Origin of the sequence: Microvirga rosea (assembly GCF_020595095.1) — a bacterium.
Classification (GTDB): domain Bacteria; phylum Pseudomonadota; class Alphaproteobacteria; order Rhizobiales; family Beijerinckiaceae; genus Microvirga; species Microvirga rosea.
On the sequence record NZ_JAJDOP010000008.1, the window covers coordinates 1 to 115343 of the forward strand.

The window sequence follows — 115343 nt, forward strand, 5'->3', positions numbered from 1 at the left end:
TCCGAGCGGACGCTGTTCGAGGCCCGCCGCTCGGCCCGGGACGCGCAGAAGGATCAGCTGCGCAAGCGGATCTCGCAGTCTCAGGACGAGATCACCGGCCTCAAGGCGCAGCAGGAAGCCAAATCGCGCGAGGCGGAGTTCATCAAGGAAGAGCTCAAGGGCGTGCGCGAGCTTTATCAGAAGAACCTGGTGCAGCTGCCGCGCCTGAACGCGCTCGAGCGGGATGCGGCGAGCATCGAAGGCCAGCGCGGCCAGCTGATCGCGGCCGTGGCGCAGGCGGAAGGGCGCATTGCCGAAACCTCGTTCCAGATCATTCAGATCGACGAGGAGATGCGGGCCGAGGCGCTCAAGGAGCTGCGCGAGATCCAGGGCCACATCGCCGAATACACCGAGCGCCGGGTCGCGGCGGAGGACCAGCTCAAGCGCATCGACATCCGCTCTCCGAGCGCGGGCTTCGTGCACCAGCTCAACGTGCATACGATTGGCGGGGTGATCTCGCCGGCCGAGCCGGTGATGATGATCGTGCCGACGAACGACAAGCTCGAGCTCGAGGCCAAGGTGATGCCGAACGACATCGACCAGGTGGCCATCGGCCAGAATGCGACGGTGCGGGTGCATGCCTCGAACCAGCGCATGGTGCCCGAGCTGCATGGCACGGTGAGCCGGATCTCGGCGGACGTGTCGCGTGACCAGCAGACGGGGGTGACGTTCTACACGATCCGTGTGGATCTGCCGCCGGATCAGATCCAGCGTCTGGAGAACCTGAAGCTGATCGCCGGCATGCAGGCGGAGGTGTTTGTGGAAGTGAACAGGCGCACGCCGTTCGAATACTTCTTCAAGCCCATGGAAGAACAGTTCGCCAGAGCCTTCAGAGAACACTAGAGACGATCAGAATGTGGAACGCGGAGCGCCTGGAGAGAATCTCTGAGCGCCACCGGGAAGGCAGCGCCCGCAAGATCACTAATGACGGACCTCCCTTGAGCGATGTCAGTGGTCTCGGTGCTGTTCAATGCCGACATCGACGCGCCATCCACTCATGAACCTACCCAGCGGCCGGGATGCCTAGTGCATCCCGGCCGCTGTCGTTTGCGCGCAAGAGTTCATTTCGGAGTTGCCGCTGACGTGAAATTCGCCCACGACTCAGACGATGAAACGGATTGCCCGCTGTATTTCGAAGAAGTCGTTCGACCGAAAGCGAAGCTTGCGCGGTGCCAGATGCTCCACACCCGGATACCAGCTGCCACGGAACGCTTCTGTCGGTGTCGTGTACTCGACAATCAATTCGAAGTCGTCCGCAAGGCTAGGCAAGCAACCCGAAAGGTTGCCCGACAACGCCGCCTCTACTCCGCTGCGGATCGCCTCGACCGATGCCCGTGGCGACAACGAGGATGTCGCAGGTCCGAACCCCTCGCTCGTCGCCACTGTCCCGATGCCGGCCACAAGAATCTTCGCCTCTTCGCACATGCCGGCATCACCGGAAAGAAATGCCGATGGGACGCCGTAGCGCGCAGCGCACAGGGCATTGATCGTAAACTCGGAGGCGACTTCGCCGTTGATCAAAAGTCGCGATACCGTGCCGGTCAGAGTGTGGGCGAGCGGATTCGTGTCCGTCCCCGCCTTGTTATGATAGCCGGTATAGATTGCTGCGGAGAAACTTGAATCGATACCGAACATCATCATGTCCGGATGCCCGCTCCAGCCGCGCATGATGCGGACGTATTCGGGCAAGCGGGAAAGGTTGAGGTTTCGCGCCGTCGAGTGAGCGTCCTTCACGAACACTTCCGTGGCGCCCGCAGCCCTTGCTCCCTCGCATGCGGCGACAAGCTCGTCCGTCATGTATTCGCGGAACTCCGGATACTCCGGATTGCCCTTCTTGGCCTCATCCCAGGCGGTGATCCCGGCTGTGCCTTCGATGTCGGAGCTGATGAAGACTTTCATACTTTCCTCTATTTATGCGAGTTCTGAGATCGACGACAGAAGACGGTCGATTTGTTCTGGAGAGTGTTCCGAGAACACGGCCAGACGCATGCTCGGGACATCCGGCGCATCCGAGTATCCTGAAGGCTTGACCACCTTGACGACGATATCCTTGGCGTCGAGCCTCTCGCGGAGTCGATCAAAATCGACCTCGCCGCGGACACTGACAATCGGGACGGGCGTATCCGCGACATCGAAGCCGAGACTCCGAAGCCCGCCGCGCATATGCCGGACATTCCGTGCGAGATTCTCGCGCATCTCAGGGTTCGATCGCAGGATTCTCAACGCGGCCGCGGCGGCGCCCGCAGCTCCCGGAGTCATAGGTGAGGCTCCGCGCATGACCATCGCGTTCGCGGATATCTTTTCTGCAAGCGCACACGTACCCGGAACGATGCCGCCGGACGCACCGAATGCCTTGCTCAGTGTCCCGGCAAGGAAGTTTCCATCGGCCTCGAGGCCAGCATGCTGCAGGGAGCCGCGCCCACTGCTTCCGAGCGTTCCGACGCCATGGGAGTCGTCAATCGCAAGACTTGCTCCCTCATACGGGGCCATGGCGCGCCGGTAGTCGTTCAGAGGTGCAAGTGCTCCGGACGAAGGGAATACGCCATCCGTCACGACGAGGGGGCGTTGCCGTGCTCCAACGTGACGAGCAAGGGCGTCGGCGAGGGACTCGGAATCGAGATGACGGAAGCTGAAAATGGGTTTGGAGAGCGTGCCAAGCGCATCGCGAGCGCTGTAATGCGTGGCGGCGTCGACAAACACGACATCGAAATCATCGCGTAGGCCTTGCAGCAGCGCCATCGGGCTTGAGTAGCCCGACATGACGCTGACGACGTGCTCGACTCCGAACCACGCACTCAGCTGCTCTTGAAGATCCAGGTAAACGCTCATCTGTGCAAGCGTCCCGGGACCCATCCCGAGCTGGCGGGTCGCCGCACAGGCGGCGTCGATTACTTCGGGATGACCATGGAGGCAATAGTAGCTGGTGCCACAGAAATAATCGACCTCTCGCCCGTTGATCCGCATCCGGGGGCCGAGGGGAGATTCCATGCTCATCGGCCCATTCATGTTTGGGGCCGCACTCAACTGGCGCACTCGACCTGTTGATGGCGACGGGCAAGAAACATGGGACCGACGCGAATTCCCTTGCGCCCCTGATCGTCGACAGCGCCGAGTTCGAGGATTTCTTCTTCGTATAGAAGTCCGCGCATGCGGAAACGTCCTGCGTCGACCGGCTCACATATGTGCGTGCAGAAATACTCGATGAGGCACCTCAGTTCACCGTGGCTGTAAGACAGATAGGTGATATTGAAGTCTGGGCCATATTCGCCCAGATGGGGCGCGATCTCGGGCGGCACCTGCTCGGTCGGGAGAGTTTCGATACGTTTCCAGCTGGCGCCTTTCCAAACCAGAGTCTCAGGTTCAGGAAAGGACAGATTCATATGGGGATATTCCGAGCCTCGTCCGTAAATGCGCCCGTCGATAACGAAGTCGGTCCCTGCAATGGGTTTGATCTGGAGCGGAACTCCTTCGCCCATGAGGTAGAGCTTCTTGGCTTGCTCCTTGACCTCGACAATCTCACCCGTGGATTCATGGCGATAGTGACCAGGGAGCGTCGCCAGCTGAGCGTCAGTGATGGGCGGGGGGCTTTGCAGTCGAGGGAGGGGTGGGCCCATATTTCGCTCAGCCAAAGCGATGCGCAGCCCGTCCGCACCGAGCCTTGAGGCAATCTGATTGACAAAGTCCAGGGTTGCGAAGACGAGAACCCCTATGCCGGCACTGGGAAGCAACATCATCTGCGATGCATAGCCGTAAACGGCGCCGCCGTGTCCGACTGACGTCCACCCGTCGATATCGCCGATGCCGAAGCACAGTCCATAGCCGTTCAGTGCCTTGTCGTGACCGGCAGGGCGCTTTCCGATCGGCTGCCACATTTCCCGTAGCGAGTTGGGCGAGACAATTGCACTTCCATCAGGCCCAAATCCGCCTCGGAGCAGGCATTGTGCATATTTTGCCATGTCGCCCGTCGTCGAAAAGATATTTCCGGCCGGGGAGCCTCCCAGGCTGAAGACCGGCGCCGGGCTGTCCCCGTCGAGCGTCCACATATTGGCGGGCGCAAGTCTCTCACGGATACCCGGCGCCATTCCGGACGAGGTGTGATGCATCCCAAGAGGCTGCAGGATCTTCTCGCTGATATAGTCGGAATAGGTCTTGCGAGTGACTTTCTCGATGACCATCCCGACCACCGCGATGCCCGCGTTGGAGTAATGCATGACGCCGGCGCTCGGATCCTGCTTCAGCGTCGACGTCGCGAGCTCGGCTACGGTTTCCGCGAGGGGCGGCCGCGTCGCATCCAGATAGTGACCGCTCTTGGGCTCGCGAACGATGCCGGCTGTATGGCTCATCAGTTTCCGGAGGCTGATCTGAGATCCATATGGTCCCGTTTCACGGCCCTTGAACGGGTTCAACGGCTGAAATCCGGGCAGATACTCCGAGACGTCCGCATCGAGATCCAGGAGACCTTCCTCGACAAGCTGCATGATCGCAACAGCCGTGAACGTCTTGGTGATGGAGCCGATGCGGAAACACGTATCTTCGCGCATATCGAAGCCGAGATCGTGTCGTTGGATGTGACCTTGAGCCAAAACTCCTTCCTGATCGACAAGGGCATACGAGATCGAGGGGATTGCCTTGTCTTCCACCTCATGACGGATCAAGTCTTCGAACTGCTCGACGGCAGTAGAGTTGAGTGAGGTCAATGACCGTCTCCTTTGTCAATGAGCGTGGCGCGGATCCAGGATATCCCGCAGCGTGTCGCCTACGAGATTCCACGATAAGACGAACAGGAAAATCGCGGCGCCAGGAAACGCCAGCGTGTACCAGTACTGGAATGGATTGCCCGGTTGCCCGACGATCCAGTTGCGGGAATAGGCGATGAACTGTCCCCAATCGGCATAGCCCTCTTCGGTGCCGACGCCGAGAAAGCTGAGAGCCGACGCCGACAAGACCATCGATCCTGTGGCCATGGTCGCAAGGACCAGCACGGGAAAGAAGGCATTCGGGATGATATGGAGCGCGATGAGCCTGAGGTCGCTTGCTCCATACGTCCTCGCCGCGTGGACGTAATCCATTTCGCGGATACGCAGCATCTCGCTGCGGATGATGCGGGCGTAACCCATCCAGCCGAAAGTCGCCAGGGCGATGGTGACGGGCACGATACCCTTGCCGAGCAGAGCCGTGAGCACCATCGCGGCGATCAGAAAGGGCACTGCCATGAAGACGTCGACCGTGCGCATCAGCACTTCGTCCACCATCCCTCCATAATATGCGGCGACGGCACCCACGATGGTTCCGACGAGGACCGAAATCGCCACGACGCCGAGCCCGATCTTGAAGGCGGTCCGCGTGCCCCATACCACGGCATAATAGATGTCGTATTGACCCTCGGTCGTCCCGAAGATTGCTTCCTCCGACGGCGGCTGCGGCGTCGCCGTGAAGCCCGCTCGCGGGGTATCGTAGGGCGTCATCTGGAATTCCTGGGGCGGTGCCAGGACCGGTGCGAAGACGGCGATCAGCACGAATGCCACGAGAATGACCACGCCGAGCACCGACATGGGATTTCTAGCGAAGTACCGGAGCGTTTTCACTTTGTCTTTACTCTGGGATCGAGGAGCGGATAGATGAGGTCGACCAAGAGATTGAGCACGACGAGGACTACCGCGAAGTAGAGGCCGAAGCCCAGGATCGCCGGAAAATCGAGGTTTGCTGCAGATTTGGCGGCGAACTGCCCAAGGCCCGAATAGTCGAAGATCGTTTCCGTGATGACGACACCGCCCATCATATAGGCCAGTTCCATTCCGGCGATCGTGGCGACCGGGAGCAGAGCGTTGCGGCGAGCGTGATGCAGCTCCACGACACGCCGGGGCATTCCCTTGGCTCGCGCGGTCCGCACATAATCCTGTCGCAATGTCTCGAGCATCGATGTGCGCATGACGCGGGTCATGTTCGCCAGATTGACGTAAATCAGGGTCACGACGGGAGCTACTAAATGGCGGAGCGCATCCAGGAAGACGGCAACATTGCCGTTCAGGAGCGCATCCACGGTATTTGCTCCGGTATAACGGACGAACCCGGGCGAGGATACGACAGCTTGCGCCCATTGGCTCAGGCGTCCTGGTGGGAACCAGTCGAGCGCAGAGTAGAAGATGAGGAGCATCAGCAGTCCGAAGACGTAGACCGGAAACGACCAGCCCAGGATCGTGAAGACGCGGATGAGGTGATCGGGCCAGCGGTTGAGATGGATTCCGGCGCGCGAGCCGAGATAGATGGCAAGGAGCAGTCCTGGAAAGAAGGCCAAGAAGACCAGCTCGATCGTCGCAGGCAGAAGCGACGCGAGAGCGACTCCGACCGGCTGGCGAGCGGTTTCAGACCAACCCAGGTTGCCCGTCAGGATGTTTCCGATCCAGCGGCCATATTGAATGTAGAATGGATCGTTCAGTCCGTATTGTTCGATGAGCGCGCGGATGCTCTCCTGTCCCCCTTTCAGGAAGTCCGGCGAGGGAGCATAAGCGGCGAGCCGCTGGGTTGGAGTCAGCGACATCTGCAACGCAAATATCATCAAGGACAAAGCGAACATCACGACGGGCAGCATGAGCAGCCGCCGAAAAGCGTAGTTCAGCACACTTAGCGTTCCGATTGAAAGAGGATGAGCCGGGCGGGTCGTCCGCCCGGCTTTGAACGAGGCTCAGTTCGCCTTCTTGATGGTCGAAAAGTCCCAAGCCCCGTAGAGGATCATGTTGTTGACGAAACCATCGATGTTGCTGCGCGTCACGATGTAGCCAAAGTCCTCCCAGAGGAACTGGGTCGTCGCATATTCATGCGACATTTCCTGAAGCTTCGCGTAGATCGGCTCGCGAACGGCCGGATCATTCGAGGCCCATGCCTCGTCCAGGAGAGGCTTGAACTTTTCGGTCATCAGGTCGCGATAGCCTTGGCCGACCATGCCGCCGACGAGGCCCGTCGGAGAAAGGTAGTAGGAAGCTGCCCCAAGCGGCCCGCCCGGGTCGGAATAGTCAGGTCCCCAGCCCATGTAGGTCAGCGGCGACGCCGGCTTTGCCCGGTTGTTCAGCTTGTCCGAGATCGAGGCCCACGGCAGCGACTGAATCTTGAGCTTGAACTTCGGGTTGATGCGCTGCAAGCCCTGCTGCAGGGCGGACAAAGCCGCCGTGCCCTGCGGTGTACCTTCCTGCACATAGGCCGTAAGGGTGAATCCGGTTTCCCACAGCTTGCCCCCGAAGGCCTTCTTGAAGTGCTCCGCAGCCTTTGCCGGGTTGTAGGTGTAGATCGGCGAATCCGGACGGTACCCCATGATTCCGCGCACAGAGGGTCCGCGCGACTGCACGGTCTTCCCGAGCAGAACCTGTTTCAGGAGCGCATCATAATTCTGCGCATAGTTGAAGCCCTTACGGACATCGATATCGGCAAAGAAGTCCGGCGGAATGCCCGCCCCATCAAGCTTGCCGCTTCCGATTGCAGGATTGTCCGCATCATCGACCGGCCAGGCAAAAAACAGACCTCGACCGAAGACCTTGGGAAGACCATCGACGACCTTGACCCCCTCCGTCTTGCTCAACTCGTCAAGGAATTCCACCGGCGTCGTCACGAAGTCCGCATCTCCCGACAGCAGCTGGAGCCGCCGGGTCGTCCATTCGGGGACGGTGCGCATGACGACACGTTCAAGGGAGGCCGGACCCATGAAGTAATTATTAAAGCGCTTCAAAGTGATGCGCCGCTCGGTTCGGTTCCAATCTTCGAGCATGAAGGGGCCGCTGCCGTTTTCCTGCGCGAAGAGAGGATCAGCGCTGAGCTCCGGACGGTAGTACTTGATCCAGGTATCACCCGAACCATCCCAGCCTCCGACCGACGCCACCCATTCCTTGTCGACGATCGAGGCACCAAACGGCAGCGCAACGACGCCGAGGGTTGCAGGAAACGACTTTGGCAGTTTCAGGGTTACTTTGTCACCTTCGACGGTGATCTGTGATGCAAGCTGGTCATACACCTTACGCAAGACATCCGGGCTGGCTTCCTTGATCTTTGCACCGCCGCCTTCTGCCTCTACCCACTTGGCAATATCAGGGTATTTGCCTGCCGTGATGACCTCGGTGATGGCATTGGACATCCACGACTGGCCCATGAGGATCGCGCGCAGGAACGAGTAGCGCACATCCTCCGCCGTGATCTCACCGTGACCGGGTTCGACGGATGATTTCTGGGCATCGGTAAGACTATCGAAGTACTCCCACGTGAGCTTTCCGTCAGCGCCCTTCACGCCTACCTTGTGGGTTCGCACGCCTTTGCGGATGGGAAAAGTATAAGTCACCGAACCATCCGCGCCTTGCTTGATCAGGCCGTTTTCAAGCGACGGCACTTCGGTCGAGATGGCGGGCACGAACTCCGATATTTCGGAACCTTTATAGTTCAAGAGGCGACTATAGACGTTCAGAACCCCGTATGAACTCGGAGTATTGGCGATATAGGCTGGATCGAAGGATTGAACATCATCCGTCCAAAGAAAGACGAAAGTTCCCGGATTTTTCGTTTCGGCGCTAGCGGAGGAAGCGGCAAGACCTATAAGGAGGCTTGCGGCAATGGTGAGAGATCGCATTGTTCATTGTCCCTGCTGGCTGGAGGTCGGCAGTCTTCTTGTTTTGACCAGAAGGCTAAGAGCACACTTGTGCTGCTGTCCAATGTGCAGATAGGATCATTCATGCAAAAAAAGCATGGAGCGATGGATGGAGCTGGCCTGGCTAGAGGATTTTCTCGAACTGGTCGCGACGCGAAACTTTTCCACCGCTGCGACGGCCCGTAGCATTTCCCAGCCTGCCTTCAGCCGACGCATCAAATCTCTGGAAGCCTGGATTGGAGCCGACTTGGTCGATCGGAGCACCTATCCGGTCCATTTGACGGAAGCCGGCAACCTGTTCCTGCCGCGATGTCAGGAGCAGGTGCGCGAGATGTACCGGCTACGCACGGATTGTCGCAACGCTGCGGGGGCCAACTCGCAACTCGTCACATTCGCGGCTCTTCATACCCTTTCGATCTATTTCTTTCCGACATGGATCAGGTCGTCACCGATATCGACCCTGGGCATGCGTAGCAGCATGCATGCTACGGATTTCATGGAATGCATCGAGCATCTGTCGTCGAATCGGTGCGATTTTGCAATTACTTACGATCATCCTGACGGGCCTCCTGTCCTTAAAACCGGCCCCTTTGAATCATTGCAGATCGGAGCCGACAGGCTGATTCTCGTCTCCGGAACGGACGATGCCGGCAAGCCGCTTTTCGATATCAACCAGAGTGGCAACAACGAAATTCCGTTTCTCACCTATTCGTGGAACGACGGTTATCTGGGAAAACTGATCTCGCTCATTCGCTCACGCTGGCGGCGCCCCTTGAATCTCAATACCGTTTATCAGTCCTCGCTCGCCGAGAGTCTGAAGCACATGGTGGTCGCAGGCCACGGCGTTGCTTGGCTGCCGCAAATCTGCGTCCGTAAGTCTATTGCAGAGGGTGAGCTCGTTCAGATCGGCGGCCAACAGATGTCCCTTGCGATGGAGATACGGATTTTCCGTCGTGCTGGCTCGATGGGCCGAACAGGTGAACTCCTTTGGCGGCACTTGGCAGATCGCGCCGAGCGGAGGCCGGGCAGAGATCTTCCGATCGCGCGCTGAGCAGAGTTTATCGTGTGATGCTGACAGGAGCCCGCACGGTGCGAAACTAGCTATGTGAAAACTTATGATGCAATGCAAAAAATGCATAAGGATGCCGCAAAAGGTTTGTTTCTGCTCATTTACAGATCAATTGATCGAGTATTCGCCTATTGAATGATCAATGCTCGACACACCTGGCACGGAATTGGTGTCTCGTGACTATTGACAGCCTTCAGGAGGAGCGCGTTCGATATGGGAGAGCACAGCTGATTTGATTTTAGGTACAGTCTTGCCCAAAACCGAAGCCGATATCTCTACCCTCCCCAACGACGCAATCCTGGCGGTCGAGGCTCTGGAGGTCAGCTTTGCAAACAACGCGCTGACACCGATCCGTGCCGTTCGTGGCGTGTCGTTCACCATCGGTCGGGGCGAGACTGTTGCTCTCGTGGGGGAATCCGGCTCGGGGAAGTCGGTTACGGCGATGACCGTGATGCGCCTTACAGAGCACGACGGGGCCAAAGTAACCCGCGGACGTATTCTTATGCGTCTCAAGAATGGCCAGGTCATCGACCTGGTGCGCTTGACGGAAAAGCAGATCGAAAAGCTCAGGGGCTCCGAAATTTCGATCGTATTCCAAGACCCGATGTCGAGCCTGAACCCGGTTTTCACCGTTGGCGACCAGATTGCCGAAGCGGTTATTCGGCATCAAGGCAAGACCCGAAGCGAAGCTCGCGAGATTGCCCTTAATGTGCTGAAGCTGGTTCGAGTCCCTGATGCGGTCCGCAGATTGGACCAATACCCCCATCAACTGTCTGGGGGGATGCGCCAGCGGGTTATGATCGCAATCGCATTGGCGTGCCGGCCCTCATTAATGATCCTCGATGAGCCGACGACAGCGCTGGACGTCACGATCCAGGCGCAGATCCTGGACCTTGTGCGCGCGCTGCAGAACGAAATCGGCATGTCGGTTCTGTTCATTACGCATGATATGGGCGTTGTTGCAGAGATCGCCGATAGGGTCTGCGTGATGCTGAAGGGTGAGATCGTGGAAGCAGGCAGCGTTCACGAGATTTTCGCGACTCCTAAACATCCTTATACCCGTGCGCTCATATCGGCGGTTCCACGGCTCGGAAGCATGGCCGATAAAGACGCACCCGAGAAATTTCCTTTGGTAGTCTATGAATCAGCCAGCGAGCGGGCAGAAGTCTAGCGTGATGTCAATGTCGAAACGAGAAGCTTCCGCGCCGCTCGTCGAAGTGCGTGATCTGATAACACGGTTTGATCTCAGGTCGGGTGTTCTGGGCCGTCCGTCAGGTCGTGTCCATGCTGTAGAAAAGGTGTCTTTCGACCTCTTTCCAGGTGAAACCCTCGCTCTCGTTGGTGAGTCCGGGTGCGGAAAGTCGACTGTTGCACGCACCATTATGCAATTGGATCGGCCGCTGGCCGGATCGATACGCTACGATGGCGTGGAACTGATAGGAGCATCACGCAAGGCGATAACGCGCTTCCGCCGCGAAGTGCAGATGATTTTTCAGGATCCGTTCTCCTCGCTGAATCCTCGAATGACCATTGCCCAAGCCTTGATGGATCCTATGCGCGTCCACCGCCTTGGATCGATGGCGGCCATGCGATCCCGGGCGGGGGAACTGCTGGCCAAAGTGGAACTGTCCGCAGAGCATCTGGAGCGCTACCCTCACGCGTTCTCTGGTGGCCAACGCCAACGGATCTGCATCGCACGCGCTTTGGCTCTCGACCCTCGCCTCATCATTGCAGACGAGGCGGTTGCCTCCCTTGATGTGACGATCCAGGCGCAGGTCATCAATCTCCTGATGGATCTGCAACGGGAAATGGGCATTGCGATCCTGTTCATCAGCCATGACATGGCTGTGGTTGAGAGGATCGCGCACCGGGTCGCGGTGATGTACCTTGGTGAAATCGTAGAGATCGGAGATCGCCGCTCGGTTTTCGGAAACCCTCAGCACCCTTACACGCGCAAGCTCCTGTCAACCGTGCCAGTTGCGGATCCCACGCGCCGGCCGACCGGGCGAAAGCCCATATTCGACGAGATCCCGAGTGCCGTCCGCGCGTTGGACTTCGTCCCTCACTACCTCCCGATGAGAGAAGTGTCTCCCACGCATTTTGTGCGCGAAACCGGCTCCGCCTGATACCAGATGCTCAAGGGCGGTTCGATTGCGACATGAGCGAAAAGGTCAAAACGCAAGTCTTCTTCTGTCGCGCTCGCGCTCCCTGACGGGCGGTTTAGCACGCCCTTGACATCCATAGCTGGAGAAGTCGGGATCTGCCCCGAAATCGGGCAGCTTCGAGAGCGTGGACCGGGGCTGTTCGATGCCGGGTGGGTCCAGAATGCCTCACATACTTACACCGCGGACAAGTGCTGCTGATCGGCAATTTCGGCGGAGCGTTTGGCTCCCACGTTATGCCAAAGCATGGAATGAGCTCCAACGAACCATGTAAAGGATAGGTGGCGTGACGTCGGAGCGTCTTGGCTGCGAGGCTTCGGGACTGTGCGGCGTCACTGTGCGGTGATCTGCCGGCAGGTTGCCTTCACAATGTCGAGGAAGGCGCGGCAATAATCCCTATGGGCTCCGGCGTGGTGGGTAAGAACGGCGACCTCGAAATTCACCCGCTGCTTGATGCGTCGCACGCTGAGGTTCCCACGGGACATGGCGCGAGCCGTGAACTCGTCAACAAAGGCCGAACCGCATCCCGCCTCCGCAAGTGCACACGCGACGTAGTAGGTCTGTACGGTGATTCGCGGGGAAATCTGGCGCCCGACCGCCTGCAGAGCCTCTTTCAGGAGGCGCCCGAGTGCATCATCGTCGACTATTCCGATGTAGGAGCTCTGCTGGACATCGCACAGGTCGAGTTCCTCGGTTCCGGCTGCGGGCCCCACATGAACGAGTTCTGCGGTACAGATGATCTGTCTCACGATACCTGGTGTACTGATCGGCCCGAAGGTGATTCCGAGGTCGAGTTCGCGCGCGAGGATCGCATCGACCAGCCCTTCCTCATGGTCGGTCTTGACGTGACATGTCACGCCCGGATGCATTTGCCGGAAGGTCTGGACGGCCTGCGGCATCATCGACAGTCCGAGGCTTGGAAGGCACCCGACGCGCAGATGCCCTTCGGGCTGCTTTCGCAGATTCTCCGCAAGATGCCGAAGATTTTCGATGCCCCGATAGATCTTGTCCGTCTCGAAGAACAGGATCTGAGCTTCCACCGTCGGCTGGAGCCGGCCCTTGATGCGATCGAAAAGCTTAAAGCCCAAGGCCGCTTCGGCATGGCTCAACACTTTACTGGCTGCCGGCTGGGTAATGCCGAGGAACTCGGCAGCGCGACTAATCGAGCCAGTTTGCTGAATGGCATGAAAGACTTCGATGTGACGCAATCGCATTGGCCTGGCTCCAAGAGACCTGAGAAGCATAACCTTTGGTTATACTAAATGTCGATAATGTCCTTTGACATATGAAGGCCAGAGTTGAACGTTGACTCCATAACAACCGAACAAATCTGTCTATCAGGAGGGCTCCCTTGCGCAGGATATGCGTCATCGGAGGTGGGGTCATTGGAGCAGCGACAGCGTACTACCTCTCGGGCGAGGGTCATCATGTGACCCTCGTCGAGCGGGAGGCCGGTCCTGGACTGGGAGCGAGCTACGGTAATGGCGGCCAGTTGAGTTACAGCTACGTCGCACCTCTTGCGGCGCCGGGTCTTCTGTTGAAGCTGCCTGCACTCCTGCTGCAGCATCATTCCGCATTGCGATTTCGGCCCGAATTCGACAAACACCAGTGGCGCTGGTGTCTGGATTTCCTGCGCGCTTGCAATACCGCAGTCAGCGACCGGACGACATGCGAGCTCCTGTCGCTATCGGCTTTGAGCCGAGACGAGACACATCGCACAGCCAGACAAGAAGCCTTGGACTTCGATTTCCGGAACTCGGGCAAGCTGGTTTTCTTCCGTGACGAATCGTCGTTCGCCGCTGCCCGCCGGCAGGTCTCCATGCAGGCGAAGTTCGGCCAGGAACAGATCATCCTATCGGAGCGTGAATGTGTGGAGCGTGAACCTGCTCTGGCGGATGTTGAACGCGAGCTACGGGGAGGCGTCCTGACACCGAGCGAAGATGCTGGTGATTGCTATAAGTTTACGCATGGTCTCATCGCAAGCCTGAAGACGCGCCCCAATGTGAATCTCCGCTTCGGCTTCGATGTCCAGCGCCTTCGTCGGGACGGCCCGACGATAAGGGCAGCCTCTGGGCCTCAAGGCGAGATCGACGCGGATGTCTTTGTCGTAGCGGGCGGCTTTCAGAGCCGGTCTCTGCTGCAGCCTTGCGGTGTTGATTTGCCACTCTATCCGCTGAAGGGATATAGTCTCACGGTCCCAACGGAACCCTCGTCGCCTGGCCCGAATCTCAGCGTGACCGACAGCGACAATAAGATTGTCTACGCGCGGCTTGGCGACAAATTGCGCATCGCCGCGATGGTCGATATCGGCGCCACGTCAGGAGATGTAGAGGCTGCTCGGCTGGAGCAACTCCGACGCCAAGTCAGATCCAGCTTTCCAAAACTTTCCCTAAAGCATTCTGTGACCTGGTCAGGTTCGCGTCCTGCAACACCGCGCGGAAAGCCAATCATAACACAAGTCGCGGACAGCAATCTTTGGCTGAATGTCGGGCATGGGGCACTCGGCTTCACATTGGCCTGTGGAAGCGCAAGGCTTCTGTCGGATCTTATTTTCAAGCGACCGCCAGTTCTAGACCCGCAGCCTTTTGCATTTGCAGGCCATGCATGAGCAAACTCCATGCATAATGAATAAAACAGAGGAGAACCGGAAATGACCTTCTTTAAGAAATCAACCGTACTCGCGACGGTTGCTATGAGCTTAAGCTTGGCCGCACTGGGGGTGGAGGCCAAGACTCTCCGCGTCGGGGTTTCGAATGACGCCCTGTCGATGGACCCTATTGCGTCAAGCGACAATCCTTCCATTATGACCCAGCTCTTGATCTACGATCAGCTGGTTCATCCAAGCAAGGACGGCACGAAGTTGGAACCCGGCCTAGCAGAGAGCTGGAAGGTTTCGGCAGACGGTAAGGAATATCGATTCACGTTGCGGTCTAACGCGAAATTCTCCAACGGGCGCACTGTCACGGCGGCCGATGTGGTCTACTCGTTGAAACGAGCCGCCGGCGAGAAATCGCAGTGGGGAAGATTTTTTCGGCCTATCACGAGCTACGAGATCGTCGACGACCGAACAGTCGTCATGAAACTCGACCAGCCCTTCACGCCGATGTTGAATAATCTCGCCTTGTTCAGCGCTTCGATTCTGCCTGCTGCGCTCATGGAAGAGCAGGGTGAAAAGTTTTTCGATAAGCCGGTCGGCGCGGGACCTTTCGTGCTTGAGCAATGGAATCGCGGCGCGAAGCAGGTTTTCACACGGAACTCCAACTATTGGAAGGAGGGCAAGCCGGCAATCGATGGTGCTGAGCTTCAGATCATTGGCGAGGACAATTCCCGCGTTCTCAAGTTAAAGGCGGGAGAGCTCGACGCCATTGTGGGGGTACCCTTTAATCAGGTCGCGAGTTTGAAGTCCGACAACAGCCTGAATGTCGGTATCGCGCCCGTTTTCCGAGCGGAGCTGGTTCAGCTTAACACGTCGAAGAAGCCTTTCGACGATGAACGTATTCGTCGCGCATTGAACTACGCGGTGGATAAGGATGCGCTTGTAAAGGGTATTCTTCGTGGCAATGGACGAGTCGCTACGTCCTCGCTCCCGGTAATGGCTTATCACAATGACGACCTGAAGCCTTATCCATACGATGTCGCAAAGGCAAAATCCCTCCTGCAAGAGGCTGGCTATAGTGGCGGCCTCAAGCTGACATTGCTTGTTCCGTCCGGATCAGTGACGCACCGCCAGGTGGCAAGCGCTATCCAGGCGAATCTGCGCGAGGCTGGAGTCGCCGTCGAACTGCAGACCATCGAGGCGAGCTCGATGTTCAGTACGACAAAGGCAGGCAACTACGAGATGGCCCTTTCGTATACGACAAGTGATACGATCGATCCGGATCAGCTGGTGGGATTCACAGCTGTCAACCCGGAGCGGGCGAACGCCTTTCATACGCAATGGAAGGATGCACGCGTGAACGAACTCTATGAGCTGGAGCGTCGCACCCTTGATGGTCCTGATCGCGGCAAGATGTTCCAAGAGATCGAATCGCGCGTTCACGACGGCGCACCGTTCATCTTCCTGTATAACCAGGCTGAGACGTTTGCCAGCCGCAAGAATGTCGAGGGTTTCCAGGTTCTTCCAACTTCGAACTATTCCCTCGAAGACGTCACAGTGAAGTGATCCATAGCGTGGCTTCGCTCTTCAGAGGCCATCATGGTCTCTGAAGAGCGTCAAAGAAATTTTTGACTCATGCCTATCGCCATATACTGTCTCAACCGGCTCGTGCAGCTGATCCCGGTATTGATCGGCATCACGCTGATCGCGTTCCTTTTGCTGCGCGTCATGCCGGGCGATCCAGCGACCCTCATTCTCGGGAGCCGTGGAACGGCGGCCGATATCGCAAAACTGAACGCGCAACTTGGGCTCGACCAGCCCCTTTGGCGCCAATACCTCCTTTTCCTCAAGGACATCGCCACGGGAAGCTTTGGTGAATCCATCGCCTACAAAGCCTCAGTGGGACCATTGATCTGGGAACGCTTGTGGCCCACAATCTGGCTCGTTCTCTTCTCGACTGTCATGGCCGTTGTCCTGACTGTGCCGCTGGCCCTCCTCGCGGCGGTCCGGAGAGGCAGCGTCGCTGATGCTGGAATTAAACTCTTCTTCATCGTCGCGATGTCCATGCCGTCGTTCTGGCTTGGAATACTGCTCGTTCTTCTCCTCAGCATCGTAGTCCCGGTGTTTCCCGTCTCTGGCTACGGTGACACGATCCTCGAGCGCCTCCACCATCTTGTGCTGCCCTCGCTTGTGATTGCGCTCGCAACAGCGGCGTTGACGGTCAGGTCCCTCCGAAGCTCTGTGATCGCTGTGCTAAGTGCCGATTACGTTGATACCGCGCGCTCGAAAGGACTACGATCAAGACAGGTGCTTTGGCGGCACGTTCTACGCAACTCATTGATGTCCACAATTTCCGTTTTGGGAGTTCACACCAGCTGGGTAATTGGCGGGACAGTCGTGATTGAAACGCTTTTCGGCATTCCCGGACTCGGCAGTCTTCTGGTCTCGTCGATCTCGGCTCGAGATTATCCGATGGTGCAGGGACTCACCGTCACATTTGCTGTCCTCGTCGTACTCATCAATCTCCTGACTGACTTGGCCTATGTGGCCGTCGACCCGAGGGTAAAACTATCATGATATCCCCTGTCGCTCGGGAAAGATGGATAAAGTTCTCGCGCAACCTGAATCTACAGCTCGGCCTCTTCATGTTGGGTCTGCTGGTTTTCGCAATCTTCGTTTTCCCGGTCCTTATCGCACATGATCCTCTTGCGGTGGATTTCGACAGTGCCTTGATTCCTCCAGGAGCTGACCACTGGTTCGGTACAGACGATCTTGGCCGTGACGTGCTAGCGCGAGTTGCTGCTGCAGGACTGGTGGACCTTCAGGTCGTGACGGTCTGCGTATTTGTGCCATTCGTCATCGGTTCCACGATTGGTCTTGTGTCAGGGTACATTGGGGGTGTCGTCGACACGCTTCTGATGAGGCTCGTCGATATCCTATGGGCTTTCCCATTCTATGTTCTCGTGATCAGCATTGTCGGCGCGCTTGGCCCTAGTGTCGGCAATATGTACCTTGCGTTCTCAATGGTTGTTTGGATCTCTTTCGCTCGCATCGTGCGGGGCGAGGTGCTCCTTGCGAAGCGTCAAGAGTATGTGCAGGCCGCTCAGGTTCTCGGCTTCAGTCACATCCGGATCATGGCTCGGCACGTGCTGCCGAACGTGATCACGCCTGCAATCGTATTCATGATGGCAGACGTGGTTTTGACCATTCTCGGTGTCACCTCTCTTGGTTTCCTCGGGCTCGGCATCCAGCCACCGACACCGGAATGGGGCGTGATGATAGCGGAGGGGCGAAATTTCATACTCGACGGATGGTGGGTCTCGCTCTTTCCAGGCTTGGCGATCGTTTATGTCGGAATCACCTTCACATTGCTCGGGGATGGCCTCGACGACTTCTTGAGGCCCAAAGGATGATAACAGGAGCCAGCTCACCCCTGCTACGCGTCGATAGTCTGCAAGTTCGTTTTGGATCGGGTAAAGACGCCGTAACGGCCGTCGACAATGCAAGCTTCAATATCGCCCCCGGTGAGGTGTTCGGTCTCGTCGGCGAATCGGGATCTGGTAAAAGCGCCACATGCCGTTCGCTCATCCGACTTTACGGAGGTTCGATAGCTTCGCTTCCCAAAGGCTCGATTACATTCAACGGTCGCGATCTCGTCAGATTGAGCGATAAGGAGTTGACAGAGATTAGGGGCGCCGAGATCGCGATGATCTTTCAAGATCCTATGTCGGCCCTCAACCCGACCATGCGAATCGGAGATCAGATCGGAGAGAGTCTGCGACGTCATCAGAATTTAAGTTCGCGTGCTGCACGTGAGCGGGCGCTCCATTTGCTCAGATCTGTCGGCGTCACTGCGCCGGAGCGACGCCTAGACAACTATCCACATCATTTCTCCGGTGGGATGCGCCAGCGTGTACTTATTGCACTCGCGCTGGCCTGCCGGCCCAAGCTGCTTATCGCGGACGAACCGACGACAGCTCTGGATGTGACGGTTCAACAGCAAATTCTAAGGCTGATTCTGGATCTTCGCCAACAGACGAATCTCGCAGTCCTTCTTGTGACTCACGATCTTGGGGTCGTTGCGCAGACATGTGATCGGGTCGCTGTCATGTATGCTGGCCGCATTGTGGAAACTGGAACCACGCGTCAAATCTTCCGCCGGCCAGCTCATCCATATACGCGCGCGCTCCTGAACGCTCTGCCTTCTTCTGCCGGGCGTAAAGACACGCTTGCACCGATCGAAGGCGAGCCGCCAAGCCTTGCTGCACCCCCTTCCGGATGTCGTTTCCATCCCCGCTGCCCGCTTGCCGTCGATGCCTGCAAGCAGGCAGAACATGTGTTGCGTGCGGTCGAGCCAGGCCACGAAAGCGCGTGCATCCGCGTAGGAGAGTTAGGATGCTGATCGAGCCGCTTCTAGAAATTCGCGATGTCTCGAAAACCTTTCCGCAGCCGAGGACGCTGCTTGAGGTTCTGGCGCGCCAGCCAAAACGGACACTTCATGCGCTGCGTGGTGTGTCCCTGATGCTGAGACCCGGCGAGACGCTTGGGATCGTTGGCGAGAGCGGATGCGGAAAGAGCACTCTCGGGCGATGTTTAGCAGGTCTTCATACACCGGAAGGCGGTGAAATTCTCTGGCGGCGACAGCCTCTCTCGGACATTCGCCGCGCGGACCGGAGCCGGCGTATCCAGATGGTATTTCAGGATCCTTATTCCTCCTTGAATCCCCGAATGACAATCGCTCAAATGCTGGACGAGGTTCTCTTTGTCCATGCACCGAGTATGTCGTCTGCCGAACGGCGTGATCGTACAGATAGCTTGTTGCAGATGGTTGGCCTCTCGCCGGGCCTCAAGAACCGACTCCCGCATGCGTTCAGTGGCGGGCAGCGGCAGCGGATCAGTATCGCCCGTGCCCTGGCGCTTGAACCGGAGGTTCTGGTCGCGGATGAGCCGGTTTCAGCACTTGATGTGTCCGTCCAAGCTCAAATCATAAATCTACTTGAGAGTCTTCGAGAGAAGCTCGGCATCAGTATTATCTTCATTGCGCACGATTTGAACGTGGTTCGCCATATCAGTCATCGTGTCGCAGTGATGTATCTGGGTCAAATTGTTGAGACAGCCGCGACCGAGACGTTATTCGGTAATCCTCAGCACCCTTACACCCAGGCTTTGCTGTCGGCCATTCCGGTCCCGGATCCAGACATTCGCTCCTTGCAGGTGGGTGTTCAGGGCGAACTTCCGGACCCTCTTTCCCCGCCGCCAGGCTGTGGGTTCTCTACCCGATGTCCCTTCGTCATGGACAAGTGCGAGAAGCCTATTCCGGAGTTCTTTGACTCTGGCGGTGAGCATCACGTGAGATGCATTCGCGCGCATTCCTCAACTTTTTCCGTTCCTGCCTGATGTAAAACAAGAGCGAACCGTGTTTTTCGAAACAACGACCTACTCTCAATCTGTCGGTGAAGAACTTCTTGCGTCTGCGCTCGACCAGTTCGGCTCGGCCGGGCTGGAACGTGATCATATGGCGCTGACACTTCTTCTATACTCGGGAAGGCTTTCCGATGCTGACAATCCCGTGACAAGTCCGCAGGGTTATGCAGCCTCGGGCGAACGCCCATTTTATCCCTGCAGCGTCGTAAAGATGTTTTACCTCGTTGCTGCGCAGGCGGCGATAGAGGAGGGGAAGGTGGAGAACCACTCAGAGCTCGAGCGTGCGATGCACGATATGATTCGATGGTCCAGTAATACAGCAACGAACTACATTATCGACCTAGTCACTGATACGACCGGAGATACCCTTCTTCAGGGGGATGAGTTCGTAAATTGGGTCGACAAGCGAAACGCCATAAACCGCTTTTTCCGTGAGTTCAAACGTCCGGAATACGAAGGCATCAATGTGTGCCAGAAGCTCATGGACGACGAGAGGTACGGTCGAGAGAAGTTGTTTGCCACGTTGAACGGTAACAATCACAATCGTCTGACGACCAATGCGTCGGCCTATCTTCTTCATGAGATCATGGCCGGGCGTGCGGTTTCCAAAAGCGCATCCAAGGGCATGTCGGAAATGCTTGAACGCCCGCTGGATGTGGATTTTAAGCAGCGTCCGGGAGCGCAGGTTTGCGGCTATCTCGGAGATGGCCTGCCCCCCGGAGCCAAGCTTTGGTCCAAAGCGGGCTGGACTGGGTGGACCGGCGATCCGGCGGCAAGTTACAGGCGCCACGACGCAGCATATGTCGAACTGAGTGATGATCTGGCTTTCACCCTCGTGGTCTTTACGGAGGGAAAGCGAATGTCCGAGAGTACCGAGGTGCTCCCCGGAATCGCGTCTTTGGCATGCAGGATCATCACTCACCATAGGCAGAAATGACCTGAGCCATGGATGTGTTCTCGCCCGAATGAGGACTTTTGAATGGGACGGCACACAGCATTCGAGACGGGATGTTTGTTCGACGCTCGCGCTATAGCGACAGGTTCCTGCGGATTGCCGCTTCTCGATGATGAGGCCGTCATTTAATGCGCTACGATGTGATGATCCTTGGTGCGGGCGCCATAGGCGTTTCGACCGCACTTCATCTGCAATCTCGTGGTCGCTCGGTGTGTTTGATCGATCGCCGCGCGCCGGGGGAAGAAACCAGTTATGGAAATGCAGGACTTATCGAGCGCGCGAGCGTAATCCCTTATGCAATGCCAAGACGGCTATCGACCCTCCTACGCTACAGTTTGAATCGTGCGCCGGATGTCCGCTATAGCCCGTTGCACCTTGCAAAAATGGGAGGATGGCTTTTTCAATATTGGCGGCATTCATCACGGGAAGGATTGCTTCGTGCAACGAAAGCGATGCTGCCGCTGATCGAAAGCTGTGTCGTGGAACATGATTATCTCATCGGGCAGGCACGGCTTGAGCATCTCGTAAACCGCAAGGGTTGGATCGAGGTTTTTAGAACGGAAAAGGGCCGCGAGGCCGCTTTGATCTCTGCGGAGAGCGCCGCGAAGTATGGCGTCCACTATGATGTGCTCGATCAGACTCAGCTCAGAGCCCAGGAACCGCACCTTCTTCAGGCGCCGATTGGAGGCGTTCATTGGCGTGAGCCAACCACAGTTTCGGATCCTGGTGCTCTCGTAAAGGGCTACGCTTCCTTGTTTGAGCAGCGTGGGGGGCGAATGGCCATCGGCGATGCCCGCTCTCTGATGCGTAGCGGAGACGCATGGGTCGTCAGGACAAGTGAAGGGCCGATAACCTGTAGGCAAGCCGTTGTTGCACTGGGGCCGTGGTCGGATCAGATTTTCAGGCCGCTTGGCTATCGATTTCCGCTGGCGGTGAAGCGTGGCTACCACATGCATTATGAGAAGCCTGAAGAAGTCGAGTTGGGCTGCCCGATCCTGGATTTCGAAGGTGGATATGTCCTTGCGCCGATGACGAGAGGCATACGCCTGACAACGGGTGTCGAACTCGCGGGTTCTGATGCAAAGGAGAATTGGCGACAGGTCGATCAAGCCGAAGCCCTTGCGCGCAAACTCGTTCCCTTAGGCGCGCGCGTCGATCCGAAGCCGTGGCTCGGACGAAGGCCGTGCCTGCCCGATATGCGGCCTATCATTGGGAGCGCTCCCGACCATTCGGGCCTGTGGTTCTCTTTCGGACACGCCCATCATGGGCTTACTCTTGGTCCCGCATCCGGACGTCTCCTTGCCGAGATCATGACGGGAGAAGCACCCTTCTGCGATCCTACGCCCTACCGAGCCGACCGCTTTTGAGGCGATGTGAGAAAAGCCATCTGGTGATCAGATCTGAAGCAGGCAGCTTAAGGGAATAGTATCTCTCTTCGACATTCACAAGGTGGAAAAGTTACTTCGTTGTCTTTAAGTTGATGTTTTTATTTGCTTTTCCCTAGCCTAAGAAGGCGCCTCTCCCCAGATTTCACAGGCTTTCTGCGACAGGTTGACTCTACGGCATGTGAGAACATAATAGGAACATCGACACATTGCGAACAATGAGGGTGCAAGGCGCATGCGGGCCAGGCAACAGACAGTGCTTGCCGAGTTACGGCATCAGCTTGAAAGCCTTGGCGCCGGTTCTGTGCGAAAGCATCATCTACCGTTTGGCCTTAAGGAACTTGATGCTCATCTTCCCGGTTGCGGGCTGTCCCGTGGCGCGTTGCATGAAGTGATTGAAGGTGGCATGGCGGCTGAGTTTGCCGGTTCTGCGACCCTGTTCGTGGCCGGCATTGCAGCCCGTCTCAAAGGGCCGGTGCTGTGGTGTCTTAACCGGCGAGATCTGTTTGCCCCCAGCCTCGCGGGAGCCGGCCTTCACCCTGATCGCATCATTTATGCGGAGGCCTTTCGCGAGCGCGACATTCTTCCCAGCATGGAGGAGGGACTTCGCGAGAAAGGCCTGGCTGCGGTCATCGGCGAGGTGACGCGGCTTGGTCTGACATCCTCGCGGCGTCTCCAATTGGCAGCGGAATCCTCCGGTGTCACGGCTCTTGCCCTGCGTCGTTGGTGGACTGTTGCCGAGAAGGAGCTAACCATTCTTCCCACGGCCGCTGTCACACGCTGGCGGATATCACCCTTCACATCTCAGGCGCCGCCCGCACCAGGATTAGGCCGTGCTCGATGGCACGTCGAACTCCTGCGCTGCCGTGGCGGCGAACCCCGTTCCTGGATTGTCGAGGCCTGCGATGCGAAGGGTCGTCTCGCTTTACCTGCCGACTTGGCCAACCGATCGGATCCGCCGCAAGTTCGGCGATCCGCCACGGGATAAGCCGCTTGTCACGGTGGCGACTGAGGGCTCTCGGCGGCTTCTTGTGGGTGTCGACCAGGCCGCGCATGCGCTGGGTCTGAGGCGCGGCCAAACCCTGACCCATGCTCAGGCGTTGGTGCCGGATCTGCATGTGATCGATGCGACCCCTGAGGAAGACGAGGCTTCGCTTCTCGACCTAGCCCGCTGGTGCATCGGCTATTCGCCTATCGTGGCCCCCGATCCTCCGGATGGGATCTGGATCGACATTGCCGGTTCCGCTCACCTGTTTGGAGGCGAGGAAGCGCTTGTCGATGACGTGATGAAGCGTCTGACGGCTCAGGGGATCCAGGCGATGGCCTGCGTGGCGGATGCGCCGGGCGCAGCCTGGGCTGTCGCCCGCTTCAGCATCATGAATGTCGTTCCTCCTGGACGATCCGTCGACGCTGTCGCCACGCTGCCGGTGGCGGCACTGCGTTTGCCGAGCAAGACTGTGGAGGCCTTGCATCGTCTTGGCGTTGAGCGTGTGGGTCAGCTGGCCAGCATGCCGCGAGGGCCGATGGTGCGCAGGTTCGGACGAGAAACGGCTCTGCGGCTCGATCAGGCGTTTGGGCATGTCTTCGAGCCGCTCAATCCCCTCATGCCCAAGGAATTGCCGTCCAAACGCCTCGTATTCGCTGATCCGATCGGCAGGCTCGAGGATCTGCAGGACGTAGTAAGGCGTCTGGCAGATGCACTATGCCAGACGCTGGAGAAAACAGCCCAGGGGGTGCGCCGGCTCGATTTGATTGTCGAGCGGGTGGACAAGCGCAGCATCGCCCTACGGGTCGGCACCGCAAAAGCAACGCGGGATGCCAAGCATCTCGCCAAGCTCTTTGATGAGCGCTTGCAGACGATTGATCCAGGTTTCGGCATTGATGCCGTAACCCTCTTCGCGAGCAAAATTGAACCTCTGAACGAACAGCAAATGCAGGCAAGGGGTGTCGGGGGCGAGGGCGAAAATGATGTGGACTTAAGCCATCTGGTAGACCGTCTTGGCGCTCGGCTCGGAACCAGACGCATTTATCGCCTCGCTCCGGTCGAGAGCCATTTGCCGGAACGCTCCATGCGGCAGATCTCACCACTGGCGCCGCCAACCGGGCAGACCTGGCCCGAGATCCTGCCCCGTCCGACCCGGCTGATTGATCCACCGGAGCCGGTCACAGCGACGGCATTGCTTCCCGATCACCCGCCAAAGTTCTTTGTCTGGCGGAAAATCCGGCATCGCGTAGTCCATGCCGATGGTCCTGAGCGGATTACAGGAGAATGGTGGCGCAGCGACAAGGAGCGTACCTTGCTGCGGGATTACTATCGGGTCGAGGATGAGAAGGGCGGCCGGTTCTGGATCTTCCGCGACGCACCAGCCGACCAGGGCGGACGCTGGTGGCTGCATGGGCTCTTCGCATGACTTTCTATGCGGAGCTTCAAGTCACGACGCATTTCTCGTTCCTGCGCGGCGCATCGAGCCCCGCTGAGCTCTTTGAACAGGCAAAGCTCCTTGGTATTTCAGCCCTCGGAATCGTCGACCGCAATTCGCTAGCCGGCATTGTGCGGGCCTATGAGGCTGCCAGGGAAACAGGTGTACGTCTCATTGTCGGCTGCCGTCTTGATCTGATCGACGGCACGTCGCTGCTGGTCTATCCGACAGACCGTGCAGCCTACTCCCGATTGTGCCGCTTGCTGAGCCTTGGAAAGGCGCGTGCCGGTAAGGGCAAGTGCTCTCTGACCTGGGACGACATCGAGGCCTGGAACGAGGGACTTCTCGCGATCCTGCTCGGGGATGAGGCCAACGAGACCCTCACCGCCAACCTCACGCGCTTAAGGCAAGTGTTTCAGGGCCGCGGCTACATGGCCTTGATCCGCCGCTTTGCGATAAACGAACATTGGCGCCTTTGGCAGGTGGAGCAGGTAGCGCAAGCGGCAAAGGTGCCAACTGTTGCTATAGGCGATGTGCTCTATCATCATCCTTCCCGTCGCATGTTGCAGGATGTCGCCTCCTGTATTCGCCAGGGCTGTACCATTGATGAAGCTGGCTTTCGGCTGGAGCGCCATGCCGACCGTTACCTCAAGGACCCGGGCGAGATGGCACGGCTGTTCGAGCGCCACCCGGAGGCTTTGGCGCGCACGCGCGAGATCATGGACCGCTGCGGTTTCTCTTTGGATGAGCTACGCTATCAATATCCGTCCGAGACCGAGCCCGGTGAAACGGCCCAGGAGAAGCTTGAACGGCTGACTTGGGACGGGGCGAAGCATCGATTTCCGGGGGGCCTTCCAGATAATGTCGCCGCACAACTCCGGCATGAGCTGACGCTGATCGAGAGCCTGGGCTATGCGCCTTACTTTCTGACCGTCCATTCCATCGTCAGCTTCGCCCGTTCCCAAGATATCCTGTGCCAGGGCCGAGGCTCAGCAGCCAACTCCGCCGTCTGCTATGTTCTCGGCATCACCTCGATCGATCCGGTCCGCTCGGGTCTCCTGTTCGAGCGCTTCATCTCCCAGGAGCGCAATGAGCCGCCTGATATCGATGTGGACTTCGAGCATGAGCGCCGGGAAGAGGTGATCCAGTGGATCTATGACACCTATGGCCGTCATCGGGCGGCATTGACGGCGGTCGTGAGCTGCTATCGCACCCGCGGCGCCGTGCGGGAGGTCGGCAAGGCTTTAGGGGTGCCAGAGGATGTCACGAGTGCTCTGGCCGGGATCGTCTGGGGTTGGAACAACGACGGCGTCAGCGAGCAGGATATCAAGGAACTCAAACTCAACCTGAGCGATCCGCGCCTGCGTTTGACCTTGGATCTGGCCAAGGAGCTGATCGGTGCGCCGCGCCACCTCTCACAACACCCCGGGGGCTTTGTTCTCACACAGGAGCGCCTTGATGATTTGGTGCCGATCGAGCCCGCCGCCATGGAGAACCGGCAGGTCATTGAATGGGACAAGAACGATATCGAGATCCTCAAATTCATGAAGGTGGATGTGCTGGGCCTTGGCATGCTCGGTTGCATGCGACGGACCTTCGAATTGCTCAAGGATCATAAGCGCGTCGATCTCGACCTCGCGCGGATTCCTTCCGAAGACCCCGATACCTACGCCATGATCAGGCGCGCCGACACGGTTGGTGTCTTCCAGATCGAAAGCCGAGCGCAGATGGCCATGCTGCCGCGCATGAAGCCCAGAACCTTTTATGATCTGGTGATCGAGGTGGCCATCGTTCGGCCGGGGCCGATTCAGGGCGATATGGTGCACCCCTATATCCGCCGGCGGGAGGGCAGGGAGCCGGAGACATATCCCAAGCCTGAGCTCAAGCGGGTTCTCGGTAAGACTTTGGGGGTGCCGCTTTTCCAAGAGCAGGCTATGCGCGTTGCCATCGAATGCGCCGGCTTTACGCCTTCTGAAGCCGATCAGCTGCGCCGGGCGATGGCAACCTTCAAGTTCAAGGGCGACGTGTCGAAGTTCCAGACTAAGCTCACGCAAGGTATGCTGGCGCGCGGCTACACACAGGAATTCGCCGAGCGTATCTTCAAGCAGCTCGAGGGCTTCGGTTCCTACGGCTTTCCCGAAAGCCACGCCGCTTCCTTTGCCTTACTTGCCTATGCCTCCTCTTGGATGAAGTGCCATCATCCGGACGTGTTTTGCTGCGCACTGCTCAACTCCCAGCCCATGGGCTTTTATGCACCGGCGCAGCTCATCAGAGACGCTCAGCAACATGACGTCGAAGTTCGCCCCGTCGATATCAATCACTCTCGCTGGGATTGCACCTTGGAAGAGACGGAGAGGGAAGGGCGGTTTGCCGTGCGACTTGGTTTCCGCATGGTGCGAGGCCTCACCAATTCTGATGGAGGTGAGATCCCTCTAATGAGAGCAGACCAGCCCTATACCTCTCTTGAGGAGTTCTTCCGGCGAGTACACATTCCGGTATCCGCTTTGGAAAGATTGGCGGAGGCCGACGCATTCGGTTCTCTCAAATTGAGCCGCCGTGATGCATTATGGGTGATCAAAGGGTTGAGTGATGAGCCGCTGCCGCTCTTTGCTGCTGCGGACGGTATGACACCGAAGCCTGAGGTGGTTGAACCGAACGTAGACCTCATTCCCATGACAGAAGGAGGCGAAGTCGTTGAGGATTATCGATCAAAGGGGATGACGCTGCGAAAGCACCCCGTATTCTTCCTGCGCAATGATTTGGAAAAGCAACAAGTTGTACCTTGCTCTTATCTGAAGCAGGCCCGCAATGGTTGGACAGTGACGGTCGCGGGGCTGGTGCTCGTACGTCAAAAACCAGGTTCAGCCCGAGGCGTTACCTTCATGACCATGGAGGACGAGACGGATGTGGCAAACATTGTGATTTGGCCGGATTTATTCGAGAGGCAGCGGCGTCTGATCCTGACCAATGGCATGCTTGGATGCCGTGGCCGGGTTCAGCGGGAAGGCCAGGTGATCCACGTCATCGCGCAGTGGTTCATCGATTACTCGGATCTTCTGCGCAGTGTCGGCCAGCGAGGAGGCGGTCAGCAGCCAGATTCCTTGGTGGTGTCATCGAGCGGGGTTTCGGGAATCCAGGTGAAATCACGGAATTTCAAGTAAGGAACTAACTTGAGTGACGATGTCGTGAGACTGCTCCTGTTTAGCTACCTGTGGAAACGAATATTCGCAAATTTCGGGTGAGCTACTTGCAATAGTTCAGTCCTGTACCGACAAGCCCGGCCTGTGCTTTAGGCTTTTTATTTCTGACGGCCCCCGATGAGCTTTTCCACCTTTGCGCCTTGCCGCTTTCAGGTCCAATAGCGCGGTGCTGATCAGGTTTTGACTTACGCTCAACTGTTGGCCGATTTTCGCCACTACAGGACACTTGGCGGCATCTGTATCTACCGCCTTGCCAACAACCTGATGAGGGGGCTCACAACAGATCCTTGATAAGATAATGGAGGAGGCTAGCCACTGATTCGTGATGTCGTGCAGGTGCGGGACGAGCTTGGCAATTCCTGCTCTATCGGGGTGATGTGGCTAGGCTTCACTTATGTGAGTGAGCGATCCTCATATCCAGGCGAAAACGAGCCGTGATGCAGTGTGCTTCTCCTTCTGCATCGGCCAAGGCTCGCTGGTTTCATCCTCCAGCGGAGCCTTTTTCTATTACCCGATACTCAGGAATGCACCCATAATGGCTCAGCCCTGCTGCATGATCGTTGAAGATCAGGTTCTGATCGGCATGTCCATGGAAGCCTCCCTGGAGGAAGCCGGATTCACTGTGGCGGGACCGTTCACGAGCTGCGCGCAGGCGCTGGAATGGCTAGAGCACAACAGCCCCGACCTCGCTATCCTCGACATCATGATCAAGGATGGAACAAGTTTGCAGATTGCCCGTGAACTGAAGAACCGGGGCATCCCCTTCACGGTCTATTCGGGTCTGCCGCCCAAAGCCGAGGGCCCGCCGGAGCTGCGCGGCGCTCCCTGGCTTGAGAAGCCTGTCAGCCGCGAGATATTGGCCAGCACGCTGAGATCAATCCAGGCCTGAGGCGGGCGGTTGTCGCTGGATATTAGCTATGACTCAGTCGACGAGACGGACCGTCACGTCTCTGCTGACCTCAGTGACGCAGTAGTCGTACATTACTGAGTGTTTGGGTCGCAGATCGTAAGGATCCAAGTTCTGTCGGGGACAGTTCGATCTGGAGCAGGCATATTGCGGGCTATCACGGCTGATGGGCCAGGCGCCTGCTGATCCAATCCTTGGCAACGTCCAGATCGGAAAAAGTGGGGTGGCTGACGCCATCCACTCGGCCAAAGCCCGTTTCCAGATACCAGTGGCCCGATAAAGCGCCATACTGATCACCCAGGTGGGTCAGCACCGCCATCAGACGCTGATTGCCGTTAAAGACCAACATGCCTTCTTCATCACTGCCATTGCCGACGCGAACAGGTTGAAGGGTGAGGGTCATGCCGCCGCATTCTCCTGCACCAGATGAAGATAGGTCGGGTCGAACTCGGCTGCCATCTTCAGCCTGTCCCAGTCGGGAATGGTCAGCCGTGTTCCTTGCGTGAGGATCAGTCCCTCGGCTCGCAATTGCTGGAAGACACGATTGACATGCACCGGGGAGAAGCCGAGAGCATCAGCGAACTCGCCTTGGGTAATCGGCAGGTCGCAGACATCGTCTTCGACCAAGCCCACCGCCTTCAGGCGCACGATCAGCTCGCACAGGATGTGGGCCATGCGGCTGGAGCCTTCGCGGCGGCCGACATTCACCACCCATTCCCGGAAGATGGCAGCATCGATCAGGGTCTCGCGCCAGAAGGCAGCCGTGATCCTGGGATAGCGCTCGCAGAGGGCACGCAGGTCCTCATGGGCGATGAACCCCACGCTGCACCGACTGATCGTGCTGACGCTGCTGTCGAGCACTTTCAGGTGCAAGCTTTGCAGGTCCGGGATGTCACCCGCGATGGTGAAGGAGACGATCTGGCGCTTGCCGTGAGCGGTCATCTTGTAGGCGCAGGCGAAGCCGCTCACGATCAGGCAGCTGCGAGAAGGACGATCGCCCTCGCGCACGATATCCTGATCTTCCTTGATGGTGGCCATCTGCATTGGAAGGTTCTGGAGGGCTTGCCGCTCGTCATCGGTGAGCTTGAAGATGCTCTCCAGCTTACGGATGAGCGGATTATAGTCAGGATGGAAAGATGCCTGCATGATATCGCTCCTCCTGTTGCAGGCGGGAGCGCACGTCTCTCAGTCACCCGCGCCCAAAATCACTGGCCGGTGATGCGATGACTATCGCACACAGATATAGGCCTGTCTTTGATCTATGATAGTTTCACCGGACATGTTGCAACATATTATGAGCGGCGGCGTGCATTGTCTGGGGCTCGAATAGCCGTTCCAAACGTCGTGCAAATGTGGCGTTCCCATTCTGCGGAAGAACGGCATACCGAACCAGAGGATGGTTCCCTGTTGATGCACAGCCGCAGCCGGTAAGCTTATCGATATGGTTGGTAGATTTCTGTTGCATCTGGCCTCAGGCGCGAACCCTTGGCGACAAGAAGTGGAAAAGAACAAGCAATCCACGAGGAGAGGCCCCGCGCGCCGACCAGGAAGGGTGTTGAGAAGAGTTGAGGCTGGCATGGTCGCCTGCTCAGCTCCAATCATCAGGGCGAGCGGAAGCAATGCAGGCCCTGAGAAACCAAACCCTCGGAGCTCGATTAACCGCAGGGTGCCCGATGTGGAATATTGCTCCCGAGTTTACGCCAACAGTGTGGGTCCAGTCCTCATTAACCTATGTTATACTGGCGCTCGATTCATGTCGGATGGGGCTGCATCGTCGGGTTCGGGCGATATCGCCATAGCATAGACCGCTGTCCCGACTGTCCGCTCATCCCGGAGCTGAGCCATGGGTGACCTGTCGCCGCCGCGGAACGTGCTAAGAAGTGGTCTTGGGTTCGCCTGTGGGGTCGCATGAAAGCGCACCCGGCAAAGGTCGATACTGCGAACGAGCGGCTTAGGTCCATCCTGGCTATCGTCAACGACTGCTACTTCGCTCTGGATCAGAGGTATCGCATCACCGACCTCAACCAGTCAGCCATCGACTGGGTGGGGCCAACCCAGAGCCGCGTGCTTGGCGCTTGCCTCTGGGATCTCTGCGATCCGGGTGCCGAGTGTAGCCGCGTCATACGGGAGGGTATGGAACAGCGCCGCCGCGTCCGACGGGAGGTAATGTCTGGCCTTCGGCCCGGTCGCTGGATCGATCTCCAGGTCAGCCCTTCGGCAGATGGCCTGAGCGTCTTCATTACCGATATCACGGAACGGCGTTCGGCCAAGGAGGCTCTAGAGGAACTCTCCGGACGCCTCCTAAACCTCCAGGAAGAGGAACGGCAACGAATCGCCGAAGAACTGCACGACTCGACGGCACAGCATCTGGTCGCTGCTGGTCTGAACCTTATGCGCATGAAGCAGTATGTTTCTCCAGGCGATGGCGGGAAACTTCTCAACGAGACTGCAGACCTAGTTGAGGAAGCCGCTCGAGAGCTCCGGGCTTTCACCTACCTGCTGCACCCGCCCAGCCTGGAGAACGGCGGGCTTGCTGGAACCGTGCGGGACTTCGCTGCGGGTTTTACGCACCGAACAGGCCTGTCAACGACCGTGCAGGTGCCGGAGATGGCGAACCACCTTCCCTTCGACATCCAGCGCTCTCTCCTCAGAGTCATCCAAGAGGCACTGACAAACGCCTACCGACACGCATCGGCTTCGCGGCTCGTCGTCGACCTGCGGACAGGTCGAGGCATCCTGAAGTTGCGGATCCTCGACGATGGCTGCGGTTTGGCACAGGCCGTCAGGAAGATGGCGCCAGGCGGGCCACTACTGGGCGTCGGTGTTGCGGGAATGCGGGCGCGTCTGGTCCGGTTCGGCGGTGACCTCAAGTTTCTGAGCGACGGTAGGGGAACTATGGTCATCGCTACCCTTCCACATGCCTCCTCCTCTCCCGCGTAGCGTCCCGCGGATGAGCCCCGCAACAACCCTGCGAAGACTCCGTCAGACTCTACTGCACCCCTTCTCTGAGCCGGCTTTGCCTCAGGCGCGCCTTGGCGGGTTGGTCTAGGCCCTGCGGTGGCATAGGCACAGTCCCATCGCCGGGTCTTGGCAGGGGCCGTCTGGTCATGATCCGAGAAGCTCGCCGACGCGGGTCATGTGCTTGTGATGAGGCAAGGCGATCGGTGATGCGTCCACAGCCTGGGCAATCGCCTACAGAGGTGCACTCGCGAGGGCCGATACTAGCATCGCAACCGCCAGCAGACGGAGCATGAAACGGATGAAGGTTTCGCGCATCATCCTGGAGACATCCTGGGGCGGCGCACCTCGCATGGCTCCCGAGCATGTTCAGCTATTGGATGGATAATTGGGTAACGCACCTGGGACCAATTGTCTCTCGACGCATAGGGTACCCCCCTATATTACGTCTCTACAGGAGATGATGTGCCATGTCCCACATTGTTAAAGAGAAAGCCAAGCTTCTTGCTCGTGTCCGCCGCATCAAGGGACAGGTTGAGGCCATCGAACGGGCTTTGGAGGAGGAGATCGGCTGCGCGGACGTGCTGCAACTCGTCGCCTCCGTGCGCGGAGCCATGAACGGTCTGACCGCTGAGCTGATTGAAGACCACATCCACAACCACGTCCTGGGAGCCGCGGACGATGTCGAGCGGGCTCAAGGGGCGGAGGAACTCATCGAGGTGGTACGGACCTATCTCAAATAGCTGGAGCCCATGGAAGAACCCTTCGGTGGACGTCCATCCATTCATTGCGAGACCTTCAATGCATACCCATTCCATTGCCTCCTGGCAGCATGACCATGTCTTCCTCGGTGAGAAGCACGATCGTCACGAGCGTCGGACGTGGTTTGTGGTCGCCCTGACCGCAGCCATGATGGTCGCCGAGATCATTGCGGGAACGATCTTCGGCTCGATGGCTCTGGTCGCCGACGGCTGGCACATGTCAACCCATGCCGCCGCACTTGCGATCGCAGCCCTGGCCTACCGCTTTGCCCGTAAGCATGCCCACGACCCACGCTTCACCTTCGGCACCGGCAAGATGGGAGAGCTTGCCGGGTTCTCCAGCGCCGTGATCCTGGCGCTGATTGCGCTGTTCATCGCCTACGAGAGCGTCACGCGACTGTTGTCCCCGGTAGCTATCGAGTTCGGCGAGGCGACGGCGGTCGCCGTCGTTGGTCTGCTGGTGAACCTCGGCAGTGCTTGGTTGCTCTTCGACGAGGACCATCATCACGGTCACTATCACCACGATCACGGCCACGGAGCTAATCATTCTCACGCTCATGACGATCATGATGGCCACCATCACCACCGCCATAACCATGACACGAACATCCGCGCGGCCTACATGCATGTCTTGGCTGACGCGTTGACGTCGGTGCTGGCCATCGTGGCGCTGCTAGCTGGCTGGTTCTATGGCTGGACCTGGCTCGATCCGATCATGGGGATCATCGGTGCGCTGGTAATCGCCCAATGGTCCTGGGGTCTGATCTGCTCGGCCGGTGCCGTTCTGCTGGACACCGTGCCCGACCGGACGCTCGCGGCCACGATCCGCGCACGTCTGGAGACCGGTGGCGACCGTGTGACCGATCTCCACTTGTGGCGCCTCGGCCCCGGACATAGCGGATTGATTGCCGTCTTGATTTCTGACGATCCGCGCTCCCCGACTGAGTACAAGGCAAAGCTTTCTGGGATCGAGGGCCTTTCGCACATCACGATTGAAGTGAACGCCGACAATCATAGGTCACATCAGACGGTCTGAGGGACATACCAACGCCGCTTGACCTTGCCATCATAGGAAGGAGCAGGGTGCGTGCATCGACACTTCGAATCGGAGACCGTGCCATGTGCGGATGCAGCCCCCACCAGAGCCAAGCCACCCCCCTTGTCGAGCATCAGGCGGACACCCTGACCCTACGGGTCGAGGATATGACCTGTCACCACTGCGCCGGCGCGATCAAGAAGGCCATCGAGACAGGCTTGCCTGGCACGAGCGTCGCGGCGGATCCGATCTCCAAGCTTGTTGCGATCCGTGGCAGCACCGATTTGCGTTCCATTAAGGCCCTTGTGACCGAGGCCGGTTACACCCCGGTCACAGCTTGAAGGAGGCTCCCATGTTGGATCGCCGCGGTTTCCTGACCCTTCTCGGCACTGCAGGTGCGGTCCTGACCGTGACGCCCGCCTGTGCTGAAGTCGGCTTGCCTCAAGTCGTTGTGAGCAAGGATCCGTCCTGTTTATGCTGTGCGGGCTGGGTTGAACACCTGAAAGCAGCCAGCTTCCCCGTCGAGGTTCGCGAGACGCTGGAGATCAACCGGGTGAAGATCCAGCTCGGAGTGCCCCAAGACCTTGCGTCCTGCCATACGGCGGCGGTGGGCGGGTACGTGATAGAAGGTCATGTCCCGGCAGATGCCATCAAGCGGCTGCTCACTGCAAAGCCTCAGGCGACAGGTCTGGCTGTCCCCGGCATGCCGGCCGGGTCGCCGGGCATGGAAACTCCTGGGGGCGAAAACGATACTTACGATGTCGTGTTGTTCGGGCCGTCGGGCCGAACAATCTTTGCTCGTTACAACGGCTCCCGGGTCCTTTGAAGGCCGCTCCGCAGCACGGATGGCGACCATTTAAAGCATAAGGTTGACCCGTCGTGACTGCGGAACGCGGCTATCACAAGCCGTGTTCCAGATAGGGTTCGGAAGTAATGCCGGTCGGTCGTCGAGCAGGTGGGATGGAAGCACCAACTTCGTAGTTAGGACAGCCGGCACCCCATTTCGCCGGGGTCATTTATGGAACTGAGAACAAGCGCTCGACTGAGATCAGGCGCTTGCCGTAGCCCCGTTGTCAAAATAGCAAATCGTACACGCCTGTGACGACGTCAACATGCGCTTCGAGCCGCTCCTCCGTGCTGGACGCTTGTTGAAGAGCAAGATCATGCTCGTAAAACAATTGATCGTAAGCATCGACAGGAGGTGGATCCGCCGGCGTACCCGTAATCGTTCCGTCCTCGGTGCCGGCCGAATAATCAAGCCCGCCGTAATTGCCGTAATACAGCCCGTTGTCGCCAAAGTGGAAGGAACTCAAATTCGGAAGCATGGTCACATCTCCAATTCCCTCAGGTAATCCATATGCTTGGTTTCCTTTGTGTCAAAAGATGGGTCACTGAGCTGTAAGAAGTTGCCTGATGACAGTACGTCGCGTGACAGCCGCACATGGCTTTTTCCGATCACATGGGCCCGACGCGTCGATCCAGGCAAGGGCGAGAGCAGCAAGGGCCGCTGGCACGGCGATATAGTCAAGTCCCGCCAACTTCTCCTTGATAAGAGTGAGGCGCTTTGTCGCCCGTCACAGTCGTTCCCGTAGTGGCAGATGCATCGTCTCGGACATGCCCTCGACTCGAACAGGATCGTAATCCCATGGCCTCATGCGTAGGTCATCGTTCTTCTCCCAGGTTTAGTGCAGCGGCTCGATTTCCAGAGAGCTGCGACGGGTCATGCTGTCGGCCTTGGTCCGGGAAGCGACCTTGTCGTTGAATGCCACGGTGAACCGTCCCTCCTGGGTCGGCAGAACTACTTCTTGCTATTGGTTAAAGCGCAACTGGGAGGTGAGCGCGGGAGCAAGGCTGAAGATGGTCGTCGCAACGGCAAGATTTCGTCCCTTCGTCATGAGATAGCCCCCAGCATGTACAGGAGAACGCCAGACGCCGAACAGGCGACCAGTGTTGGAATCATGCCGACCTTGAATCGGAACATCGCCACTATCGCTGCCATTGAGAGAAGTAGCGCCAAGACATCGACACTTGCGAGCACTGGAGCATCAAAGGATAGGCCGAAGCTTCTGACAGGTCGCATCTCACGGAAGACTGCGTGGATCGCGAACCAGATGGCAAGATTCAACACCACGCCGACGACTGCCGCGGTGATGGACGATAAAGCTCCATGCAGGGCCGGATTACCCCGAAGCACTTCGATGAACGGTGCTCCGAGGAAGATGAACAGGAAGCATGGGACGAAGGTCACCCAGGTAGCGAGGAGCCCCCCGAGCACCCCTGCCGTGAGGGGCGACAGTGCGCCGGGATCTCGAAATGCGCCCATAAAGCCCACAAACTGGAGGACCATGATCAGGGGGCCGGGCGTAGTTTCGGCCATGCCGAGTCCATCGAGCATTTCGCCGGGCTGAAGCCAGCCGTAGTTCTCGACCGCTTGCTGAGCGACATAAGCTAAAACCGCATAAGCACCCCCGAAGGTCACGACCGCCATGGTCGAGAAGAAAGTGGCGATCCGGCTGAACACATTGTTGGGACCGAGCGTCGCGAGGAGCACGGCAACGGGAATGAGCCAGAGGGCAAGGCAGACCGCCGAGACACGCAGCGCCCGCACCATGGTTGGGCGCGCATGGTCGGGCAGTTCCTCTCCTAACAAAGCATCAGCGTCAGCCACCTCCTTACCGTCTTTGGCGGCAGCATGACCACCTCCGACCTGAAAGGCAGACACTCCAGCGCGCCCACCGATGAAGCCCATCGCACCTGCGACGAGGACGATGACCGGAAACGGAACGCCGAAGAAGAAGATTGCGACAAATGCTGAGGCAGCGAGCGCGACCATGATCCGGTTCTTCAGGGCCTTCGTCCCGATGCGCACCACTGCCTGAAGAACGACCGCGAGCACGGCCGCCTTGAGGCCAAAGAACAGGGCCGCGACGATACCAACCTTCCCGAACAGGGCATAGACGATGCTGAGCGTCATGATCGCCGCGACGCCGGGCAGGACGAACAGCACTCCAGCGAGGAGACCGCCGAGCGTACGATGCATGAGCCAACCGATATAGGTAGCGAGCTGCTGCGCCTCGGGTCCGGGCAGAAGCATGCAGTAGTTCAGAGCATGCAGGAAGCGGTTCTCGCCGATCCAACGCTTTTCCTCGACGATGATACGATGCATGACAGCGATCTGACCCGCAGGGCCACCGAAGCTGAGCATCGCGACGCGAGCCCAGACTTGGAACGCCTCGCCGAAGCTGATGCCATGTTGTTCCGCGCCGAGTTTCCCGCGTACTTTTGCAGTTGTTGGTGCATCCATCATGTCAGAATCCAGGCTTCCTAACGGGCCAGTTGTGGGTTTCCTCTGTCGCGTCCCGACACCAGCGGTAGAATGCATCATATAGCGCCATCCCAGCTTCGAGTTGTTCGAGGTCATCGGCGTACATACGAGAAAGTCCAAGCGAGATGGCTAGCAGTCCCGGCGCTTCAGGTGCCAGGTCAAGACGGGCCGTGTCGGCCCCGCGTACGATAGTAGCAAGACGCAGCAGCGGTTCAGTCCCAAGGCCGAATTCCTCGACCATGATGTCGAAGGTACATTGCTCGCCACGATGACTCCAGAACACGTTCTCACCTTCGATATCGAAGGGTGTCCCCTCGAAACGCTCCGCGACGGCTGGAACCTCGGATGGGGAAACGAACAGAAAGACGGCCTGCGGGTCGACAAAGCGGCGAATGAGCCAGGGGCATGCAATTCGATCAATCTTTGGGCGGGCTCGTGTTACCCAGATGGTTCGACCTTTGGTGTCGCGGGGTGGTAGCTTGACCTCCGGAACCATGGGGAGACCCGCCTGCGCCCATGCCAAGGCGCCATTTTCCAGAGAGTCCGCCTGTATCCCTTCGTGACGGAGCCACGCAGCCGCACCCTGACTGAGCTTGAGACCCTTTTGGCAGATGACGATCACTGATCGACCCGTAAACTCATGTGCCCAGTCGGAAACGGCTTTCCACGGGCGACGGATCGCTCCGGGAATCAGCCGTGGATCCGCCGCAAAATCTTCATCCGTCTGGATGTCGATAAGAACCGGGCACTTGGGCGTACCGATCAGGCGGGCGAGTTTATCGATGGAGATGGTGTTGATTGACGACATAAGACGCGTCCTTGCTTAAGGAGAGCTGGACGCGATTCTTGGGCATGGCGCCTCGTGAGGGGATCGCAGCCCCCATGAGACAAGTAGGCGTCATTCGTCGGATTTTGTCAACCGGCGCAACGCGCGGATGCCAATGGTGCGCTTCATCCCCGTCAGGCGTACTCGCGCCGTCTGACGACCAGTGAGCCAAAGGTTCGGAAGTTCCAATAGTGGCTATTCGCCAGGGTAGGGAGGAGAACCCGTATAGCCGCGACGTTTAGGCAGAGCACTTGTTGAACCAGGAACGGGCATGGATTCAAGGATTGCCACGCCAAGCCATCGAAATCCAGGGTGAAGTCCGCTATGGCTAAGTTCGATCAATAGCATCGCCTTGGAAGCTTCGATGTCAACCCGAACCGCCCATTGCTCGTGCGATCGATTGCAGATCCATGTGCACGGTGCGCCTCGCGGCGTCGGTATCTGTCGCTGCCTGGCATGTCAGCGCCGAACGGGCAACGCCTTTGCCCCATCTGCGGTTTTTGCTGGGTCATATGAAATCACAGGTCAAGCTACTGAATGCGTTCGTAGTGGCGATAAAGGAGCTCAATTCCGGGAGCGCTTTTACCCCGGTGTGGGACGTCGCTCTTTCACACCGAGCAATGCAGCTGAGTACTCCGGTGATTGTCTAGGTACGACGCCGTGATGAGCGGATCGCAAGCCCCTGCATATCTGAAGCGCTGAGGCCGCACCTAGCCCGTTCTCATGGCCGGAAGCAGGGCGGCACCAGGCATGGTCTTGAGCCAGATCGGCCGCAGGATGCGCAATCCCGCTGTCCGCTGCCATTCCTGAATGGCCTCGACCGAACATGTGCCGGATGCGCTGGTCAGAGCGAAAAAGACGTCCAGCACGGCTCCGAGCCTGCGGTCCGGACGATTTGCTTCGGTCGGAGAGGCGATCCGGATAGCGTCCATAATCATCAGTACCCCGCCGGGCCTGAGAGCACGGGCCACCTTTTGCACCAGCCGGAGGTTTTGTTCAGTATCGAAGTGGTGGACAAGATTAGCGATCAGCACCGCGTCATAGATGTCGGCCCCAAGATCATCGTCAAGCGCGTTCCCAGCCACATGAGCCACCCTGTGTCCCATGCCCTCCCGCGCCAGGATCTCGGCCGCGGTGGGAATGGCTTCCGGCAGCTCCAGGATCGTCGCCGTCAGCTCTTGATGACGGCGGCACAGCTGGACCGAATAGAAGCCATGGGAGCCACCGATATCGAGGAGAGTCTGTGCCCCTGCGGGCATGCGGGCCCGCCAAGCCACTTCAGTCGCAGGCGCTGTTGAGAAATCCCGCATGCCCCATTGGTAGCGGCGCCACTCCTCGGCACGGAGCGTCCGGTGCATATCCTGGGCGATCCCGTCATACAGCCACTGATCGAAACCTTCCGTCCATCGCCATTCGACCTCCTGGAAGTCGAGCTTGTGCACTAGCGTATACGGACTATCTGCCAGGAGCCATTTGCGGGACAGCCGGTTAAGTTCATACCGCCCATTTCGGTACTGGAGGTAACCGTGAGCTAAAAGGGCATCCAGCACCTTGCTGGTCGCGCGAGGGTTCGTGCTGCGCAAGGCTGCGATCTCCTCGGCTGTACGTCCTCCATCCTGCAAGGCTTCGAAGAGACCTGCCTTGGAGGCGCACATGATAATTTGGGCGAACTGAAACGCTGCCTGGGTATCTGCCAGCGGCTTTGGGCCAAGGTTCAGTCTGAGAGCTAACCACTCAAGGACGGTTTCAGCATGAGCCCCTAGCCGCATTGCACCTCAATCCTCTGAGACCGATCCATGAATAGAGGAGTTAAGCTTAGTGCCCGTCGACGAAATCTGCGAACAGAGAATGACCGGGTTTAATCTTGAAGGCACTTTGTCATGTGCTGACCAGCTTTAAGCCGCTCCCGGAATACCGTCGCTCCAGCTAACAGCGCTCCCGCCAGTGCGAAGGCAGCTGCCAAAAGCCAAGCTTCATTGATGGCGAGAGTGAGGGCGGCCTTCTCGACGAGTGGCCGCAGAAAGGCTTGCACGAGCGGGCTGTCCGGAGCCGGATGAGGTCCCGCGAGCAGATCCGGCGATAGACCCATGAAGACGGCCGCCGAACGGTCGTCCGCCTTTAATCGGTTGACGAGATCCTGTCCGTATTCAGGCACCCGAGACCAGATCACCGTGTCGATCAGCGCGATTCCGATCGCTCCACCGAGATTGCGCATCAGATTGAACAGGCTGCTGGCATCCAGAACCTGCTCCGGATCCAGATGTTCGAGCGCCAGCCGGGTTGGGGGCAGAATGCACAGCATGATGGCCGAGCCGCGGACCACCTGCGGCCAGAACATGCTGGCGAAGTCTGTCTGCGGGGTCTGTCCGGTGCTTAGCCACAAGCCTGCGCAAAACAGTGTGAAGCCTATGGTGGCGAGAAGAGCCGTAAACCCACGCCGCTCGATCCAGACCGTCAGCGGCGCGGCCACCAGTTGGGCGCTTCCGGTGACCAGCATGATCAGGCCGATCTGGAGCGAAGCATGTCCTCTGACGAGGGCGAGGAACACCGGCATCAAATAGACCGATCCATAGAGCCCGATTCCAAGCAGAAAGCTTAGACTGCACCCGATCGCGAACCGATCGTCGGCAAAGAGCGCGAGATTGACGAGCGGCCTTGGGCTACGGAGCATTCGGACCGTGAAAGCAGTCCCCAGAACAGCACAGAGTCCAAACGCCGGAAGAACCGAGCCGGACAGCCATCCCTGCTTTGGAGCCTCCTTGAGCCCAATCTCCAGGGCAGCCAAAGCAATTGCGATGCAACCGACGGATATCCAATCGAGAGTCCGAAAAAGACTTGTTTGAGACCTGTGCCGGGGAAGACAGATTGTGCCGACGAGAAGCGCGATGAAACCCGGCAGGATATTAATCAGGAAAAGCCAGTTCCAGGAAAAGCGTGTGGTGGTCCACCCACCAACCACGGGACCCAGCGTGGGAGCCAGGACTGCCAAGATCCCCGCAATGGTCGTCGCCAGCCCTTCGGCTTTGCGGGACAGCAGGAGAAATACAGCGGAGAACACCATCGGAATGAGAGTGCCGCCGCAGAATCCCTGCAGGACACGCCACGCAGTTAATGTGGCGAAGCTGGAGCTCGCAGCGCATCCGGCCGAGGCAAGAGTGAACCCACTGATGGCCAGTATAAAGAGCCAGCGGAACGTCAGGGCGCGAATGAGCCAACCTGTCAGCGGAATCGAGATGACCTCCGCAATGAGGTACGCCGTCTGAATCCAGCTCATTCGATCCGGGGAAATCTCGAGGGCTGAGCTGATGGCCGGCAGGGACGTCGCGACGATCTGGATGTCAAGGATAGCCATGAACATACCCAGCGCCATGGCGGCGAAGCCGAGCCAGGCAATCGGAGAGGCATCGTCCGATCGGTAACTGGACAACATGGATTTAGTCCCATAAGCAGCGGGAACTGGACGACACGCAGCGGAACTTCGTCGTCAGGGCTTACCCAAAATGGCTTGAGAGGATCCCGGGCTAGGCTTGACCTACTCCCAAACCTTTCGGCACATCAACACGCCAGATCCGACATTATTCGGTCCTTTGAGCAGTAATGCTGCTAGCTCCAATCAGCCTCGCCGCCGCGAGTTTCGGTACGGTTAGGCCATTATATCGAATAACTTCCACTGCCTCGGGGTTCCTGATGTGTTGGATGCACTCGAGGAGGTCTTGATGAAAGATTGCAGCAAAGACACGCATCGTCCCGGTTTGCTGAGTGGCATTTAGCTCTGCCGCTCAGTATTGCTCTGCTTCACACACCCGCTTTTGCGTTGGGAGGCGGACTGCTGATCGGGTGGGGAATTCTGTCTCACGTAACCACTCCGGCTCTGGTGGGCTTTTGCATCCTGGCCGCCTTCCTGTTCTATGCTTATTTGGCCGAGGCCAACGATTTCACCGATGAGAGAGATGGATCCGGGACAGGAGGCATGCATTGTACCAGGCAGATGCGTCTTTACGCACAAGAGCATCCTGGAACTGTTCGCATTAGCAGCTCATGGGCACAAGTGGTCCAGAAGAGGTCAAGACGGCTCTCGCCGGGCACTTGTCTCGGCTTTGGCGCTATGGGCTGATCCTGACCGGCCGCCGCGATGAGGCGGAAGATCTCGTGCAGGCGACCTGTGTCCGAGCTATTGAACGGGAGCACCAGTTTCAGCCCGGCACACGGCTCGATCACTGGCTGTTCTCGATCCTACGTTCCATCTGGCTCAACGAGGTGCGCGCGCAGCGAATTCGCCGCGGGGAGGGAATTGTTGATGCGGAAACGGCCCTTGTGGTCGACGGGGCAGGCCAGACCGAAGCGGCTGTTCTGGTCCATCAGGTCTTGAGAGAGGTCGCGGCGCTGCCAGACGCTCAGCGTGAGACGGTCCTTCTCGTCTATGTGGAAGGCATGGCCTATCGGGAAGCAGCGGCCATTCTCGATGTTCCGATTGGAACGGTGATGAGTCGCCTGGCCGCCGCACGCGCCACTCTTGGGAAACTCAATATGGGGAAGGAGCGGAGTCACGACGTGCGAAAGGGAAACGACGCATGACCAACGCGCACGACAACGATTTGCCAACTGACGAGGAACTCGTCGCCTACCTCGACGGGGAACTCACATCTGACACCTATGGTCGAATGGTCCGGTACCTCGCAATCGATCATGATCTCCAACGGCGTCTGATTCTGCTATCCGGTGGCCAGCGTCCGTTCCGTGAAGCTTTTGCGCTTTTACTTGAGCAGGCTCCTCAGGCAAATCTCAAAGCCACGCTCGCTAGCCTTCCAGGACCAGTGGGATCCTCCGAGGTTGTACGTTCGCCTCGAGGCTGGGGCAACACCGCGAAGGCCATGGTCGCCGGCCTACTTCTCTTTATGGCCGGTCTAGGGGCTGGCTGGCTCGCGCCAGCGCTCAATCAAAGGCTATGGGAACAAGCGTCAGATGAAGGTGCATCGGCCGACAACTGGCGGCAGGCTGTTGCAGAGTATCTGACGCTCTTTACGGCAGAGACGCTGGCCGTCATACCCGACATTCCAGCCGCCCAGGAGCAGGAGCTTGCGGCTGTGGGAAACAGGGTGGGCCTCAAGCTTTCCCCACAAATGATCTCCCTGCCGAACCTGTCCTTCAAACGGGCGCAGTTTCTCGAATATGACAACAAGCCGCTTGGGCAACTCGTCTATTTGGAGCCTGGAAACGGGCCAGTGGCGCTTTGCATCACTGCGGATGTAACTTCCGGAACCGACTACCAGACTGAGCAGAGACAGGGCTTCAATATCGTCTACTGGTCTCGTGGACGCTACAATTTCATGTTGATCGGACATATGCCAGCGTCGCGTCTGCAAGAATACGCTGGCGTCCTTTCATATCGCCTCAAATGAGGGGCGCTGGACGCGCTGCATTAATTCGGCAACCGGTTCAGGGGCTTCTGCAAAAGCAGCGGACTATACCTCATGGAACCCGTTCGACAGACGGTCCAGATTTGGACCGGGCTCAGGGCAAATCGAGGGCCGCCTGAATCGTCTAGGATACTTTCGGAGCGATCTTAGCGCGACAACGCTCTCCGAATGGCGTGAGGAAGCCGGCGGGTGAGCAAAGTTGGGATCAAGTGAAGTGGCGCAACCAAGCCAAGCCAGGAATGAGCGACAGATCAGCATCAGGGAGTTGACGCGCACGAGATGTTCCAAGCTTGCTCTATAATCGTCAAGCGAGGCAGTCTCGGTATCCATAAGTTCCGTCTCACCGCTGCGCCGACTGAACCGGACAACCATGTTGCTCTACCCATTGAGGGAGAAACTGAACGTCTCCGCTACAAGTCCTGGCCCGAATGCCATGGCAAGGCCCTGTGCCGGCGAAGGCGCATCTTGCATCATGCGCTTGAGGACAAACATCAGCGTGGCCGAGGACATATTGCCGAACTCCCGGAGAACGTCGCGTGACCAGCGCAACGCATCGGGGCTCAGATCCAGTCCCTGTTCTACAGCGTCGAGAATAGTCCGGCCGCCGGCGTGAACAGCCCACAGATCGTACTCCTCCTTGCTTCGCTTGCGCAGGATTCCCTGACCGTCGTTACGCATGAGCTCTTGCCGCAGTGCGTGCGCGATCTGTGAAGGAACCTCACCGGAAAGAGACATTTTGAAACCGGAGTCCCCAATCCTCCACGTGATTAGGTCGGCTGTGTCCGGTATCGTCACAACACGGAAGTCCTTGAGGGCAATTCCCTCCGGGCGCGCCGACACCAGACTTGCGGCACAGCCGTCTCCGAACAGAAGTGCACTGAGAAGTACTTCAAGGTCGGGCGTCTCCTGAAGGTGCAAGGTGCACAGTTCGAGATTGATGACCAATACCTTCGCAGAGGGTTCGGATCGGACGATGTGATGCGCAATCTTCAATGCGTTGACGGCAGCCGCGCATCCCATGAAGCCGACCAGCGTTCGCTCGATGGACGGGCTGAGTCCTACACGGCTGATCAGCTGCTGATCGATCCCCGGCGCCGTGAAGCCAGTGCAGGACGCTACCACCAGATGGGTGATGGACATCGGGTCCTCGTCGAGGTCGAGGGCTTCGACCCCGCGCTGAGCCAGCTCCACGGCGTGAGCCTCGAAATGGGCCATTCGGGCAGCCGTGCCGGCGAAATGATTCCTTTGGTAGAGTCCCTTCCGGTCGACCCAGCCTTCCTGGTTCTCACTAGGCTCCAGGGTCGAGTAGCGATGGTCGATAGCGGCTCGTTGCACCATCCTCTGGAAGAGAAGTCTGGTCCTTCGATCCGGCAGAATTTGATCGGCGAACTGAATAAAACGTCCGTGCACATCGTGATCGGGAACTGCCGTGCCAATCCGATTGATAAAGGCCACTGTCATGTCGCACCTAAGCATTATCGCGAGCCGGGATGAAAACACCGATGGTCTTCAAAAAATTCGAGTGATCGAAGAAGTGGCTCTCACCTTTCTGTGATCCATCGAGGCCGCTGACTTAGGTGGGCGGCAATGTGCATGCAGTTATCTGTCCAGTGCCACTACCAGACAATTGTTGTGCCGCTGTTCCTGGGGAAATTCTCTCAACAAGGCCACGGCGCCAATGTCATTTTTGGTGAAGGCGCCGGAAACACAGCCTCCCGCTGGCCCGAGACGAAATCATCCTGTCACAACAGGCCGCTTCGCGAGAAGTACATTTAGGAATCGGTTCTGACGGGTGCGATACGCAGCGGATCACACGCATGCCCCACCCGGGCTGCATCGGTCGGACTCCGCAGCGCCGCCGGGAAAGACCGGCAAGAAAAATCTAGAGGTTGGGCATGGATTGGGATGACCTAAGGTATTTCTTGGCTGTCGGCAGCCGAGAGGCTGCCGCATGTAAGTTTCAGACCGGCCAAGCCACTATCAGTCGACGGGTGCGGACGCTTGAAGCTGCACAAGGAATTGTTCTCTTTGAGCGACTGAACACCGGTTAGGTTCCGACCCCAGCAGGCAAGGAGGTGTAGACCCGAGCCGAGGCGGCGGAAGCTGCGATACTTGCGGTAGTGCGTAGAGCTGCCAAGGAGCAGGGGCATGTGCGAGATTTGGTGAGGCTGGCGACCGGGGAAGCACTTGCAGGCCACATGATCGCACTCCGGATCGCAACCTTCCAGACCCAGTATCCCGCCATCCTACTCGAACTCAGCACCGGATTTCGGGCCGTCAGGTGTTCGATCTCATCCGCTCCGGCACATTGGTCGCCAACATCGGCCAGTGCTTCCCGTTGTCATCCGCCGCAGAGGCTATCGCCAGGCTGAAAGCCTAGTCAGTGGCGAGCGAGACGTCGCCACATACCGCCAGTATAGCCAGGGCTAATTGTCGGAGGAGGCTGCGCGTCTTGACCTATGGATCAAGGCGCTCACCCGCCGGCCGAATATAGCCGGCAGGGCAGAGGATAAAGGAGGCATAGGTCGGATCCGATAACGCACAGACTGCCAGCACTTGTTGAGGAACTGGTCTCGACCCGTGTGCGGCTGTTCCAAATGAGCGAATGCAGGAAGTCATCATTCGCGCGCAGGCTGGTTTGCTTTCGGCTGCACGACGATGGCGCCAGCGTTGCTATGAGGGTTGTCCATGTGCGCTCCCCGCCGGGCACCATCACCTTTTATCCGTCCGTCGAACAGAAGCGGCCGTGTTTCGTTCACATTGTTAGCGGGCTGTGTCCCGTTCGTACTCGTAGTAGCCGGAGCGTGCGGCTTTGCGGACGAAGCAACTTGAGCGGCGGTCGCGACCAGTGCCGCCGCAAATGCGATTGCCAATCTTGACATGACAGGCATCTCCTCTCCTCGCAAATGACCGCACTATTATGCCTCTCCTTCTGTAGGGTCGTCACGAGTCTTTTCGCTGAAGCGATTCACAGTTCGGCGGACCGAAGATCACATCGATCTGCCTGACTCTCTAAGGTACCAAGTCTCGGTAGAGGGACGCAGCAGACGTTAGACGCGGCTCTTATTATCGGCGGATTCGCCCCCTAACCAGATTTTCGAAGCTCAGTGCTGGTTGAGAATACCCAGGCTGGTGGCCTCGGCAATGACTGCAAGACGTCCAATTGCAGTCAATCTTCTGCTATCGGAGCGACGCCTTTGTGACTAAGGCAGGCTGTACTCGACCCAAAGTAGGACGTCCCGCGCGGCGGTCAAGCGATCCGCATCGGTGCCTTTGGCGATTGTCAGAAGCGCAGGGCGCGCCGGCGAACCTCCCACCGCTGCATTGAGTGGCTGCACGTTCGCCGGATTTCCATCGCTGAGCACACCCACGTTGGACATCGCTAGTCCGTCGTCGATCTCGAATGACGTCGCCGCAGCGCTGCCGAAGCGTAGTTTGGCGCTGAATTTGCCGCCTGCCACACCTGGTACCACAACCGCGAGGTTCGTGATTGCCGCATCGGTGGGCAGAGCCAGCCGGCCCAGGTCGAAACGGATCTTGCCGTGTGGCTCGGTGGCCTTGAGCAGAGTCTTAAGACCTGTCGAGTCGACGGCGAGCGCGGAGACGAATACGGAACGACTGGCGGGTTGCGGTGCCAGCGCTGCCGCGGATGGTACCTCGTAGGCCGCTTGAACGTCGAGCGTAATCCGGACGTCGGTGACGCGGTTCAGGCTGATGGCATTTGCGGCCTTTGGGAGATCAAGGATCCAGGTAGTAGTGAACGCCGCACCCTCGAACGGCAACAAATGCTCTCCTGGTAGGCCGTGCAAGGCCAAGTCAGTACGCAACCGAAACTCGCTGACGGGATATGCATCCGCGAAGCGAAGCAGCGGAACCCGCGAAGCTGCGGGTTCCCGCCGGAGCAATGAGAAGCCGCTGTTGGTGAGGATGCCCCGCGCCGGTGCTGCTGTGCCCGGTGCGTCCACGCGTACGTCCACCGCTCGGATCCGGTGTGCAAAGGTTCCGGGATGTGCCGCCATCAAGTCGTCATCGGTAAGGGTGAAGGTGCACGTCCCGCTGTTCTTCAACTGCCCGAAGGCGAGCGGCAGGTCGCGAGCGAGGGAGTAGGTGACTGTCAGGGGCACGGTTACGCGGGCAGCCGCTAGACGCAAGGCTTCCAGTTCGGCTAAGTCGAGCGCCAAGCGGTCCACCCCACCGACGTCGCGCATTCTCGGGTCGAAGTAGCCGATCCGAATGACTCGGATTGGCGTGGCCAGACGGTAAGCGAGAGCTCTCTCCGCAAACCACGCTGCTTGGCCGGCCAAGTCGAGGTAGCGATGCAGAGAGCGGCGCGCAACGCCAGCGAGCGCTTGCCAGAAGTCGCGGTTGAGGAAACGTTCGTTCTGATAGGTGATCAGGTCCCGAGCATAGGCGAGATCGGTCGTGGCTATTTCCCCCTGCAGATTGGCGATGGTCACGTTGCGCTCCTGCACTCGAACCGCCGCATGGGCTGCCGGCAATGCTTCGTTCTTGAGCGCCGTCAGTTCGCTCTCGCGCTTCGTGGCAGCATCGGCCATGCCTTGCAACGTGGTCGTGCTGAGCACTGCGAAGGCCGCAAATCCGCCGACCACGCCGAGACCACCCATGGCACTGCCCAGGCCGACACTCTCGGAACCGGCCGCCGCGCCCCCTGCACCCTGTGCTCCGAGGCCCAGAGCTTCACCAACGCCACTAGTGCTGAGCGATGTCCATCCCTCCGAGGCACCTTTTCCGATATCCACTATCGAGCTGATGCTCGACTTCATGCCGTTGAAATAGGTCTCAAACTGATTGAACAAGGAGTTGGCGTCATCGATCTCCGCTTGCTTCGCGGTGATGAGTTTCTCAACATCGGTTACGAGCTTCTTGGCAACAACCGCGCCTGCCTTGGCGATCTCGACCTGTTCGGCGGCAATTGCCACCGTGGTCCGGGCCTTGCGCTCCTGCGCCTTGGCCGCCAGAAGGTCGAGATCCAACTGCTCGATCCGTCCGAGATAGGCCAGATAGTCGTTCTGGGCGGATTTCGCGCTTGTCGCCCAGCGTTGGGCGGCGTTGACCAGGGTGTCATAGCTTAGCGTTGGTACCGCGTCGTCGCTATAACCATAGAAGTTGAGGCCAGCCTCGAGTTGGTGGAGTGCGAGGCGAGCTCGATCGATTTGGTTGCGCACCCGTGGGTTCTCGACCAATCCGAACCACGGCAGCTTAAATTGCAAGGGAAGGTAAGCGCTGGTCCCGGGGTCTTCGCCGTGCAAGAAGATCACGGCCTTGTACAGTTCGCGAGCACGCTCCAGGCTCGCCGCGTCATCAGTGCGGTATAGCGCCTCCGCCCAGGTCAGAAGCGCGTCGGCTTGCGCTATCCGTGCATAGCGCTCCTCGAGTGGGTGCAGTAGGGGCGTGTCTGGTTTGAGCACGTCGTAGCCGTTGCGCACTTGGGGGGTAAGTGAAAACGGCCCGTCTAGACGCCGTTCTTCATCATACACCAAACGGGCCGTGTAAGGACGGTCACCTAACAGATCATTCCAGCGCAGGCGACCAGCGACCACTCGTCTGTGTATGACGAGAGAATCGGGGTGTTTCACCATGCCGGCCGGCGTACCGAGCATGCCAATACCAATGTAGAACCCGGTCATCCCGGCTAGCACATCCACGGTTCCCGCCAAGTCGCCTAGTCCTGCGCGAATGATAGCGCGGAACATCGGCAGCAGGAAACGCAGCTGGTAGGTGCGCAAACGCGTGGCCTGATCACGCGCGATCCGAAAATGCACTACGTCGAGCCAGAGATCCGTGGGCTGAGCTAGTTCGAAGAAGCGCTCGAAGCCGTCTGGAGAGTATGGGCCGCGTGTTCCCGTGAGCTCAATGATGTTGGACACCTTGAGCTTGCGGCGGCGGGCGAGGCTCAGGGGGCGTGGGAAGTTCCCAACGCTCATTTCCGGCTCCCAGTCCTCGCCAGGCTTCGGGCTAGGGGAGGCGGCGTTCAGCAAATGCTCGGCCTCGTCCGCCAGTCGCGCGGCGGTGGCGAACTGACTTCTATCAATGGCTTGGACGAGCTCGAGCAACTTGGCGTCCGCGGCGCCGTACGCCAGCAGGAAGCTTGCTGAGCGGTGAACCTCATCCATTGTACCGAAGTAGCCATTGTAAGGCGTAAGGCTCTGAGTGCCGGGTAGTGCCTTGTGATACTCGAGAAACTTCTTACGCCCTTCTGTGAGCCATGCGCCGGCCAATGTGCCGATCACCTGGGTGCGAAGTGCAAACAGATTCTCTGCGAAGAACGGCTGCTGGCGCGCGAGCCACTCGTCGAAGCGCAGGAAGAACGGGGCCGAGCCTATCACCTCACTCCACAGAATCGGCTTGCCTTCGACGCCCGGCAGCTGTGGTTCGATGATGCTCTCGGGAGGCTCCACAGGTCCTTGTGCCGTGTCGCTGAGGATCCTAGACAGTGTGTGGATGTTGAGTTTCACTGGTGTGGAGGTGACGCTGTCGGGCTCCGTGAGGGGCAGACGGTACCTGTTGGCGAAGTCTTGGACCGTGACCGGCGCGAGCGCGAGCAATGCGTCCAGATACTCTCGGTCGGTGCGCGTCCCTTGAACAGCCAGTGTACCGGCCGCGACCCCGAACCCGAAACCAGAGCCTGTATTTGCGGTGAGGATTGATGTGACTATCGGCACCAGCAGCCGATTGAGGGGTACCTCGGTCCGGTTGACGGTCCGGAAATCCTGCTTGAAGCGATGCTCGAGCTGACGCTCGACAATATCCGGAAACGTCTTCGGATCCGCTCCGAAACCGAGCTTCTGTTGATGTGCGAAGAGCACGAAGACCGAGCGTAAGTAGTCCCGGTAGGACTGGTCATCGGGCAGTGCCCAAGGGAAGATTCCCCAGCCCAGGCCAGGCTTGATGAAATTATCGACATCCCACAACGGTTTGGGTTTCAGGTCCACCTGCGGCAGATCACGAAACTTCACGATCCTTACTTCCCCAGCGCGCAGGGCTACCGGATCCAGCAGGAGCATGGTGGGTGCTTCTTCTTCAGCCTCAGCTCTCTGAAGGCTCTGGTCCAGCTCCGAAAGGAGACGTGCTCGCTCCCCGGCCGTCAGGAGGCGGGCGGCGCTGTCCGCCGTCGGAACTGCAAGATCATTGGCGAGGTCGTCCGCGCGCACACGTCTCGTGGCGACGAGTTGATCGGCGAGCAGCATGAGGCGATCAGAGGCGAGTTCTGAAGCCGGTGTCACCTCCAGAATAGCTGGCGTTTCGCCGTCCAATTCGGCACGGGACACTTCAATGCCCTCACCTGGCCCGCCTGCCAGCCGAACCAGCAGCCGCTGCCGCCAAAGGTCGTGTGGCAGGTCGAGAATGGCGATGCCGTTGATTCCAGTCAGTACCTGCGCAACGACATCGGAGCACTTCGGAGCAAGCGTTATCGCCTCAACCCTGACGTCAGCAAGCGGTGTTCTCGTGGCGGCATGAACGGTCTGTACCTGAATCCTCAACGGCTTGGCATCGTTCAGCATCGCACTTATCTCCCTCTCATGTGCGCCTTGCGCAGGTCGGGCAGGTTCGAGCCAACTTTGTCATGGGACTTTTACGGAGTGGAGGACCATATCCGAGGTACATGTCGCCGGCATGCTCGGAGCAGCTTTCCCAGACATCCGGCACGTGGTCATGCGGGTGCAACGACCATCCCCTGCACGGACGGCTTTCATGAGCCGTTGGGTGCTGAGTTTATTTATATTGGAGCTGATGAGTATCGGGTAAAACCCTGAGAGCTGGACGGACGATCCTCGCACCGAAAACGGAAAGGGCCGAAGTACGTCAAACCGGGAAGCTCTCATGCAGCAAAGAGCGTCGGCTTAACGCACGTGATGCGGCTAGGCTCTGAAACAATGCCAAATCAGCTCGGGTTTCACGCAATCGGCTCTCTGGAAGTCTTGCGGATGCCATTTCTGACAGAAAAGAGTGCCTGCAGCCCACAACGAATGACGCTCCGACAGCATTCATTCAAAGTCTTTCAACTCTTATGAAGCTCGTCGACACGGCCCGCCACTGTACCTCGAATGGCCAAAAGGCCTTACGGATCGAAGATCATGGCAACCGCAACAGGCAGCGCTTTGCAGGCATCCTCCGCTTTCCGGGCGATATCCTAGCGGATTGGGTTTCTCTCGCGTAGCCTCGTCCCCATCGATATCGGCAGCCTGATCGGGATCAGGGTACCATCTTGGTCACCCACAAGGCCGTCTTCTCCCATGACGACATTCGCAATGAACTCTGGACAACCCATGGCACGAAGGGCGAGCCGATGTTCGTGCTGCGCGATGGCATGTCGGGCACGGAGACCTATTGAGGTTGGCGGACAAGTCCCTTCTTCTATGCCTAAGCGTCGGAAGAGGAGACAGCACGCTTCCCATTGCTCATCGCTGCCAATTGACGACCGCTACTCCGACCAAAGCCATCGCTCCTCCAATGGCGCCGAGCAGTGTTGGCACCTCACCGAGCCATACGAACCCGAGCAGCGTAGCGACCGGAGGTACGCAGTACATGAAGTTCGACGCGCGGCTGGCTGGCAGTCGCGACAGAGCGACAGCCCAAGTTCCATAGGCGATGAGGCTCGGAACCAGACCGAGATAGATTACGGCTTGGATCCCCGAAGACGGCGCCTCAAGAAATTGGCTTGTGCCGGTTGGAAGCCAGGGAGCGAGAACGAGCGCCCCAAGTACCATGTTCCAGGCTGAGACCGTCAGCGGCCTATGCCTCGCGAAGAGTGGCTTCTGTACGACTGTGGTCACGGATGTACAGAGAGCGGCGCCGAGGATGAGCAGCGCTCCGGTGTCGAGACGCATGCCACCGCCCTCGCCAAGCGCGATTAGGCCGATGCCAGCAAACGAGAGACCCGTTCCAGCCCAAGCCAATACGTTGAAGCGCTCACCCAGCACAAGCATTGCGAGGCCGGCCGTGATGATCGGGTTCGTATTGATGATGAAGCTTGCTGCTCCGGCCGAGACAGTCATCTCTCCCATGTTAAGAAGGGCCGTGTAGAGCCCGACGAACAGGACACCGCCAACCGCAAGCCGAAGGAAGTCCGCAAGCGTTGGCCATGCTGGGCGTACGATACAAAGAAACAATGCTGCCGGAATGGCTGCAATCGCGAACCGCAGTGCACCAAGCTCGATTGGACCGAAAGCTTGTAGTCCCGCCCGGATGGCCGGGAAAGCTGAAGCCCAGGCGAGGATTGTGACGATGACGGCGGTGGTGGTCACACCGTCGAAACGTTTGCTCTCGGAAAGATGGACGGTACCGATGCTCACGGCAAAAACTCATGAATGGAATTGGCAGGACTGATAATTCTGCGATCTGATCTGATTGACAATCGAACAATTCGAGGGTCAGCTGTGAGCATGGATCACAGTTTAACAATGTTGCCACCCCTCGATGCCCTGCGCGCCTTCGAGGCGGCCGCGCGCCTCGGCAGTTTTTCGGCGGCGGCAAACGATCTCAACCTTACGCACGGCGCTATCAGTCGACAGGTAGCCAAGCTCGAACATTGGCTCGGTGAGAGGCTGTTCGACCGGCAGGCCCGGGGCGTCGCCTTGACCCCACAGGGGCAGCGCCTGCATCAGCGTACGAGCGAGGCATTTGCCCTGATTGCAAACAGCTCCGATCGTTGGATCGAACGGCGTGGGGCGTCTATTGTCCGCCTGACCTCGATCCCGTCGGTGAGCAGCCTCTGGCTGATGCCGCGCCTGCAAGCGTTCGAAGCAGGCGATCCGGTTCTAAGGATCGAGTTCGTAGTGGAGCATCGCAATCTTGATCTTGAAGCCGAGGGGATTGATCTGGCGATCCGCTGTGGTCGCGGGAGCCTGCCTGGACGTGTTTCCATTCGTTTGTTCGAGGAGCAGTGCTTTCCAATTGCATCACCTGCGCTTGCAGCGTCGCTTGGATCCGGCGCTCCGGAGCGAATTCTCAATTATCCCCTCGTGCACGATTCCGACGCATCGGGATGGCGTGCCTGGTTTGCCGCACAGGGAATGGACTATCGCCCTCGCCCGCAGGATCGCCGTTTCGAGGACTACAACCTTGTGCTCGACGCTGCAGCCCATGGGCTCGGCATTGCTTTGGCCCGTCCTCCTCTGGCCGGCGGCGCTCTGCGCAACGGCCGTATCGTCAGGGTCGACCCGCGAACCGTGCTCAATCCAGTGTCATACTGGCTGGACAGAACCCCAAGCCAATTGCGGCCGTCTGCAGCGGAACTTGCCCGACGGATCATGGCCGAGGCGGGCTTGACCGCCCCTGCGGCCGAGACATTCCTGAAAACGTAGAATATGCTGCACAGCACAATCAGGGCAGGCACTCGCGTGGCGTGAATTTCACCCACTGTGGTTCTGCCATCAGCGTGGTCCCACTATGAACACCAACTTGGCCTTGAGGGTCAGCCCATGCTGACCCACACGGGACAGGGCATCCCCGGTGATCCACTGAACGTCGGCCTTGTCGGCTCCCAGGAGGATATCGTGCGAGCCATGCACCTTGCCGGCTGGCATCCGGCGGACTCGATCACACTCCAGACCAGCCTTGAGATCATCGATAGCGTGGTTCTCGACCGGCCTGATCCGGATGCACCGGTAAGCTCCTTATTCTACGAGGGACGACGGGAGGATCTTGCTTTCGAGAAGCCGGTGGGTTCGAGCGCGGACCGTCGGCATCACGTACGGCTCTGGAGGGTTCTGGCGCGTGGGCAAGAAGGCCGCCCCGTATGGCTCGGGTCGGCGACCTTCGACCGGGGCGTGGGCCTGAGTCGATACACGGGCCAGGTCACCCATCATATTGCCCCGAACATCGATGCGGAGCGTGACGGCTTGGTCGCTGATCTCATGCAGGCCGGAATGGTCGAGGTGCGCTATCAGGTGTCAGGCATTGGACCGACATTGCGTGGGCGCAACGGCGAAGGTGACCTTTACTTCACTGATGGGGAGATCTGGATGGCTGTGCTCTCCGCCGCCGGGCAGAGGCGCTTGCAGCCACCTGTCACCTTGCCCAACCCCACACTCATTGCGGCGAAGGAAGAGATCTGGAAGGCAGTTCTGGGCTCATGGCCGCAGCAATGAGAGGGACCCGCGCTGGGAAGTTGAGACGCTGTCCTCATTATGGATCACCTGGGTCGCACCGTAGGTCTTGCGAACATCGACAATCTGGAGTGAGCCATAGCAGCTGCCCTTAGCTGTCGCGACAGCACATCGAGCCATCGTAAGGCCCATTCGCTACGGTAATGCAAACGCCGCTGGTTTGAGTGGAAGGCAAGCTTCGGAAGCAGCCTGCCGTGAACTATCCCTTGACGGCTCCCATAGTCAGACCGCTCACGACGTAACGCTGGAAGATCATCGTCAGAACAAGAGCGGGCGCCATGATCGCAACGGAGGCCGCCATGACGCCGCCCCAGTCGATATCGGCATAGGAGAGGAAATTGAAAACGGCGATCGGTAGCGTCCTCGTCCTCTCCATGCTGAGCACCTGAGAAAAGAGGAAGTTGTTCCACGAAAAGATGAATGCCAGGGTCGTGGCAGTGATGATGCCGGGTCCGGACAGGGGAAGAATGATCCGAAGGAAGATGTAGTTTCGCGAAGCCCCGTCAACCATCGCTGATTCCTCAAGCTCTATGGGAATGGTCTCAAAGTAGCTCGACATGATCCAGACCACGATGGGCAGCGTGATCAGGACATGGCTCAACACGAGTGCCACGTAGGTGTCCATGAGGCCGAGGCGGGAGAAGATAATGTACCAGGGCATCAGGAAAGAGATGCCAGGCATCAGTCGCGCCAGTAGGATCACCAGCGCGAGCCGCCGCTGCGAAAAACGGGCGATGGAATAGGCCGCCGGAAGACCAAGCAAGAGTGACACGCCCACGGCGAAAGCCGCCACGACAGTCGAATTGATGAAGTAGCGAATAAAATCCTGCTCTCCGAAGACCTTATAATAGTTCTGGAATGTCGGACTGAAGACGAACTTGGGCGGCCAGGCGACGATATCCACTTGTGTCTTCAGCGAGGAGATCAGCATCCAAAGGAAAGGCATCAGGACAATCGCCGCCAGCAGAACGACCGCCCCGTAAAACAGAATCTTGTATCCAACTTTTAACATGATCGATTCCTGTCTCACTCTGGATCCGCCGTTCAGGCGGCCCTTCGTTTGCTCAGCCGTGTGATCGCTACGCTGCATGCAAGAACGATGAGAAAAAGCACCACCAGGATAACGGCGGCCTGTCCCATGCGAAAATACTCGAAGCTGTACTTGTAACCAATGAGGTTGAGCGTTTCCGAGGCATAGCCCGGGCCCCCGCCTGTCATCGCGAAAATGATGTCGAAGGTCTTGAGGGCATCAATCAGGCGCAGAATGACGGCCGTGACAATGACCGGCATCACCATCGGGATCGTAATGAGCCGAATAATCTGCCATTCGCTTGCGCCGTCGATCCTGGCGGCCTCTGCCGGCTCGTCGGAAAGGGCCGCCAGGCCAGCGAGCACGATCAGCGTAATCATGGGCGTCCATTGCCACACGTCGACGATCACGAGGGAGAGCAGCACAGTGCTTGCATCGGAAATCCAGGAGCTAGCCGGCAGCCCGAGCGATTCCAGAACGTAATTGGCTAACCCGATCGTCGGATCGTAGAAAAGGTTGAACACAATTCCTACTGCGACTGGGGTCGCGACCAGAGGTAGAAGAAGAAGCAGCTTTACCAAATTCCTGCCGACGAAGGCGCGGTCCAGTAACAGAGCGGCTGCCACCCCGAGCACGGCTTCCGCCGCCACGGCCGATATGGTGAAAACCATGGTGCGCCACAGCGCTTGCAGAAAGCGCGGCTCGATCAATACCTGACCGAAATTTTCGAGGCCGACGAATGATGGTGCATTACCTGATGTCAGTGTCCAGTTCGTCAGGCTGATATAGGTGGTGTAGAGAACCGGAAAGACCATCAGTAGCGCGACGAACAGGATCGCCGGCAGGGGATAGATCCAACGGATATTGCTGTCCGCGTAGCTATTATGGGTCATGGACTCTCGACAGATTCAAGCGCCGGATGCTCTGGATACTTCAAGTCAGTGCCGCGCCCCCCACGGGCGGCCCGGCCCACCCGGATCCATAAAGTCCCGACGCCCCCGGGGTCGGCGGCTGTTCTTATCACTCCCCCCCCGCGCCCCCGGCCGGGGGGGGCCCCCCCCCCCACTCCGGGATACTTACTGTCCGTACTCGCCGGTGTTGCGCAGCAGCGTGTTGACCTTGGCGACACGGTCCTTCGCCATATCGCCGATTTGCGGCGACTCGCCCTTCGTGTTGATCGATTCGATAACGATCTCGCCGATCAGGTCGCGTGCCTCGCCAACGGCACTCATGAAGGGACGGTCGGTCGGATAGCCGTTCTTCGCCACGAAAGCACGTGTCTCGACGAGGCCGGGATCGACCTTGGCGACGACAGCCGGATCCTCCCACACAGACGTCCGTGCCATCGTGATGTTGGCGCCCATCGCCTTGGCGGCGAGTTCCTTGCTGGTGGCCCATTCGAGGAAGGTCTTCGCCAGATCCTTCTTCTTCGACTGGCTGGCTATGGCGATTCCCCAGGAGGTTGCGTAGAACGGGGAATTCGTCTTGGGCCCGGCAGGGAAATTGGCGATGCCGATTTTGTCCGCTCCGAGTGACGTCTTCGCAGGATCGGTCAGCTGGCCATAGAAGACGGACGCGTCAGTCCACATCGCGACACGGCCCGCCTGGAACAGTGGCAGGATGTTCTCCCACGACATGGACGTCACGCCGCGGGGGCCATAGCTCCCGACGATTTTGCCGTAATAGCGAAAGCCATCAACAGCTTCCTTCGAGTCGAAAACCGCTACGCCCTTGTCGAGATACTGACCACCGAAATTATAGATATAGCTGGAAAGCTGGGTTACGGCCGCCGCGCCCTTGCCACGGGAAGCAAAGCCTGCCACGCCGCCGGTATTGAGCTTCTCCGCAGCGGCCGCCAACTCGTCGAAATTCGTCGGGACCTTGATGCCCGCGGCCGCAAGAAGGTCCTTACGATAGAACAGAACCTGCCATTCGGTGACGAGCGGAACGATGTTCGGCTTGCCGTCATATGTAACGATGCTGACTGTGTTGGCCGGGTAATCCGAGAAATCATAACCGGCCAGTGGTTCGTACCACTTATTTTTCGCGAAGAGCTTTCCGTCCTGCAGCGGTCGAGTCATGAACACATCGACCGATGATGAATTCGTGGCGAACTCGGTGGTCAATTTGGTCGTAAGCTGGCTTTCCTGCAAACTCTCAACATTGACCTTGATACCGCTCTGCTTCTCGAATTGCGGAATCTCCGCCTTGAGAATATCGCCATACGGATGGTTGGCCAGAAGAACACGTATTTCCTTTGTCTGCGCCAGCGCGCCTCCGCTCAGGCTTAGTCCGAGTGCCACAGTCAGGCCGAATTTCAAAATCGTTCTCATTTTTCCTCCCATCGAAGCGGTGAAGCCCCAAGCTTGCCTGATATTGGATTCTGTAACAGACAGCCTCGGAGCCAGTCACTGCAGGATTGCGTGTACTTCATATAGTCGCATATCTGGGGCAGCAAGCAGCTGCTGCAAGCGTGCCACACCAGTAGCGCCATGTCCTTCAAGCTTATCGCTAGCGAAATGCCGTTGGCCCGAGCGACGTCCTCGCGCTCGCGTCAACCATGTGAAGCTGACAACCGATGTGCGTGGCTCCCCCAAGGACAGGCGGGGATCGACATCGAACGAGGTCGCGGTTGTAGCCGTGGAGCGGGTGTGGCCCCAGGCGCCGAAGCCTTCGCCCCACAGAGCATAGCGCGGCGCAACGGGAACCGGGGCCACCGCCACCGGGGCCCTTGTCTGGCCGGGGCGATCGGCGGCGAAGGCGGCGCCATAGGGGCCCTGGGCCAGAGAGGGCAGGGCCGGGCCGGTGAGCGGCTGGCGCAGGCGGGTCAGAAGCGCCTCGCGCACCAGCCGCTCCTGCTCATAGGCCACGCTGACGGCCGAGGCATGGGCCTCGCCGGACAAGGCATCAAAGGCCTGGCGGGCGCCGGCAACGCTGGCGCCGAGCACGGTGTTGTAGAGCCGGTGGCCGGGCCGCAGCGCATCGATGGCATCGGCGGTGCGGTACTGGTTCTCCGACAGCGCCACGGAATGGAAGGCGAGGGGATTGGTCGGCGGTTGGGGCGGAGCCGGCGTTACCGGATCTGGCGTGGCCGACTTGCGCCGCATGGTCAGGGTGACGGCGTCGGTCGCGTAGCCGAGGGTGGGGGAGATGAAGGCGAACTCGGCGCTTTGCGTGCCGGCGAAGGTGCCGGTGACGCCGCCCTGGGCGGTGAGGATGGTGTAGGGGGTGTTCTCGACAAAGTTGATGCCCTGGTCGGGCAGCACCTGGACCGTGCCGCCAGTGAGCGTCGCAGTGCCGGTGGCGGCAAGGCGGTCGTTGAATAAATCTGTATCTTCCGCGATACGAGGTTCGGAAGTCTGATCTCGGTCCACAACTTGATAGCCAGTAGAGAATCGATGGCGGTTCCCCAGAATAAAGACGAGCTCTTGAAAGCAATAAACTCGAAATTTGATAAGCTGATTAAAGATCTGAATGCTGTTCCGGCGGAATTGACCGGAGAAGCCAGCATGGAAGGACACGTCAAGGGAGCGCGGATGAGCGTTTCTAATTTGGTCTCCTATCTCATTGGCTGGAATGAACTGGTTCTCAAATGGATGGAAAGAGACGCTCTCGGGAAGCCAATCGACTATCCCGACACCGGTTTCAAAGGAAACGAGCTGAGCAAGCTCGCGCAGAAATTTTACCGGGACTATGAGGAGCTTAGTTATCCGCAGCTGCTCGACCGTCTCAGTGCTGCGAAACTAAGGATCGTTTCCCTCATCGAAAGCCACGATAATGCTGATCTCTACGGGCGCCAATGGTACGGACGGTGGGCGATGGGCAGGATGATTCAGTTCAATACCTCCTCGCCCTATGACAATACGCGTGGCCGGCTGCGAACTTGGCTAAAAGCAAAAGGCGTTTCATGCAATGTTTGACCGTCGACCACCGGCGACTGTAATTCCAGCCGTATGCCGTCTACTCTTTGGTGCAAGTCTTGCATCCCGACATGTTCGCTATGCCATGTACTGAAGTTGTCGCTGGGATTAAATGGGAACTCTACGGAATTTCTTTCTGGTTTGAGCCAAAAGCTAACGTTCAGCCAAAACAGAGCAGAGATACCCAAATACGCGAGCTGCGGTTGAAGTGTTTGGAGCAATTTTTCCTGTGCCGTGAACTAGGTCATTGATTTCTGCGAAGCCCCTGTGAGCTTTTCCATCCTGATCCAGACCGTGTCGACCCTTGAAGCCCTCTCGCGGCTGTAAAGCGACACTGGTCGCTCTTTTGCTTGCACAAGGTCGTAAGTCGGCGTCGCGCCAAAGCGGCCCTTTGCCCATTTTCAAGAGAGTAGTCGATATGAGTACCCTTGAGAGCACCGGCCCTGCCGGGAGCCTCCTCAGCCTTAGAGTAAGAAGTTGTCTTGGGTGAAGGTGTGCCAGCCGAGCAGCTTGATGGCGAAATCTGCGCTTCCATCACCGTTGGTGTCGCCCGAGACGTAGGTATTGCGGTCCGCCAGATGGTAGACATGCAGCTCGCCCGCCACGTGGTGAAAGCGCTCGGTACCGATGAAGGTGAACGGCTGATCCCCTTCGACGAGAGCATTGGCGTCGATGGGCGTGAGAACGATCCTGTCTGCCCCGTGCTCGAAATCCACGACAATGTCGCCGCGGGCCTCTCTCACGTCGGCGAACACGAACCTGTCGTTGCCGGCGCCACCGATCAGCACGTCCGAGCCGCCCCTGCCGTTCAGGGTGTCGTTCAGCGCGCCGCCATCCAAAGTGTTGCTGGCGGGATTCCCCAGCAGCCAGTTGTGAAGGGAATTGCCGGTGCCGTTGATGCTCTCAGTCCCCGTCAGCGTCAGATTCTCCACCACCTGCCCGGCGAGGGAATAACTGATGGTGCTGTAAATTGTGTCGTCGCCTTCCTCTGCCTTCTCGTACACTTGATCGCCGGGATGATCGACGTAGTAGACGTCATTGCCTGTGCCACCATGCATTGCATCTGCACCCGCCTTGCCATCGAGTACGTCGTATCCTGCGTACCCGTAGAGGGTGTCGTCACCGTCAGTGCCGTTGAGCCGGTCATTCGCACTCGTGCCGGAGATGATTCGGCCGGAGGCGGGCGCGATGCTGACATCGTCGGGCTCGGCGCGCTCGGTGGCGTTCGGGGTGCCGAAGTTCTGCGTGACGAACACGACCTTGTAGCCGTTGATGGTGCCTTCCTTGAGGCCGATGCCGATCTCCTCGAACGAGCCGTTGACGATGTTCGCGTAATGGCCCGGCGAGTTCATGAGATTGGTGTGCAGCTGACGAACGGTGGCCTCGGTCAGGTCGCCGCTCACATAGGCGATGTTTTCGCCCCAGCCCTGCGCGCCGTAGCCCGCGGACGCCATGCGCTCGCCGGGGCTCGAGCCGTTCACGCCCGTATGGGAGAAGGTGTCGGTCGCGTCCATCCAGGCGCTGTGCGCATCGGACGAATCAAGAAGTTCGCCATCAAACGTCAAAGCCCGCGCGCCCGTATCGGCACGTGCCTCGTTCACGAATTGAAGGTAAAGAGTCTCCAGGCTCGTTGGCGCGCTCATTATAGTGCCGATCTCTTGTTCAGATGGTGCGAGCTTCTGATCTATCTTCCAAGCTGGAAGATAAATTGAGAATATCGCTCCCTGAAATCATAAACAAAATCGAGTATATGATTCAAAATTACTGTATTGTCTTTTAAATAGTTTTAATTCCGAAATATATTTCTCAATATCTCTTAGGAAATTTCGCGCCATTATATTGGCTCGATTTTGTTGGGAGCCACACGGCTACGAATACCTTTTCTTTGAGGATGGGAGCGACAGCCTGCGGAGCACTACGAGAATGTCCGGCCCCGAGCTAACAGGAGCAACTGGTCGTGGATATCAGGCCTTGCTCGCGATCATTAGCGACTGGGTGACAACTCATCACTCATGACGTGAGGCGGTGCTGCTCTCACTCCTGGGCCGCAGTGACCCGGCGGCCGCTAGGCACCAACAGTCCCTCCAGTCAGCTCAAGGTGGCATCAAGGATCATGGCGACTAAAATCGCGTAAACTGCGATGCGGTCGGACCGAGCACAGTGCCCGCCAACATTACAATCGTTCAGACGCCAAGAGTGGGGCTGTTGTTTGCGCTGCCTGTGTGGGCAGCGCCCGGACCGGACTGGCGCCGTTCCTATGCAGGCAGCACGACCACCTTTGTCTTGACCGGCGTTCGCGAATACAGGTGCATCATGTCCTGAGTGAGGAGGCCGACGCAGCCGCTTGTGATGCCTGTGCCAATCGATTCGACGTCGAGGCTGGCATAAATCGTGTAGAGTGTGTAAGCGCCGTTCTGATAGAGATAAAGCGTGCGGGCACCGAGCGGATTGTCAAGACCGCCCGGCATGCCGCGGGCGTATTTGGCCGCTTCGGGCTGGCGCCGGATCATCTCCTTAGGCGGGGTCCAGGTTGCCCATTCGGCCTTGCGCCCGACATAAGCATCACCGCTCCACCGAAACCCGTCCCGGCCGACATTGGCGCCATAGCGTGTAGCGTTCCCACCGTCCTCGATGCGGTAAACGTAGTAATTGGCAGGGTCGACGATAATCGTACCGGGAACCTCTTTAGTATCGTAGCGAACTGTGCGGCGATAATATTTCGGATCGACCTTGCTGACATCGATCGCCGGGATGGGGAATTTCTCGTCCGGCACCGGGCCGTAGACCTTTGCCGCCTCGGCAAGGCTCATGCTGTCGGATGTCGCGCACCCAGCCAGCCCCAGCGCGCCGACGCCGAGGGCGGAGCCGACCAGAAACGACCGGCGGTTGATAAGTCCCGCCTGACGCCCGGGCAAATTTCCCTCGCCGATTTCTCCAGCACCGGCATCATTACCGTTCATGACCATGATTTGGCAGTTCCTATGTCCTATTGCCCGACGAGAAAATACTCCGGCATACACCGCTGAACGTCTTGCTGAGCTGAGATTGCCGTCACACGGCTCAATTGGCAAGCCCGGGCCTCCCCTGGGCGGGTTTTGCTAAACTCTCGAAGCCGAGAATGAACTGTCAGGAGGAGGTCAGCCCAGTGCCGAGCTCGGACGGCCGATCCTAGTATTCTCAAATCAATGGGGGGTGCAGGGGCGCTCGATTATAAGGAAGATGGGCAGTGCCAGTAGCGCACAAGACAAGGTAAGTCGTGACAGACTGCGCCTTAGTTGGCCTGAAGGGCAGCGAAGAGAGGAGATGTGCGTCGGCTCCTGGCCGCGCAGGTCAGGAAGGCGAGACTATCCATCAGGGGCTGCGGCAGATCCCAAAGGCTTCTATTCGCTCCTTGAGCGGATCGCGCCCAGTGACAGAGTTGCCCCGAATAGCACTCTCCAGCGACCTGGTTCCACCCCAAGGCCGCGTAGGGCCGTTGTAAACCTTCCATGGGCATCCGGCGTATAAGGGCTGGAGAAGGCGTCAATGGAGGCGCATCGGCATACCCAGTGGTATGCGGCCTTACTGATCAAACGGGCCATTTGCCGATGACAGTGAACTTGGACCTTCTAGTCTGATTGCGCGATTTGATGCTGCAAATCACGAATTCACCAGACAGCGCATACAGACTTTGCTCCGCTGGCACATATCGCTCCTCTGCTAATGCTTCTTAAAAGAACTTCCATATTCCGTCGGCCGGTGCAGCAATACGAGAGTCTACGAAGAGCGTACCACGTAGAAAGATCAGTGATTTCGTCGTGCGGACGATTTCACAATCAGCTGTAAGAAAGTCCCTAGTTTTAACCGCAGAGATAAACCGGAGGCCTAGTTGGATTGTTACTTGGGCTCTCAAACCAGGTTGCTCGTAATCGAAGCCAGCGCTCTTGGAGCCGTGCAGTCTACAAGAGTCAGTCCGAGTAGTACGATCACTCCGCCGTTAACGCAGTTGGTATTTCTTTGACGTACGTCCGATCCATCCAGGTTGCGCACCTCGGTTGTATATCGGAGCGTCTTGCGAACGCATCCAGCGGTTTTGCGAGAGCCAGATCTGTTCGATAAGATCGGAACTATCGCGAACCGGCGTGAGCCGTTGCGTCGGGAGCTTGCTAGAACCCGCGTGTGGATCCTTGCGAATAGCGATCGCCTGCAGCGATCTGGACGTTTCTGGCGACGCGGTCCGCCTGACCTGTCTTTGATAATGCGATCGAGGCGCGGCAGCAGGATTTGGCGCGCAGCGACGTTCGTTTCATACTGTTGGGCGATCAGCGGACGGACTGACCGCGCTTCGACACCGTGCCATGCGACGCCCATTGCTCAGCTGCTGCCGACCGCCTCCCTCGATGCGTTGCTCGGTCCCGGATTGCGTATGATCGGCTGAAAGCAAGCTGAAGGTGCGGACTATCCGGGCTCTTCGCATCAGCAGATGGCGCTTCGGCGCAGCTACGAGGAGGCCAATGCGTTGCGAAACATGGCGCGCAACGATGCGGTATGTTCGACGACCTGAACGCCGTCGCCGCTGCCTGAACGCCGACAACATCAATTCAGGTTTGCGCCTAACGGAGAGGCTCATCTCCCCATCCGGACACGGATTTGACGATCATAAACTCTTCAAGGCCCCAGACACCGCCCTCACGGGCACCCCCGGAGTGCAGAACACCGCCGAAGGGAGCTCCTGCGCCACGTGGCTGTCCGTTCATCTCGACCATTCCCGAACGCAACCGCCGCGCTACGCGGTTTCGCTTCTCACCATTCTGGCTTTGCACGTAGTTCGTGAGACCGTAGGGAGTCGAATTGGCGATCTCTACCGCTTCATCTTCGGTCTCAAACGGGATGATCGATAGGACGGGCCCAAATATCTCCTCTTGAGCAATGGTCATGCTGTTCGATACATCCGCGAATATGGTTGGACGGACGAAGTAGCCTTTGTTGAAATCCGAGGGCCGTCCCAATCCCCCTGTTACGAGCCGCCCGCCCTCGCGGATCCCAATCTGGATCAACGACTGTATCCGCTCGAATTGGCGAGCAGACACCACTGGTCCGATGTGCGGACCAGGCATATCAGATGCCCCAACAGAGATAGTTTCGGCCACTTTCCGAGCTTGCTCGACGGCTTCATCGTAAATTGAGCGTTCGACAAGCATTCGCGTCGGCGCATTACAACTCTGCCCACTGTTCGAAAAGCACTGCCGAACCCCACGTTCGACGGCCTGCTCGTCCGCATCCTCGAACACGAGATTCGCGCCCTTGCCGCCGAGTTCCAACGCAACGCGTTTGAAGGTGTCTGCCGCGCCTTTGAGCACCTTTCGTCCTGCTCCCGTGGACCCTGTAAAACTGATCATCGCGACATCGGGATGCGAAACCAAGGCATTCCCGACAGTCTCGCCATCGCCGTATACGAGGTTGAACACCCCTGCCGGAGCGCCGGCGTCATCGATGATTTCGGCGAGTAGTGCCGACGATAACGGGGCGTACTCCGAAGGTTTCAAGACCATTGTGCAGCCAGAGAGCATTGCCGGAATGACCTTTAGCGCAACCTGATGCATTGGCCAGTTCCATGGGGTAATCAGGCCCGCGACCCCGATTGGCTCCATCAGGATCCGGTCATGCGGAGCATGATCGCCGAGTGGGCGAGCAAATTTAAAGGTCTTCACCGCCTCAAGGAAATTCACCATATGCCGCGCAGCGGCAGGCGCCTGCCGCGTACGGGCCAAGTCAATCGGAGCGCCCATTTCCGTTGAAATCGCATCAGCGATTTCCTCGATTCTCGCGGAATAGATAGCGTGAATCCGTTTGATGAGATCAATCCGATCTACAAGGTCGGTCGATGACCAGGCGGGAAATGCGGACCTGGCTGCTGCGACAGCAGCGTTCACATCATCTGAGTTGCCCAGAGAGACAACGCCGACAGACTCTTCCGTAGACGGATTGATCAGTACATGCTCGACCGTCGATCGCGTCGAAACCCAGCGGCCGTCGATGTAGAACCTTCTTAGCTCAAGCATATTTTTTGGCTCCCCGGGTACCAACCTGAATGCCGTGCGCCCCGTCGTCATCGAAAATATGGACGAAATCAGCAGGTACGGTCAGGTGGATTACCTCGCCAGGTCGCACGAATGTTCGGCCTCGAATGAGGACCCGGACAATTTGACCGCCTATGCGCGCCGTGATTTGGGTTTCGGAACCAGTCGGTTCGACAATCGAGACCGTTGCCGGCCACCCCGCGCTCGAAAGCTCAAAGTGTTCGGGCCGGACTCCAATCGTCACGCGTGTTTGACTCGCAAGGTCTGTCATCGGCAGCTGGAGCTTTGTTCCATCGTCGAGGCAAAGGGCAGATGCGTCTATGACGGTTCCTTCGATAAAGTTCATAGGAGGCGAGCCGATAAAGGCGGCGACGAAGCGACTGGCTGGGTTGTCATAGAGTTCAAGCGGCGGCCCTTGCTGCTCGATCACGCCGCCATTCATGACGACGACCCTGTCTGCGAGCGTCATGGCCTCGATCTGATCATGGGTCACATAGACAGTCGTGGTCCCTAGGCGCTGATGGAGCTCTTTGATCTCGGAGCGCATCTGAACGCGCAGCTTTGCATCCAAATTCGACAGAGGCTCATCGAACAGGAATACATTGGGTTCGCGGACGATGGCCCGGCCCATTGCTACCCTCTGGCGCTGGCCGCCGGAGAGGGCGCGCGGCTTACGGTCGAGCAAATGCTCAAGTCCCAGGATGCGGGCGGCGCTGTTGACGCGGTTTTCAATCTCCGGCTTGGGGGTCCGCCGCTGGCGCAACGCGAATCCCATATTGTCACGGACGTTCATATGCGGATAAAGAGCGTAATTCTGAAACACCATGGCAATGTTGCGATCTTTCGGTGCGACGTGGTTCACGACCCGGTCACCAATGACGATATCGCCTGCCGTGACATCTTCCAGGCCAGCGATCATCCGCAACAATGTTGACTTGCCGCAACCGGATGGCCCGACGAGGGCAACGAATTCGCCGTCTTCGATGTGCAGTGAGACGCCGTGTAGAACCTCGACGTTACCATATGATTTTCGGACATTACGAATGTCGACCGTACCCATTGTAGATCCTTCCGCTATATTCCTGCCTGGGTAGCCAAACAGACTGGCCTTTCAGGCGCCATTCGAAGTGCGTTCGCTAGACTTCTGGATCGCGTGTCCTTGGAGCGGATGCATCCTTCATAGCCCTAATGAGAAAATCGCCGGTAATCCTCTCGTGCTCCCTTGCCATCTTGGCGGCAGCCGTGAAATCTCCGGCACGCAGGAGATCTCGGATCCGCCGATGCTCCTTCTGGGCCTCCTCCAACCGCTTGCGTTGCGGAGGAAGACCATGGCGTTGGCTCGACATCAGCCCAAGCATGTTATTCAGGAGGCGGTAGCACAAAGGTGATTGCGGGTTGTCGCAAAGAAGCTCGTGAAACTCATAGTTCTTGGACGCGAAGAGTTGGAAGTCCCCACTGGCCAGCGCCCCATCCAGAGCTTCGATGACGTCGTCGATCCTCTCTAAGCGTGCTTCGGTGAAGTTAGGCGCGCCTAACTCGATTGCGAGTTCGCAAATGCGCCCGCGCAATGCGCTGACTTCTCGAATTTGATCCGCGTGAAGCCCCTTAACGACAGCTCCAACGTGGCTCTGGACTTCCAGCCAACCCTCCGACTCGAGGCTTCGGATCGCTTCGCGGATCGGCGTTTCGCTGATTCCAAGAGCGGTGGAGACCTCACGTGTCGTGATACGGTCTCCTGGCCGGACGGTCCCTGACAGCACCATCTCCTTGATATGGCGCCGGGCTATTTCTGTCTTGGTGACGTAGATATTTGGATGTTCCATGAGATATTCCCGTGTGGGCCAGGTTCGTGGCGCCTAGCCTTTTGTGGCTCCGTCGGCTAACCCCCGTATCAGCCACTTTTGGACCAGCAGGGCGAAGATGACGACCGGCACCACCGTGATGGTTCCGACAGCAGTCAAGGCGCCCCAATTTGCGCCGTTGATGGTATCTCCGGCAATTCCCGCGATCGCGACAGGAATCGTTGAGGCGACTCGGTTTGTTAAAACCAATGCGAAAAGGAGCTCCTCCCAGGCCAAGATCATGCTGAATATCAGCGTTGAGATCAGGCCGGGCAGCGAGATCGGCAAGATGATCTTGAAAAACGCTCCATATCGCGAGCAGCCGTCGATCATGGCCGACTCCTCAAGCTCTAGCGGCAGAGAGAGAAAGAAGCTCCGCATCAGCCACATGACGTAAGGAATCAGGAAGGTGCTATAGGCCAAGATGAGCGTAATGTGCTTATCGGTCAGGCCGAGCTGGCGTGCCACCAGAAACATCGGGACGGCGAGCGCTATGGGGGGCACACCCCGAGACAGGAGAATAAGAACCCCGAAGGTTGCTCCACCACGCAATCGGATGCGAGCCAGCGCGTAGCCCGCCATCGTCCCCACCACAATCGACAGGAGGCCGGACCCTGCGGCTACGATGACCGTGTTGATCAGGCGCCGTTCAATGTCCGCTCGCCGAAAATACTCCACATAGGTGGCAATGGTTGGGGTGAAGAAGAACTTTGGCGGGCTTGTGAAAATATCAACCTGTTGCTTGAAGGAGGTCAGGACCATCCAGAATACCGGAAACAGGAAGAGCAGGGTAATTACAACTCCGGAGACAACCCGAATTCGGTGACCGAATTGCCCTGATGGGCGGCGGGGAGTGGATGTAGCCAATGCGGTCAAAATCGTTTCTCCAGCTTCCGGCTGCCATAAAGAAAGATCCCGGTCAGAACCATCGTCAGAACCAGCACGATCACGGCCATGGCGGAGGATTCCGCAAACCTGAGGGATCGGAAGGCTTCTTCGTAGATAAACAGGTTGAGGACATTCGTGGCTTTGCCCGGGCCTCCGTAGGTCGCAGCCAGAACGATATCGAACATCTTTACGGCACCGAGCCAGCGGATCACGAAGGTGGCAGTGATGATCGGGATAAGCAGCGGGAGCGCGATCGACCAGAGTGTTGCCCACCAATTGGCTCCGTCGATCTTCGCGGCTTCAAAGACGTCCTTTGGCAGCGCCAGAAGCGCAGCCGTAGCGATGAGAACGATAAATGGGGTCCACCGCCAAGTGTCGATGATGATAACCGCGGCCATCGCGAGATTTGGATCTCCGAACCAATCCAGCGGGCCGATGCTAATGCTCTGGAGTGCATAGTTCATAAGCCCCCACAATGGATCAAGGATCATGCGCCAGATCCCCCCGGCGACGACAGGGGCTACGACCATTGGAATGATGAACAGCGCTCGGACCATTCCGCGCCCGGTCCACTCGGCATTGATCAGGAAGGCGATCGCGAAGCCAAGGGTGACTTGGAGCGGGAGTGCGATAACGAGATAGACTAGGGTCACTTTGAGAGCGTCCCAGAAGCGATAGTCGTTTAGCACCTCTTCATAGTTGGCCCAGCCGACCCACTCGCCCGCGCCGAACGTGGTGATGTCGAATGTCGAGAAGCTGATGTCGATCGTGTAGAAGATCGGGTAGGCGAGCGTGACCAGCAAAAGAATGATCGATGGCATCATGAACGACCATCGCGTCGCCAGATCGGCTGCTCTTCCTAGTGTTTCGTCGCGTGTGTTTTGGATCATGAGGTTCGCAGTCAAGAGAGGCCTTCCGGTCTAATCGACGTCACGATAAATCTTGCCGCGCAGACGAACCGGCTCCAATAGGGACCAGTCGCCCTGGGGAACTTCGAAACCAAGTGGAAAAGGCGGCCGGGCCTCCATCCCCAGCGAGGTCATGACCCTGTCGTCACGATAGTAGCATCGCACAGTTACGGTTTCGAGAATTCCTGCTAAATCGGCATGGGATGAACGGAGGGTACCAAGCACCGCCGACTGCTCGGACGAAGGCAGCGTGTTTAACGGTCCGCCCGCCATCTCATTGACGGTCTGTAGAGAGCGACGGAGCGCGGGCAGATCGCGGCCGATCGACCGCAGAATGTCGGCGAAGATCGCCGGATCGGTGGCGCCTGGCAGCCCTAGTTCCTCGCTGGGAGGGATCATATGGCTGACGACACAGCGAAGAGTTTCCTGTTCGGGCCCAGTGAGTTCGTCGACGGCGGGTAGAAGAGAGAACACGATGATCTCCGCTTAGCTGAACAGGTCATAGATGCGGGTCTTGATCTGGTCGGCAATGTACAAGGCGACGGCCTGGATCGTTGCGGTTGGGTTAACCCCACCCGATGTGACGAAAATGCTGCCATCAACGATGAAGAGATTTTTTACGTCGTGAGCGCGCCCCCATTCATTCACGACCGACCGCCGCGGATCCTTGCCCATGCGAGCTGTCCCCATCAGATGCCAGCCAGCATAGGGCAAGGGTGATCTGTAGGTAATGTCGCGTGCACCGGCGGTCTTCAGGATCTCAATGCCGCGAGCGACCGAGTGATCCAACATGCGTTGAGTATTCTCGCCGATCCTGTACGTGATCTTCGGCGCCGGGATCCCGTTGGCGTCTTTCAGATGGGGATCGAGGGTTACTCTGTTGATCTCCTCTGGCAGGTCTTCACAGATCGAGACCATTCCTGCGCTACGACAGAAGAGTCGGCGGAAAGCCGCATGATGACCTTCTCCCCATGGCAAAAGGCCGTCGGCCAGACCGTTGATTGCTGTCCGGACCGGTCCTAGTCCACGAGAGAATTGGTAGGAATAGCCCCGTTTGAAGCCGCGCGCTGGATCTGTCTCATAGAACTCCATGCTCCAGACGCAGATCGGCGGGCCACGGTAGCCGTCAAGGGGCTCGTCGAAATGTCCTCGGATCTGGGCATAAGGATGGAACATCAGGTTCTTCCCGACCAAGCCACTCGCGTTTGCGAGCCCGGTTGGAAAGCGCTCGGAGGCTGAGTTCAGGAGGATTCTGGGCGTTCCGATGCCGTTGCAGGCCATGATAACGATCTCGGCGGGCTGGAACCGCTCTTGACCGGCCGGATCGAAGTAATAGGCGCCGGTTGCCATGCCATCGCTGTTTGTCTCTATTCTGCTTACCCGGCATCGCGTACGAAGCTCAATCCGTGCCCGCACGGCCTCGGGCCAGTATGTGACGTCCGTGCTCGCTTTTGCGCCTTGCGCACAGCCAGCTCCGCATAAGCCGAGGTTGATGCACGGCGCGCGGCCTTGATACTCCTGGGTCGTGATCGCGCTGTCGGACGGCCACCAGTGCCATCCGAGATCGTTCATCGCCTTGCCTAGCTTTTCACCTGTCAGGCCAAGAGGGATAGGAGGCATAATGGCCTCCTTCGGCGGATAGGCGGGATCACCCGCGAGACTTGCAACGCCCATCATTTGGTCGTTCAAGGCGTAGAATGGCTCAAGCGTCCGGTAATCGATAGGCCAATCGTCGGCCACGCCATCGAGAGTGCGGACGCGAAAGTCGGAGGGGTGCAGGCGGGGAAAATGTCCGGCGTAGAACACGGTACCACCGCCGACGCCGTTGTAGTTGGCGATCTTGATGGGTGTGTCATCTTCGTTGATCGGATAGTCCGCAGCCAATCCCCTTCGGTTCGGGCTGATCGAATAGTCTTCTGACTGCTGGGCCTCCCAGTCCCGACTAGCGCTGGGAAAGTCCGAGGACCGGGGCCAATCTCCCTGCTCCAGGCATAGGATACGCATCTTAGTATCCGCCAGGCTCCAGGCGACGGCTGCTCCTGAGGCACCTGCTCCGATGATCAGGACGTCTACAGTTTCGTTTCTCATGGGACACTGAACTCCAATTGCTCGCAGTTCCGCAACTGTGTCAGACAGAGAGTCTTGGAATCGGTGTCTTTTTGGCTGGCCCGACGGAGTCCGTTGGCGGATACGCTTGCATCGCAGCCTCGTTTGGCTCCGTCCCCCAGCCCGGCCGGTCGGGGATGATCAGATACCCATCCCTGTAAACCGGAACATGGGTGAACAGCTCGGCATCCCATGCAACGCGGTCGATATCCGTTTCCATGATTCGCATATTGGGGACGACGGCACTGAAGTGCGCATTCATCATCGTGCACAGATGCCCATAAAAATTATGAGGCGCCACATTCATCTCATAAGCATCAGCCGCCGCTGCGATCTTGAGCGACTGCCAAACACCGTTCCAAGGAGTGTCGATGATGGCCACGTCCACGGCCTGCTCGCGGAAGAAAGGGAGAAACTGCTGCAATCCGATCAATGTCTCGCAGGACGAGATTGGATGCTTGGTTTGCGACCGGATGTATGCCAGCGCTTTTGGGTCGAGCGTATCAATTTCGACCCAGAAAAGATCCATATCGTCGATTTCCCGCAGCAACTTCAGATAGCCTTCGGTTTTGGCATTGAAGTTAAGATCCAGCAGGATATCCATGTCCGGTCCTGCGGCTTCGCGCATGATTTCGAGGTGCTTGCGTAGGTCCTTCAGGGTCTTGCGCTCGACATTTCGGGCGGGGTCATGGGGCCGGCCGAAGCCCGGCGACCAGCCGCTAATTCTGTCTTGAGCATCATAATGGAAGATGTTCGTCTTGAGCGCGGTGAAGCCTTTCTCTCCGACTTCACGCCCGATTTGCCGGACGCCGTCGACGTCAGTGATGCCAGGAGTAAAATGCTCGATGCGAGTACGATAGGACACGCAGTGTGACCAGTATACCCGAACCTTGTCGCGAATCTTTCCGCCAAGAAGGACATGGCAAGGAACATCGAGCGTTTTCGCCTTCACGTCGAGGAGGGCGTTTTCAATCGCCCCAAGAGCCTGCCCGACAACGCCGCCCGATCCGGGTCGCGTGCAATCACGCAGATCTTCCCGGATATGTTCATGGTTCATAGCACTTTGGCCGATCAGCCGGTGGCCAATTTGCCGTATCACATCGGAAACGCCTGGAGATCCAAAATTCTCATCGAATTCGCTCCAGCCGACAGTTCCGTCTTCGGTCGTGATCTTGAGAAAATTGTAGTTGCGCCACGAGTTGCTGCAGGAAAGCGTCTTGATCTCGCTTATGATTGCGTTCTTCGGCATTGTCTTCCTCGATTGATCACGGCGCGATGAAACTCGTCCGTTCGTGCATTTTAGTTGACGTTAAGCCGCCCGTCGGGCGCCGCTGGGTCGGCTTCTCGGCTGTTTCCAGGTTGTGGGGATGACTGACCTGAGGAGTTGCAATCCTTCAAGGCGTCTGGGCCTGATCCCCTCACAGGGCGGTCCGCGGGCATGGGTGATGCCCGCGGATTTGAGATGCTGTCACTTGAGCGTGGACTTGATCTTGGTTGCGGCGGCCTGAAGGGCCTCCTTCGTGCTCACCTGACCTGCAATCGCGCGGGCGACTTCGTCGGCGAGTATCTGTTGTGCGGCATTGGACTTCGGGCTACGGATTCGCCACATTTCCCCTTCTGCGGCCAGCTCATAAGATTGCTGAAGCGTGCGGTAGACAGGCTCCAGCCATTTCTCTTCCGGCTTGCTTCCAAGCGTAGATTTCCGCGCGGGGAAGGACCCTAGCAATGAGGCATTGACCTTCTCGCCTTCTTTGGACGACAGCCACTGGAGGAAGGTCCACGATGCTTGCAGGTTGTCGGTTTTGCTGCTGATGCCTGCGTTCCAGATGCCACGGTGCGTTCCTGCACGTGCGGATCCCACCGGCATCACCTGAATGCCAACTTCTTCCTCCTTCAGCGTCGTCGTATTTGCATCAATGGCCGTTGCTTTGTAGACGCTTCCCCAGTTGAACATCACGGCGACTTTCGCCTGGCGGAAGGCCTGAAGTGCCTCGGAATATCCGTGCCCGATAACTCCGGGAGGACCGTATTTTGCCAGATCCTTGTGCATATCGAGAGCCTTTGCGCCGGCCTCGTTATTGAAGGCGGGAGCTCCCGTCTCGTCGAGCAGCTTGCCGCCGTTCGAGTTGAGTATCGCTTGCCAGATGGTTGGAGTAAGAGAGTCGCGCACGAAGTAGGTGTCGACGGCCCAGGCGTCCTCCTTGCCGTCTCCGTTGGTGTCCTGCACCAACGTCTTGGCTTGTTTGAAGAACTCGTCCCAAGTTAGGTTCGGCGTTGGCTCTGGGACGCCGGCTTTCTTATACAGCGTACGATTATAGAACATGAGCAGCATGTTCGAGCGGACCGGGACCGCATACTGCTTTCCCTTCCACTCGCCGGCTGCCAGCGGCGCCGTGTTGAAGTCGCTCCAATCGTAGTCCGGGCTCGTGATTGCAGCGATGTCCTTGCTCTTGAGATCCGCAAGGGCTCCGATCGCAGCGAGTTGCGGCACCCAGGGGTCGTCAATCACGAGAATGTCGTACTCGGGGTCGGCATTGACTGCGTCAAGCATCATCTTCGGCAGCAGCTCCGCGTAGGGAACGCCGTCAATGACAACTTTCACATTCGGGAACCGTTTATTGAATTCTGGCACGAGCTGGGTTTGCCAGCTATTGGCGAACGCCTCGTTCGCCATGATTTTGATTTCAGCGGGTGCGTTTGGACTGCTTGCGCCCTGAGCATAGGCAGTTCCGACCGGTGCCACCATCAAAACGGCAGCGCACATGAGATTTGCCAGCACGGGTGGCCGGCTTTTCATCTTAACCATTGGCAGTTTCACAGGATCCTCCCAGTCACGCGTTTAGATTTAGATCAACGCTGATTTATATATTCTATAGAATATCGAATAGACTCACCCAGACTGTCAAGTTGCTGTTAAGTGCCAATTTGGCTCTGAGATATCATTGCGGTGCCGTCTGTTGTTCACCACCGGGGGCCCGCAGGAGGGGGCGATGTCTCAGCCATCGCCCTGATCTCTCTATGAGGGAAATGACCTATCCGGGCGGGCTTAGGATCCGCCACGTCAGTAAGCTATGCCGCGATCCGATTGTTGTGTTTCTGAGCAGCCTCGTCGCCAGCGAGCGGATACTCCCGTGCAGAGGACCACGCTTGCCTGTATAATCTGGTCCATGCCCACGACCGGACATGACTCCAGGGCGCAGGAGGGGCCGGTGCTCCTTGGCTTCGTTCTTCGAATGCCAGCCTATTTCGGGGTATCTCCCAATCTCCATACCGCCCCCAGCCGCTGGCTGATAAGGCCATCGGAGCACATCGCCCGTTCCGATATGGTGATGGAATGACCGTCGCACGGGCTGTTCAGGGATCTCCAACCGACCCGATGCCTTTGATCGCGCGAATTCCGCCAGATAGGCCCAGTTCTCCGCGAACCGGGCAGGCTGAGGTCCGTGGGTCATGATCAGGCAGCGCCTGCGCTTCCGTGGGCTCTTCCGGAAGTACTTCCTGGCACTCTTTCTGGCTGTGGTTGTTCCGCTCGCCGCCCATGGAATCAGCGAGGCGTGGTTTGGCTACCGGGACCAGCGCGCGCGGCTCGATCAGCTCCTCGGCGTCGAGGCGCGGTCTGCCGCGGCGAAGATCCAGGCTTTCCTGGACGAGATCACGAACCAGCTCGGTTGGCTGGTCCAGCTCCCGTGGACCGACGAGCCCGACGAGCGCCGACGGACAGACGCTCTGCGGCTCCTCCGGCAGGTGCCGGCGATCGTCAGCCTGACCTTCGTGGACGGCGCCGGACGCGAGCGTCTTTACGTCTCGCGGATCGGCCTCAATCGGAGCGAGAGCCGCACGGACCGATCGGGCGAGCCCGCCGTGCAGGGCGCCCGCGCGTCCCGGATCTGGTATGGCGAACTCAGCTACTTCCGCGGCTCCGAGCCCTACCTGACGGTAGCGATCTCGGGCAACCGTCCGTCCGTCGGCATCGCGGTCGCGGAGGTCAACCTCAAGCTGATCTGGGATGTCATCTCGGCCATCAAGGTCGGCGATACAGGACTTGCCTTCGTGCTCGATGGGCCCGGTCGGCTCGTCGCCCATCCGGACATCAGTTTGGTCCTTCGTGGAGCCGACGACGAGACGCTTATCCCGTTTCGAACGATCCGTGAGGAGATCATCCGCAGCGGCGCCAGGTTCGCGACGGGTCGAGACGCACAAGGCAAGTTCGTGGCCGCTGCCGCTGCGCCGGTCGCCGGACCCGGCTGGACGGTCGTCGTCGAGCAGCCGCTCTCCGAGGCATTCGGGCCGATCTACGCGGCCCTGTGGCGGACCGCAGGTCTCCTCCTCACCGGTGCGGCCTTCGCGGGCCTGCTTGCCTTCGCGTTGGCCCGGCGGATGATCGACCCGATCCGCCGGCTCGAAGTGGGAACGCAGCGCATCGGCGCGGGTCACTTTGACCATCGCATCGACATCCGGACAGGGGACGAGCTCCAGCGGCTCGCCGAGAGCTTCAACGCCATGACAGCCGACCTCGCTGTCTCACAAGAGCGCCAGGAGCGCATCGCCAAGCTCAAGCGATTCCTCGCCCCGCAGGTGGCCGAACTCGTCGACCGTAAAGGGGACGATGGCGTGCTGGAAGGCCGGCATACCGAGGTCGTGGTCGTGTTCGGGGACCTGCGCGGGTTCACGGCTTTCTCCGCGCGCGCCGAACCGGAGGAGGTGATGAATGTCCTGTCGCAGTACTACGAGGCGCTCGGACGGATCATCACCAAGTACGCCGCGACGCTGACGAGCTTCTCGGGCGACGGCTTAATGGTGCTTGTCAACGCGCCCGTTCCGGTCGAGGAGCCCGCATTGCTTGCCGTGGACCTCGCGGCAGAGATGCAGCGCGCCGTGCAGGAGCTCATCGTCGGCTGGCAGGCGCAAGGCTATCGGGTCGGGTTCGGCGTGGGGCTCGCTCTGGGACCGGCTACCGTTGGCCGGATCGGATACGAAAGCCGGTTCGACTACACGGCCATCGGCAGCGTGGTGAATCTCGCGGCGCGGCTGTGTGCCTCCGCCGCGGACCGAGAGATCCTGGCGGACGCGGCAGTCGCCGAGGCCGTCATGGGCAAGCGGGTCGTAAATCCACTCGGGCCGCGCCTTCTTAAGGGCTATGATGAAGAATTGCCGGTCTTCGGCATCCCGTTCGATACGAGCCCGCGCGCTGCCTAGTTGCGTTCTTCTGCGGATAACGGCTCTTCCGAGGCTGGCAAGGCAGGTTTCATGATGCGCACTTCGCGGTTATGATACCCGCAGTCGTCCGGATTATGCGAAGTGTTCCAAGGGACGAAAACATGGCATCAGGGTCCATATCCGCCCTTACGTTGGAAGCGCTCTTCCGAGCCGGGAGGCTGGACGCATGAGGCGGCGGGATGTCCTCGGAGTGCTTGGTGGCGCGGCAGTATGGACCCGCCGGGCTCACGCGCAGTCGCCGGCGCTGCCGGTTGTCGGGTATCTCAGTCCCGAGTCGCCTGGGCCCTTTGCCAGTCGCCTTAAAGCGTTTCAGGAAGGACTTGCCGAGAGCGGCTATGTCGAGGGCCGCAATGTCACGATCGAGTATCGATGGGCAGAAGGCGAGTATGGTCGTCTGCCTGCGCTCGCTGCGGACCTCGTCGGCCGCAATGTGGCAGTCATCGCTGCGACGGGAGGCGCTCCCGTGGCGCTTGCAGCAAAAGCGGCGACCAAGGCGATCACGATCGTGTTCGAGATGGGCGGCGATCCGGTCGCCCTTGGAGTGGTCGACAGTCTGTCCCATCCGGTCGGCAATCTCACGGGTGTCTCGAGCTTGAGCGTGGAGGTGTCGCGCAAGCGGCTGGAATTCATGCGCGAATTGCTCCCGAATGCCTCCGTGTTCGCTGTTGCGGTCAATCCGACGAGCCCAACCGCCAACTCGCAACTGAGCAGTCTCCACATGGCTGCGGAGACCCTCGGAGTAAAGCTACACGTTCTGCAGGCCAGCACCGAGCAAGAGTTCCCGGCAGTGTTTGCGGCCCTTGCTCCTTTGGGCGCGGGCGGGCTGGTGTTCACCTCAGATCCCTATTTTGCGTTCCGCAGCCAACCGCTGGCCGAGTTGGCCGTTCGTCACTCCATGCCGGCGATCACTCAGTCGCGTGACTTCCCCAATGCGGGCGGACTGATGAGCTACGGCGGGGACTTTACGCAATCGCATCGCCGGGCGGGTCTTTACGTCGGACGGATTCTCCGAGGCGAGAAACCTTCAGATCTGCCGGTCCAGATGGTCACGAAGGTCGAGCTGTTTGTTAACCTGAAGACCGCAGGCCTTCTGGGCGTCACATTTCCACCCTCGCTGATCAGCAGCGCCGACATGGTGATCGAGTAAGACGCTAGGCCGGATCTGGACGGATGGCGATGCATCGCTCAAAAACCAGACTCTCGAACTAAAATCCAGATTCTGATTCCGATGGATCAGGCGGCAGGTCGGGAATATCCACGAGTGGTCACCGCCTCGGAGTGCCCATGGCCATGGCATACCTGATCCTTCCACAAATGGACTTTTCGGAAACCCGATTGGCGTTCAATGGCAAAGAGCCGTCAGTGAAGTGACTTCTCCATGAAGACACGCGAGTACCCGTTCTGCTCGCCCCGGTGGGTCTCGATATAACCGAGGCTCGAATAAAGGCTGAGGTTTTCGACCATCAGAACATTCGTGTACAGCCGGACGCGTCTCAATCCATGTCGGCGAGCCTCGTCCTCGGCGAATGCCAGAAGCCGGCGTCCATAACCCTTTCCTTGTACCTCTGGTTTCACGGCGATGTTGTCGAGGAGCATGGCTTCTTGCTCTGGGATGAGGACGAGGACACCCACCACCCCGCCATCGTCGATAACATAGACACGCCCTTGGTCGATGAGGGTTGCATAATCATCCTGCATCGGACCTGGCTCCTTGCCGATGCGGACGACATAACTGCCGTAGGCTGCACGCACGGCAGCCTCCACCGCTCGGAGGTCGGCGGGAGTGGCGGATCGGATCACGGACATGGCAAATTTCTCTTGGAATTCTTGATCAATGGCTTAGACGGTTCTTCGCTGATCATTATCAGGGGCTTGGTCATCGGATAAAGGCGATGCTTGCGCCGGTGACTTTCGCCATAGCCAGATCGGGATGGAGCCGGAGCGACCGCGGATCGCCGTCGGGAATGGTCCTTCGAGGATTCCTTCGCCACGCAGTGTGGCGACCGATCCCGCATTTCGCAGAAGTTCGTCGCTCAATGCCACTTCGGCATGATGAAAGGCCGCAATTTCCATTAACCGGCTCGCCACATTCACCGCATCTCCAACAACCGTGATGTGCTGGTGACTGTCTCCCCCGAGACGAGAAGCGATGATATCGCCGCAATGCGCGCCGACCTTAAAGCCGAGACGCGATGAGACAGACCCCGGCAGGGAGGCCAGCCAAGGCTCCATGCGAGCGCATAATCCGATGCATGCGGCAACCGCATTCGCGGCGTCATCAGGAGCCGGCTCGGGCAGACCAAAAAGAGCCATGGCGCCGTCGCCCATGAAACTCGCCACTAGGCCATGGTGACGGACCGTTTCCGCATCAACCAAGGTGTGAAAGCCCCGCAGCATCTCCTGCATGTCATCCAGATTCAAAGTCTCGCTCAACCCCGTAAAGCCCGAGAGATCAATGAACACCATGGCCGTTCTCTGATGAACGGGATCTGCCAGAAAGTCAGGATCGCGTGCCAAACGCTCGGCGAGGCTTGGCGGTTGAAACCGTTTGAGCGTATCTCCTTCCCGGGCGAGGTCGTCCGCCCTCCGGCGGTCGGACCAAAGGCGCATCGCTCCAAAAAGAATGGCCGGAGGCGCTGCCGCCGCAAGAGGCAATGTGGCGCTGAGCCATATGCCTTGTGTGAAGGCCACAACCGTAATGGCGATCCAGAGCAACGCCACTGTCCCAATGATCGCAAATCCCCATGTGCTGCGATGCCAGGCCAGAAGCAGGACAAGGAGAATCGGAAGGATAGTGGCCGTCATTGCATCGATGATCCGAACACGACGGTCACGGATGAGGGCGTCTCCCTGTGCCAGGTTCGAAATGGCCGTAGCCAGAACCTCGGCTCCAGGCAAAACCTGGTCGAAGGGTGTCGGGAAAACATCTCCGCCTCCAGTGACCGTGGAGCCGATCACAACAATTCGATCGCGAACGACATCGTCCTTTACCCTATTGTTCAGGACATCGCTGGCGCTGACGGTCTGGATCGTGCCAGCCGGCCCGTAGAAGCGGAGAGGAAGCATGTAGCCGATGTCCGTTCGGATCCGCGTGTCTCCGATCTCGATCATGTTGTCCCCGAGAACCGGATTACGCTCTTTCACAACGGAGATCGTCCGCAATGGAAAGGACGGAACGAGCTGATCATTGAGGTTGAGCAGGAGCGGGATGTGGCGAGGGACCCCCGATCGATCCGTGGCGATATTGACGCTCCCGACAGCAGCTGCATCGGCGAACAGCCGTAACGGGAGGAATAGGTTTTGAGCGCGAGGCAGGTTCAGGAGGTCATTTCCCGCCTCGGTGAAGGTGGGTTGGGCTTTGGTGTCGAACAACGCTGCGGCGGCGAGAATGCTTGGGATTTTGCGCAAGGCCGCGGCAAGCTTTTCGTCGCTTTCCTTCAAGCTCCGATCAACGAGCAGGAGATCCAAAGCGATCGCTTTCGGATTCTTGCGTGTCAGTTCGGTCAGGATGTCGGCGATCACTGTTCTGGGGAGAGGATAGGCTCCCACTTCCTGAGCCGTGCGGTCATCAATGGCGACAATGACAACGGAAGTCGGTGGCGGACGTGGCCCCTGAAGCAGAAAGCGCAAATCCGTAAGCGGCGCCTCGATCCGGTCGAGAACCGCAATTCCTCCGCTCCAATGAGCAGAAGCGAGTGCTCCACCCCACAGGCCGGCTGCGATCATGGCGGCCAGCGCAACCGGACGTTCCCAGTTCGTCGACACGTTATCGCCCGAGCCGGGCGAGAAGGGCCGCAGCACGCGCGGCCGGCCAACGTCTGACCGTCAACGGCGCGGTACCCGTATCGACGTCTACGCCTTCCCCGGGGTTAAGGTTGACGCTACGGGCGCCCTGCACCCGTCGAACGGATACCCGCCCACTGACCACGAAGACAGCCGTCTTGTTGGCGTCTACATCAACCGCCCATTGGGTGCCACGCACGGCGGCAACTGCCTGCGGGGTCAGAATTTGAAAGCCGCGTCTGACGGACGGGGAGGGAGCATCGACTAAAACGGCACCCCGCCTGAGGACAGCTCCGTCCGGGCGACCATCCCGGTTGTCGTCGGTCACGGTGAAGTCGGCCCCTTCTTCAGTGGTGATGGAGAGGCCATCCCGGCAATGAAGCACCTGCCGCCGTGAGGAGTCCGTTTGGACGACGCATCCGACACCCTGAGCATAGGCCGATGCGGAAAGAAGAAGCCAGGGAAGGGTCATGAAGGCCGCGAGAATTCGCGTGTGATGGCCCCCTCGACGATTCGACCAGCTCGATGTCATGGTCTTCCTCCGCAGCCGTCGGGCCTGCACAAGCTCGGGGCAGGCAGCGACCGGATTATGCTACGGATAAGGTCGCAGATCGAGTCATCCGCCGACCCGTTGATTTTGTAACGATAGTGCAGGCGGTTGATCTCGTTGGGTGGAAGCCGCCCTCTCGGTCCAATATGGGCCGATCTGCCATCCCCGTCGTGAGGGCCGGTGGACATTCATGCGTCCAGGCATATTTGAACCGAGAGAGGCCTTTCGCAAATGTCCGCAGGAAGCCCGCAAAGGGCGGCGCTGCGGCTTGGCGTCCCGGCTCCATGAGGAAACTTTGTCAGGGCCCGAGGGTTAAAGCGTGACCGTGCACTATTTCCAAAAATCTGAAGGGAAGCAGAACTTGAGCACCGCTGATCGCGCAGGCGGACATCGTCCGGCGGCGAAATCCTGTTGTGGAAAGGGACGTTCCCCGTTGTCGGTTTCTTTATCCAGGGGCTCCGTGCAGTTCTATGCCTGAAGTTCTTTTGAGGCAGTCTGCCGATCCGATGGCCCAGGAGGACTGGGCTCTCTTTCTCGACTTCGACGGGACGCTCGTTGATATCGTCGAACGCCCCGAGGCAGTCGCCGTCGATCCCAATCTCCCCGAGATCCTGGCAAGCCTCGAAGCCCGTCTCGGCGGCGCCCTCGCGATCATCAGCGGGCGGCCCATCGCGTTTCTCGATCAGCATCTCGGGACACGCCGTTTCGACATGGCGGGGCTTCACGGGCTCGAACATCGTATCGAAGGCGACCTGTTCCTTTGCGATCCTGACGATCATCCGCGGCTGCGCGAGATGGTCGAGCGTCTCGAGGAGATCCTGCGGTCAAGGCCCGGGATCCTGATCGAAGACAAGGGTTGCTCCGTCGCAATCCACTGGCGTCTTGCCCCGATCGAAAGGGAATTCGTCCATTCCGTCGTACATTCGGCCCTGGAAGCTCTTGGAAGCGATTATCGGGTCCAGTTTGGAAAGGCGGTGGCGGAAATTCTTCCCTCTGCTGCGGGTAAGGGAAAAGTGATTGAGAAATTTCTGCAGTACTCTCCCTATCATGGTCGACGTCCCATCTTCGTCGGAGATGATTTGACGGACGAGAATGGGTTCAAGATGGTCAATGCTCTCGGAGGCTTCTCCGTCCGGATAGGCACGGGAGAAACCGTTGCCAGGGAACGTCTGGGCTCACCTGCCGATCTGAGGCACGCATTGGCTCGATGGGCCGTTCAGGGTGCTTTTCCCTTCCAGGAGAACCATTGACACATGAGCTCTCTCGACCTTGCCGTCATCGGCAACTGCATGATCGCGGCGCTCGTCGACCGTCGCGCCCAGATTGTATGGAGCTGCTTCCCGCGTTTCGATGCGGATCCGGTCTTCTCCGCTTTGCTGGATTGCCCTGAAGAACGCACCGACGCGGAGCAGCGCGGAGTCTTCGCCATCGATCAGGTCGGCCTTCAAAGCTGCGAGCAACATTATCTGGAGAATACGGCTGTCTTGGTTTCGACCATGACTGACTCCTATGGAAACGTCGTCGAGATCACGGATTTCGCGCCGCGTTTCAAGAACTTCGACCGGACGTTCCGGCCCCCTTTGCTGATCCGGCGCGTCAGGCCGGTCAAGGGCCGGCCACGGATACGGGTTCGGTTGCGGCCGCATTTCGAATGGGGTTCGCAAACACCGTCCAAGACCCGCGGCAGCAATCATCTGCGCTTCGTCGGCCCTCATCGATCTTTGCGGCTCACGACGGATGCGCCGATTTCGTACGTGGATGAGGAACGGCCATTCGTGGTCGACCGACCGATTTCGTTCTTTTTTGGAGAGGATGAGCCGCTGCGATCGGAGGCGGACACGACGGCCAGGGAATTTCTCGAGAAAACCGTCGATTTCTGGCGCGACTGGGTGCGGTCCCTGTCGATTCCGTTCGACTGGCAGGAAGCGGTGATCCGAGCCGCCATTACCCTCAAGCTCTGCAACTATGAGGAAACAGGAGCGATCGTCGCTGCGCTGACCACCTCCGTCCCCGAAGCCCCCCATACGAAGCGCAATTGGGATTATCGCTATTGCTGGCTGCGGGATGCCTATTTCGTGATCCAGGCACTAAACCGCCTGGGAACGACCAAGACGATGGAGGAATATCTTACCTATATCACCAACATCGTGGATGATGCGGAAGCCAAGCCCGAATTGCGCGACATGCCGCCGCTTTTCAGCATCACGCGTTCGCCGGACCTGGATGAGCGGGAGGCGGAGGCGCTTTCAGGCTACCGGGGCATGGGGCCGGTTCGAGTCGGAAATGCCGCCTACACGCAAATCCAAAACGACGCTTATGGCAGCATCGTCCTCGCCTCGACCCATGCCTTCCTCGACAAGCGCCTCATCCGCACCGGCAACAAAGCACTTTTCGATCACTTGGAAAAGCTCGGGCAGCGAGCTATCGAGGTGTTCGATCAGCCCGATGCGGGGCCGTGGGAGCTGCGCACCAAGGCGGCGGTTCATACATTCCCTAGCGTCATGTGCTGGGCGGCCTGCGATCGCTTGGCGAAGATCGCTCATGCCATGGAACGCGAAGACCGTGCGGCTTTCTGGCGTGAGCACGCCAACCGGATGCATGCCATCATCGACGCCCGGGCCTATAATCCGGAAAAAGGGACTTTCGTGTCATCGTTCGATGGGAGCGATCTCGACGCGACCCTTCTGCTCCTCGCCGAGCTGAATTTCGTCAAACCGAACGATCCGCGCTTCATCGCGACGGTGGACGCCATCGGCGAGACCCTTCGCCGGGGCGACCTTCTCCTCCGGTACGATGTCGAGGACGATTTCGGCCTCATGCACACGGCCTTCATGATCTGCGGCTTCTGGTATGTCGACGCCCTCAATGTCACGGGACGCAGGAAGGAAGCCTGTGAATTGTTCGAGCGGATTTTGGCGCTTCGTAACTCCTTTGGGCTGTTTTCGGAGGATGCGGACTTCACGACCGGCGAATTATGGGGCAATTTCCCGCAAACCTACTCCATGGTGGGCCTCATTAATTCTGCCGTGCGCCTCAGCCGGAGCTGGGAGGAAGCATTTTGATCCTCCCGGACGGCTCACAAGAGCAGAAAGGTCGACAACGTTTGATGTTTGCGTTTCCTGTTCTGCTCGGCGACATCGGCGGTACGAACGCCCGTTTCGCCATTCTTCCGGCTCCGGGCGAAGCCGTTCATCTTCTGCCGCGTGCCCTGACGGCGGAGGCATCCGGACCGGTCGAAGCCATCAAGGCGGCTTTGAAGGGATATGACGGGCCTGCGCCGCGATCCGCCATGATTGCCGTTGCGACCCGCGTGGACCGGCCTGCCATCCGCCTCACCAACGCCCATTGGACGGTGGACTCAGAGGAAATCGGGACAGCCCTCGGGCTCGATCGGGTTGTTCTTGTCAACGATTACACGCCGGTCGCCGCCTCGGTCACGGTTCTGGAGGCCGCCTCGGGTGACTTGGCACCCTTGGGCGAGCCCATTGCCGCAGGATCAGGTTCTCGCCTCGTTCTTGGGCCCGGAACAGGCTTCGGGGCTGCCGCGCTCGTTCCCGTCGAGGATCGCTTTGCAATCCTCGCAACGGAGGCCGGGCATGCGGAGTTCGGACCTGTCGAAGAAGAGGAAATGGGCTTCTGGCGTCACATCGAGCGGGTAGGGGGGCGCGTCACGGCCGAGGTTGTACTCTCCGGCCCTGGTCTCTTTCGTCTCGCTCGCGCCCTCGCCGCTCATGCGGGCACCCCTTGCCCCTTCTCGGCTCCAAACGACATTTTGACGGCGGCCCAGGCGGGCGACACGCTGGCTGCGAAGACATTGGATCGCTTCGCCCGCTACCTCGGGCGCTTCGCGGGAGACTTGGCCCTGACCTTCGAGGCGACGGGTGGGGTCTTCATTGCTGGGGGGATCGCCCCAAGGATGGTGGATATTCTCCAGCAGGGGAGCTTCCGGGAGGCATTCGACCAAAAGGCGCCCCATGACGCCTGGGCCCGGAATGTTCCGGCATTCGTCATTACCCACAGGGAGCCGGCCCTGCAGGGATTGGCGGTTCTGGTGACCCATACCGGCCGATTCGTCTACCAATCACAGGGGTGGATGCGGAGCTAGGCCGAAAAAGCCCAAAAAGAAAGGCCGCCCTGAGGGCGGCCTTTCCATTGTCGGTCCGCGATCCTAGAAGACCGCGCCATGAGTGCGTTACGCACGAACCTCAGCAGAGGCCAAGATCCAGGCTGCGGCAATCTGGGACCGCTTCGTATGACAATCAGACACTGGATCACCTCCTTTCGTTGTTGACGGGAAACACCAATATGGGTTGAAACCCCTCATGACGTAAGGGGGCGCCGCTGCGGCGTCTTGCCTCCAATCCAGAGTATTCAAAAGCCATGACCGATCTTCCGGCCCCTGTGGGCCGCCGCCGTACATTTGCCATCATTTCCCACCCGGACGCCGGCAAGACGACGCTTACCGAAAAGTTGCTGCTGTTCGGAGGCGCGATCCAGCTTGCCGGAGAGGTGAAGGCGAAGAAGAACCGCGTTTCCACCCGGTCCGACTGGATGGGAATCGAAAAGGAGCGCGGTATCTCCGTCGTCACGTCCGTCATGACCTTCGAGTATGGCGACTGCGTCTTCAACCTGCTTGATACCCCCGGCCACGAGGACTTCTCGGAGGATACGTACCGCACTCTCACGGCCGTCGACTCCGCCATCATGGTGATCGACGCGGCAAAGGGTATCGAGGCGCGTACTCGCAAGCTCTTCGAAGTCTGCCGGATGCGCGACATCCCGATCGTCACCTTCGTCAACAAAATGGACCGGGAGGCTCGCAGTCCCTTCGATCTGCTGGACGAGATCGAGAAAACCCTTGCGCTCGATACGGCGCCCGTCACGTGGCCGATCAGCCAGGGTCGCGGATTTGCCGGAACATTCGACCTACGGCGCAACCTTGTGCGGCGGATCGATACGGACGAGGAACCCATCTCCGTTTCCGGACCGGACGACAAGGCTCTCCTCAATCTGCTTCCGCCTGAAGAGGTCGATGCATGGCAGGAAGAGGTGATGCTGGCGCAGGAAGCCTGCAAGCCCTTCGAGCTCGCAGCCTTCCGGGAAGGACACCTGACGCCCGTATTCTTCGGCAGCGCCCTGCGCAATTTCGGTGTTCGCGACCTCATCGACGCCATGGCCGAATACGCTCCGCCTCCGCGGGGCCAGGAAGCCGACAAACGACTGGTGGAGGCAGGCGAGCCGAAGATGACGGGGTTCGTCTTCAAGATCCAGGCCAACATGGATCCGAATCACCGCGACCGTATCGCATTCATGCGCATCTGCTCGGGGAAGCTGTCCCGAGGCATGAAGGCCAAGCTCGTGCGGACCGGAAAGCCCATGAGCCTGAACACGCCCCAATTCTTCTTCGCGCAGGATCGCGCCATCGCAGATGAAGCCTGGGCCGGCGATGTCGTCGGCCTGCCGAATCACGGCACCTTACGCATCGGCGATACCCTGACCGAAGGTGAAGACATCGTTTTTCGCGGCGTGCCGAGTTTTGCGCCGGAAATCCTGCGCCGGATCAAGCTTCAAGATGCCATGAAGGCGAAGAAGCTGCGCGAGGCCCTGCAGCAGATGGCGGAGGAGGGCGTCGTGCAGCTCTTTGTCCCGCAAGACGGTTCAGGAGCTATCGTCGGGGTTGTGGGCGCTCTCCAGCTCGACGTGTTGAAGGAGCGTCTCCAGGCGGAATACGGGCTGCCCATCGACTATGAACCGACGCGATTTTCCATTTGCCGCTGGATCACGGCGGATGATCGGGCCGAACTCGATAAATTCGTCGACAGCCATCTTTCGGCAATGGCGCGCGATCTCGATGACGCGCCGGTTTTCATGGCCGCCAATACCTTCAACCTGCAGTACGAGCAGGATCGTTACAAGGCGATCCGCTTTTCAGACGTGAAGGACTATCAAAAGAAGGTCTGACGTGGCCATGTGTCGCCACGATGCCTGCGTTGGCGGGAGGGTTCGCCCGTCCGTCAACGCGCGCTCTTGAGACTCAACTTCTGGGGTTCTGGCTGGATAAGGAAAGCACCAGCCTGATTTTCCGGGAAGGCGGCCTGGGTGCGGACGATGTCGGAGAGGGACGGAAGACTTGCTTCGTTTCCGAGATGCTGGATCGCGTATGCGGAGGCGGCGCGGGCGAGGATGAAATGCTCACGCCAAGCCAATTCCGGACGCGCAATGGCAGAATAGACATAGGCCCCATGGAAGATGTCGCCGGCGCCGTTGGTGTCGATCACCGCATCCGGCGGGACCGCAAGCGCCGGAAGAACGCCTTCCGCGCCGGTTTCATCATACCAGAGCAGGCCACGTTCACCCATCGTCACCCCTCCGATCTTGCAGCCGCGGCTCTTGAGATAGCCGAGCATCTCTCCCGGGGTCAGGTTCATCTGTTCACAGAGGCGCTCTGCCACGATGGCGACATCGATGAACTCGAGCAGTTCATGGGTATTCGACCGAAGGCCGCCCCCGTCGAGGGATGTCAGGATGCCGGCCTCCCGGCATGTGCGGGCGTAATGCATGGCCGCATCGGCCTGATGCCCGTCGAGGTGCAAAGCCTTGCATCCTGTCAGGTTAAGGGGCGGCACCGGGTGGAGATAATGGTCGTCGCGGCAACGGACGATGGCGCGCTTGCCGCCGCGCGGCATGATGAAGGAAAGAGACGATTCCTTGACCTTCCGATGGTGTACCGGAATGGTGAACTTCGCCGCCATGTCGATGAACATGCGGCCAAGATAGTCATCGGCAATCGAGGTCAGGAGATCCGGCGCGACGCCGAGCTTGGCACAGGCGAAAGCTGCCGTGACCGCATTTCCGCCGAAGGAAATGGCATAATCCCGTGCGACAGTCTTGTCGTCGCCGGTCGGAATTTCATCCGCCAGAAAGGTCACGTCGATATAGGTCTGGCCAACAAAAAGAGCGTCCATCGCGAGAAAATCATCCTTAAAAGCGCCTCGGGTCTGCCCGAGGCGCGCCGATTGTGCAACCTTCCTGCATCAAGCTCAAGGCGTGGCAGCCTTGGTCATCGTCCGCAAGGCTTCCACGATAGGCTGCGGAGAAACCTGGGCGATACCGTCGAAAGGCCTCTCCCGGATAGCAATGAGCCCAAGGGTGATCACGGCGGCTGTGGAGAAGATCGTCAGTGCCGCGAGTTGCGCCCGTGGCCGCTCCAGATGAACCACGCCGATCGCCACCTGCGTGATGAACGCCAGGATCAGGACGGCTGTCCATTTCGTCCGGTCAGTCTGGTCTCCGCTGAGGGCGAGCCTGTCGTCCCGGGCCGAACGAAGCTTCAGAACCGTATCCAGAAGGGCGGTTTGCGCGGCGGCTCCCGCTCCTGCCGCAACCTGCGGGTTGGAAATCTGCGTGAGCAGGGTCAGGAGCGCCTGGCCTGCCTTTGCGGAACTTTCCTGGTCACGCATGCGCGGCCATTCGTCCTGGATCAGAGCTTCCGCGTAGCTTCGGGCCGTTTCCCGGATCCCCTCCATGTCGGTCACCGTCGCCGTGCTGAGGGCCTGAAGCGCCACCAGGCCTCCGCGCTCGCCTAAAACGGTGCGCATCGCTTGACGGTCCCGTTCCCAAACCTCGTTCGCCAGGAAGCCCGTCAGAAGGGCAAACAGGACAGCGACGGCTCCGAAGAACGGCGCCACAACGCCCACGAAAGTGGAAGTGTAAGGCCGGATCGCAGCGCCGAAGCTCAATCGATAGATGAGCAGGGCGGAAAGCGCAAAGGTCACGGCTAGGGAAGCAAAAATTCCCCAAACGGGCATGTCGAGCCACGTGTCGAAAATCACGTATATCTCCAGAACAGGCGGGATCCGCGCGACACTATGCGATTTTGGGAGCTTGTGAACAGAGGCTTTCCAAAAGCTCCCGCAAGCACCCCGAGCCTAATCCACCATCGCGGCGAGCTTACCGGCCGTCAGGGCCGCATCCACATCGTGGTTGATGACCTCGACCGGGGCTCGCAACTCCTCGCGAAACGCCGCTGCGATAATCGGATGAAGGCGTGTTCCTCCACCGACGAGAGCGACGGGACGGGGACCGATCCGCTTGATCAAGCTGTTGGCAAGCCGAGACAGTTCCCGGCCGGCCTCGCGCAAAATGTTCAGGGACAGGAAGTCGCCATCCTGCGCGGCGTCCGCAACCGCCTTGGCAAGAAGGCCGATCTTTCCGCGATCGCCTCCGTAGACGAAGGTCCGCACCACGTCCCAATCCGTGCCGCCGAGCGCCTTTGCGAGGGTCTTGCCGAGGGGGCTCGTCCAGCCTTCGCCCGGGCTCTCCTCCTCCTTGCGCAGGACCGCCTTCAAGGCCTCTCGGGCGATCCAGAAGCCGGAGCCGCCGTCGTCGATCAGGTTCCCGCGCCCGCCGACACGGATCACCTGCTTGTCGGGTGACAGATAGTAACCAATGGAGCCAGTGCCACTGTAAACGAGAATGCCGTCCCCGAGCGCGAAATAGGATAGATAGGCAATCCACATATCCTCCGCGACGAAGATGCGATTTGGAGAAAGCGAGAATACCTCCGCCAATATCGTGCGCATGGCCGTTTCGGCCGGAGTGTCGCGCGTCAAGCCCGTGATGCCGGCAACAATCCCTGCCGGCGCTCCGGTTTGTGCGACCGCGGAGGCCATCTCTGTGCTGATACGCCGTGCACGCTCCACCGCCGCCGGAGAGAAAAGATGGCCGGTCAGCGGTTCGACGGAGCCTTGCGCCAGACATTCTCCTGCGCGGTCGACGAGACGCCACCGTGTCGCCGTTCCGCCCGCATCGATACCAAGCCCCAGCCCCATGACCTGTTGCTTCCCTGACCCGAGACCTTTCTAGATCTGGCGCGGGGGCGGACTCAAGTCGCGATATGCGAAAAGTGTGCGAGAGCCTCGCGCAGATTGCCGTCGCTTCGTGCAAGAGCCTCTTCGGCATCCGAAGGCGACACGCCGAGAGCGATCAACGAGGCGAGCTTCATGTCCCCGTTGGCCTGGCGCAAGGCTTCAACGGCTTTTGCGTCGTCGCAGCCGGTGATCTGGGAAACCATGATCTCGCTCCGTCGCCGCAGCTTCGCATTCGTCGCCCGCATATGAACCATCAGGCCGCGATAAACACGTCCAAGACGGATCATGACGAGGCTGGACAGGAGGTTGAGGATGACCTTCTGGGCCGTCCCGGCTTTCATGCGTGTGGAACCGGCAATGACCTCTTCGCCCGTATCCGCCATGATGGGATGAGAGCAGACATCGAGGATCGGCGCGCCGGCATTGTTCGAGATTCCGATGGTCTGGGCGCCGCGGGCTTTCGCTTCTTCGAGCGCCGCAATCGTGAACGGGGTTCTGCCGCTGGCGGCAACGCCGATCACCACGTCATTGGGACCAACGGCGGAGGCCCTGATGCCCGCGATCCCCTGCTCAACGGAGTCCTCGGCATCCTCGACCGCCTTCAGAAGGGCTCCTTCGCCGCCTGCGATCAGGTAGACGAGCTTATCGTCGGGCCAGTTGAAGGTCGGGGGAAGCTCGGTTCCGTCTTGAACGCCGATCCGTCCCGAGGTTCCAGCGCCCACATAGACGAGGCGCCCGCCGTTCCGGAGCCGCCCGGCAGCCTCCTCGGCGGCGGCGGCAATCGAAGGGAGCGCCGATCGCACGGCGGCGACGGCAGAAAGCTGTCCTTCGAAAAAGGCGGTGAGGATGTCGAGGCTGGGCCAGGCATCCAGATCCTGGAAACGGCTGCTGAAGTTTTCGGTGGGCATGATCGCTTCTTTCTTGCAGACCAATATAGGTCCAGTTGCCGCATTCAGCAATTCTCGGAAACACCAGGATGCAAGATCTTCAGGCCTGTTGCGCGTCTGCATCGAACGAGGCGATCACTCGCTCGCCCGTGGCACGGCGCAAGGGCAGGATGCCGCTCTCCGTGTGACGGGAAGGGTGGACGCGGTTGGTGAGAAGCGTCCAAGCGAGACCACGCTCGAAATCGATCCAGAGACCTGTTCCCGTAAAGCCCGTATGCCCGATGGTCGATGGGGAGCAGGTGTCGCCACCATGCCATCCCTTGTAGGCGCCCTCCCACCCCACGGTGCGCTTTTCGGACTCACGGGTGCGGATCGCTTTCAGGGAAGCAGGCGAAAGCCCGGAACCGTCGAGAAGCGATCGGGCAAAGTCCAGAACGCCGTCAATGGTGCCGAACAATCCCGCGTGACCGGACGCGCCTCCCAAGGCAAAGGCGTTTTCGTCATGCACCTCGCCCTGGATCATGCGGCCCCGCCAGGTGCATCGCTCGGTTGCCGCGCAGTTGCCGGGGTCCGGCTTGAATGTAAGTTGCGGCGGGAGGGGTTGATCGATGAGAGGCTGTCCGGTCATGCGCTCAATGGCGATCCCAAGCAGCATGAAGTTGATGTCGGAATAAACCGGCGGCCCGCTTCTCCACACTCTCTGCAGAATAAATGCCCGCAGGGTCTGTGGATCCTGGCCATAGGTGTAAAGGGGTTCGACCGCCGGAAGGTGGGTTTGATGCGCCAGACATTGCCGGAACGTCAGCTTTCGTTCCGCTGCCTCCATGTCGTACTGGCGAAGATCGGGAATGACCTTCACCAGTGGATCGTCAAGGGAGATCCTTCCCTCATCCACGAAGGTCAGGATTCTCGTCGTGGTGAAGATGACCTTGGTGAGGGATGCCAGATCGAACCAGGTCTGGCGCGACAAATCTGCTTGCGTCGGTTCGATCTGCGCCATCCCGCGCCAATGCACGGCGCGCCGTCCATCGGCCGTGATCAGGCCGAGGATTGCTCCCGGAATGGATCCGCGAGCAATTGATCCTGCCGCCGGTTCGAAAGCCTGCTCGACAATGACGTCCAGATTCATGACACGACGGTTTAGGCTGCGCGGTGCAGTTCGCCGCCGGGCATGGGATGGGGCACCCCGGTGGTGGTCGGCAGGCTCAAGGGCAATCCTCTCATGGAGCGAACCGCCAGATAGCCGAACGCTTGCGCTTCAAGAAAGTCCCCATTCCAGCCGACACTCTCCACGGGCTCGACGCTCACGCCCAGCCTTTCGCGCATGCGTCTCATGAAATGGGCATTGCGTCGTCCGCCGCCCGTGACCACCCAGCGAAGGGGGGCCTTCGGCACATGCCTCAAGGCGGCGGCAACGGACTCGACGGTGAATTCCGCAAGAGTTGCGGCGCCGTCCTCATCGGAAAGCGCTTCGACACCCTTTGCTCTCGCGTGAAAGTCCTGTCGATCGAGGGATTTCGGAGCTGGACGATCGAAGAAGGGGTTGGCCATGAACGTGGCCACGAGATTCTGGTCCGGATGGCCCGACGCGGCGATCTTCCCATCCTCGTCGAAAGCGATTCCTCTGCGACGAAGGACGAAATCATCCAAAAGTGCGCTTGCGGGTCCCGTATCGAAGGCGATCACCGTATCGCCATCGATATAGGTGACATTGCCGACCCCGCCGAGATTGAGAATCATCAGGGGTTGGGCCAGCCCGTGCGCGAGAGCCCGATGGTAGAGCGGAACGAAAGGTGCGCCCTCGCCACCTGAAGCCACATCCGCATGACGGAACCGATCGACCGTGTCGATGCCCAGCCGTTTTGCAACGATGGGCCCAAGCCCTAACTGGCGCGTGAAGCGAATCTCCGGACGATGGTAGACCGTCTGGCCGTGGAAGCCGATGACGCCGACATCCGCCGCGGCGATGCCTGATTCACTCATGAAACGCCGGACGGCATCGATGTGAGCATCCGTCACCGCCTGATCGAGATCCTCCAGCGGCTCGCTCTGGGCACGCGTCGGCTCGGCAATCAAAGCCAGAAGCTTGTTTCGAAGATCTTCGGGATAAGGAAAAGTCTGCCCGGAACCTGGGTGCACGATCGTGTCTCCATCGGTTTCGACGATGGAAACGTCAATTCCGTCCATGGACGTGCCGCTAATGACGCCAATCGCTTTAACGGGCGAATATTGCAACATCGGTCATCTCCGGAAGAGCCAGGGTCCAGAGGAACCATAGCATACCCTCCGAAGTGGTCTAGAGTGGTATGATATTGGACCATGACAGGTTCACGGGGATGACCTATAAACCAGAAGCGGCTTGCAAGGGAGAAAAGACGCATGTTCAGGTCGGTACTGCGGAGCGCCGTCGGCGCAGGCGTATTGGTGGCGGCTATGGCTTCAGCCTCGGCTCAGGTGCTGGAGATCGGAATGGACAACGGGCCGACAGGGCTCGATCCGCACCTCATCACGGCCTTCCCGAGTTTCATGGTCGTGAACGGCAATATTTATGAAGGCCTGACGGCCGTCGACAAGGACCTCAAGGTCGTTCCTGGCCTTGCCGAGTCCTGGACCGTCTCATCCGATGGCAAGACCTATACGTTCAAGCTCCGCTCGGGTGTGAAGTTTCACGACGGCACCGACATGACGGCTGAAGACGTCGCGGCGACGATCCGTCGTGTCCAGAGCAAGGACATCGCGTCGCCTCTCGCCAGCCGTCTCTCCGCCATCGAGGGCGCCAAGGCCGTCGATGCGCAGACGGTCGAGCTGACCCTGAAGGAGCCTTCCGCGCCGCTCCTTTCTTCGCTTGCCACCATCGCGGTTGTGCCGAGCGAGACGGAGACCAACAAGGATATCCTTCAAAAGGCTCCGGTCGGAACGGGCCCCTTCAAATTTCAGGAATGGCAGCCGAACGGCTTCATCCTCCTGGCGAAGAACGACGCCTATTGGCAGAAGGATACGCCGAAGCTATCGGGCCTGAAGTTCAACATCGTTCCTGAATCGGCGACGCGCCAGGTTGGTCTGACCAACGGCCAGTATGCACTTCTGCCGAACATCGATGCGGCAACGGCGCTTCAGCTCAAGGGAAAGCCGAATGTGACGCTCGGCGAGACCTTGGATCTTGCCTATACGCTGATCGGCATGAACGTTTCAAAGCCGCCCTTCGACAATCCCAAAGTTCGTGAAGCAGTCAATTATGCCATCAACCGGCAGGAAATCGTCGATGCGGCGCTTTTCGGCGCCGGCGTTCCCGGAGGTCCCCTGTCTCCTGCGCTGAAATCCTGGGCGCTCGCCGTCAAGGACTTCCCCTGCTACAGCCCCGACCCCGCCAAGGCACAGGCGCTTCTGAAGGAAGCCGGTGTCGCCGTGCCGGTTGCGGTCACCATGAATGTTCTGCCGCGCCAGGACGTCAAGGATATCGCCCAGGTGGTTCAGGAGCAGCTCAACAAGGCGGGCTTCAAGGTCGAGCTGAAGAACCAGGAGCAGGGCCAGTTCATCCAGGATTGGCGCAACAGCAACTTCGACATGTTCGCCTCGATCAATGCCGGAAGCCCTGATCCGGACGAGTATTTCTACCGGACGTTCCGCACCGGCGGCTCGACAAACGTCTTCAAGTACTCGAATGCGGAGATCGATCAGCTCCTGGACCAGGCGCGCACCCAGCAAGATCCGGCTGCTCGCAAGTCCGCGTATGATCAGGTGCAAAAAACCCTCGCCTGCTCGGGACCCGTGGCGCACCTGACCTACGGCACCCTGTTCTCGGCCATGCGTGACAAGCTCAAAGGCTACGAGGTAATGCCGAACCGCTCCCTCGTGACCTTGAAGAACGCAAGCTATTGAGCCTTCAGGGACCCGGCGCCGGCGGAAGCCACGCCGGGTCCCTCAGCGGTTGATACATAGATATCCCGATGAGTCGTATTCTGCTTTCACGGTTGATCGATCTGATCGTCGTTCTTTTCGGCGTCTCGATCATCGTCTTCCTGATGATCCGCCTCATTCCGGGCGATGCCGTGGCCATCATGCTCGGTGCCAACACGGAGATCACCCCGGAGCGGATGGCGGAGCTCAACAGCCGTGTCGGCTTGGACAAGCCGGTTGTGGAGCAGTATCTCATCTGGGCCGGTTCGGCTCTGCGCGGGGATTTCGGAACGTCTCTTTGGACGGGACGTCCCGTGTCGACCGAGATCCTGAACCATCTGTGGCCGACTCTCGAGCTGACGATCCTGTCACTCCTCATCGGAGCCGTTCTGGCCGTGCCGGTGGGATGCTGGATGGCGCAGACCCGTGGCGGAGCCGCGGATGTCGCCATGCGCATCGGAGCCATCGCAGGCCTGACGATTCCCTCTTTCTGGCTCGGCATCGTGCTGATCCTCTTGTTTTCCGCCTTCATGCCGAGCTTCTCGTCTCTCGGGTATGTTCCGTTTTCGGAGGATCCTCTGGGAAACCTGCAGCGGATGACCCTTCCTTCCGTCGCTCTCGCGCTGCCGATTCTGGCCAACCTGTCACGTCTCGTTCGTTCGGCGATGCTGGATGCCCTCGGACAAGACTATGTTCGCACGGCAAGGGCCAAAGGGTTGAGCGAGCGAAAAGTCATCTACAAACATGCTCTTCGCAATGCCTTGATCCCGTTCCTGACGAGCGTCGGCATCATGACGGGCTATCTGCTCGGGGGCGCCATCGTGGTGGAACAGGTCTTCGCCATTCCGGGCCTCGGACGTCTCATTCTCGGTGCCATCGCCGAGCGCAACTACCCTCTTATCCAAGCCACGATCCTCATCGTGACGGCGGGCTTCGTGGTGGTGAATTTTCTCGTCGATTTCCTTTATGTCATCGTCGATCCCCGGGTGAGGGCATAAGCCGTGTCGCGTTTGGCCAGAAGCAAGCTCCTCACATTCGCGATCATTCTTGTCGTCTTGCAGGTTGTTCTCGCGTTCGGCGCGCCTTGGTTCGCTCCGTATGACCCCATGGCTCAAAGTATCGCTCGCCGTCTCAGAGGGCCGACCGCCTTGAACTGGCTCGGGACCGATCAGCTTGGGCGGGACGTGCTGACCCGCATCCTCTACGGATACCGCACCTCCTTGATCGCGTGTGTGCTGGCCGTCGGCATAGCCCTTCTGGCAGGCGGCACCCTTGGACTCATGGCTGCCTATTATCGCGGCTGGCTCGACCGCATCATCATGCGGATCATGGATGTGCTTTTTGCCTTCCCGGTCATGCTCCTCGCGATCGGAATCATCGCCGTTTTGGGGCCTCATACCTATAGCGCGGCCGCTGCTATCGCGGTGGTTTACACCCCGATCTTCGCCCGCCTCCTGCGCGGACCGGCCTTGGTTCTGTGCGAAAGTGAATATGTCGCGGGCGCGAAGGCCATCGGCGCATCGGATAAGCGCATTATCTTTCTGCACATCCTTCCCAACCTTGCTTCCGTCATCCTGGTGCAGACAAGTCTTCTGCTTTCCGCCGCGATCCTCGTGGAAGCATCGCTGTCCTTTTTGGGCCTCGGCACACAGCCGCCAACACCATCTCTCGGCTTGATGTTGTCAGAAGGGCGCAATTTTCTGCAACTGTCGCCATGGAGCGCGATTTTCGCAGGTTTTGCCATCCTCTTTCTGTCGTTCGGCTTCAACCTGCTCGGTGATGCCTTGCGCGATACTCTCGATCCGCGCCTCCGGGGTCAGTCATGAGGATCGAGCCGGCGAAGCGCGAGGATATTCCAAGACTCGCGCTGATCGCCGAGCTATCCTACCGCTCGGCCTTTGCGGGAATTCTCGAAGACGAGATTCTGTCTACACGAGACGCCGCCTTCTTTGCGGAGCGTTTTGAGACATCCTGGGAGCGAATGCTCGTCGCCTTTTCCGGCGAAAGTCCGTCAGGATTTCTTCTCATGACGGAGGGGCACATCGACATGCTGTTCATGGATCCTCGCTCCAGCAGGCGTGGCGGCGGAGCGTTGCTCCTCCGGGAAGCGGAGCGGCTCGGGGCAACGAGTCTGGAATGCTTCCGGGACAATCGCCATGCGCGCCAGTTTTATGAGCGGCACGGCTGGCGCGTCGTCCATGAATACGAGCGTGACTTCGCAGGCAGAAGCCGCAATTTCGTTCTCTATAAGAAGCCCTTTAGCGCGGTGTCACAAAGCAACGACACGGCCAGTCCTGACAGCTTCATCCGCAGCAAGGACAATCCTTAAGGAGCGGACCGCATCGTTCATGTGATCGGTCAGATCCAAATTCTCGTTGATGGCCCGCAGGAGAAATCGCTGTTCCCGCTCGCACAAGGCATCATGATCAGGCTCATCGGCCGTATCGATATGCTCGTCTCTCCGAGCGAATGTTCCATCCGGCGTCAGGTCGGCATGGTGCAGCAGGATCCGGTTCGTCTTGGTATGTGCATTGATATCGTCCGAGCGAATATCTCCCGCCGTCTCCGCCATGACGATGCTGACACTACCTTTTGGACCGATAACGTCCTTCACGAAGTAGGCCGTCTCACTCATCATCGGCCCCCATCCGGCCTCGTACCAGCCCACGGAGCCGTCATCGAAGCTGACATGGAGATGCCCGTAATTGTACATGCCCGGCGGCATGTCGTCAGTCAGGCGGGTTCCGACAGCATGAACCTGGATAGGGTTGGCACGGGTGATCTGGCACATGACGTCGACATAATGCACGCCGCAATCGACGATGGGCGACAGGGACTGCAGCAAACGCTTATGGGCCTCCCAAGCCGGTCCGCTTGATTGCTGGTTGAGGTTCATGCGGAAGACGTGGGGGGATCCCAGCGTCTTGGCAATCTCGATGAATTTGATCCAGGACGGGTGATGACGCAGAATATAGCCGATCACGAGCTTGCGGTTTGTCCGGAGAGCCGTGGCGACAACGCGCTCCGCATCCGCGACATTGTCAGCGAGCGGCTTTTCGACAAAGACATGTGCGCCTGCTTCCATGGCCTTGACGGCATAATCGGCATGGGTATCCGACCAGGTGTTGATGGACACGACGTCGGGCCTGAGGGAGGTGAGCGCTTCCTCGAAGTGAGTAAAGCGTTGCGCCTTATGGAGGGAGCTTGGCAATGCCATGCCTTCGATATTGCGCGTGCAAAGGCCCACCACATCGAAGCCCTCGATCCGGTCATAGGCCTGCGCGTGAGACAAGCCCATATTTCCAAGGCCGACAACCAGAACCCGCTGTGTGCCCATGGCATGGTCTCCTGTGTTAATCCCCGTCGATCCAGGTTTGCCGAACCGTGAGATCGTCGTCCAGCAAAACGAGGCTTGCCCGATAGCCAGGCGCGATGCGGCCGAATTCGTGGTCGAGGCGCAGGAAGGCTGCCGGGACGAAAGAAGCCATCCGAAGAGCCTGCCCCACGGAAAGACCGAGGCGATGAACGGTGTTTCGGACCGCGCTCGCCATATCGAGGTCGGAGCCGGCTAAGGTCCCGTCGGCTGTCGTGAGCTTTCCATCCTTGCGATAGATCGTTCGGCCGTGCAGCTCAAAGCTCTGCATCGCCGTTCCGGTAACGGACATGGCGTCCGTCACCAGCATCATCCGGTCCACCCCTTTTGCCGCGATCGCGATCCGAAGCGAAGCATCGTCGACGTGGTGTCCGTCGACGATCAGGCCGCACCAGGTCTCTTTCGTATCCAAGGCAGCTCCGACAGGTCCTGGCTCGCGTCCCATCAAGGGAGGCATGGCGTTGAAGAGGTGCGTGAATCCGCGCAGGCCATGGCTATAGGCCTCGAGCACATCGGCGTAGCTTCCGGCGGTGTGCCCTGCGCAGAGCAAAACTCCTGCCCGGACCAGTTTCGAAATGGCGTCAGGGCTGTTCTTCTCCGGCGCGAGGGTTACCAGAGTCCGGCCCTCGGACAAGGATGTCAGGATGGCGATGTCCTGATCGTCGATCGGACGCATATAGTCCGGATTATGCACACCCTTTCGTTCCGGATTGATGAAGGGGCCTTCCACGTGGATTCCGAGAACGCCGGGGATCCGCGCCGCAAGGGCCTGCTGCATTGCCTTGACAGCCTCGGCCATGCGCTCCCGGGTGTCCGTGATGAAGGTGGGGAGAAGTCCGACCGTGCCGAATTGCCGATGTGCCTCCGCCATGGTGCGCAAGCCTTCGACGGTTCGCACATCGTTGAACAGAACGCCGCCGCCGCCGTTGACCTGAACGTCGATGAAGCCCGGCGCCAGGAGACCTTCAACCGCGCGGCGCTCAATCCGTGCCGACAGCTCCCCCTCGCGAAGAACGGCGACGATCCTGCCGCCTTCGACAACAACCGCCCGCCCTTCCAACATGCTTTCGCCGTCGAAGAGGCGAGCGCCGGTCAGCGCGTAGATCATCAGACGGTCTCCGTCACTTTGCGCAGGCGGGGAGGGGCGTCCGGGTTATGGCCACGGCCTTGCGCGATGGCGTTCACGAGAGGGTAGAAGCTCTGGATCAGGGCGATGGGTGCGATAAACGGATGGATCCCGTCGACGGACGGCAGCGTGACGGCCGCAGGGCCCTCCGCCGCCCCGGCGACGATGACGGGCACCTTCTGATCGCTCAGCTTCGTGACAAGATCGCTAACGCCGCTGAGCGTCTCGTCGCGCTGGCTCAGAACCAGGACGGGGAAGTGGCCCCCCGCGAGAGCCCAGGGACCATGCATCAGCTCGGCCGCGCTCATGGCCTCGGCATGGATGCCGGAGGTCTCTTTCAATTTCAAGGCCGTTTCCTGCGCCATTGCAAAGCCGACACCCCGGCCGACGACGAACAGGTTGTCGGCCCGCGCGAGAAGCGGAAGGGCTGCCGACCAGTCCAGAGCAGCAGCTTTTTCGAGAACGTCCGGTAAGCTCTCCAGGGCCGCGAGAAGATCCGAGTCCTGAGACCAATGCGCCACGAGCTGGAGCGATGCGGCAAGGGCCGCGATAAACGACTTCGTGGCTGCAACGCTTTTCTCGGGCCCGGCGTGGAGAGGCAGGACGACTTCGCATGTGGCTGCCAAAGGTGAGCTCGTATCGTTGACGAGCGCCACGGTCAGCGCGCCGTCATTGCGACCTGCTTGCGCGAGATTCAGAATGTCCGGGCTGCGGCCTGACTGAGAGACGGCGAGAAAGAGCGCCTCCCGCATGCGGGGACGTGCTTCGTAGACCGAGGTCACCGATGGCCCCACAGAGGCCGTGACGAGACCGGAATGGATCTCCAGCAGGTATTTGGCGAAAGTTGCCGCGTTGTCGGAACTTCCGCGGGCGCAGGTTACCGCGAAGGGAGGCGGTGCTGCGCGGAGGCGTTCACCCAAATCACGGCAAAGGTCCGCATTGCTGGCAAGAAGGCGTGCGACCACCTGAGGCGCCTCGCGCGCTTCGCGCAGCATATCGGTGGAAGCTGAGGAATTGATTTCAGGCATCATGATGGGTCCGGTCCGGCGGGCTGATCGTCAGCTCCGCTACGAAGTCATAAGCATCGCCCCGGTAGTAGGACGAGGTGAACTCGACCGCCTCTCCCGTTGCGGTGAAGGAGCGACGTTCGATATACAGGGCAGGACTCTTGATCGGCACCTGGAGCAAGGAGGCCTGCTCGTCGGAAAGAAGTACAGCATGGAGCCTTTGCAGGGCCCTTGCCGGAAGCACTCCCTGCTCATGGAGAACGGCATAGAGGGACTGCTTGACGAGAGATGGATCCGGAAGAAAACGGCTTGGAACGACAGCATGCTCGATCGCCATCGGAATTCCGTCTGCCAGACGAAGGCGGTTGACGCGGCTCACCTGATCCCCGGGGGAGAGGCCAAGAGCCATCAATTCGTTCGGTGAAGCCTGCCCGATGGAACGGCTGAGGAGAATGGCAGAGGACGGCAGGCCTCGAGCCGACATGTCGTCCGTAAAACTGGACAGGCGAGAAAGAGGCTGCTCCAGTCGCATGTGCGGTGCGATGAAAGTGCCAGACCCCCAGCGTTGAACGAGGACGCCTTTCTTCACGAGGCCCGTGATAGCCTTCCGCACGGTAACACGCGAGACCCCAAGCTGTTTGGCAAGGTCGCGCTCCCCCGGCAGGGCATCATCCGCCTTGATGGTTCCCTTTCGTACCGCATCCTCGATGGATTGCTGCAGCTGAAGGTAAAGCGGCGTCGGATTTCCCTCGTCCAATGAGACCAACGCTAAGGCTTCCGGAGCCTCATTGTTCATCGCGGCCTCCTCGGCGAAGACGTATGGGTCGTTTGCCGCGCAAGAAGAATGGCGCCGTCCATCGCGTCGGCCTTCGGCTGTACGATGACCTGCTGCAGCGGCGGAGCGAGCCAATGGCGCAACGGTTCCGACAACCCGCCGAAAAGGCAGAGTGCCGGCGCGCCGAGGTCGAGCAGCCGTGTCGCGATCTGAGCCATCTGTCGAGCCGCCTCTTCGATCAGGACAAGGCCGAGCGGGTCGCGGCGCTGAGCATGTTCAAGCACAAGAGGTGCATAGCGGGCATAATCGGCCGGCCGTGCCTTGCCGACCCAGTCCACGATCGCTTCAGGACTGTGACCGAACTCGCCCAGAATCGCATCCGACAAAGGTGTCGACGGAATGCGTCCGTCATAAGCCCAGATGGTGTGGCGCAGGACTTCGCGCCCGATGGCGGCGCCGCTGCCCTCGTCGGAGATCTCGTAGCCCCATCCACCGACATAGCGTCGTTCACCGGCTACGACACCATAGCCGCAAGAGCCTGTACCGACGATCAGAATCGCACCGTCGCCACCCCCGAATGCACCCAACCATGCCGTATGGGCATCGGTGTCGATCGAGAAGGAGCCGAATGGGTGTGAGCGGGACAAAAGGCGTTCCACCGCACTCGTTTGTCCTGCTCCCGCGGCGCCCATGCCGGCATGGATCCTGCTGAAATCGAATTCCTGAAGATTTGCTTCCGCAAGGGCAGCGCGACTGGCGGAGAGAATCGATGCCCAAACGACATCGGGATCGAGCCTGATGTTCGACGGCCCGCCGATCCCCTCGCCGAGAAGGTTCCCATCACTATCGCGCAGGCGTGCCCGACACTTGGTGCCGCCCCCATCAATGCCAAGAAATAAGGAATCCGTCATGTGGTGAGGCCGCGCCTGACTCGAAACTTCATCTCGGTCCGGCACCATGCCACTTAATGTCCACTTCGTGAAGAGCGCAATTTTTTGACCGGCTCTCTTGCGATTTGCAAACTTAACATGACAGTATTACACGACGGAAGCGCGCGTTGAAGATAGGACAATGGTTCTATGGGGCTGGGAACAGGGGATCTTGCAGGCCTCATCTGACGGCGATACCAATATAAGATCACTTGCCCGCTCTGGCTCCGAGTGGAACAGTCTGATGAACTTCGGGAGAGCCTTTGAGAATGCGGAAAAACCCGCACAAGGCAAGTCGAGGGATAATGGAACGGGTCATGGCAGGCGCCCTAAGGCCTGACGGAGGAAGAACGACAATGAGCTTTCTTGAATCCAAAGATTTCATGAAACGAGCCGGACGCTTTCTGGCCACAGCTTCGGTGGCGGCCTCGGCACTCGCTTTCGCCCATGGAGCCTCAGCTCAAACGTTGACGGTCGAAAGCTGGCGCAACGACGATGCCGATGTTTGGAATAACCAGATCATCCCGGCCTTCAACAAGAAATATCCGAATATCAAGGTACAGTTCAAAGCCGATCCGCCGACCGAGTATAACGCGGCTCTCAACGCCCGCCTGGCGGGCGGGACGGCCGGGGATCTCATCACGTGCCGGCCCTTCGATGCTTCCCTCGATCTCTTCAAGAAGGGGCATCTCGTTTCTGTAAACGACGTTAAGGGAATGGATAACTTTTCGGACGTGGCGAAAAGTGCCTGGTCCACCGACGACGGAAAGACCACGTTCTGCATGCCGATGGCTTCGGTCATCCATGGCTTCATCTACAACAAGGCCATCTTCGACGAACTCAAGCTGACACCGCCGAAAACCGTCGCCGAGTTCCATGCCGTGCTCGACAAGATCAAGGCGAATGGCAAATATACGCCGATCGCCATGGGCACCGCCGATCAGTGGGAAGCCGCAACGATGGGTTTCCAGAACATCGGCGTGAATTACTGGAAAGGCGAGGAAGGCCGCAAGGCGCTGATCGAGGGAAAGCAGAAGTTCACTGACGCTCCCTATGTTCAGACGTTTACCGAGCTTGCCAGCTGGGCGCCTTATATGGGCGACGGATTCAAGTCGCAGAAATATCCCGATACGCAAAATCTCTTCACGCTTGGGCGAGCGGCCATTTACCCGGCCGGGTCATGGGATATCCCGATTTTCCGCAAGCAGGCGGATTTCGAATTTGACGCCTTCGCTCCTCCCGCTCCGAATGCTTCGGGCAAGTGCTATATCAGCGATCACACCGATATCGCGCTGGGCATCAATACCAAGTCGAAGAATGTCGAGGCTGCAAAGACCTTCCTGAGCTGGATCGCTTCTTCCGAGTTCGCGGATATCTATGCGAATGCTCTGCCGGGCTTCTTCCCGCTTACAAAGGAAAAGGTCACGGTGAAGGATCCGGTTGCGGCCAAGTTCGTGGGATGGCGTGATACCTGTGAGAGCTCCATCCGGAACTCCTATCAGATCCTGTCCCGTGGAACGCCGAATCTCGAGAACGAGCTTTGGAATGTGAGTGCTCAGGTCCTCAATGGCACCATGAAGCCCGAGGAGGCCGCGAAGAAGGCCGAGGACGGGTTGGCCAGCTGGTACGAGCCTCACAAGAAGTAATCGCTCCATTTCGTGCGGCAGTCTCTTTAGGGGCTGCCGCACCCTTGTTCGGGTGCGATCTCGATGTCGACAACCTCCTTCGAAACCACCGCTCCTCTCGTGGCAGCGCCCGCACGTTCGCGGCTCCCGCTTCATATTGTCGTCTTTCTGGCGCCTGCGCTCCTGATCTACTCGATTTTTTCGATCTACCCGTTGGTCGATACGATCCGCCTCAGCTTTTATGCCGGAGACCAGACGGGCGCGCAGCATTTTGCCGGACTGGATAACTTTCGGATGCTGCTGTCCGATCCGACTTGGTCCGGACAGTTCTGGAACGCACTCCGCAACAACCTGTTCTTCTTTGGGGTTCATATGGTTGTGCAGAACGGGATAGGCTTGGGCCTGGCCATGTTGCTCAGCCTGCCGCGGCTTACGGGCGGAAGCGTCTATCGGACCCTGATCTTTCTGCCGACGATGCTGTCCGTGGTGATTATCGGTTTTGTCTGGCAGCTCATGCTCAACCCCCTTTGGGGCATCGCGCCAAGCCTCCTGAAGGCAGTCGGACTCGGCAGCTTCTTCGGGCCATGGCTCGGGCAGGAATCGACCGCGCTGATAACGATTTCCTTGATCTCGGTTTGGCAGTTCGTCGGAATTCCGATGATGTTGATCTATGCCGCCCTCATCAATATTCCGGACGATCTCCTGGATGCCGCGACCGTTGATGGAGCCGGTCCTTTCAGCGTGTTCTGGTTCGTCCGTCTGCCGCTCATCCTGCCGACCCTGGGGGTTGTGTCGATCCTGACCTTTGTGGCCAATTTCAATGCATTCGATCTGATCTATGCGGTGAAAGGCGCTCTCGCCGGTCCAAACTTCTCGACGGATATTCTAGGAACGTTCTTTTACCGGACTTTCTTCGGCTATCAGCTCCAGGTGGGGAGTCCCACGATGGGGGCGACCGTCGCCACGGCGATGCTGATCGTCATTCTGATCGGCGTGCTGATCTATCTGTTCGGCATCCAGCGGCGGCTGCAAAGACATACATTTTGAGGGCGTCATGAATCGGTATATCAGGCCGGGACGGCTGGCCGTCCATATAGCTCTCATTCTCTATACCATCATCGCCATTGGGCCGATCCTGCTCATCGTTCTCAATGCCTTTAAAACCCGTCGGGCGATTTTCGCCGATCCTCTTGGTTTTCCGGATGCGCGGACTTTCACGACCATCGGGTTCGATCAGGTCTTTGCGAAATCCGACTTCGGGCTCTACTTCATCAACAGCCTGACCATAACGGTCGTGTCCCTGGGGTTGATCGTCCTCATCGGGGCCATGGCAGCATGGGCGCTGACGGAATACCGCTTCCGCGGCAACACCCTCATTTCTCTCTACTTGGCGATCGGGATCATGGTCCCGATCAGATTGGGTAGCGTCAGCATTTTGCGCATGATGGTGGAGTTGAACCTCGTCAATACGCTGACAGCTCTCATCCTGGTCTATGTCGCCCAGGGATTGCCTCTTGCGGTTCTGATCCTCAGCGAGTTCATTCAGCAAATTCCAAAGGATCTGCGTGACGCAGCGCGATGCGACGGCGTGAGCGAGTACCGGATTTTCGGCAGCATCATCCTGCCTCTCATCCGTCCTGCGATTGCGACTGTCGCCGTCTTCACCATGGTTCCCATCTGGAATGACCTTTGGTTCCCTCTCATTCTTTCGCCTGGAGACGGCAAGCAGACGGTCACGTTGGGAGTTCAGCAGTTCATCGGTCAATATGTAACGGACTGGAATGCAGTCCTCGCGTCCCTGACCCTGGCAATCGCTCCCATCCTCGTCCTCTATCTTTTGTTCTCGCGCTATCTCGTCCGCGGCCTGACGGCCGGGGCTGTCAAGTAGCAGAGACCTCCTCTTCAGGTGGCAACCCATGGCTGACGTTTCAATCCACGGACTTGCGAAGTCGTTCGGTCCTGTGGACATCCTTCGCGACATCAATCTCACTGTCGAGGACGGAGAATTCGTCGTCTTCGTCGGCCCTTCAGGGTGCGGAAAGTCCACCTTGCTGCGTATCATCGCCGGCCTCGAATCCGTGAGCGCCGGCGAGATCCGCATCGGCGGCAGGCGCGTCAACGAGCTGCCGCCGGCAGACCGCAAGATCGCGATGGTCTTCCAATCCTATGCTCTGTATCCGCATATGTCGGTCTACAAGAACATGGCGTTCGGCTTGAAATTCGCGAAGACGGACAAGGCTGAAGCTGACAGGCGCGTCAGGCAGGCCGCCGAGATCCTGAAGCTGTCCGCCCTTCTCGATCGCAAGCCGAGAGAACTCTCCGGAGGGCAGCGCCAGCGTGTCGCGATCGGTCGCGCCATCGTAAGAAAGCCGAGCGTCTTCCTTTTCGACGAACCGCTTTCCAATCTTGATGCCGCTTTGCGGGTGAATACCCGAATCGAGATCGCCAAGCTTCATCAAGAGCTCGGTGCGACCATGATCTATGTGACGCACGATCAGGTCGAGGCCATGACGCTGGCCTCGAAGATCGTGGTGCTCAATCATGGGAGAATCGAGCAGGTCGGCGCTCCTCTCGACCTCTATCGCCGCCCCTGCAATGTCTTCGTCGCCGGCTTTATCGGTTCGCCAAGGATGAACTTCATCAAGGGAGAAGTTCGAGGCATTTCGAACCAGAGCGTGACCATCGGCTTCGCCGGCGCCGAGATGAAAGTCGATCTTTCCGGAAAGGACTTAGCCGTAGGGGACATGGTCACGGTCGGAATTCGACCCGAGCACATGGCAGAGCAGGGGGCGGACGCCATTGCCCTCGAGGGTCGCGTCGACGCAGTCGAGCGTTTGGGGGAGGCAAGCTACGTGTACATGAAGCTTGCAAGCCAGGACGATGTCGTTGTCCGGGCTCCAGGAGAAGCCCATATCGCGGCCGGCGATCTGTTCAAGGCTTATTTTTCCCCACGATCCACCCATGTCTTCGATGCGGAAGGCCGGTCGCTCCGGATGGACGTGAAGCCTTAGACCCCATCGTCTGGGGACGAATCAGTCAGGCGCTGCGAACCCAATTAATGACCGGCTTTTCCCGCCACATGCAACGCTCGAGGCGAAGGCCGACCAGATGTTGCATGCGTGCCAAAGACTGCTCGTCTTCAGCTTCGACGATCAGGGTCAAGTAGCGCCTTGAGGCCTCCATCGTGCAATGCCCGAAACTGAATTCCGCCCGCCCCTTCGTGTCTGAGTAGGTGGCAGGGACGTTTTCGGAGAACTGCTTGCAGAGCTGGACAAGGTAGCGGTCCGGCACTTCTGTTCCGATACTGGCCTCTGACCTGAAGGCTGGCATCACGTTAGTTCCCCAGAAAAATTCCCATTTCGGGCGTTCAGTAAGTTAACCATGGCTGGAAGGTATAAAATGCCCTAGGTCAGGAATGAATTTCAATCAAGATTTTTGCTAAGGTGCTCATAAATAACTGAATTTAATCGTTATATCGTAAAAATAATCCGGTTCCTCATGAGAGAGGTGGGGGCTCCCAGGATTTCAGGAACGAAGGAACGTCTTTCCCCGACATGGGAGCCGCATAGAAATTCCCTTGTGCCTGCTGACAACCTTTTTCCTTGAGAAACCGAGCCTGTTCGACAGTTTCGACTCCTTCGGCAATAACATCCATCCCGAGGCTCATCCCGAGCTCGATGACGGCCAGAACGATGGCGGCGTTTTCCGCATCGGTTTCCAGATCCCTCACGAAGCTCTGATCGATCTTGATGTCGTCGACCGGAAACTGCTTGAGGTGAATGAGCGAGGCATAGCCCGTCCCGAAATCATCGAGCGCAATGCGAATGCCGTTATCGTGAAACTGCTTGAGCGCCTTGGCTACATGCGTGGCACTGCGCCCAAGAAAGACAGTTTCGGTAATCTCCACTTCCAGGCGATGGTTGGGAACATCGGCCGATTGTAAGACCTCAAGAAAACGCTTGGCGAGGCCGATCCAGTTGAATTGAGCCGAAGACAGGTTAACGGCAACTCTTCCACAATCGCAGCCCTGGTTGATCCAGCGGCGGATATCGGATGCGACCTGTCGGATGATGCTTTCGCCCACCGCGATGGACAATTCCGGATCTTCAAACGCGCTTGAGAAGGCGGCCGGCGTGAGAAGGCCATATTGTGGGTGCCGCCATCTGGCGAGGGCTTCGAAGCCCACAACGCGCCCATTCGAGAGATCCACCTTCGGCTGATAAAAGGGCACGATCTGGCCCCATTGCAACGCCTCCTGTATGCCTCTTGCGACCGTGGCCTTATGTTCCACGTGAAGGCGCATGTCCGGCGTGTAGACAACAGCGCAGTTTCTCCCACGAGCTTTAGCCGCGTTGAGGGCCAAGTCCGCGTCTTTCATGAGCTCGGAAGGCTTGCTGCCATGGGCCGGAAAACTCGCGACCCCGATGCTGACATGACATGTGAGCAGTTCGGCGCCATACGGAATGGGTTGCCGAAGTTCAGTGAGGATTCGTTCGGAAAGTTCGCGAGCCCGTACAAGAGGCGCCGGATCCGCGATAACGATGATGAATTCATCGCCTCCCAGGCGCGCGATGGTGTCGTCGTCTCTTATCAGGCGGCGGAGCCGATCTGCCGCCCCCTTCAGGAGAACGTCTCCCGCGTCATGGCCGAGGCTGTCGTTGATCGCCTTGAACTTATCGAGATCGATGAGCAGCAGGCTAACCCCGGTCCCCTGCCGCTCTGCCTCGGCGAGAGCTTGCTCGAGACGCCCCTGGAAAAACGCGCGGTTGGGAAGATCCGTGAGCGCATCATGGCTCACGACTCGCCAGGACCTTTCCTCGGCCGCCTTGCGCTCTGTGATGTCAATGGCGGCCGACATGATATGCGGGGCGCCATTGATATCAATAAGCCTTCCTGCAAGAAGGACAGTCCGGATGGACCCGTCGGCAAGACGGATCAAAGTCTCGAAATCAGTGACCTGTCCGTCTTTCTGAATCGCTTCTACGAAAGCCTTTCGGTCAGCCGGATTGATGTAGACCTCATCGACGGACTGGATGCCGAGCGATTTCCAGTGAGCGCCGAAATAGCGGGTTCCTGCTTCATTCGAATCGACGATTTCTCCGTTCGTTCGAACGACCACCAGAGGAATCGGGACCGTCTTGAACATGGTCTCGAACATGGCTCGGCTTTGCGTCAACTCCTGGTTCGCCCGACGTTCCGCCTGTGTGGCAGCCCATTCCGTTCGCTGGAGACGATTGGAGCGGGTGAGGACAAGGGCGAGAGCGACGTTCAGTGTGACGACGGCCAGGATGAGGCCGATGACGGGCGTCTCGGGGCCCCCTGGCGACAGATACCCGATCAGCATCATCACGCTGCAGGCAACGCCTGACGTCATCGACCAGCGAAAGGCGGTCGGCACGACCAGATAATAAATCGAAGGCAGCATCAGAACGACGAAAAGAGCAAGGTCGCTGTGTGAACTCACCAGAACGCCCACCGCGGCGGCGGTGACCCATTCCCAGGCGATCATTACTTTCTGAGCGCCCTGGAAGCTCGTCGTTTTGCGCAGGAACCAAAGGCACAGCAGAGCGATCAGCACGACCACAGTACGGGCAGGAATCGCGACATAAAAGTGAGAGGTGCCGTGGAAGCGCCAGTCACTGATGAAGAAGAGCGTGTTGAGAACAGCCGAAAGCAAGAACAGCAGGCGTGTGTGCCTGAGAGTGTCGGGAAGCCGTTCGGCTTGAAAGACGGACTCGCGTTCGGGAGCAGAAAACTCGCCGCCAAAAAGGGTCAGGGCTTGGGTGGACGTTCCTGGCATCAGATCACATAGGGAATGGTCATCCAGTTACGTCTGCTTTCTCATGTTGCGCAAGGGGAAGCGTGCCAGGAAATTTGTTTAAGCTCAACAAAGATAAAGATTTTCATCCAAAAGAAGTGCGGCAGGCGGCAAGCTACGCAGCCACGAAGACAGCGCCACTCACAAGGGTAGATCGGAATGGTCACCAAAACGTGTGCGTCCCTGGCGTTTGGAGCGATAGAGGGCCTGATCTGCCGCTTGAAGTGCGCTTGATGGATCCGCCGCATCCTGGGGCAGAACCGCAATTCCTATGCTGAGACTAGACCTCAATTCCTGGACGTCGAAGCGGAAGGGCTCTTCTATGACCTGTACAATACGCGTGGCGGTCGCTTTTGCGTTGTCTTCTGCCGCGTGGAGAGAATAAAAGCCAGCGCGCCGCCGATGCGCGCCAGAATGTCCCCGGTCCTGATCTGACCCTGAATTCCGGCCGTAATGTCTTTGATGAAAGGTCTCCGATATCGCGGCCATAGGTGTCGTTCACCTGCTTGAAAAAATCGATGTCGAGAAGCATCAGCGCCGCAGGAGAATTTTCATTTACGTGAGCGGCGGTCACGGCGAGCAGGCTCTGGAAAGCGCGACGGTTCGCAGGTCCAGTCGGAGGGTCCTCGCCAGCAAGGCTCTTGATGCGTTCCTCGACACCTTTTCGGCGAGTGATGTCCCTTGTCGTTGCCCGAGGCTGATGTGCTTGAAGAAGAATGAAGCGCCATTTGCCGGAGATCTTTTGAAGTAGCTTAATAATCAACGCTCAAGCTCAGGACACTCAAACAGCCTTCAACCAACGGCAAGCTTTGAATAAAGTTACCGTGAACGATGCCGCAGAGCTTTCGACGTCAGCTCTTATGCCGGACGCAACAGCCTGCTTTGTTCGATCTGCTGTGTCAGACCGGTAGATCGGGCGCTGTGGAGCTCCGCGAATGGAAGGTGCGCAGCACTTCGGGAGGGGAACCGGCCTGAATGACTCTCCCGTGGTCGATCAGTACCATCTGCTCCGCCACATCCGCCACTTCCTCAGGGGTATGGATCGACATGATGACCGTGATGCTCTGCCTTTTGCGCAACTCATCAACAAGCTGGATCATGCTGCGCCGCAATTGAGGATCCAAGCTGCTAAAGGGTTCGTCCAACAAGATGATCGGCCGCTTCGAGACCATAGCTCGCGCCAACGCAACTCTTTGACGCTGTCCGCCAGACATCTCTCCCGGTTTGCGGTGATCGTACCCCGTCAGTCCAACTGCTTCCAACATTTCCGAGACGAGAGCCCATTCCGCCTTCTCAAGGCGAAGGGAGGGGCGCAATCCCAGCGCAACGTTCCGGGCCACGGAAAGATGAGGGAAAAGGTTGTGATCTTGAAAGACAATGGCCACAGGTCTTTGGGAGGGCTGCAAGGGGAGCAGGTCGCTTCCACGAAACGTCAACGTCCCGCTTTGCGGTGTTTCGAAGCCCGCAATCAGATGCAGAAGCGTCGTTTTGCCTCCACCGGAAGAGCCGATGAGGGCGCACAGCGCTCCATCCTCGACCTTGAGGGAGTAATCTGCGGAAAAGTCAGGCCAGGTCAGGCGGCATTGATCAATCAGGAGCATGAGACCATCGACCAGACATGTGAGCCAGCATGAATGCAACGAAGAGAATAAGGAGCCCGATCGCGGATGCCTCCTCGAACCGATAGGCTCCCAATCGTTCGTAGAGAAGGTAGGGTAATGTTCGGAGCTCCGGACCGCCAAAAAGAGCAATGATCCCGAAATCGCCAAAGGAGAGCGCCGCCGCCAGGGCGAAAGCAGACCCGAGGGGACGCCGCAGAAGCGGCCAGTCGACGATCTGGGCTCGGGTGAGGCCCGTCAGCCCGAGCGACGACGAAAGGCGGCCATAGCGCTCCTCCGCCAGGAGGAGCCGAGGGGCGACATAACGGTACGCGAACGGTAAGGCCCCCAGGCCGTTCACAACGGGGAGAAGGATCAACCCACCGACGGCTGAATCCACAAATGGGCGAATCAGGAGGAAAAGTCCGGCGGTCAGGGCAAAGGGTGGAACCGCCAGCAGAGCATTCGGAATAAGGTCGAACACAGCCGCCCAACGGGGAGAGCCAAAACCGACGCGGTGAGTTCGAACCGCTGCGCCGAGAGCCAGGGCGAGTGAGCAGGCCAATGTGGAGGCCATGGCGGCGATCGCGAGACTTGTGAGCAATGCGAAGAGCAGGTCCTCGTCGAGGACCGCCGTTATATGTCCAAGACCGGTAAAGATGCTCAGAGCCAGCGGGGCGATAAACAGAAGTCCCGCCGTCAGGACAAACCCGTCAAGGATCATCAAGGGTGGATTGGGAGCATCGGGACGCGAAATTGTCGTCCGTGATGTGGTGGCGACAGGAGGACGGGCGAGAACTCCATGGAGGGCCAGAGTGGCGGTCAGGCAGATGGCGACCTGGATCAGAGCGATCCAGGCGGCGCGGGCGAAATCCAAGTCGACCTTGAGGGCTTCGTAGATCGCCACCTCGAGGGTCGCGCGACTCGGTCCGCCACCCAATGCCAGCACGATGGCGAAACTCTTGAAGCAAAGCAGGAACACGAGGCTGGCGAGGCCCGGAAGCTCTGCCCGGAAAACCGGCCAATCGAGGTGGCGAAAAATCTGACCGGAGGAGAAACCCAGCGCTGAAGCAAGCCGCCATTGTTCGGCAGGAATCAGATGGAGCGCATCGAGGATGATCTTGGCCACGAAGGGAGCGTTCAGGAACACATGTGCGATGAGAATGCCAGGATATCCGAAGATATTGATGTCACCTGGCCAGCCCAACGCTTTCAAGATCTCGGCGAGCCAGCCGTTTCTGCCATAAACGGTGAAAACCGCAAAGACGGCGACGATCGCCGGCATGATCATCGTCGTGCCCAGCGCCGATAAGAGAATATCCTTCCCTGGAAAGTTGCGCCGCGCCAAAGCAAGGGCCAAGGCGCTCCCGAGAGCCAGCGAAAGGACCATCGAGAGCCCGGCCTGGGCAAGGGAGAAGAGGAGCAGCCGCAGAAGATAGGGGCCGATGGACAGAAATGAGGCTTCATGTCCACCGGCCCGCAGCAGGGCGAAGAAGCCTGCGGCAAGGAGCGCCACAATGGCGACAGCTACGAGGCTTCCAGGATGAGGTCGCCTGAAGCGCATAGGATGCCGTTATTGGGCCGTGGCGTTGAGCCAGCGATCTGTGAAGGAGCGGCGGTTCTTTTGAACCTCCTCCGGGGTGAAAAGAAGCGCCGTGCTTGGTTGGATCGCGTCCCGGAACGCTTGAGGAAGTTCCTTCGATGTCGCCTTGACCGGCATCATCCAGTTGCCTTCCGGCATTGCCGATTGAAAATCGTCCGACAGGATGAAGTTCATGAACGCTTTTGCAAGCTCAGGCTGTTTGGTGGTCTGCGTCATGCCGGCGATCTCGATATGGAGGTAGTGACCCTCGGCGAACGGAGCAGCCTTGTACTGGTTCTTCTTCTCGATCATGACATGGTAGGCGGGGGATGTGGTGTAGGACATGACCATGTCCGCTTCCCCCTTCAGGAACAGGCCATAGGCCTCCGACCACCCCTTGGTGAATGTCACGATACGGGGTTTGAGCTGCGCCCAGGCCTTGTCGGACTGATCGCCATAGACTTTCTGCATCCAGAGCAGGAAGCCCAAGCCAGGCGCACTGGTTCGCGGATCCTGCAGGACGATTTTCGGCCCGTTTGGATTTTCAACCAGCTCCTTCAGGCCCTTCGGCGGCTCAGGGAGCTTGGTCGAATCATAAACAAACGCGAGGTATCCCCAGTCGAACGGAATGAACGTATCGCTGGCCCATGTGATCGGAAGGGACAGGTTCTTCAGTTCCAAGCCATGAGGCGCAAAGAGGTCTGACGACTTCGCTTCTGCGGCAAGGTTCATATCGAGGCCGAGAACGACATCGGCCTTCGTATCCTTCCCCTCCAAGCGCAGGCGCCCGAGAAGGCTGCCGGCATCTTCCGCCGTGATCCAGTTGAGCTCACAGTTGCACTTGGCCTCGAAACGCTCCTTTACCGCCTTGCCCGGCCCGTATTTGCCTGCGAAGGAGCCATAGGTGTAAACCATCAGAATTGGTTTGGTCTGTGCAGCCGCGGTGCCGGCAAAAAGGCAAAATGCCGTCAGGGCAAAGACAAGTCTGTTCAACATCAGAGACGCTCCCATGCGTAAGACAAGCCGGATCGGCGGCACAGTGCGCACGGGATGCAGACTTTCCTGCTATTCATGCTCATTCCCTCCGCCGGCATGACCCGGATCAGGTTCAACGGGTCGGCAGCTGCGCTGCCTCTCAGCCCTTCGGGCTCCCCGTGAGACGATCTCGCTTCTACGGCAGTTCGAGGAACCAAACAAGCGCTGACGAGAAGGATGCCAGGCTCTGAGGGAAGCCCATTGCTGGGCCGGCCGGATTCTGATTGGAATGGGGCAGATGCGGAGGAGCTGAATGGGACATCCATTACCCCAATATGACGTTGCGGTGATCGGCCTGGGAGCGATGGGGTCGGCGGCACTGTATCAGCTCGCCAAGCGCGCCGTGCGTGCCATAGGGATCGATCAATTCTCCCCGCCGCACGACCGCGGGTCGACCCATGGGGAAACCCGGATCACCCGGCAGGCAATCGGGGAGGGGGCCGCCTATGTCCCCCTGGCACTGCGGTCTCATGCCATCTGGCGGGAGCTGGAAGCCGAAACGGGCGAGGCCCTGCTGAGCCCGGTGGGGTGCCTCATTGTCGGCAGGATGGAGGGGCAATCCGGCGGACCCATCCGGACGAGCTTTCTGGCGACGACCAAGCGGACGGCAGAGGATTACGGCATCGCCCATGAGATTCTGGGGGCGGACGAGATCCGGGCGCGCTATCCGCAGTTCACCCCGCAGACCGATGAGATCGCCTATTTCGAGCCGGGCGGCGGCTACTTGAACCCGGAACGCTGTGTCGCGGCCCATCTGAAACGCGCGCAAGAGCTGGGAGCGGCATTGCAGCTTGGAACGCGCGTGGTTTCCTTGGCTCGTTCCGGCGGTGGAGTGCGGATTACCACCACTAACGGGGTTATTGACGCCTCCCAGGTCATCGTTTCCGCCGGTTCCTGGGCGCCCGCCTTGCTCGGACACCCTTTCGACCGGCTTCTTTCCCCCAGCCGTCAAGTGATGCACTGGTTCCCGGTGACAGAGGACCTGACGTCTTCTTGGGTGAAAAGTCCGGTTTTCATATGGGCGCCCGGAGCCGACCCTAAGGATTTTTTCTACGGATTTCCGTCCATGCCCGGATCTGGAACCATGAAGACGGCCGGGGAGCAATATGATGAGGTAACGTCTCCCGAGACGGTCGAGCGATCGGTCGACTCTGCAGAAGTTCAGGCCATGTATAGGGATCACCTGGCCGGGCGCCTGCGAGGGGTGATGCCTTCGGCTGCCAAATCCGCCACCTGCCTCTATACGGTCACCCCCGATTCTCACTTCCTCATCGATCGGTCTCCCGAGAATGATAGAATTCTTGTGGTTTCGCCATGTTCGGGACACGGCTTTAAACACTCCGCAGCCGTGGGCGAGGCGGCGGCGGAGCTCGTGACCGAGGGCAAAAGCCGTATCGACCTTTCTCCCTTCGGTCTTTCCCGCTTTCAGGAGCGGCTTCAGGCCTTACGGGACAGCGTTTCACCGGCCGTTTGACGGAAGGACTACGCCGAAGAGAGGCGGTTGCCTTCGTTGAGACTATTCCAACGGGTGCTGCTGTGAAAACAGACTTCCGAAGGAGCATCTTTGCGGCTTTGCTTCCTCGGATCCGCAGTTTAATGATGGGCGTGCCTTCGGCGGTACGTGACGAGAAGGGCTCCTTGGGTTCGGCTGATGGAAGAGCTGCCGGTATACAGCGCACAAGGCATTTTCTACGCCTTTATCGGGTGCATTGCCCTTGCTGTAGCGTGGTTTGCCGGGCGCGCGTCCGCGCAACGACCATTGGCGGCATTCAACCAGGCCGTGGATCGGTGGCGGAAAGGCGATCTTCAGACGCGAATCCAGGTTTTCGATCCCCACACCCCGATTGGCCGCCTCAGCTTCGCCTTCAACGATATGGCCGCCAAATTGAGCCTTCGCGAAGCCGAGCGCGAGAGTGTCTTGCGGGTGCTGCGCGAGGGGGAAGAGCGCCTTCAGATCGCCCAGGATGTCGCCGGCCTCGGAATTTGGGACTGGGATCACCTGACCGGAGAAATATCCTGGTCGGCGCAGATGTTTCAGCTCGTGGGTCTCGATCCCGCCACAGCCGATGCGAACCTGTCGCTCGTGTGGCGGGAACTCATCCATCCGGAGGACAGGGCCTGGATGGAACAGGAGGTGCGCCGTTTCTCTCGTACGTTGGAACCGCTGGCGGCCGAATACCGGATCATACGGGAAGACGGGTCCGTTCGATGGCTCCTGATGCGAGGACAATCGCTCCCCGATCCATCCGGCAAGCCCGTCCGCACGGTCATCGTTAATTTGGACGTC

The 115343-nt window shown here is 59.0% G+C and carries 96 protein-coding genes, 2 pseudogenes and 1 riboswitch (1 of these 99 running past the window's edge); of the genes and pseudogenes, 44 read left to right on the top strand and 54 right to left on the bottom strand.

Going from position 1 to position 115343, the window contains the following annotated elements; all coding sequences use genetic code 11:
* A partial coding sequence (locus LJD17_RS18170; RefSeq protein WP_227385627.1) for an HlyD family type I secretion periplasmic adaptor subunit occupies nt 1-882 on the top strand: 882 nt, incomplete at its 5' end.
* Between the two features lie 258 nt (nt 883-1140).
* Here the strand turns inward: LJD17_RS18170 and LJD17_RS18175 are convergent.
* The 6 genes from LJD17_RS18175 to LJD17_RS18200 form a co-directional block, all read right to left on the bottom strand.
* The gene (locus tag LJD17_RS18175) at nt 1141-1938 is read right to left on the bottom strand and encodes a M55 family metallopeptidase (protein WP_227385628.1); all 798 of its coding nucleotides are present in this window, start codon (nt 1936-1938) and stop codon (nt 1141-1143) included.
* A 12-nt stretch (nt 1939-1950) separates the two neighbouring features.
* Nucleotides 1951-3033 carry an aminotransferase class I/II-fold pyridoxal phosphate-dependent enzyme gene (locus tag LJD17_RS18180; protein WP_227385629.1) on the bottom strand — a complete coding sequence of 361 codons (1083 nt, stop codon included), beginning with the start codon at nt 3031-3033 and terminating at the stop codon, nt 1951-1953.
* Nucleotides 3034-3059: 26 nt separating this feature from the next.
* Nucleotides 3060-4736 (bottom strand): serine hydrolase domain-containing protein, encoded by a 1677-nt coding sequence (locus LJD17_RS18185; protein ID WP_227385630.1) that lies wholly within the window; start codon nt 4734-4736, stop codon nt 3060-3062.
* Nucleotides 4737-4751: 15 nt separating this feature from the next.
* Entirely contained in the window at nt 4752-5624 is an 873-nt protein-coding gene (locus LJD17_RS18190) for an ABC transporter permease (RefSeq protein WP_227385631.1), read from the bottom strand.
* Nucleotides 5621-6658, bottom strand: a complete 1038-nt coding sequence (locus LJD17_RS18195; protein ID WP_227385632.1) for an ABC transporter permease — start codon at nt 6656-6658, stop codon at nt 5621-5623. Before LJD17_RS18195 ends, LJD17_RS18190 begins: the two co-directional genes overlap by 4 nt.
* 63 nt (nt 6659-6721) lie before the next feature.
* On the bottom strand, nt 6722-8644 hold the full coding sequence (locus LJD17_RS18200; RefSeq protein WP_227385633.1) for an ABC transporter substrate-binding protein: 1923 nt from the start codon (nt 8642-8644) through the stop codon (nt 6722-6724).
* 127 nt (nt 8645-8771) lie between these two features.
* On the opposite strand from LJD17_RS18200, the gene LJD17_RS18205 reads away from it, so the two are divergent.
* Nucleotides 8772-9713, top strand: coding sequence for a LysR family transcriptional regulator (locus tag LJD17_RS18205; protein WP_227385634.1), 942 nt, complete (start codon nt 8772-8774; stop codon nt 9711-9713).
* A 268-nt stretch (nt 9714-9981) separates the two neighbouring features.
* Nucleotides 9982-11857 (top strand): annotated as a pseudogene (locus tag LJD17_RS24380) (ABC transporter ATP-binding protein).
* A 368-nt stretch (nt 11858-12225) separates the two neighbouring features.
* Here the strand turns inward: LJD17_RS24380 and LJD17_RS18220 are convergent.
* The gene (locus LJD17_RS18220) at nt 12226-13107 is read right to left on the bottom strand and encodes a LysR family transcriptional regulator (RefSeq protein ID WP_227385636.1); all 882 of its coding nucleotides are present in this window, start codon (nt 13105-13107) and stop codon (nt 12226-12228) included.
* Nucleotides 13108-13244: 137 nt separating this feature from the next.
* Between LJD17_RS18220 and LJD17_RS18225 the strand changes: the two genes are divergently transcribed.
* From LJD17_RS18225 to LJD17_RS18280, 12 genes are all read left to right on the top strand, one after another.
* Nucleotides 13245-14501 carry a D-amino acid dehydrogenase gene (locus LJD17_RS18225; protein ID WP_227385637.1) on the top strand — a complete coding sequence of 419 codons (1257 nt, stop codon included), beginning with the start codon at nt 13245-13247 and terminating at the stop codon, nt 14499-14501.
* A gap of 42 nt (nt 14502-14543) precedes the next feature.
* Complete coding sequence (locus LJD17_RS18230; RefSeq protein WP_227385638.1) at nt 14544-16055, top strand: ABC transporter substrate-binding protein; 1512 nt, start codon at nt 14544-14546, stop codon at nt 16053-16055.
* 69 nt (nt 16056-16124) lie between these two features.
* The gene (locus LJD17_RS18235) at nt 16125-17066 is read left to right on the top strand and encodes an ABC transporter permease (RefSeq protein WP_227385639.1); all 942 of its coding nucleotides are present in this window, start codon (nt 16125-16127) and stop codon (nt 17064-17066) included.
* Complete coding sequence (locus tag LJD17_RS18240) at nt 17063-17902, top strand: ABC transporter permease (protein ID WP_227385640.1); 840 nt, start codon at nt 17063-17065, stop codon at nt 17900-17902. The genes LJD17_RS18235 and LJD17_RS18240 overlap by 4 nt, the downstream gene beginning before the upstream one ends.
* The gene (locus LJD17_RS18245) at nt 17899-18891 is read left to right on the top strand and encodes an ABC transporter ATP-binding protein (protein ID WP_227385641.1); all 993 of its coding nucleotides are present in this window, start codon (nt 17899-17901) and stop codon (nt 18889-18891) included. The genes LJD17_RS18240 and LJD17_RS18245 overlap by 4 nt, the downstream gene beginning before the upstream one ends.
* Nucleotides 18885-19886, top strand: a complete 1002-nt coding sequence (locus LJD17_RS18250; protein WP_227385642.1) for an ABC transporter ATP-binding protein — start codon at nt 18885-18887, stop codon at nt 19884-19886. Before LJD17_RS18245 ends, LJD17_RS18250 begins: the two co-directional genes overlap by 7 nt.
* 19 nt (nt 19887-19905) lie before the next feature.
* On the top strand, nt 19906-20850 hold the full coding sequence (locus LJD17_RS18255) for a serine hydrolase (protein ID WP_227385643.1): 945 nt from the start codon (nt 19906-19908) through the stop codon (nt 20848-20850).
* A gap of 146 nt (nt 20851-20996) precedes the next feature.
* Nucleotides 20997-22235 (top strand): NAD(P)/FAD-dependent oxidoreductase, encoded by a 1239-nt coding sequence (locus LJD17_RS18260; protein WP_227385644.1) that lies wholly within the window; start codon nt 20997-20999, stop codon nt 22233-22235.
* Between the two features lie 253 nt (nt 22236-22488).
* On the top strand, nt 22489-23241 hold the full coding sequence (locus LJD17_RS18265) for an ImuA family protein (RefSeq protein WP_406600841.1): 753 nt from the start codon (nt 22489-22491) through the stop codon (nt 23239-23241).
* Nucleotides 23159-24664 (top strand): DNA polymerase Y family protein, encoded by a 1506-nt coding sequence (locus LJD17_RS18270; protein WP_227385646.1) that lies wholly within the window; start codon nt 23159-23161, stop codon nt 24662-24664. The genes LJD17_RS18265 and LJD17_RS18270 overlap by 83 nt, the downstream gene beginning before the upstream one ends.
* On the top strand, nt 24661-27834 hold the full coding sequence (locus tag LJD17_RS18275; RefSeq protein ID WP_227385647.1) for an error-prone DNA polymerase: 3174 nt from the start codon (nt 24661-24663) through the stop codon (nt 27832-27834). Before LJD17_RS18270 ends, LJD17_RS18275 begins: the two co-directional genes overlap by 4 nt.
* A gap of 574 nt (nt 27835-28408) precedes the next feature.
* Nucleotides 28409-28762: a response regulator gene (locus LJD17_RS18280; protein ID WP_227385648.1), complete on the top strand. Its 354-nt coding sequence runs from the start codon at nt 28409-28411 to the stop codon at nt 28760-28762.
* A 175-nt stretch (nt 28763-28937) separates the two neighbouring features.
* On the opposite strand, the gene LJD17_RS18285 is transcribed toward LJD17_RS18280, so the two are convergent.
* Both LJD17_RS18285 and LJD17_RS18290 read right to left on the bottom strand, forming a co-directional pair.
* A complete protein-coding gene (locus LJD17_RS18285) occupies nt 28938-29183 on the bottom strand; it encodes a hypothetical protein (RefSeq protein ID WP_227385649.1) in 246 nt (81 codons plus the stop codon).
* Complete coding sequence (locus LJD17_RS18290) at nt 29180-29926, bottom strand: Crp/Fnr family transcriptional regulator (protein ID WP_227385650.1); 747 nt, start codon at nt 29924-29926, stop codon at nt 29180-29182. Before LJD17_RS18290 ends, LJD17_RS18285 begins: the two co-directional genes overlap by 4 nt.
* 762 nt (nt 29927-30688) lie before the next feature.
* On the opposite strand from LJD17_RS18290, the gene LJD17_RS18295 reads away from it, so the two are divergent.
* From LJD17_RS18295 to LJD17_RS18315, 5 genes are all read left to right on the top strand, one after another.
* Nucleotides 30689-31720, top strand: coding sequence for a sensor histidine kinase (locus LJD17_RS18295; RefSeq protein WP_227385651.1), 1032 nt, complete (start codon nt 30689-30691; stop codon nt 31718-31720).
* A gap of 488 nt (nt 31721-32208) precedes the next feature.
* A complete protein-coding gene (locus LJD17_RS18300; protein WP_227385652.1) occupies nt 32209-32481 on the top strand; it encodes a metal/formaldehyde-sensitive transcriptional repressor in 273 nt (90 codons plus the stop codon).
* A 58-nt stretch (nt 32482-32539) separates the two neighbouring features.
* Complete coding sequence (gene dmeF / locus LJD17_RS18305; protein ID WP_227385653.1) at nt 32540-33535, top strand: CDF family Co(II)/Ni(II) efflux transporter DmeF; 996 nt, start codon at nt 32540-32542, stop codon at nt 33533-33535.
* Nucleotides 33536-33618: 83 nt separating this feature from the next.
* The gene (locus LJD17_RS18310; protein WP_227385654.1) at nt 33619-33876 is read left to right on the top strand and encodes a heavy-metal-associated domain-containing protein; all 258 of its coding nucleotides are present in this window, start codon (nt 33619-33621) and stop codon (nt 33874-33876) included.
* A gap of 11 nt (nt 33877-33887) precedes the next feature.
* Nucleotides 33888-34361 carry a DUF411 domain-containing protein gene (locus tag LJD17_RS18315; RefSeq protein WP_227385655.1) on the top strand — a complete coding sequence of 158 codons (474 nt, stop codon included), beginning with the start codon at nt 33888-33890 and terminating at the stop codon, nt 34359-34361.
* Between the two features lie 247 nt (nt 34362-34608).
* Here the strand turns inward: LJD17_RS18315 and LJD17_RS18320 are convergent, their stop codons facing one another.
* The 3 genes from LJD17_RS18320 to LJD17_RS18330 form a co-directional block, all read right to left on the bottom strand.
* Nucleotides 34609-34860, bottom strand: coding sequence for a hypothetical protein (locus LJD17_RS18320; protein WP_227385656.1), 252 nt, complete (start codon nt 34858-34860; stop codon nt 34609-34611).
* A 566-nt stretch (nt 34861-35426) separates the two neighbouring features.
* Nucleotides 35427-36839 carry a chromate efflux transporter gene (gene chrA, locus LJD17_RS18325; protein WP_406600844.1) on the bottom strand — a complete coding sequence of 471 codons (1413 nt, stop codon included), beginning with the start codon at nt 36837-36839 and terminating at the stop codon, nt 35427-35429.
* A gap of 4 nt (nt 36840-36843) precedes the next feature.
* The gene (locus LJD17_RS18330; RefSeq protein ID WP_227385658.1) at nt 36844-37668 is read right to left on the bottom strand and encodes a chromate resistance protein ChrB domain-containing protein; all 825 of its coding nucleotides are present in this window, start codon (nt 37666-37668) and stop codon (nt 36844-36846) included.
* Nucleotides 37669-38050: 382 nt separating this feature from the next.
* On the opposite strand from LJD17_RS18330, the gene LJD17_RS24450 reads away from it, so the two are divergent.
* On the top strand, nt 38051-38350 hold the full coding sequence (locus tag LJD17_RS24450) for a GFA family protein (protein ID WP_455030628.1): 300 nt from the start codon (nt 38051-38053) through the stop codon (nt 38348-38350).
* Between the two features lie 46 nt (nt 38351-38396).
* Here LJD17_RS24450 and LJD17_RS18335 read toward each other — a convergent pair whose 3' ends face one another.
* Together LJD17_RS18335 and LJD17_RS18340 are read right to left on the bottom strand one after the other, a co-directional pair.
* The gene (locus tag LJD17_RS18335; RefSeq protein ID WP_227385659.1) at nt 38397-39455 is read right to left on the bottom strand and encodes a class I SAM-dependent methyltransferase; all 1059 of its coding nucleotides are present in this window, start codon (nt 39453-39455) and stop codon (nt 38397-38399) included.
* A gap of 89 nt (nt 39456-39544) precedes the next feature.
* Entirely contained in the window at nt 39545-41116 is a 1572-nt protein-coding gene (locus tag LJD17_RS18340) for a DHA2 family efflux MFS transporter permease subunit (protein ID WP_227385660.1), read from the bottom strand.
* A 608-nt stretch (nt 41117-41724) separates the two neighbouring features.
* Between LJD17_RS18340 and LJD17_RS18345 the strand changes: the two genes are divergently transcribed.
* Nucleotides 41725-42261 (top strand): RNA polymerase sigma factor, encoded by a 537-nt coding sequence (locus tag LJD17_RS18345; RefSeq protein ID WP_227385661.1) that lies wholly within the window; start codon nt 41725-41727, stop codon nt 42259-42261.
* The gene (locus LJD17_RS18350) at nt 42258-43085 is read left to right on the top strand and encodes an anti-sigma factor family protein (RefSeq protein ID WP_227385662.1); all 828 of its coding nucleotides are present in this window, start codon (nt 42258-42260) and stop codon (nt 43083-43085) included. Before LJD17_RS18345 ends, LJD17_RS18350 begins: the two co-directional genes overlap by 4 nt.
* Before the next feature lie 396 nt (nt 43086-43481).
* On the opposite strand, the gene LJD17_RS18355 is transcribed toward LJD17_RS18350, so the two are convergent.
* On the bottom strand, nt 43482-44579 hold the full coding sequence (locus tag LJD17_RS18355) for a type III polyketide synthase (protein WP_319799705.1): 1098 nt from the start codon (nt 44577-44579) through the stop codon (nt 43482-43484).
* Between the two features lie 419 nt (nt 44580-44998).
* Here LJD17_RS18355 and LJD17_RS24385 point away from each other — a divergent pair, with 419 nt between their 5' ends.
* Nucleotides 44999-45154, top strand: coding sequence for a LysR family transcriptional regulator (locus LJD17_RS24385; RefSeq protein WP_227385664.1), 156 nt, complete (start codon nt 44999-45001; stop codon nt 45152-45154).
* Between the two features lie 1152 nt (nt 45155-46306).
* Here LJD17_RS24385 and LJD17_RS18365 read toward each other — a convergent pair.
* The gene (locus LJD17_RS18365) at nt 46307-50626 is read right to left on the bottom strand and encodes a Tc toxin subunit A-related protein (RefSeq protein WP_227385665.1); all 4320 of its coding nucleotides are present in this window, start codon (nt 50624-50626) and stop codon (nt 46307-46309) included.
* A 704-nt stretch (nt 50627-51330) separates the two neighbouring features.
* Here LJD17_RS18365 and LJD17_RS24125 point away from each other — a divergent pair.
* Nucleotides 51331-51456: a hypothetical protein gene (locus LJD17_RS24125; RefSeq protein WP_264478475.1), complete on the top strand. Its 126-nt coding sequence runs from the start codon at nt 51331-51333 to the stop codon at nt 51454-51456.
* Nucleotides 51457-51523: 67 nt separating this feature from the next.
* Here LJD17_RS24125 and LJD17_RS18370 read toward each other — a convergent pair whose 3' ends face one another.
* Nucleotides 51524-52417 (bottom strand): DMT family transporter, encoded by an 894-nt coding sequence (locus LJD17_RS18370; RefSeq protein WP_227385666.1) that lies wholly within the window; start codon nt 52415-52417, stop codon nt 51524-51526.
* Between the two features lie 90 nt (nt 52418-52507).
* On the opposite strand from LJD17_RS18370, the gene LJD17_RS18375 reads away from it, so the two are divergent.
* Both LJD17_RS18375 and LJD17_RS18380 read left to right on the top strand, forming a co-directional pair.
* On the top strand, nt 52508-53428 hold the full coding sequence (locus tag LJD17_RS18375; protein WP_227385667.1) for a LysR substrate-binding domain-containing protein: 921 nt from the start codon (nt 52508-52510) through the stop codon (nt 53426-53428).
* Between the two features lie 45 nt (nt 53429-53473).
* Nucleotides 53474-54214: an LssY C-terminal domain-containing protein gene (locus tag LJD17_RS18380; protein WP_227385745.1), complete on the top strand. Its 741-nt coding sequence runs from the start codon at nt 53474-53476 to the stop codon at nt 54212-54214.
* A 217-nt stretch (nt 54215-54431) separates the two neighbouring features.
* Here LJD17_RS18380 and LJD17_RS18385 read toward each other — a convergent pair whose 3' ends face one another.
* The 4 genes from LJD17_RS18385 to LJD17_RS18400 all read right to left on the bottom strand — a co-directional run bounded on the left by LJD17_RS18385 (nt 54432) and on the right by LJD17_RS18400 (nt 58636).
* Nucleotides 54432-55244, bottom strand: a complete 813-nt coding sequence (locus LJD17_RS18385) for a carbohydrate ABC transporter permease (RefSeq protein ID WP_227385668.1) — start codon at nt 55242-55244, stop codon at nt 54432-54434.
* Between the two features lie 32 nt (nt 55245-55276).
* Nucleotides 55277-56155 (bottom strand): carbohydrate ABC transporter permease, encoded by an 879-nt coding sequence (locus LJD17_RS18390; protein ID WP_227385669.1) that lies wholly within the window; start codon nt 56153-56155, stop codon nt 55277-55279.
* A gap of 183 nt (nt 56156-56338) precedes the next feature.
* A complete protein-coding gene (locus tag LJD17_RS18395) occupies nt 56339-57595 on the bottom strand; it encodes an ABC transporter substrate-binding protein (RefSeq protein ID WP_227385670.1) in 1257 nt (418 codons plus the stop codon).
* Nucleotides 57596-57670: 75 nt separating this feature from the next.
* Complete coding sequence (locus tag LJD17_RS18400; RefSeq protein ID WP_227385671.1) at nt 57671-58636, bottom strand: autotransporter outer membrane beta-barrel domain-containing protein; 966 nt, start codon at nt 58634-58636, stop codon at nt 57671-57673.
* 24 nt (nt 58637-58660) lie between these two features.
* Here LJD17_RS18400 and LJD17_RS18405 point away from each other — a divergent pair, with 24 nt between their 5' ends.
* Nucleotides 58661-59182, top strand: coding sequence for a ClbS/DfsB family four-helix bundle protein (locus tag LJD17_RS18405; protein WP_227385672.1), 522 nt, complete (start codon nt 58661-58663; stop codon nt 59180-59182).
* 464 nt (nt 59183-59646) lie between these two features.
* Here the strand turns inward: LJD17_RS18405 and LJD17_RS18410 are convergent, their stop codons facing one another.
* From LJD17_RS18410 to LJD17_RS18465, 12 genes are all read right to left on the bottom strand, one after another.
* Nucleotides 59647-60825 carry a CAP domain-containing protein gene (locus LJD17_RS18410; protein ID WP_227385673.1) on the bottom strand — a complete coding sequence of 393 codons (1179 nt, stop codon included), beginning with the start codon at nt 60823-60825 and terminating at the stop codon, nt 59647-59649.
* A 612-nt stretch (nt 60826-61437) separates the two neighbouring features.
* Nucleotides 61438-62148, bottom strand: a complete 711-nt coding sequence (locus LJD17_RS18415) for a L,D-transpeptidase family protein (protein ID WP_227385674.1) — start codon at nt 62146-62148, stop codon at nt 61438-61440.
* A gap of 743 nt (nt 62149-62891) precedes the next feature.
* Nucleotides 62892-63119 (bottom strand): hotdog domain-containing protein, encoded by a 228-nt coding sequence (locus LJD17_RS24390; RefSeq protein ID WP_227385746.1) that lies wholly within the window; start codon nt 63117-63119, stop codon nt 62892-62894.
* Nucleotides 63120-63774: 655 nt separating this feature from the next.
* The gene (locus LJD17_RS18425) at nt 63775-65223 is read right to left on the bottom strand and encodes an aldehyde dehydrogenase family protein (RefSeq protein ID WP_227385675.1); all 1449 of its coding nucleotides are present in this window, start codon (nt 65221-65223) and stop codon (nt 63775-63777) included.
* Complete coding sequence (locus LJD17_RS18430) at nt 65216-66301, bottom strand: ABC transporter ATP-binding protein (protein ID WP_227385676.1); 1086 nt, start codon at nt 66299-66301, stop codon at nt 65216-65218. Before LJD17_RS18430 ends, LJD17_RS18425 begins: the two co-directional genes overlap by 8 nt.
* Before the next feature lie 76 nt (nt 66302-66377).
* Nucleotides 66378-67064: a GntR family transcriptional regulator gene (locus LJD17_RS18435; RefSeq protein WP_227385677.1), complete on the bottom strand. Its 687-nt coding sequence runs from the start codon at nt 67062-67064 to the stop codon at nt 66378-66380.
* A 33-nt stretch (nt 67065-67097) separates the two neighbouring features.
* The gene (locus LJD17_RS18440; RefSeq protein ID WP_227385678.1) at nt 67098-67844 is read right to left on the bottom strand and encodes a carbohydrate ABC transporter permease; all 747 of its coding nucleotides are present in this window, start codon (nt 67842-67844) and stop codon (nt 67098-67100) included.
* 110 nt (nt 67845-67954) lie between these two features.
* A complete protein-coding gene (locus LJD17_RS18445; protein ID WP_227385679.1) occupies nt 67955-68860 on the bottom strand; it encodes a carbohydrate ABC transporter permease in 906 nt (301 codons plus the stop codon).
* A gap of 30 nt (nt 68861-68890) precedes the next feature.
* Entirely contained in the window at nt 68891-69352 is a 462-nt protein-coding gene (locus LJD17_RS18450; protein ID WP_227385680.1) for a hypothetical protein, read from the bottom strand.
* A gap of 12 nt (nt 69353-69364) precedes the next feature.
* Nucleotides 69365-70966, bottom strand: coding sequence for a GMC family oxidoreductase (locus tag LJD17_RS18455; protein ID WP_227385681.1), 1602 nt, complete (start codon nt 70964-70966; stop codon nt 69365-69367).
* Between the two features lie 40 nt (nt 70967-71006).
* A complete protein-coding gene (locus LJD17_RS18460) occupies nt 71007-72233 on the bottom strand; it encodes a mandelate racemase/muconate lactonizing enzyme family protein (RefSeq protein ID WP_227385682.1) in 1227 nt (408 codons plus the stop codon).
* A gap of 219 nt (nt 72234-72452) precedes the next feature.
* The gene (locus LJD17_RS18465) at nt 72453-73802 is read right to left on the bottom strand and encodes an ABC transporter substrate-binding protein (RefSeq protein ID WP_227385683.1); all 1350 of its coding nucleotides are present in this window, start codon (nt 73800-73802) and stop codon (nt 72453-72455) included.
* A 632-nt stretch (nt 73803-74434) separates the two neighbouring features.
* Here LJD17_RS18465 and LJD17_RS18470 point away from each other — a divergent pair.
* Together LJD17_RS18470 and LJD17_RS18475 are read left to right on the top strand one after the other, a co-directional pair.
* Entirely contained in the window at nt 74435-76180 is a 1746-nt protein-coding gene (locus tag LJD17_RS18470) for an adenylate/guanylate cyclase domain-containing protein (protein ID WP_227385684.1), read from the top strand.
* A gap of 187 nt (nt 76181-76367) precedes the next feature.
* Nucleotides 76368-77348 carry an ABC transporter substrate-binding protein gene (locus LJD17_RS18475; RefSeq protein ID WP_227385685.1) on the top strand — a complete coding sequence of 327 codons (981 nt, stop codon included), beginning with the start codon at nt 76368-76370 and terminating at the stop codon, nt 77346-77348.
* 212 nt (nt 77349-77560) lie between these two features.
* Here LJD17_RS18475 and LJD17_RS18480 read toward each other — a convergent pair whose 3' ends face one another.
* From LJD17_RS18480 to LJD17_RS18490, 3 genes are read right to left on the bottom strand one after another with little or no spacing between them, the layout of a single operon-like run.
* Entirely contained in the window at nt 77561-78007 is a 447-nt protein-coding gene (locus LJD17_RS18480; protein ID WP_227385686.1) for a GNAT family N-acetyltransferase, read from the bottom strand.
* 33 nt (nt 78008-78040) lie between these two features.
* A complete protein-coding gene (locus LJD17_RS18485; protein WP_227385747.1) occupies nt 78041-79927 on the bottom strand; it encodes a CHASE2 domain-containing protein in 1887 nt (628 codons plus the stop codon).
* A gap of 40 nt (nt 79928-79967) precedes the next feature.
* Nucleotides 79968-80516, bottom strand: coding sequence for a FecR domain-containing protein (locus tag LJD17_RS18490; protein ID WP_406600842.1), 549 nt, complete (start codon nt 80514-80516; stop codon nt 79968-79970).
* 524 nt (nt 80517-81040) lie between these two features.
* Between LJD17_RS18490 and otsB the strand changes: the two genes are divergently transcribed.
* The 4 genes from otsB to LJD17_RS18510 all read left to right on the top strand — a co-directional run bounded on the left by otsB (nt 81041) and on the right by LJD17_RS18510 (nt 86495).
* A complete protein-coding gene (gene otsB / locus LJD17_RS18495) occupies nt 81041-81784 on the top strand; it encodes a trehalose-phosphatase (protein ID WP_406600845.1) in 744 nt (247 codons plus the stop codon).
* A gap of 3 nt (nt 81785-81787) precedes the next feature.
* Nucleotides 81788-83596 carry a glycoside hydrolase family 15 protein gene (locus LJD17_RS18500; RefSeq protein ID WP_227385688.1) on the top strand — a complete coding sequence of 603 codons (1809 nt, stop codon included), beginning with the start codon at nt 81788-81790 and terminating at the stop codon, nt 83594-83596.
* A 101-nt stretch (nt 83597-83697) separates the two neighbouring features.
* The gene (locus LJD17_RS18505; RefSeq protein WP_406600846.1) at nt 83698-84639 is read left to right on the top strand and encodes a glucokinase; all 942 of its coding nucleotides are present in this window, start codon (nt 83698-83700) and stop codon (nt 84637-84639) included.
* Between the two features lie 275 nt (nt 84640-84914).
* Nucleotides 84915-86495: a peptide chain release factor 3 gene (locus LJD17_RS18510; RefSeq protein ID WP_227385690.1), complete on the top strand. Its 1581-nt coding sequence runs from the start codon at nt 84915-84917 to the stop codon at nt 86493-86495.
* 53 nt (nt 86496-86548) lie between these two features.
* Here the strand turns inward: LJD17_RS18510 and LJD17_RS18515 are convergent, their stop codons facing one another.
* The 6 genes from LJD17_RS18515 to LJD17_RS18540 form a co-directional block, all read right to left on the bottom strand.
* A complete protein-coding gene (locus LJD17_RS18515; protein WP_227385691.1) occupies nt 86549-87499 on the bottom strand; it encodes a sugar kinase in 951 nt (316 codons plus the stop codon).
* Nucleotides 87500-87574: 75 nt separating this feature from the next.
* Nucleotides 87575-88366: a bestrophin-like domain gene (locus tag LJD17_RS18520; protein ID WP_227385692.1), complete on the bottom strand. Its 792-nt coding sequence runs from the start codon at nt 88364-88366 to the stop codon at nt 87575-87577.
* 96 nt (nt 88367-88462) lie between these two features.
* Nucleotides 88463-89365, bottom strand: a complete 903-nt coding sequence (locus LJD17_RS18525; RefSeq protein ID WP_227385693.1) for an N-acetylglucosamine kinase — start codon at nt 89363-89365, stop codon at nt 88463-88465.
* 53 nt (nt 89366-89418) lie between these two features.
* A complete protein-coding gene (locus tag LJD17_RS18530) occupies nt 89419-90312 on the bottom strand; it encodes an N-acetylmuramic acid 6-phosphate etherase (RefSeq protein WP_227385694.1) in 894 nt (297 codons plus the stop codon).
* Nucleotides 90313-90391: 79 nt separating this feature from the next.
* Nucleotides 90392-91420 (bottom strand): serine hydrolase domain-containing protein, encoded by a 1029-nt coding sequence (locus tag LJD17_RS18535; RefSeq protein ID WP_227385695.1) that lies wholly within the window; start codon nt 91418-91420, stop codon nt 90392-90394.
* An 11-nt stretch (nt 91421-91431) separates the two neighbouring features.
* Nucleotides 91432-92529, bottom strand: a complete 1098-nt coding sequence (locus LJD17_RS18540; protein WP_227385696.1) for an anhydro-N-acetylmuramic acid kinase — start codon at nt 92527-92529, stop codon at nt 91432-91434.
* A 141-nt stretch (nt 92530-92670) separates the two neighbouring features.
* Here LJD17_RS18540 and LJD17_RS18545 point away from each other — a divergent pair, with 141 nt between their 5' ends.
* The 4 genes from LJD17_RS18545 (at nt 92671) to LJD17_RS18560 (ending at nt 96517) form a co-directional block, all read left to right on the top strand.
* A complete protein-coding gene (locus LJD17_RS18545; RefSeq protein WP_227385697.1) occupies nt 92671-94170 on the top strand; it encodes an ABC transporter substrate-binding protein in 1500 nt (499 codons plus the stop codon).
* Nucleotides 94171-94238: 68 nt separating this feature from the next.
* The gene (locus LJD17_RS18550) at nt 94239-95186 is read left to right on the top strand and encodes an ABC transporter permease (protein WP_227385698.1); all 948 of its coding nucleotides are present in this window, start codon (nt 94239-94241) and stop codon (nt 95184-95186) included.
* A gap of 3 nt (nt 95187-95189) precedes the next feature.
* A complete protein-coding gene (locus LJD17_RS18555; RefSeq protein ID WP_227385699.1) occupies nt 95190-96014 on the top strand; it encodes an ABC transporter permease in 825 nt (274 codons plus the stop codon).
* Nucleotides 96011-96517: a GNAT family N-acetyltransferase gene (locus tag LJD17_RS18560; RefSeq protein ID WP_227385700.1), complete on the top strand. Its 507-nt coding sequence runs from the start codon at nt 96011-96013 to the stop codon at nt 96515-96517. Before LJD17_RS18555 ends, LJD17_RS18560 begins: the two co-directional genes overlap by 4 nt.
* Here the strand turns inward: LJD17_RS18560 and LJD17_RS18565 are convergent.
* Genes LJD17_RS18565 through LJD17_RS18585 form a run of 5 tightly spaced genes read right to left on the bottom strand, consistent with a single transcriptional unit; the run spans nt 96458 to nt 101380 of the window.
* Nucleotides 96458-97525 carry a Gfo/Idh/MocA family oxidoreductase gene (locus LJD17_RS18565; RefSeq protein ID WP_227385701.1) on the bottom strand — a complete coding sequence of 356 codons (1068 nt, stop codon included), beginning with the start codon at nt 97523-97525 and terminating at the stop codon, nt 96458-96460. The two genes, LJD17_RS18560 and LJD17_RS18565, sit on opposite strands and share 60 nt — an antisense overlap.
* A gap of 16 nt (nt 97526-97541) precedes the next feature.
* Nucleotides 97542-98669, bottom strand: coding sequence for an N-acetylglucosamine-6-phosphate deacetylase (gene nagA, locus LJD17_RS18570; protein WP_227385702.1), 1128 nt, complete (start codon nt 98667-98669; stop codon nt 97542-97544).
* On the bottom strand, nt 98669-99718 hold the full coding sequence (locus tag LJD17_RS18575) for an SIS domain-containing protein (protein ID WP_227385703.1): 1050 nt from the start codon (nt 99716-99718) through the stop codon (nt 98669-98671). Before LJD17_RS18575 ends, nagA begins: the two co-directional genes overlap by 1 nt.
* Nucleotides 99708-100490: a GntR family transcriptional regulator gene (locus LJD17_RS18580; RefSeq protein WP_227385704.1), complete on the bottom strand. Its 783-nt coding sequence runs from the start codon at nt 100488-100490 to the stop codon at nt 99708-99710. The genes LJD17_RS18575 and LJD17_RS18580 overlap by 11 nt, the downstream gene beginning before the upstream one ends.
* Nucleotides 100487-101380 (bottom strand): BadF/BadG/BcrA/BcrD ATPase family protein, encoded by an 894-nt coding sequence (locus tag LJD17_RS18585; protein WP_227385705.1) that lies wholly within the window; start codon nt 101378-101380, stop codon nt 100487-100489. Before LJD17_RS18585 ends, LJD17_RS18580 begins: the two co-directional genes overlap by 4 nt.
* 401 nt (nt 101381-101781) lie before the next feature.
* Here LJD17_RS18585 and LJD17_RS18590 point away from each other — a divergent pair, with 401 nt between their 5' ends.
* The 4 genes from LJD17_RS18590 to LJD17_RS18605 all read left to right on the top strand — a co-directional run bounded on the left by LJD17_RS18590 (nt 101782) and on the right by LJD17_RS18605 (nt 106034).
* Nucleotides 101782-103044 carry an ABC transporter substrate-binding protein gene (locus tag LJD17_RS18590; RefSeq protein WP_406600847.1) on the top strand — a complete coding sequence of 421 codons (1263 nt, stop codon included), beginning with the start codon at nt 101782-101784 and terminating at the stop codon, nt 103042-103044.
* 63 nt (nt 103045-103107) lie between these two features.
* Complete coding sequence (locus tag LJD17_RS18595) at nt 103108-104070, top strand: carbohydrate ABC transporter permease (protein ID WP_227385707.1); 963 nt, start codon at nt 103108-103110, stop codon at nt 104068-104070.
* A 7-nt stretch (nt 104071-104077) separates the two neighbouring features.
* Nucleotides 104078-104911, top strand: coding sequence for a carbohydrate ABC transporter permease (locus LJD17_RS18600; RefSeq protein ID WP_227385708.1), 834 nt, complete (start codon nt 104078-104080; stop codon nt 104909-104911).
* A 28-nt stretch (nt 104912-104939) separates the two neighbouring features.
* On the top strand, nt 104940-106034 hold the full coding sequence (locus LJD17_RS18605) for an ABC transporter ATP-binding protein (protein ID WP_227385709.1): 1095 nt from the start codon (nt 104940-104942) through the stop codon (nt 106032-106034).
* Between the two features lie 25 nt (nt 106035-106059).
* Here LJD17_RS18605 and LJD17_RS18610 read toward each other — a convergent pair whose 3' ends face one another.
* The 7 genes and pseudogenes from LJD17_RS18610 to thiB form a co-directional block, all read right to left on the bottom strand.
* Entirely contained in the window at nt 106060-106353 is a 294-nt protein-coding gene (locus tag LJD17_RS18610; RefSeq protein ID WP_227385710.1) for a DUF2218 domain-containing protein, read from the bottom strand.
* Between the two features lie 166 nt (nt 106354-106519).
* Nucleotides 106520-108823 (bottom strand): putative bifunctional diguanylate cyclase/phosphodiesterase, encoded by a 2304-nt coding sequence (locus tag LJD17_RS18615; protein WP_227385711.1) that lies wholly within the window; start codon nt 108821-108823, stop codon nt 106520-106522.
* Between the two features lie 159 nt (nt 108824-108982).
* Complete coding sequence (locus LJD17_RS24395; protein WP_406600843.1) at nt 108983-109330, bottom strand: diguanylate cyclase domain-containing protein; 348 nt, start codon at nt 109328-109330, stop codon at nt 108983-108985.
* A pseudogene (locus LJD17_RS24400) lies at nt 109317-109604 on the bottom strand (GGDEF domain-containing protein); the annotation flags it as partial. The pseudogene LJD17_RS24400 and the gene LJD17_RS24395, both read right to left, overlap by 14 nt.
* Nucleotides 109605-109740: 136 nt before the next feature.
* On the bottom strand, nt 109741-110442 hold the full coding sequence (locus tag LJD17_RS18625; protein ID WP_227385712.1) for a thiamine ABC transporter ATP-binding protein: 702 nt from the start codon (nt 110440-110442) through the stop codon (nt 109741-109743).
* Nucleotides 110429-112003 carry an ABC transporter permease subunit gene (locus tag LJD17_RS18630; protein ID WP_227385713.1) on the bottom strand — a complete coding sequence of 525 codons (1575 nt, stop codon included), beginning with the start codon at nt 112001-112003 and terminating at the stop codon, nt 110429-110431. The genes LJD17_RS18625 and LJD17_RS18630 overlap by 14 nt, the downstream gene beginning before the upstream one ends.
* A gap of 9 nt (nt 112004-112012) precedes the next feature.
* The gene (gene thiB, locus LJD17_RS18635; protein ID WP_227385749.1) at nt 112013-113032 is read right to left on the bottom strand and encodes a thiamine ABC transporter substrate binding subunit; all 1020 of its coding nucleotides are present in this window, start codon (nt 113030-113032) and stop codon (nt 112013-112015) included.
* A 50-nt stretch (nt 113033-113082) separates the two neighbouring features.
* Nucleotides 113083-113186: riboswitch (TPP riboswitch) on the bottom strand.
* A gap of 123 nt (nt 113187-113309) precedes the next feature.
* Here thiB and solA point away from each other — a divergent pair.
* Both solA and LJD17_RS18645 read left to right on the top strand, forming a co-directional pair.
* The gene (gene solA / locus LJD17_RS18640; RefSeq protein WP_227385714.1) at nt 113310-114530 is read left to right on the top strand and encodes an N-methyl-L-tryptophan oxidase; all 1221 of its coding nucleotides are present in this window, start codon (nt 113310-113312) and stop codon (nt 114528-114530) included.
* A 177-nt stretch (nt 114531-114707) separates the two neighbouring features.
* Nucleotides 114708-115343: the 5' portion of an HWE histidine kinase domain-containing protein gene (locus LJD17_RS18645; protein ID WP_227385715.1), read on the top strand. 1140 nt of this gene lie beyond the right edge of the window; 636 of the gene's 1776 nt are visible here — the first part of the coding sequence; it begins with the start codon at nt 114708-114710; its stop codon lies off the right edge, out of view.

Bases quoted from the DNA above. Each gene is read 5' to 3' on its own strand.
- LJD17_RS18335 (WP_227385659.1), bottom strand. From the start codon at position 39,455: ATGCGGCTAGGGGCTCATGCTGAAACCGTCCTTGAGTGGTTAGCTCTC.
- LJD17_RS18395 (WP_227385670.1), bottom strand. From the start codon at position 57,595: ATGAGAACGATTTTGAAATTCGGCCTGACTGTGGCACTCGGACTAAGC.
- LJD17_RS18285 (WP_227385649.1), bottom strand. From the start codon at position 29,183: ATGACCCTCACCCTTCAACCTGTTCGCGTCGGCAATGGCAGTGATGAA.
- LJD17_RS18180 (WP_227385629.1), bottom strand. From the start codon at position 3,033: ATGAGCATGGAATCTCCCCTCGGCCCCCGGATGCGGATCAACGGGCGA.
- LJD17_RS18385 (WP_227385668.1), bottom strand. From the start codon at position 55,244: ATGTTAAAAGTTGGATACAAGATTCTGTTTTACGGGGCGGTCGTTCTG.
- LJD17_RS18535 (WP_227385695.1), bottom strand. From the start codon at position 91,420: ATGAATCTGGACGTCATTGTCGAGCAGGCTTTCGAACCGGCGGCAGGA.
- LJD17_RS18565 (WP_227385701.1), bottom strand. From the start codon at position 97,525: ATGGGCACACAGCGGGTTCTGGTTGTCGGCCTTGGAAATATGGGCTTG.
- LJD17_RS18530 (WP_227385694.1), bottom strand. From the start codon at position 90,312: ATGCCCACCGAAAACTTCAGCAGCCGTTTCCAGGATCTGGATGCCTGG.
- LJD17_RS18410 (WP_227385673.1), bottom strand. From the start codon at position 60,825: ATGAGCGCGCCAACGAGCCTGGAGACTCTTTACCTTCAATTCGTGAAC.
- LJD17_RS18545 (WP_227385697.1), top strand. From the start codon at position 92,671: ATGTTCAGGTCGGTACTGCGGAGCGCCGTCGGCGCAGGCGTATTGGTG.
- LJD17_RS24385 (WP_227385664.1), top strand. From the start codon at position 44,999: ATGGATTGGGATGACCTAAGGTATTTCTTGGCTGTCGGCAGCCGAGAG.
- LJD17_RS18310 (WP_227385654.1), top strand. From the start codon at position 33,619: ATGTGCGGATGCAGCCCCCACCAGAGCCAAGCCACCCCCCTTGTCGAG.
- solA (WP_227385714.1), top strand. From the start codon at position 113,310: ATGGGACATCCATTACCCCAATATGACGTTGCGGTGATCGGCCTGGGA.
- LJD17_RS18585 (WP_227385705.1), bottom strand. From the start codon at position 101,380: ATGACGGATTCCTTATTTCTTGGCATTGATGGGGGCGGCACCAAGTGT.
- LJD17_RS18320 (WP_227385656.1), bottom strand. From the start codon at position 34,860: ATGCTTCCGAATTTGAGTTCCTTCCACTTTGGCGACAACGGGCTGTAT.
- LJD17_RS18480 (WP_227385686.1), bottom strand. From the start codon at position 78,007: ATGTCCGTGATCCGATCCGCCACTCCCGCCGACCTCCGAGCGGTGGAG.
- dmeF (WP_227385653.1), top strand. From the start codon at position 32,540: ATGCATACCCATTCCATTGCCTCCTGGCAGCATGACCATGTCTTCCTC.
- LJD17_RS18430 (WP_227385676.1), bottom strand. From the start codon at position 66,301: ATGGGTACGGTCGACATTCGTAATGTCCGAAAATCATATGGTAACGTC.
- LJD17_RS18330 (WP_227385658.1), bottom strand. From the start codon at position 37,668: ATGTCGTCAATCAACACCATCTCCATCGATAAACTCGCCCGCCTGATC.
- LJD17_RS18415 (WP_227385674.1), bottom strand. From the start codon at position 62,148: ATGGTCATGAACGGTAATGATGCCGGTGCTGGAGAAATCGGCGAGGGA.
- LJD17_RS18435 (WP_227385677.1), bottom strand. From the start codon at position 67,064: ATGGAACATCCAAATATCTACGTCACCAAGACAGAAATAGCCCGGCGC.
- LJD17_RS18510 (WP_227385690.1), top strand. From the start codon at position 84,915: ATGACCGATCTTCCGGCCCCTGTGGGCCGCCGCCGTACATTTGCCATC.
- LJD17_RS18460 (WP_227385682.1), bottom strand. From the start codon at position 72,233: ATGCCGAAGAACGCAATCATAAGCGAGATCAAGACGCTTTCCTGCAGC.
- LJD17_RS18605 (WP_227385709.1), top strand. From the start codon at position 104,940: ATGGCTGACGTTTCAATCCACGGACTTGCGAAGTCGTTCGGTCCTGTG.
- LJD17_RS18470 (WP_227385684.1), top strand. From the start codon at position 74,435: ATGATCAGGCAGCGCCTGCGCTTCCGTGGGCTCTTCCGGAAGTACTTC.
- LJD17_RS18610 (WP_227385710.1), bottom strand. From the start codon at position 106,353: ATGCCAGCCTTCAGGTCAGAGGCCAGTATCGGAACAGAAGTGCCGGAC.
- LJD17_RS18425 (WP_227385675.1), bottom strand. From the start codon at position 65,223: ATGCTTGAGCTAAGAAGGTTCTACATCGACGGCCGCTGGGTTTCGACG.
- LJD17_RS18540 (WP_227385696.1), bottom strand. From the start codon at position 92,529: ATGTTGCAATATTCGCCCGTTAAAGCGATTGGCGTCATTAGCGGCACG.
- LJD17_RS18205 (WP_227385634.1), top strand. From the start codon at position 8,772: ATGGAGCTGGCCTGGCTAGAGGATTTTCTCGAACTGGTCGCGACGCGA.
- LJD17_RS18260 (WP_227385644.1), top strand. From the start codon at position 20,997: ATGCGCTACGATGTGATGATCCTTGGTGCGGGCGCCATAGGCGTTTCG.
- LJD17_RS18300 (WP_227385652.1), top strand. From the start codon at position 32,209: ATGTCCCACATTGTTAAAGAGAAAGCCAAGCTTCTTGCTCGTGTCCGC.
- LJD17_RS18440 (WP_227385678.1), bottom strand. From the start codon at position 67,844: ATGGTCCTGACCTCCTTCAAGCAACAGGTTGATATTTTCACAAGCCCG.
- LJD17_RS18270 (WP_227385646.1), top strand. From the start codon at position 23,159: ATGCGAAGGGTCGTCTCGCTTTACCTGCCGACTTGGCCAACCGATCGG.
- LJD17_RS18600 (WP_227385708.1), top strand. From the start codon at position 104,078: ATGAATCGGTATATCAGGCCGGGACGGCTGGCCGTCCATATAGCTCTC.
- LJD17_RS18365 (WP_227385665.1), bottom strand. From the start codon at position 50,626: ATGCTGAACGATGCCAAGCCGTTGAGGATTCAGGTACAGACCGTTCAT.
- LJD17_RS18550 (WP_227385698.1), top strand. From the start codon at position 94,239: ATGAGTCGTATTCTGCTTTCACGGTTGATCGATCTGATCGTCGTTCTT.
- LJD17_RS18525 (WP_227385693.1), bottom strand. From the start codon at position 89,365: ATGGGGCTGGGGCTTGGTATCGATGCGGGCGGAACGGCGACACGGTGG.
- LJD17_RS18265 (WP_406600841.1), top strand. From the start codon at position 22,489: ATGCGGGCCAGGCAACAGACAGTGCTTGCCGAGTTACGGCATCAGCTT.
- LJD17_RS18455 (WP_227385681.1), bottom strand. From the start codon at position 70,966: ATGAGAAACGAAACTGTAGACGTCCTGATCATCGGAGCAGGTGCCTCA.
- LJD17_RS18615 (WP_227385711.1), bottom strand. From the start codon at position 108,823: ATGCCAGGAACGTCCACCCAAGCCCTGACCCTTTTTGGCGGCGAGTTT.
- LJD17_RS18560 (WP_227385700.1), top strand. From the start codon at position 96,011: ATGAGGATCGAGCCGGCGAAGCGCGAGGATATTCCAAGACTCGCGCTG.
- LJD17_RS18295 (WP_227385651.1), top strand. From the start codon at position 30,689: ATGAAAGCGCACCCGGCAAAGGTCGATACTGCGAACGAGCGGCTTAGG.
- LJD17_RS18355 (WP_319799705.1), bottom strand. From the start codon at position 44,579: ATGCTTAGGTGCGACATGACAGTGGCCTTTATCAATCGGATTGGCACG.
- thiB (WP_227385749.1), bottom strand. From the start codon at position 113,032: ATGGGAGCGTCTCTGATGTTGAACAGACTTGTCTTTGCCCTGACGGCA.
- LJD17_RS18405 (WP_227385672.1), top strand. From the start codon at position 58,661: ATGGCGGTTCCCCAGAATAAAGACGAGCTCTTGAAAGCAATAAACTCG.
- LJD17_RS18230 (WP_227385638.1), top strand. From the start codon at position 14,544: ATGACCTTCTTTAAGAAATCAACCGTACTCGCGACGGTTGCTATGAGC.
- LJD17_RS18290 (WP_227385650.1), bottom strand. From the start codon at position 29,926: ATGCAGGCATCTTTCCATCCTGACTATAATCCGCTCATCCGTAAGCTG.
- nagA (WP_227385702.1), bottom strand. From the start codon at position 98,669: ATGATCTACGCGCTGACCGGCGCTCGCCTCTTCGACGGCGAAAGCATG.
- LJD17_RS18315 (WP_227385655.1), top strand. From the start codon at position 33,888: ATGTTGGATCGCCGCGGTTTCCTGACCCTTCTCGGCACTGCAGGTGCG.
- LJD17_RS18280 (WP_227385648.1), top strand. From the start codon at position 28,409: ATGGCTCAGCCCTGCTGCATGATCGTTGAAGATCAGGTTCTGATCGGC.
- LJD17_RS18485 (WP_227385747.1), bottom strand. From the start codon at position 79,927: ATGATCGCAGCCGGCCTGTGGGGTGGAGCACTCGCTTCTGCTCATTGG.
- LJD17_RS18515 (WP_227385691.1), bottom strand. From the start codon at position 87,499: ATGGACGCTCTTTTTGTTGGCCAGACCTATATCGACGTGACCTTTCTG.
- LJD17_RS18625 (WP_227385712.1), bottom strand. From the start codon at position 110,442: ATGCTCCTGATTGATCAATGCCGCCTGACCTGGCCTGACTTTTCCGCA.
- LJD17_RS18580 (WP_227385704.1), bottom strand. From the start codon at position 100,490: ATGAACAATGAGGCTCCGGAAGCCTTAGCGTTGGTCTCATTGGACGAG.
- LJD17_RS18500 (WP_227385688.1), top strand. From the start codon at position 81,788: ATGAGCTCTCTCGACCTTGCCGTCATCGGCAACTGCATGATCGCGGCG.
- otsB (WP_406600845.1), top strand. From the start codon at position 81,041: ATGGCCCAGGAGGACTGGGCTCTCTTTCTCGACTTCGACGGGACGCTC.
- LJD17_RS18340 (WP_227385660.1), bottom strand. From the start codon at position 41,116: ATGTTGTCCAGTTACCGATCGGACGATGCCTCTCCGATTGCCTGGCTC.
- LJD17_RS18175 (WP_227385628.1), bottom strand. From the start codon at position 1,938: ATGAAAGTCTTCATCAGCTCCGACATCGAAGGCACAGCCGGGATCACC.
- LJD17_RS18445 (WP_227385679.1), bottom strand. From the start codon at position 68,860: ATGATCCAAAACACACGCGACGAAACACTAGGAAGAGCAGCCGATCTG.
- LJD17_RS18240 (WP_227385640.1), top strand. From the start codon at position 17,063: ATGATATCCCCTGTCGCTCGGGAAAGATGGATAAAGTTCTCGCGCAAC.
- LJD17_RS18220 (WP_227385636.1), bottom strand. From the start codon at position 13,107: ATGCGATTGCGTCACATCGAAGTCTTTCATGCCATTCAGCAAACTGGC.
- LJD17_RS18345 (WP_227385661.1), top strand. From the start codon at position 41,725: ATGGGCACAAGTGGTCCAGAAGAGGTCAAGACGGCTCTCGCCGGGCAC.
- LJD17_RS18275 (WP_227385647.1), top strand. From the start codon at position 24,661: ATGACTTTCTATGCGGAGCTTCAAGTCACGACGCATTTCTCGTTCCTG.
- LJD17_RS24450 (WP_455030628.1), top strand. From the start codon at position 38,051: ATGTCAACCCGAACCGCCCATTGCTCGTGCGATCGATTGCAGATCCAT.
- LJD17_RS18490 (WP_406600842.1), bottom strand. From the start codon at position 80,516: ATGACATCGAGCTGGTCGAATCGTCGAGGGGGCCATCACACGCGAATT.
- LJD17_RS24395 (WP_406600843.1), bottom strand. From the start codon at position 109,330: ATGGCCGCGATATCGGAGACCTTTCATCAAAGACATTACGGCCGGAAT.
- LJD17_RS18375 (WP_227385667.1), top strand. From the start codon at position 52,508: ATGGATCACAGTTTAACAATGTTGCCACCCCTCGATGCCCTGCGCGCC.
- chrA (WP_406600844.1), bottom strand. From the start codon at position 36,839: ATGGATGCACCAACAACTGCAAAAGTACGCGGGAAACTCGGCGCGGAA.
- LJD17_RS18390 (WP_227385669.1), bottom strand. From the start codon at position 56,155: ATGACCCATAATAGCTACGCGGACAGCAATATCCGTTGGATCTATCCC.
- LJD17_RS18590 (WP_406600847.1), top strand. From the start codon at position 101,782: ATGAAACGAGCCGGACGCTTTCTGGCCACAGCTTCGGTGGCGGCCTCG.
- LJD17_RS18350 (WP_227385662.1), top strand. From the start codon at position 42,258: ATGACCAACGCGCACGACAACGATTTGCCAACTGACGAGGAACTCGTC.
- LJD17_RS18630 (WP_227385713.1), bottom strand. From the start codon at position 112,003: ATGCGCTTCAGGCGACCTCATCCTGGAAGCCTCGTAGCTGTCGCCATT.
- LJD17_RS18475 (WP_227385685.1), top strand. From the start codon at position 76,368: ATGAGGCGGCGGGATGTCCTCGGAGTGCTTGGTGGCGCGGCAGTATGG.
- LJD17_RS18575 (WP_227385703.1), bottom strand. From the start codon at position 99,718: ATGATGCCTGAAATCAATTCCTCAGCTTCCACCGATATGCTGCGCGAA.
- LJD17_RS18250 (WP_227385642.1), top strand. From the start codon at position 18,885: ATGCTGATCGAGCCGCTTCTAGAAATTCGCGATGTCTCGAAAACCTTT.
- LJD17_RS18200 (WP_227385633.1), bottom strand. From the start codon at position 8,644: ATGCGATCTCTCACCATTGCCGCAAGCCTCCTTATAGGTCTTGCCGCT.
- LJD17_RS18235 (WP_227385639.1), top strand. From the start codon at position 16,125: ATGCCTATCGCCATATACTGTCTCAACCGGCTCGTGCAGCTGATCCCG.
- LJD17_RS18245 (WP_227385641.1), top strand. From the start codon at position 17,899: ATGATAACAGGAGCCAGCTCACCCCTGCTACGCGTCGATAGTCTGCAA.
- LJD17_RS18595 (WP_227385707.1), top strand. From the start codon at position 103,108: ATGTCGACAACCTCCTTCGAAACCACCGCTCCTCTCGTGGCAGCGCCC.